General features: G+C 32.2%; 59 protein-coding genes and 12 pseudogenes (1 of these 71 running past the window's edge). 26 read left to right on the top strand and 45 right to left on the bottom strand.

Annotation, left to right across the window (positions count from 1 at the left end):
* Window positions 1-40 precede the first annotated feature (40 nt).
* The 14 genes and pseudogenes from EKQ63_RS01845 to EKQ63_RS01780 form a co-directional block, all read right to left on the bottom strand.
* Window positions 41-1,508, bottom strand: a pseudogene (locus tag EKQ63_RS01845) (IS4 family transposase).
* Between the two features lie 149 nt (window positions 1,509-1,657).
* Window positions 1,658-2,071, bottom strand: coding sequence for a YjdF family protein (locus EKQ63_RS01840; protein ID WP_048371813.1), 414 nt, complete (start codon window positions 2,069-2,071; stop codon window positions 1,658-1,660).
* A 366-nt stretch (window positions 2,072-2,437) separates the two neighbouring features.
* Window positions 2,438-2,824: pseudogene (locus EKQ63_RS01835) on the bottom strand (serine hydrolase domain-containing protein); the annotation flags it as partial.
* 30 nt (window positions 2,825-2,854) lie between these two features.
* On the bottom strand, window positions 2,855-3,943 hold the full coding sequence (locus EKQ63_RS01830; protein ID WP_143880683.1) for a non-hemolytic enterotoxin subunit C: 1,089 nt from the start codon (window positions 3,941-3,943) through the stop codon (window positions 2,855-2,857).
* Between the two features lie 273 nt (window positions 3,944-4,216).
* Window positions 4,217-5,353, bottom strand: a complete 1,137-nt coding sequence (locus EKQ63_RS01825; protein ID WP_139889546.1) for a non-hemolytic enterotoxin subunit B — start codon at window positions 5,351-5,353, stop codon at window positions 4,217-4,219.
* Window positions 5,354-5,407: 54 nt separating this feature from the next.
* Window positions 5,408-6,568, bottom strand: coding sequence for a non-hemolytic enterotoxin subunit A (locus EKQ63_RS01820; RefSeq protein ID WP_139889537.1), 1,161 nt, complete (start codon window positions 6,566-6,568; stop codon window positions 5,408-5,410).
* A 1,149-nt stretch (window positions 6,569-7,717) separates the two neighbouring features.
* Window positions 7,718-8,321 (bottom strand): annotated as a pseudogene (locus EKQ63_RS01815) (serine hydrolase); the annotation flags it as partial.
* 579 nt (window positions 8,322-8,900) lie between these two features.
* Window positions 8,901-9,104, bottom strand: a complete 204-nt coding sequence (locus tag EKQ63_RS01810) for a DUF3955 domain-containing protein (protein ID WP_139889536.1) — start codon at window positions 9,102-9,104, stop codon at window positions 8,901-8,903.
* Between the two features lie 68 nt (window positions 9,105-9,172).
* Window positions 9,173-9,967, bottom strand: a complete 795-nt coding sequence (locus EKQ63_RS01805) for a DUF817 domain-containing protein (RefSeq protein ID WP_139889535.1) — start codon at window positions 9,965-9,967, stop codon at window positions 9,173-9,175.
* A 42-nt stretch (window positions 9,968-10,009) separates the two neighbouring features.
* The gene (locus EKQ63_RS01800; RefSeq protein ID WP_143880682.1) at window positions 10,010-10,786 is read right to left on the bottom strand and encodes an ABC transporter permease; all 777 of its coding nucleotides are present in this window, start codon (window positions 10,784-10,786) and stop codon (window positions 10,010-10,012) included.
* Window positions 10,786-11,691 carry an ABC transporter ATP-binding protein gene (locus tag EKQ63_RS01795; protein ID WP_139889533.1) on the bottom strand — a complete coding sequence of 302 codons (906 nt, stop codon included), beginning with the start codon at window positions 11,689-11,691 and terminating at the stop codon, window positions 10,786-10,788. Before EKQ63_RS01795 ends, EKQ63_RS01800 begins: the two co-directional genes overlap by 1 nt.
* Before the next feature lie 48 nt (window positions 11,692-11,739).
* Window positions 11,740-11,952, bottom strand: a complete 213-nt coding sequence (locus EKQ63_RS01790; protein WP_143880691.1) for a DUF3955 domain-containing protein — start codon at window positions 11,950-11,952, stop codon at window positions 11,740-11,742.
* Window positions 11,953-11,957: 5 nt separating this feature from the next.
* Window positions 11,958-12,194 carry a helix-turn-helix domain-containing protein gene (locus tag EKQ63_RS01785; RefSeq protein WP_139889532.1) on the bottom strand — a complete coding sequence of 79 codons (237 nt, stop codon included), beginning with the start codon at window positions 12,192-12,194 and terminating at the stop codon, window positions 11,958-11,960.
* Between the two features lie 10 nt (window positions 12,195-12,204).
* A complete protein-coding gene (locus tag EKQ63_RS01780) occupies window positions 12,205-12,720 on the bottom strand; it encodes a DUF2975 domain-containing protein (protein WP_139889531.1) in 516 nt (171 codons plus the stop codon).
* 112 nt (window positions 12,721-12,832) lie between these two features.
* On the opposite strand from EKQ63_RS01780, the pseudogene EKQ63_RS30125 reads away from it, so the two are divergent.
* Both EKQ63_RS30125 and EKQ63_RS01770 read left to right on the top strand, forming a co-directional pair.
* Window positions 12,833-12,928 (top strand): annotated as a pseudogene (locus EKQ63_RS30125) (IS6 family transposase); the annotation flags it as partial.
* A gap of 981 nt (window positions 12,929-13,909) precedes the next feature.
* On the top strand, window positions 13,910-16,345 hold the full coding sequence (locus EKQ63_RS01770; RefSeq protein WP_143880681.1) for a PAS domain S-box protein: 2,436 nt from the start codon (window positions 13,910-13,912) through the stop codon (window positions 16,343-16,345).
* A gap of 187 nt (window positions 16,346-16,532) precedes the next feature.
* Here EKQ63_RS01770 and EKQ63_RS01765 read toward each other — a convergent pair.
* The 3 genes and pseudogenes from EKQ63_RS01765 to EKQ63_RS01750 all read right to left on the bottom strand — a co-directional run.
* Window positions 16,533-19,277 (bottom strand): annotated as a pseudogene (locus tag EKQ63_RS01765) (Cna B-type domain-containing protein); the annotation flags it as partial.
* Between the two features lie 262 nt (window positions 19,278-19,539).
* A complete protein-coding gene (locus EKQ63_RS01755; protein WP_000637503.1) occupies window positions 19,540-19,851 on the bottom strand; it encodes a YbjQ family protein in 312 nt (103 codons plus the stop codon).
* Between the two features lie 63 nt (window positions 19,852-19,914).
* On the bottom strand, window positions 19,915-20,565 hold the full coding sequence (locus tag EKQ63_RS01750) for a CPBP family glutamic-type intramembrane protease (RefSeq protein ID WP_000008262.1): 651 nt from the start codon (window positions 20,563-20,565) through the stop codon (window positions 19,915-19,917).
* A gap of 272 nt (window positions 20,566-20,837) precedes the next feature.
* Between EKQ63_RS01750 and EKQ63_RS01745 the strand changes: the two genes are divergently transcribed.
* The 12 genes and pseudogenes from EKQ63_RS01745 (at window position 20,838) to EKQ63_RS01685 (ending at window position 31,987) form a co-directional block, all read left to right on the top strand.
* The gene (locus EKQ63_RS01745; RefSeq protein WP_000604767.1) at window positions 20,838-21,302 is read left to right on the top strand and encodes a 2-thiouracil desulfurase family protein; all 465 of its coding nucleotides are present in this window, start codon (window positions 20,838-20,840) and stop codon (window positions 21,300-21,302) included.
* A 379-nt stretch (window positions 21,303-21,681) separates the two neighbouring features.
* Window positions 21,682-22,272: a TetR/AcrR family transcriptional regulator gene (locus EKQ63_RS01740; protein ID WP_000169641.1), complete on the top strand. Its 591-nt coding sequence runs from the start codon at window positions 21,682-21,684 to the stop codon at window positions 22,270-22,272.
* A gap of 436 nt (window positions 22,273-22,708) precedes the next feature.
* Window positions 22,709-24,139: pseudogene (locus EKQ63_RS01730) on the top strand (IS4 family transposase).
* A 238-nt stretch (window positions 24,140-24,377) separates the two neighbouring features.
* Window positions 24,378-24,725, top strand: coding sequence for a hypothetical protein (locus tag EKQ63_RS01725; RefSeq protein WP_223290752.1), 348 nt, complete (start codon window positions 24,378-24,380; stop codon window positions 24,723-24,725).
* A gap of 27 nt (window positions 24,726-24,752) precedes the next feature.
* Window positions 24,753-24,917, top strand: coding sequence for a DUF2197 domain-containing protein (locus tag EKQ63_RS01720; RefSeq protein WP_078984829.1), 165 nt, complete (start codon window positions 24,753-24,755; stop codon window positions 24,915-24,917).
* A 369-nt stretch (window positions 24,918-25,286) separates the two neighbouring features.
* Window positions 25,287-25,865 (top strand): class I SAM-dependent methyltransferase, encoded by a 579-nt coding sequence (locus EKQ63_RS01715; RefSeq protein ID WP_001159676.1) that lies wholly within the window; start codon window positions 25,287-25,289, stop codon window positions 25,863-25,865.
* A complete protein-coding gene (locus EKQ63_RS01710) occupies window positions 25,865-26,464 on the top strand; it encodes a DedA family protein (RefSeq protein WP_143880680.1) in 600 nt (199 codons plus the stop codon). Before EKQ63_RS01715 ends, EKQ63_RS01710 begins: the two co-directional genes overlap by 1 nt.
* Window positions 26,465-26,505: 41 nt before the next feature.
* Window positions 26,506-27,210 carry a response regulator transcription factor gene (locus EKQ63_RS01705; protein ID WP_143880679.1) on the top strand — a complete coding sequence of 235 codons (705 nt, stop codon included), beginning with the start codon at window positions 26,506-26,508 and terminating at the stop codon, window positions 27,208-27,210.
* Window positions 27,194-28,702: a sensor histidine kinase gene (locus tag EKQ63_RS01700; RefSeq protein WP_143880678.1), complete on the top strand. Its 1,509-nt coding sequence runs from the start codon at window positions 27,194-27,196 to the stop codon at window positions 28,700-28,702. The genes EKQ63_RS01705 and EKQ63_RS01700 overlap by 17 nt, the downstream gene beginning before the upstream one ends.
* Window positions 28,703-28,955: 253 nt before the next feature.
* Window positions 28,956-29,321 carry a YxeA family protein gene (locus tag EKQ63_RS01695; protein WP_143880677.1) on the top strand — a complete coding sequence of 122 codons (366 nt, stop codon included), beginning with the start codon at window positions 28,956-28,958 and terminating at the stop codon, window positions 29,319-29,321.
* Between the two features lie 35 nt (window positions 29,322-29,356).
* Window positions 29,357-30,118: an ABC transporter ATP-binding protein gene (locus tag EKQ63_RS01690; RefSeq protein WP_143880676.1), complete on the top strand. Its 762-nt coding sequence runs from the start codon at window positions 29,357-29,359 to the stop codon at window positions 30,116-30,118.
* A 15-nt stretch (window positions 30,119-30,133) separates the two neighbouring features.
* On the top strand, window positions 30,134-31,987 hold the full coding sequence (locus EKQ63_RS01685; protein WP_143880675.1) for an FtsX-like permease family protein: 1,854 nt from the start codon (window positions 30,134-30,136) through the stop codon (window positions 31,985-31,987).
* Window positions 31,988-32,592: 605 nt separating this feature from the next.
* On the opposite strand, the gene xerS is transcribed toward EKQ63_RS01685, so the two are convergent.
* Together xerS and EKQ63_RS01675 are read right to left on the bottom strand one after the other, a co-directional pair.
* A complete protein-coding gene (xerS, locus tag EKQ63_RS01680) occupies window positions 32,593-33,669 on the bottom strand; it encodes a tyrosine recombinase XerS (protein ID WP_143880674.1) in 1,077 nt (358 codons plus the stop codon).
* Between the two features lie 839 nt (window positions 33,670-34,508).
* A complete protein-coding gene (locus EKQ63_RS01675; RefSeq protein WP_143880673.1) occupies window positions 34,509-35,492 on the bottom strand; it encodes a DNA-binding protein in 984 nt (327 codons plus the stop codon).
* A 356-nt stretch (window positions 35,493-35,848) separates the two neighbouring features.
* On the opposite strand from EKQ63_RS01675, the gene EKQ63_RS01670 reads away from it, so the two are divergent.
* On the top strand, window positions 35,849-37,009 hold the full coding sequence (locus tag EKQ63_RS01670; protein WP_143880672.1) for a tyrosine-type recombinase/integrase: 1,161 nt from the start codon (window positions 35,849-35,851) through the stop codon (window positions 37,007-37,009).
* Window positions 37,010-37,211: 202 nt separating this feature from the next.
* Here EKQ63_RS01670 and EKQ63_RS01665 read toward each other — a convergent pair whose 3' ends face one another.
* Together EKQ63_RS01665 and EKQ63_RS01660 are read right to left on the bottom strand one after the other, a co-directional pair.
* Window positions 37,212-38,111 (bottom strand): Rpn family recombination-promoting nuclease/putative transposase, encoded by a 900-nt coding sequence (locus tag EKQ63_RS01665; protein ID WP_143880671.1) that lies wholly within the window; start codon window positions 38,109-38,111, stop codon window positions 37,212-37,214.
* Window positions 38,112-38,378: 267 nt separating this feature from the next.
* A complete protein-coding gene (locus tag EKQ63_RS01660) occupies window positions 38,379-38,816 on the bottom strand; it encodes a hypothetical protein (RefSeq protein WP_143880670.1) in 438 nt (145 codons plus the stop codon).
* A gap of 177 nt (window positions 38,817-38,993) precedes the next feature.
* Between EKQ63_RS01660 and EKQ63_RS01655 the strand changes: the two genes are divergently transcribed.
* The 3 genes and pseudogenes from EKQ63_RS01655 to EKQ63_RS01645 all read left to right on the top strand — a co-directional run bounded on the left by EKQ63_RS01655 (window position 38,994) and on the right by EKQ63_RS01645 (window position 42,661).
* On the top strand, window positions 38,994-40,424 hold the full coding sequence (locus EKQ63_RS01655) for an IS4 family transposase (RefSeq protein WP_143880669.1): 1,431 nt from the start codon (window positions 38,994-38,996) through the stop codon (window positions 40,422-40,424).
* A 185-nt stretch (window positions 40,425-40,609) separates the two neighbouring features.
* A pseudogene (locus tag EKQ63_RS01650) lies at window positions 40,610-40,915 on the top strand (IS4 family transposase); the annotation flags it as partial.
* A 336-nt stretch (window positions 40,916-41,251) separates the two neighbouring features.
* Window positions 41,252-42,661 (top strand): branched-chain amino acid transporter BcaP, encoded by a 1,410-nt coding sequence (locus tag EKQ63_RS01645; RefSeq protein ID WP_098063545.1) that lies wholly within the window; start codon window positions 41,252-41,254, stop codon window positions 42,659-42,661.
* Between the two features lie 250 nt (window positions 42,662-42,911).
* On the opposite strand, the gene EKQ63_RS01640 is transcribed toward EKQ63_RS01645, so the two are convergent.
* From EKQ63_RS01640 to EKQ63_RS01630, 3 genes are read right to left on the bottom strand one after another with little or no spacing between them, the layout of a single operon-like run.
* The gene (locus EKQ63_RS01640) at window positions 42,912-43,991 is read right to left on the bottom strand and encodes a Ger(x)C family spore germination protein (protein ID WP_143880668.1); all 1,080 of its coding nucleotides are present in this window, start codon (window positions 43,989-43,991) and stop codon (window positions 42,912-42,914) included.
* A gap of 2 nt (window positions 43,992-43,993) precedes the next feature.
* Window positions 43,994-45,076 carry a GerAB/ArcD/ProY family transporter gene (locus tag EKQ63_RS01635; RefSeq protein ID WP_000809697.1) on the bottom strand — a complete coding sequence of 361 codons (1,083 nt, stop codon included), beginning with the start codon at window positions 45,074-45,076 and terminating at the stop codon, window positions 43,994-43,996.
* Window positions 45,077-45,096: 20 nt separating this feature from the next.
* Window positions 45,097-46,596, bottom strand: a complete 1,500-nt coding sequence (locus tag EKQ63_RS01630; RefSeq protein ID WP_143880667.1) for a spore germination protein — start codon at window positions 46,594-46,596, stop codon at window positions 45,097-45,099.
* A 233-nt stretch (window positions 46,597-46,829) separates the two neighbouring features.
* On the opposite strand from EKQ63_RS01630, the gene EKQ63_RS01620 reads away from it, so the two are divergent.
* Entirely contained in the window at window positions 46,830-47,153 is a 324-nt protein-coding gene (locus EKQ63_RS01620; RefSeq protein WP_317624092.1) for a tyrosine-type recombinase/integrase, read from the top strand.
* A pseudogene (locus EKQ63_RS01615) lies at window positions 47,099-47,275 on the top strand (zinc ribbon domain-containing protein); the annotation flags it as partial. The gene EKQ63_RS01620 and the pseudogene EKQ63_RS01615, both read left to right, overlap by 55 nt.
* Window positions 47,276-47,367: 92 nt before the next feature.
* On the opposite strand, the pseudogene EKQ63_RS30630 reads toward EKQ63_RS01615, so the two are convergent.
* From EKQ63_RS30630 to EKQ63_RS29790, 6 genes and pseudogenes are all read right to left on the bottom strand, one after another.
* Window positions 47,368-47,468, bottom strand: a pseudogene (locus EKQ63_RS30630) (DDE-type integrase/transposase/recombinase); the annotation flags it as partial.
* Between the two features lie 51 nt (window positions 47,469-47,519).
* Entirely contained in the window at window positions 47,520-47,807 is a 288-nt protein-coding gene (locus EKQ63_RS01610; protein WP_098142199.1) for an ArsR/SmtB family transcription factor, read from the bottom strand.
* A 559-nt stretch (window positions 47,808-48,366) separates the two neighbouring features.
* Window positions 48,367-48,678 (bottom strand): heavy metal-binding domain-containing protein, encoded by a 312-nt coding sequence (locus tag EKQ63_RS01605; RefSeq protein ID WP_143880666.1) that lies wholly within the window; start codon window positions 48,676-48,678, stop codon window positions 48,367-48,369.
* A 262-nt stretch (window positions 48,679-48,940) separates the two neighbouring features.
* Complete coding sequence (locus EKQ63_RS01600) at window positions 48,941-49,636, bottom strand: response regulator transcription factor (RefSeq protein WP_143880665.1); 696 nt, start codon at window positions 49,634-49,636, stop codon at window positions 48,941-48,943.
* A 568-nt stretch (window positions 49,637-50,204) separates the two neighbouring features.
* Window positions 50,205-50,486, bottom strand: a complete 282-nt coding sequence (locus tag EKQ63_RS01590) for a hypothetical protein (RefSeq protein ID WP_087948798.1) — start codon at window positions 50,484-50,486, stop codon at window positions 50,205-50,207.
* 391 nt (window positions 50,487-50,877) lie between these two features.
* Complete coding sequence (locus EKQ63_RS29790) at window positions 50,878-51,033, bottom strand: hypothetical protein (protein ID WP_000056873.1); 156 nt, start codon at window positions 51,031-51,033, stop codon at window positions 50,878-50,880.
* A 1,064-nt stretch (window positions 51,034-52,097) separates the two neighbouring features.
* On the opposite strand from EKQ63_RS29790, the gene EKQ63_RS01580 reads away from it, so the two are divergent.
* A complete protein-coding gene (locus EKQ63_RS01580; RefSeq protein ID WP_143880664.1) occupies window positions 52,098-53,564 on the top strand; it encodes a catalase in 1,467 nt (488 codons plus the stop codon).
* Between the two features lie 1,170 nt (window positions 53,565-54,734).
* Here EKQ63_RS01580 and EKQ63_RS01570 read toward each other — a convergent pair.
* The 5 genes and pseudogenes from EKQ63_RS01570 to EKQ63_RS01550 form a co-directional block, all read right to left on the bottom strand.
* A pseudogene (locus tag EKQ63_RS01570) lies at window positions 54,735-55,790 on the bottom strand (M60 family metallopeptidase); the annotation flags it as partial.
* A gap of 380 nt (window positions 55,791-56,170) precedes the next feature.
* Complete coding sequence (locus EKQ63_RS01565) at window positions 56,171-56,878, bottom strand: response regulator (RefSeq protein WP_143880663.1); 708 nt, start codon at window positions 56,876-56,878, stop codon at window positions 56,171-56,173.
* Entirely contained in the window at window positions 56,875-58,479 is a 1,605-nt protein-coding gene (locus EKQ63_RS01560) for a sensor histidine kinase (RefSeq protein WP_143880662.1), read from the bottom strand. Before EKQ63_RS01560 ends, EKQ63_RS01565 begins: the two co-directional genes overlap by 4 nt.
* A gap of 849 nt (window positions 58,480-59,328) precedes the next feature.
* Window positions 59,329-59,577, bottom strand: a pseudogene (locus EKQ63_RS01555) (IS4 family transposase); the annotation flags it as partial.
* Window positions 59,555-62,884, bottom strand: a complete 3,330-nt coding sequence (locus tag EKQ63_RS01550; RefSeq protein WP_143880661.1) for a Cna B-type domain-containing protein — start codon at window positions 62,882-62,884, stop codon at window positions 59,555-59,557. The pseudogene EKQ63_RS01555 and the gene EKQ63_RS01550, both read right to left, overlap by 23 nt.
* Before the next feature lie 1,964 nt (window positions 62,885-64,848).
* Between EKQ63_RS01550 and EKQ63_RS01545 the strand changes: the two genes are divergently transcribed.
* Complete coding sequence (locus EKQ63_RS01545) at window positions 64,849-65,640, top strand: carbonic anhydrase (protein WP_139889395.1); 792 nt, start codon at window positions 64,849-64,851, stop codon at window positions 65,638-65,640.
* 1,434 nt (window positions 65,641-67,074) lie between these two features.
* Here EKQ63_RS01545 and EKQ63_RS01535 read toward each other — a convergent pair.
* From EKQ63_RS01535 to EKQ63_RS01500, 8 genes are all read right to left on the bottom strand, one after another.
* Entirely contained in the window at window positions 67,075-67,623 is a 549-nt protein-coding gene (locus EKQ63_RS01535) for a DinB family protein (RefSeq protein ID WP_223290751.1), read from the bottom strand.
* Window positions 67,601-68,305, bottom strand: coding sequence for a 4'-phosphopantetheinyl transferase family protein (locus tag EKQ63_RS01530; RefSeq protein WP_143880658.1), 705 nt, complete (start codon window positions 68,303-68,305; stop codon window positions 67,601-67,603). The genes EKQ63_RS01535 and EKQ63_RS01530 overlap by 23 nt, the downstream gene beginning before the upstream one ends.
* A 2-nt stretch (window positions 68,306-68,307) precedes the next feature.
* Window positions 68,308-69,516: a beta-ketoacyl-[acyl-carrier-protein] synthase family protein gene (locus tag EKQ63_RS01525; RefSeq protein WP_143880657.1), complete on the bottom strand. Its 1,209-nt coding sequence runs from the start codon at window positions 69,514-69,516 to the stop codon at window positions 68,308-68,310.
* A 25-nt stretch (window positions 69,517-69,541) separates the two neighbouring features.
* A complete protein-coding gene (locus tag EKQ63_RS01520) occupies window positions 69,542-71,683 on the bottom strand; it encodes an ABC transporter permease (RefSeq protein WP_143880656.1) in 2,142 nt (713 codons plus the stop codon).
* Entirely contained in the window at window positions 71,677-72,366 is a 690-nt protein-coding gene (locus tag EKQ63_RS01515; RefSeq protein ID WP_139889400.1) for an ABC transporter ATP-binding protein, read from the bottom strand. Before EKQ63_RS01515 ends, EKQ63_RS01520 begins: the two co-directional genes overlap by 7 nt.
* Window positions 72,359-73,609: a class I SAM-dependent methyltransferase gene (locus EKQ63_RS01510; protein WP_143880655.1), complete on the bottom strand. Its 1,251-nt coding sequence runs from the start codon at window positions 73,607-73,609 to the stop codon at window positions 72,359-72,361. Before EKQ63_RS01510 ends, EKQ63_RS01515 begins: the two co-directional genes overlap by 8 nt.
* 76 nt (window positions 73,610-73,685) lie before the next feature.
* Window positions 73,686-75,170 carry an aminotransferase class I/II-fold pyridoxal phosphate-dependent enzyme gene (locus EKQ63_RS01505; protein WP_143880654.1) on the bottom strand — a complete coding sequence of 495 codons (1,485 nt, stop codon included), beginning with the start codon at window positions 75,168-75,170 and terminating at the stop codon, window positions 73,686-73,688.
* A gap of 20 nt (window positions 75,171-75,190) precedes the next feature.
* Complete coding sequence (locus EKQ63_RS01500) at window positions 75,191-76,432, bottom strand: glycosyltransferase (protein ID WP_143880653.1); 1,242 nt, start codon at window positions 76,430-76,432, stop codon at window positions 75,191-75,193.
* Between the two features lie 531 nt (window positions 76,433-76,963).
* Between EKQ63_RS01500 and EKQ63_RS01495 the strand changes: the two genes are divergently transcribed.
* Window positions 76,964-77,578 carry a TetR/AcrR family transcriptional regulator gene (locus tag EKQ63_RS01495; RefSeq protein WP_042514328.1) on the top strand — a complete coding sequence of 205 codons (615 nt, stop codon included), beginning with the start codon at window positions 76,964-76,966 and terminating at the stop codon, window positions 77,576-77,578.
* A gap of 92 nt (window positions 77,579-77,670) precedes the next feature.
* On the opposite strand, the pseudogene EKQ63_RS01490 reads toward EKQ63_RS01495, so the two are convergent.
* Window positions 77,671-78,367: pseudogene (locus tag EKQ63_RS01490) on the bottom strand (IS6 family transposase).
* 434 nt (window positions 78,368-78,801) lie between these two features.
* Here EKQ63_RS01490 and EKQ63_RS01485 point away from each other — a divergent pair.
* The 3 genes from EKQ63_RS01485 (at window position 78,802) to EKQ63_RS01475 (ending at window position 83,159) form a co-directional block, all read left to right on the top strand.
* Window positions 78,802-80,040, top strand: a complete 1,239-nt coding sequence (locus EKQ63_RS01485) for a cytochrome P450 family protein (protein WP_143880652.1) — start codon at window positions 78,802-78,804, stop codon at window positions 80,038-80,040.
* A gap of 1,824 nt (window positions 80,041-81,864) precedes the next feature.
* Window positions 81,865-82,554 carry a response regulator transcription factor gene (locus EKQ63_RS01480; RefSeq protein WP_143880690.1) on the top strand — a complete coding sequence of 230 codons (690 nt, stop codon included), beginning with the start codon at window positions 81,865-81,867 and terminating at the stop codon, window positions 82,552-82,554.
* Between the two features lie 194 nt (window positions 82,555-82,748).
* The gene (locus EKQ63_RS01475) at window positions 82,749-83,159 is read left to right on the top strand and encodes a hypothetical protein (protein WP_143880651.1); all 411 of its coding nucleotides are present in this window, start codon (window positions 82,749-82,751) and stop codon (window positions 83,157-83,159) included.
* A 303-nt stretch (window positions 83,160-83,462) separates the two neighbouring features.
* On the opposite strand, the gene EKQ63_RS01470 is transcribed toward EKQ63_RS01475, so the two are convergent.
* A protein-coding gene (locus EKQ63_RS01470) for an acyltransferase family protein (RefSeq protein ID WP_143880650.1) crosses the window boundary here: on the bottom strand, window positions 83,463-83,866 show its final stretch. The gene runs 1,411 nt beyond the window's last position; the window shows 404 of its 1,815 coding nt (coding positions 1,412-1,815); the start codon falls outside the window, past its right edge — the gene reads right to left on this strand; its stop codon occupies window positions 83,463-83,465.

Raw genomic sequence — 83,866 nt, 5'->3', positions numbered from 1 at the left:
TAGGCATGCTAAAGAAGCCTATTAAAACGTGATTTTTTCGCTAGGCAGATTGTCTATGCTTCACCGTCGTTTTATACACAATCCCTAGAATATCAAAGACGGTCATCTTCTTATACCGATGACATTTACGACCGTTCTTTTTGAGCAGCAGATAAAGACGATGCAGAATTTTTAAAAGTTCTTCTGTGCCAACGGCTATCGCTTGAAACAGTAACGGAAAGTAATCTTTAATCATATAAATCGCTTTGTATTCACTCAGCTCTTGCTTTTTCTTTTCAAGCAGAAACTGACGCATTTGAAACATCGTAGAAGAACAGAGGAGAATGCCGATAAGTTGTCCATATAAATGGCACTCTAGGCGTTCTCTTTTTATATTTTGACATTCATCAATTTTAAAGAGCGACTTCCACGTTTTAAACAAAATTTCAATCTGCCAACGAAGTGAATATAATGGATGCACGTAGTTCGTCGGTACTTCTTCTAGCGACGTATTCGTGATATATACATTAATGCCCATTAAACGTTTACTTTTATCCTTCATGACAATGCCTTTCTTCTTTTCGCGTATCGCTTGGTTTTTCAGACGTGTTTGTGTTTGATCATCGGTTAAACGATGGATAATGACACGTGCTGGAAGTTTCTTATTTTGGCCAATGTATGCCTCGGGTATTTCCATCGTTTCACCGGGGATTAGACCCCTCGGGGATTTCCATCGTTTCACCAGGGATTAGACCAGACAGCATTTGTGTCATATCAAGCTGGATGTATTCTGTTTGCTTTTTTAACGTACCATTGTTGAAATATTCTGGTTCAGGGTTCTTGATATAAATGCGCGTATTCAACTTCAACCGCGAGATGTAGTAAGCCCCTTTATCATGAATAGTTTGTAAGTCTCCTAAATCGAAGTAACCAAGATCACGTAAACACAAATCGCCGGTCTCTACGGTCTCAAGGCAGATGGTACCGTATGTTTTATCATTATTCTTTCCTGGTCCAAGCTGCACGTTAAGAAATTGACCACTAAGTAAATCATATTCCAATTGGATTTTTACGCCTGCCGTATTACTACTCCCACCTGAACCTTGATAGTCAGTAGCCAATTGATCAGGCAGTTGAAACACTGTTGCATCCAAAATACGGATACGATTGAAAGTAGAGATCATATGTGCAGAAAGTGATTGATTTGAACAGAGTTTTTGTTTGAGAAGAGAAGTAAAGACTTCTCGAAGAAATGCGACAGCTGCTGGATTAAAGCGTTGATTCAGTCCTTCTGGACTCATGAGTGTAGCTGTATTTGCATAAAGCTGACTACATAATCGAGTGAGAGAATCACTTGCTACGTGTTGACTAATCCAAATACATAAAGCGGCCAAATCTCGTGCGCCATACTTACTTTTACGTTTTACGAAACCCGTCTCCTGTGCGAGCTGTTGAAGGATACTTGGAGATAGATATCGCTGTAGTTCTTCAGCGAATAAATGAAACTCATCTTGAATCAATAGAGTCATACAAAACGCCATCCTTTCTGTATTTTTCTACAAAAAGAATAGCTTTTTTTTTCGCTTTATAAATACAATTTCTTTTTCAGTAAAAAATGACAAGGTGTAAATAAATCCTCAAGATAAAAGATCACCCGCTAAAATTAGCGGATGACCTTTTATCTTCCTCGGTGTTTTGCTTTCCGTTTTTGGATTTTCATTTGTCGTTTTTTTTCTTGTAATTCCTCTTTCTTTTGACGCGTAATACATTGTTTCACTTTCTTTTTTTGTTCTAATTCTATTCTCAACACTTCATAGGATTTGTTAGAAACTCCTTGATTTTTCATTTCCTTGGCTGCTAATCTTATCAATCTTTTGGGACTAATAGTCTTATTTTTTCTTTTATCAATAGAGTTTTTAACACCTGATGTACCCTGTAATAGCGGAATCATATCATGAAAAATAAAATCTAGTATTTCACTATCTTTTGGTTCAGAACCAAAAGTATGTTTACATACCTTCAATTTGTTGTTTTCATACATTTCTACAATTCCAATCCAAAACTGTCCATCAAAATAAATTGTAAGTTTCATTGAGAATCCCCCTTGTTTAATACATGAGTGATGGACATCCCAGGGGGGAAGGTTACTGACAATAATTATTGCGTCCGGACTACCAACCGAACTGTGTTTTTTCACTCTAAAGTTATTATATTCCAAAATTTTGATTTGTAAACATTTTGATAATATTAATTAAGTTAAATTATTTTTTTATATTTATTAAAACATATCAAACTACTAATCCTCTAAGAAAATCTTATAATATGCTGAGAATGAAAAATGACTTTTATATAAATAAAAGTCATTTTTAACGTTTTAGGGTAGTGGATTCTTGTTAGCTTGATGGGTATGTGGCGGTACCCCTTCTAGCGATTCTTTTACAATTAATGTGTTCGTCTATTTAATATTTGCTGCTTCAGCCAATTCCATATAATCAACTAGTCCACCCGTGTGATGAATTAGGTGTTTCAATGTTACAGGTTCAGCATATGCACCTATAAAAGGGACAAATTTTACAATTGAATCAGCTAAACTCAATTTCCTATCTTGTTCTAAGAGTAATATAGAAAATGCTGTGAATTGTTTAGAAACTGAGGCTATATTAAAAACGGTTTTGGTAGTTATGGGTAGATTTTTCTCTATAGAAGCTAAGCCAACTGCACCTTTATAAGTTACGCCGCTATCAAAACTGGAAATATATGAAAATCCAGGAGCTTTTGATGAAAACTTTTTTAATAATTGTTGTAAAAAGAAGCATAAGCTTTTATTATTTAATTTTACACATATTCAGTTGCAATCTGGTCCTATTTGTACAATCTATTTATTTTGTACACTCTTAGCACCTTCATATAATTTATCGGTATAATTTTTAAGGTCCTGCCAATTATCCTTCGCTGTATTCAAATCTGCTATTATAATCTCATCAAACAGGTCTAGATTAATGTTGTCAACACTGTCAATCAATGATTTATATTTTTTCTCCACTGTCCCCCACTGAGTCTTTATATTTTCAAGAGCAGTAACAGCTGTACCAACTGTTGCAGCCATATGTTCCGTTTTATTTTTGGCATCAGTCAAAATAACTACTTCTGCCTCTGCTCCAGAAATTCTAGACTTTAATTGTTCTATTTCTTGTTGTGCAGATGCGATATTCTTGTCAGCAGTGACAATCAATGGTATACCAATCGGAGGCATAAATACAGATAAAGCTATATAGCCACCACGTTTATCATAGTTTTCTTTAATTGTATTATTACAATTCTCAATTCGTTGTTGTAGAAGCGGGATACCATCGTTCGTACTTTCTAGAATATTCTCCAATTGATTGAAATCTTCTTTGAAATTTCTGGTATCTTCTGCTATTTCACCTTGAAAATTTTTCAATTTTTCTAACAGTACATCTAATTTTTGACTATTGTACAAAATACTATTGTACAAATTTTCTAGTTCATATTTTAATTTCTCTTTATCTTTTTGCTCTATAGCAGTTAGTAAAAGCTTATAACTTGCTTGAAACGTATCATTATAACTTACAATATTCTGATGCGTGTACATAATACGAGTTTTAAAATACATGAACCAAAAGTCGGCATTCTCTATTGCATCCCGTTGATGCTTAATCATGTTTGCTTGTAAATCACCATTTATAGAACTTATTTGACTTAAATCTGTCAGCTGTTGATTACTGATTGTATTGGCATATGAATCCATTGTAAGGATATTTGCCACCATTTTTCCCATTACTTCTTTAAATTCACCAGGACCAAGGGAATAGTTCTTCAAACTTTCTTGCTGTTGGGACACAGTTTGTTCTGCTGCCAAAGTATGAAGTGGAATTACATTACTCGCTGCTATTCCCGTAATAATTGTTGACAAAATAATTTTCTTATATAAATCCTTATTCATCTTTTTCACCTACTCTTTCATATGCATCACATATTTTATTAAATTCATAAGCTTCTATTCTTTACTTCAAATGAATTATGATTATTGCAAATAAAACAACATATTAAAATAGAGGTTCTCATACTTTCTTATTTTATAATCTTTATTAAGTTTCATAATTATATAGGAAGTCTCCTGCTCAAACTTGAACAGGAGACTCACATAATGTGTTCTTCAAAAGGGAAAGTCAGTATATTCTATTTTTCATTACTTCACTAATTTCTTGAAGTAATACTATTTTTTCTCTTCTACAAATTTAATCTCACTATTTTGAATATTTTCAGCATACTTTCTAATCTGCTCCCAATGATCCTTCGCTGTATCCAGATCTGCTGTTATATCCATAGCAAGGAATTCTGGGTCAACAGCTTTAGCACTCTTAATCAACGAGCTATATTTTGTTCCCATTCCATCCCATGCAGTCTTTATATTTTCAAGAGAAACAATAGCTTTATCAATTGTATCTGTTAAATTTTTAATATCACTTTGCACTATCGTTAATCTAGCTGACTGTAGTTTCGCCATTGAAATATCTTGTGTTAGCTTTATAATTTGGTCTTGTGCCTTGATTATCTGCTGCTGCGATGAAACTACTCCGTATATCCCACCTCCTAATATAGGTGCACCAATAGGCGCAAAAGGTGAAAGAAACAAATATGCACCAGCAGCAGTTGCAACCGACGATGCAATATAAATTTTGTTATTTTCATCAATTAATGCTTTATTTACTTTGATTTGTTCCTCGAACTGTGGAATTCCAGCTTCTTCACCAGTTAAAATATTTACGATTTTTTCAGCATTCCCTTTTAAATTTTGTGTATCTTTTTCTAATTTGCCGCGAAAGCTTTTCAAATCATCCACTAATTTTGTCACTTGATCTTTATTCTGTGAAATTTCATCATTCAACTTTGTAAGCAAAGCTGTTAGTTTGACTGGATCATTTTTATATTGTAATAAATAACGAGAATAATTTTGGAATTTTGTATCATAACTCAAAATATTTTGATTTGTCGTAACTATTCCTGACTTCAAATTATTTAACCAGTATGTTGCATTTTCTCTAGTAAGCTGTTGATTGGCTTTAATGTCTGTTTTTAAATTATCGTCAACTGAACGTAAACCATCCAAATTAATATCTGCTTGTTTAAGTATAGTTAAAGCATACAGGTCCATTACCAACATATTGGATTTAGTATCCCTCATCGCATGATCAAGCCCTGTTGGTCCAAGGTAATAACTAGGGTATTTAAGGTCTTGATTTGCATAAATAGGTGCTGGTTCCTCTGCCGAGGCATATGATGGCATAATGCCACCCGCTACGATTGTTGCTATTAATGTAGATAAAGCCATTACTTTATAAGGTTTTTTCATCACATTTTTCTCTCCTTACATTATTAAGAATTATTGTTCTGAATTCTACAAATCTCATCCTGTTACTTTTATTTTTGTAACACTCTCTTGATATTCCGTTGTTTGTTTTTTCAATTCATCCGTAAACTGTTTAAGCTCTTTTAATCGTGCTTGTAATGAATTAGAATCTATTTTCCTATCAGTATTAAGACTTGTCCCCGTTTCAATCATTATGTTATTAAAGGTTTCCCAACTACTGACTAGATTGTCAAAACTCTGAGTTTGCTTTTTAACTGTTCTTGTAAAGTTATTTAATTGCTGATCAATAAGTGTCATTTGAGTTGCTTGCACTTCAATATTCGCTAAATTTTGTATCAATTGAATTAGTTTCTGTTGCTTCTGAGCAATAGCTTTATTCAGTTCTGTTACTTTATCATTTGTAAGTTGTCCATATTGGTTATAAATCGCTTCAAAATTAGACACGTCTACAGTTTTATCCTTAACTCCGTCTTTCAAAATATTAATAACCGACTTTGTAATATTTAAAGAACCGTCTAGATTTTCTTTTGGTAGAGCTAGAAGTTTTTCAAAATCCTCTTGAATGCCTACATTAAGTTGTCCCATTTCCGTTCTTAATTTTTCAATGTCTCCGTCTGAACCCTTATAAGATTCAAACGCTCTGCTAACTGTACTAGAAAAATTATTACTATCTGCAGCCAATTCGTTTTTAGAATTGTTTAAGTCTTCTGAAGTTATTTTCATATTATACTGAATTTTTTGCACGTCACCTTGAAGTAAGTTAAAAATACGTACAAATAATGCTTTTGCTTCCGGATCTTCATTCATTTTTCCAGCTAGTTCAACCAATTTATTATAATAATGTGTAAATCTTATTTCAAAACTCTGTATGTCTTGATTTATACCGAATAATTTGGGATTATATACATCCAGCCAGTCTCGAACATGGTTTCTTACAGTGCCTTGATCAGTTGTTATTCCATATATAGTACTTACATCAAGATCTGGTTGCTGTAATATGATTAGCCCATATCCTTTAATTAATGGCGTCTGTGATCCTAAATTCGTAATCGAATTTGATAACCTATCCATAGCGGGTCCAAGTATACTACTTGGTTGTAAATAAGTTGTATTACTTTCTGCAAAAGTATTTACAGGTGAGAAGCAACTTGTAGATACTGCTGTAACTAATAATCCTGCGACTAACGCTTTTTTCATGGTGACCCCTCCTATTTATTGGTATCTTTTGATAAAATAGTTGGACTAAATTTTAATTAACTTGAAATCTAGCATTATAACTATTAATCTATATAGATTATTTTAAAGATGATTTTTAGGAATATAAATATAGATTGTAAACATTTGTACATAATGCCCTACTATAAACTTAATCCCTAAGTCATTACATAAAAGGCATATACAAAAATATTCCTGATTTTATATGTCTTAAAATGTAACTAGCATCTTGTGCCCTTATTAAAACATCAAATTTCCAGTGCGTATATAGTAAAATTTTGTAGTTTTTTGTATAATTTTATCCTTTTTTATTTTTTTATCTTAATTATTTAATATGTATACAAATTAAAATACTATACTTCTAAAATTGCTATGTAACTTCACTATTATAATTAAAATAATTATAATTTAATACCACTGATAAAAAGGCACCTGATTTAATTTAACTAGGTGAATTTTCATCCAAAAAAATTATTTTAATATAATTTTCAATACTCTTCGCTTATTTCTTCCTCTATATGGATATGTAAAATTACATATCCATATAGAGGTAAGTTAACTATTGTATATAGTCATAAATAATAAGTTTCCATAACTTGTTGGAAACTTAAAAATAACGGAATTTTCCTATTACTCCTATAACAATTATGCTTTGGATTCATCAGTATTGGACAAAAAAATCCGACATGATTTAAACCAACTAAATACCCCCTATAAAGTCAATGAAACATATATGGGGTACCGTCACATCGCTATCAAACTAAGAAAATGCAACTCCCTCCCAGAACAAAATTTTGTGCTAACTTGTAACAAGATAGCTCTTTCGTTTTTAGATTATTAATTTCTTAAGCAGAAATGATAGCGGTACATTATTGGTTACATGAAAAAGTGCCAATCTTATCGATAATTTTATCATTTTAGCCAAGAAGACTCCTTCCTCAAGGAACGCGAAGTGAGTAGGTGGGGATGAATTGGCTTAGGACAAAGAATATCAGAATTTTGGGGAGTTCAAAGTGCTTGAGCGTGGTATTATCCAATTTTTTTCATTGAGAATGCATAAATACAAACAAAACCAGTAATACATCTTTTCTGTATCTTACTGGTTTTGTTAAAGGTCATCTTAAATTGTAGCTAGTTCAACGTAATTTTAAATTCTGAGTTCGGTGCGCCAGCAAATACAACCGTTCCGTTCTCCGGTAGTTTTACTTTGTTGTAGTCACTAACAACCGTAAAATTGACGCACACTCCATTCTCATCATACACCGCGAATGAACTTCCTGATGGCAACTCTACATTCATTGTTTTCCCTGCTGCCGTTTGCGGGATCGTAAACCATTTCGCATGCCCATTTTCTTGCAGTGTAACTTTCGATAATTGACCTGTATCAAGGGATTTTTACGTTAGATTCAATGACGTATAAAATGCTGGCCATCTCCATATATTCATTACCATCCTCTGTATAGAAATGAGCTTCCTTTGTATCCCTCCCATTCATCACGGGAATCTGAATTTGATGCGTCGCCGTATTCGGACCTGTAATTTTTTTGCCCTCCCAATAGCCATCTTTGAGCGTAATTTGTGTGTTAAGAGGTATTAGCTTTCCTAGATAGTTTATAGAATTAAATGTTTCGTTAACGAGGTAGAATTTGTCGCCCTCGCGCTTGGCCCATGCAGCAGCTGTTTTCTTCGGTAACACATTGTTTTCTAAATTCTGGGCTAAATAGTGAGTCAGCAGCAAAGAAAAAGAAGGAACCCTACCCTCACAAGGAAACCTCTTTTTTGTTCTATCTGGGGATAATTAAGAATATTAGCTTGATAGCAATGGAGTCACGCTACATACCCATCAACTTAAGAATATTCACTCCCCCAAGTGCAAAAAACGTTATTCTCCTAAACAAGGCTATTGTTTAGAAGAAATAACGTTGCCACTTAAATATATTTTCATTTTCCATACTGATCACGCCTCTTTTAAAAAGTTATAATATCAGTATGTCCAAGTTTACTAGACTTGGTGCATATATTTTGAAATTCCGCACCAGAACCCTCAACTTTTTCTTTATGCACTTTTCCTCAAATATTATAGAAAAATCAGTTCTAAAGCTTATTATCTAATAAATAATTACAAATGAAATTAATGCCCTAAAATATCTATTTCTCCTTTCGAAGCATATCGAGAATGAAAGTTCATTTTGTTTCTGTTCTTAGCTTGATGGGCATGGCTCGATTCCCCTTTTGGAGATTAATCGTAAATATATGAGCGATAATCCCCCTCATATTTCAATAAACATAAGGGGGGATTATCGGATTACAATATTTATTTTTGGTTTCTTGGTTTTATGAATCCTATAAATGCGCTACTAATTAAACCTAATGCTATAAGTAAATAACCAATGGGTATTAAATAGAATGCTTCTACAAGCGTACCATCTGGTGCGACTGTAGATCCTACGATATTAGAGCTAACTATACACCCGATCCCTATAAATATAGATAGTAAGGTTAAAATATATTTTGTCATTTTATAACCTCCATATGTAAGGTTTTTTATGTACAATAACAATATTGTTCATTAAAAAACCTTTTAATTTATTTTTGAACTCCTACTTCTTTAGATATTGTGGCATCTTTGTAATAAATTTCTTTAAGTTGAGCGACAATCATTATGCTGATAACAACAAGCAAGAACCAAGAACTAATTTTACCAATTTGCACAAGACTCCAAGAGTCTTGTTGATTCGGATATTGCCATGCTCCCAAAAAAGTGGCAATATTTTCTGCGATCCATATAAAGAAGCCAATTAGGAAAAATGAAAAAGGAAGTGGCATTTTATATGTATTGTTTCGCACGGTGAATTGCACATAAGTTTGAGCAAAGACAATAAATAAAAGAATTGTCAAAATCCAGCGGAGATCTAAAATAAAATGATGTGTGAAAAAATTCAAATAGATTATCACCCCAAGTGGGATTGTCCATATATATTTCGGCCAGTTATTCATTCTTAAATGAAATTGATTCCATGCTTGGCAAATATAACTGGCAACACTTGCATACATAAAACCGCTATATAGTGGGACTCCAAAAACTTTTGTCCACGCTTCTTCTGGATATGACCATGAACCTACATGAACCTTATATACTTCTAATAGAAATCCGATAACATGGAACACACTAATCACTTTTAATTCGTTTTTTGTCTCTAAATTGTTTTTGAACATAAGATATTGCGTAATGAGACAAATAAGTAGAATAAAATCGTAGCGATGCAATCCAGGAATTACAATTATCTTTGAAACAGCAAGTGTTACAAAAATAACCACTGGAAAAATGCAAGATAAGGCTTGATAGTAACCAAAATATAAAAGATCTCGTATATATTTCATGTTTTCACCTTCTAATTGAGTAACGTCCTGTTCTAAGTTGACCTAAAGTACATCACGTTTTTGAAATAATGTACTTGATACAATGAGTAATACTCCAAAGTGTATGATTACAAAAATTAATGATGTTGTAAAATTGAAATCTGTAAATAGTGGCTTTGCTCCACCATTAACCAGTACATTACTGTCGTACATCTCTAAATTCAAATGAGATAATACAGAAAATTGTGCGACTTCTTTAAACGTCTTAAGCAATATGTTATTTATTAAACTTTGTGAGAAGAAAATAACTAGCGTAATAATTAATGGTAATACTGATTTTCTAAAAATATTTGCTAAGAAAAAGGAAAATGTTGTATAAAATAATATTGGTAAAGTTTTATAAATCACTATTTTTAGTAGCATACTAATCGTTAAATCTTCTGTTTCTCCACCAAAGATGATAAACCCAATTAGCATGGAAACCACCAAAGAGATAAAACAAGCAAAAATCACAGTAAGTATAGTTGTTATATATTTCGAAAACAGTATAGTGATTCGTTTTCTTGGACGAATAAGCAACTGTTTAATAGTTCCTTTCTGGAACTCCTCTGAAATGATTCGAGTTGCAAGCGCTATACCAAAAATTGTAACCAGGGTAGTTACCATTTCAAATGTCATGTTTGTAAACGATAGATAACTTGCAAATCGCTCTTTAATTGGGAGCCATGAACGGATAGCAAATACCGACACAATTTCTAAAGCAACTAAGAATCCTATAAACATATAGGTACCTTTTCTTGCATGTAGCTTTAGTATCTCATTTTTAATTAATTTAAACATTATGATCTTCCTCCCTCTGTAATTGCTAAGAACTCCTCTTCTAATGTTTTGTTTTGTACTGTTACACCGTAAACTAGTACATCAGCATAAATAAGTTTTTTTATAATTTTTGGGATTTCTTCTTTCTTTACAGATACAAGGATTACATTCTGTTTCAATACTTTTCCTTTTATAATCTTATTTGCTTCATTTACCGCATCAACTTCTAAAGCAACTTCGACCTTATCTTCATTTCTTTGCTTTTCATGTAAATTATATGCTTGTACAAATTGTCCATCTTTTATAATAACAACACGATCGCACATAAGTTCAATTTCACTCAATAAGTGACTGGAGACGATTACTGCGATACCTTCTTCTTTTGCTAAACGTCGCAAATAATCCCGAATTTGACGAATACCTGCAGGATCTAATCCATTCGTTGGTTCATCTAAAATTAAAATCTTTGGATTATGCAAGAGCGCTTGTGCAATACCAAGACGTTGCTTCATCCCAAGTGAATATGTTTTTACCTTCTTATAAATTGCTTCCTTTAAATCTACAAGTTTTATAATGTCAGCAATACGTTCTTTGCTAATTGGTTCAGCTGCCATATTAGCAAAATGCTTTAAATTTTGCATACCTGTCATATACTCATATAGTTCAGGGTTCTCCACAATTGCTCCAATTTGCTCTAAAGCTTTTTCACGATTTGTACGAATATTATGACCACAAATGGTAATATCACCTTTTGTCATCGTAATAAGACCGGTCATCATTCGAATCGTTGTCGTTTTTCCACTACCGTTCGGCCCAAGAAACCCATATACTTCGCCCTCTTTCACTTCAAATGAAAGACCTCTAATAATTTCATTTCGTCCAATTTTTTTATGGACATTTTCTAATTTTACAACGACGCTATCCATTTTTTCCTCCTTCTAATAAACTTTGATTTCTCTATTAGATGACAATAATCAAAGTTTGTTATGTTTCACTTTTTTGATGATTGAGATGATAGCCATTAACAAAAATGCAGTAATACCACTAAAAATACAAACAATACTTAATGGAATTAAGAAGAAAGGTTCCGTTAAGGTTCCATCTGGTCCTATTTTTGAACCCATCATAAAATAACTAACCATGCAAATGGTTCCTAGTAATATTGATATACAAGCTCCTAGACACATTTTTTTCAAGATACACTCTCTCCTTCATTAACAGAGTTATTTTTTTCGTACTCTAAAATATCACCTGGTTGACATTCTAAAATTCCACATATTTTATCTAGCGTTGAAAATTTAATTGCTTTTGCTTTTCCATTTTTCATTATTGAAACATTTGCCATTGTAATACCCAATCTTTCAGAGAGTTTTGTAACACTCATTTTTTTTTTCGCTAACACTACATCAAGGTTTACTATGATAGCCATTTTTGACACCTCAAATCGTTAGGTCGTTATCTTGTTTTATTTCACTAGCATTTCTAACTAAATTAGAAAGAATGGAAGTAAATATCGTAATAACAACAGCGAAAAATAGAATTGGTAACAGTACCATTAAAACAGTTGTATTGTAACCTCCAGATATCAATAGATATAGTAACGCAAAGACGTATAAAACACTTTCAATCACTGATAAACTACTTATTCTTCTTAACCTATCAGCATTTTTAAGAGTAAAGACTTGGTCGCAACCAATATCGGAACATATCTGCCATCCCAAAACTAATGCAATAAAAAATGGAATTCCAGTCATCCAAATGAATAAAATAAAAAATGGAACTTTAGTAACCCAGATAAAGATAATAAAAGGATCATATAATTCCTTTAACTTTTCTGAATGCACTAAAATGTCTCTTCCTATTTTAGGACCAATATATACGCAAAATAACAAACCGAAAATCCAGCAAAAAGCAATTATTAATTTTAACCAAACTGATAATTCTTTCTGTTTCAAAGAATCCCTCCTCTTAGCTAGTTATCAATATAATAATTCGAGAAACGTATTTTAGTCAATAAAAATTTATTGTTTATCAATAAATAAATATTGTTTTAAATATTTTTCTGAATCTCACGTGATAACAGTCGCTAAGAATCTAGCTTATCCTATAGCAATTGAACAGTTGAAAAAAGAAAGAAGCATACCTGTCAGTATGCAACTTAGATAACAAAAATAAATAAGACTATCGTTTTATTAAGTAACGCGTACGCCTTATAACGGGACTCAAATCACTTAAAGTGGATTGCTTCTGCTCCCTTTGGTGATATTCCAAGTCCTTCATAACTTGAGTTTCCTTTTAATTTAAATATCTTCCAAAAAACTTTCGTAAATGTTACAAAATCTATTCAATACATTTTAATAAGAAACTTTTCACATATTAACGTAAAAGTTTTATTTAGCAGTTAATTCAATGTCGAATTTATCAGAATTTTGTATTTTTTTGTTGTTTTATCTTGTTATTGATGTTAAACTTATACTTACAAAGAAAGAGATCAAATAGGAAACTTCGCTTTATAAATTTTCTGATTTTTCAGTTTTTTTATATTTTACTCCACTCCGTTAGATTGGCATGTTTGTGTATTCCTTCCCTACTCTTTCTTTGTTGTATCCTTCATAAGAAAACAATTTGTTCCTATCCAAGTTGTTTTCTTTTTTTTATAGTTAGTTTATTATTTTTATTAATAAAAATAATATTTTGGACTAATCACCACTTAATATTCTAGTTCGCTGTTTGAAGTGGGAGATTGTTAGGTACTGAAACTTATTGGTTTCTAGTTCATTAGGCTATTCCCGTAGTTCCTACGGCCAGGAGACGACTGTCCCCCATCTTTTAATCAATTACTATTTCTTATCACCTATTTAAATAGATACAAAACTTATACACTTTATTTATTAACACTGGTTGTACATTGCTTTCTTGTATGATGCCCTCATTATATATCCCTACCAGTATTCATTTCCTATCTAAAATTAATGTTTCTTACATTTAATATTTTAGTGAAGGATCTATTGTTGGAAAAAGATAAAAAAGAACTGAATTTTTTTCAATATTCATTTCCCTTTTCCAAATAACAAGTCTAATCACCGCATAATTCATAGAATTTCCTTTCTATTTTTCGATATATTTACTAAGGGGGAATATGGCATGCTTTTTACAGGGTTCATCATTAATCTATCTATTTTTGCATTCTTAGTTAGTACATCTATTTTTATTCAAGTATTTATAAGTAAAGTAGATTCTAAATCATTTCATTTATTTTGTGGCATTTACGCAGGTATCATAGCTGCCATTTTAATGATTTTTAATTTTAAGCACATGGGATTGTTTTACGACCTCCGAGTCGTTCCACTAATTATTTCGTTTATTTATTTTGGTCGTACAGCTGGCTGGATTACATTAATGTTTATTTTATTTATGCGTATTTTCTACCTTGGTGGTGATTGGGGACCAGCTTTAATAGCATCTTTAGGAATAGCTATTATATATACTATATTCAAAACATATCTAAAAGATATCCATCCTTTTAAAAGTGTTTTTCTTTATCTAGCTGCTTATCTAGTTATAATCCATATTGTATTTGGATTCTTTTTTCCTTCTATACCACTTATACTTCTTAACATCCAAGGTACATTTTTTATATCATGCGGACTCTTAATTGGTATTTTTCTTATGGAGTCGTATCAAAAGTTATATGTTTTAACACAAAATTTAGCCAAAGCGAATGAAACATTACTAGAATCAAAGCGAGAATTAAAGGATACCGTACACCAATTGCAAGGAGGTATTTTTAAATTCAAAAAAGTAGGGGGGAATTTTGTCCATACTCTATGTGATGGACAATTATTTTATCAAAACGGGTTTCACTCTCAGCAAGTCGTAGGTAAATGTTTATCTAATATAGATGCTTCAATTATCCCATTTCATTTAATTCCTCTACTATTAAAATATTATCAACAGGCATGGGATGGTGAAGAAGTAACTTTTGAACTACCATGGCCAAATGATGAGGCTACGATACTTTTCTCTCTTAGACCTGTTAAAAGAGGGGGAACAGTAGTTGAGGTAGTTGGTTCTACTGTTGATATAACGAAAAGAATACATGCGGAAAATGAACTGAAGGTTACAAAAGAGCGACTAGAGTCATTTATTAATCATAATGTGGATGCTATCACCATATTTGATTTAGATGGAAATTTGTTACAAGCGAATAAAGCTTATGAGAGAATATTTGGTTGGTCAGAAAAAGAATCTGTAGGAAAAAAATTACCTTGTGTACCTGAATTTTTAATAGATCAAACTTTAGAATATATAAACCAAATTAAAAATACCAATATGAATGACCCAATTCTTACCCGTTTTGAAACTGTTAGACAAAGAAAAGATAAAACTCTAATTGATGTAAGCCTGACAATTTCGCCTATTTTAGATTTTAGAGGTAATGTAATTGCTTTATCAGGAATTTGTAGAGACATTTCTGAAAGGAAACAAGCAGAAAGAAAACTGCATCAATTACACCAGCAATTAAGTGACAGTGAAATGAAATACCGTGCACTCATCGAACAAGCAACTGATGCAGTATATGTAGTGGAACTGAATGATAATGAATTACCAACTCGCTTTATCGAAGTAAATCCTGTTGCGTGTAAAAGATTTGGATATAGTAGAGAAGAACTTCTTTCGATGTCATTCCCTAGTAACGTTACACCAGATTCTCCAATGGTCCAAAGAATCATAGAAAAAATTAGAGAAGGACAAACATCTTTTACATTACAAGATGAATTTGTTTTTCCTAGAGGAAAAAACCTGACAATTGAATTTTCTGTTCGTGTGTTTAACTTGAATGGAAAAAAAGTTTTCTTAAGCATCTCTCGAGACATCACTGAACGGCTAAAAACAGAAGAATTATTACGAAAATCGGAGAAACTTGCTGTAGTAGGTCAATTATCCACTGCAATTGCTCATGAAATTAAAAATCCTTTAACAGCAATGAAAGGATTCATACAGTTATTGCAATCACTGGGAAATAAGGATACCGAGCATTACATAGATATAGTGTTATCAGAGATTGAACGTATAGATAGTATTACTAACGAATTTATGACATTAGCAAAACCTGAGGCATTAGAAATTAAAACTAATGACCTGAATGTATTAATGAAACAAGTTGTAATGTTACTTGAACCTCAAGCGACAATGAATTGCATACAAATTAAAACTCAGTTTACATCTGATGCTTCATTCATACTTTGTGAATGTAATCAATTAAAGCAAGTTTTTATAAATATCTTAAAAAATTCAATTGAGGCAACTTCAATGGGAGGGGAAATATTGATTCAAATCGAATATGCACCTGATCAAAATCAAGTAAACATTCGATTTACTGATTATGGGTGTGGAATTGAACAGGAACGTATACCTTACCTAGGAGAACCATTCTATAGTCTCAAAGAAAATGGTATCGGTTTAGGATTAATGATCTGTTATAAAATTATTGAGAAGCACCAAGGAAAGATATTTATTGAAAGTGAAGTAGGAAAAGGAACAACAGTCAATATAGATCTACCTATATCTACTCTCTGAGGGTGGATTAAATGAAAGTAAACACAAAAAACACAATTGATTATACAAACTTAAGAAATCTAAAATTAAGACCCACACATTTTGATTAAACTTTTTTCAAAATGTGTGGGTCTCCTCTATTTATAAAATCAATATTTACAGCAATACTTTGATCAAGCTATAATTCAAACCAACATAACAAGTCTTTTTATCTCATTCGTTGACGAATAAATACGAATCCAGCTAAAGCCAATAACAACATTCCAGCAATATATGAAATCATATCCATTGATGTTCCACCTGTTTTAGGAAGCCATACTGATGTCTTAGAATTTTCTTGAGTAGGTGGATTTTTTGAATCTATACTTGGATCTTTTGGATCCGTACTTGGATCTTTTGGATCCGTATTTGGATCTTTTGGATCTTTTGGATCTGTATTTGGATCTTTTGGATCCGTATTTGGATCTTTTGGATCTGTATTTGGATCTTTTGGATCCGTACTTGGATCTTTTGTATTCGTGATGTCATAACCATGTACCTCTGATTTATATCCATTCACTGGTTGTTCTTTCACTTCATACTTATATGCATTTCCTTCGGCATCATATGCCGCTAAGTCTGTAAACGCATATTTCCATTCATCTGCTGCGCTCACTTCTTTTGTCGCGATCACTTTGCCATTTTGTAGTAAATCTACCTTGATCATTGTCGGACGGTCTTTCGCATTATCATCCTTCCATGTCTTCGTTCCTTCTACTTTTGTTTCGCCTACTTTTGTATTTGTAATGTCATAACCTTTTACCTCTGATTTATATCCATCCACTGGTTGTTCTTTCACTTCATACTTGTATGCATTTCCTTCGGCATCATATGCAGCTAAATCTGTAAACGCATATTTCCATTCATCTGCTGCGCTCACTTCTTTTGTTGCGATCACTTTGCCATTTTGTAATAGATCAATCTTGATCATTTCCGGACGGTTTTTTACATTTCCATCCTTCCAAGTCTTCGTTCCTTCTACCTTTGTTTGGCCTACTTTTGTATTTGTGATGTCAGTACCACTTACTTTTGATTCATATCCTGGTACTGCTTGTTCTTTCACTTCATACTTGTATGCTTTTCCTTCTGCATCGTATGCTTGGAGTTTTTCAAACGTGTACTTCCAGTTTGTTGCCGCTGTTACTTCTTTTGTATCTACTACTTTACCGTTTTGTAGTAAGTCTACTTTGATCATTTCCGGACGATCTTTCGCATTTCCGTCTTTCCATGTCTTCGTTCCTTCTACTTTTGTTTCGCCTACTTTTGTATTTGTGATGTCAGTACCACTTACTTTGGATTCATATCCTGGTACTGTTTGCTCTTTCACTTCATACTTGTATGCCTTTCCTTCTGCATCATACGCTGCTAAATCTTTGAATTCGTATTTCCAGCCTGTTGCTTTGCTTACTTCTTGCGTCGCAATCACTGTACCATTTTGTAAAAGGTCTACTTTGATCATTTCCGGACGATCTTTCGCGTTATCGTCTTTCCATGTCTTCGTTCCTTCTACTTTTGTTTCGCCTACTTTTGTATTTGTGATGTCATAGCCGTGTACGTCAGATTGGTATCCCGCTACTGGCTGTTCCTTCACTTCATACTTGTATGCTACTCCATTTGCGTCATATGCTTCTACATCCGCAAATGCATATTTCCAGTTTGTTGCCGCTGTTACTTCTTTTGTATCTACTACTTTACCGTTTTGTAGTAAGTCTACTTTAATCGAGCTTGGACGATCTGTTGCGTTGTTATCGTTCCACGTTTTTGTTCCTTCTACTGTTAATTTCGCTACTTTTGTATTCGTAATGTCATAGCCATGTACCTCTGATTTATATCCATCCACCGGTTGTTCTTTTACTTCATACTTGTATGCATTTCCTTCGGCATCATATGCCGCTAAGTCTGTAAACGCATATTTCCATTCGCCCGCTGCGCTCACTTCTTTTGTATCAATTACTTTACCATTTTGTAGTAAGTCTACCTTGATTGTTGTTGGACGATTTGTTGCGTTTCCATCCTTCCACGTCTTCGTTCCTTCTACTTTTGTTTGTGCCACTTTTGTATTTGTAATGTCATAGCCATGTACCTCTGATTTATATCCATCCACCGGTTGTTCTTTTACTTCATATTTGTACGCATTTCCTTCGGCATCATATGCCGCTAAGTCTGTAAACGCATATTTCCATTCGCCCGCTGCGCTCACTTCTTTTGTCTCAATTACTTTACCATTTTGTAGTAAGTCCACTTTGATCATTTCTGGACGATTTGTTGCGTTTCCGTCCTTCCACGTCTTCGTTCCTTCTACTTTTGTTTGCGCCACTTTTGTATTTGTAATGTCATAGCCTTTTACTTCTGATTTATATCCATCTACTGGTTGTTCTTTTACTTCATATTTGTACGCATTTCCTTCGGCATCATATGCCGCTAAGTCTGTAAACGCATATTTCCATTCGCCCGCTGCGCTCACTTCTTTTGTATCAATCACTTTTCCATTTTGTAGTAAGCCCACTTTGATCATTTCTGGACGGTTTGTTGCGTTTCCGTCTTTCCACGTTTTCGTTCCTTCTACTTTTGTTTGCGCCACTTTTGTATTCGTAATGTCATAACCATGAACCTCAGATTTATATCCATCTACTGGTTGTTCTTTTACTTCATACTTATATGCATTTCCTTCGGCATCATATGCCGCTAAATCTGTAAACGCATATTTCCATTCGCCCGCTGCGCTCACTTCTTTTGTATCAATTACTTTACCATTTTGTAGTAAGTCCACTTTGATCATTTCTGGACGATTTGTTGCGTTTCCATCCTTCCACGTCTTCGTTCCTTCTACTGTTGTTTGCGCTACTTTTGTATTCGTAATGTCATAACCATGAGCCTCGGATTTATACCCATCCACCGGTTGTTCTTTTACTTCATTTCAGAATTACCCCAAAATGAAAAAAAGAACTTTTTGTTACAAATTAACACAAAATTTCGTTCTGGAGGTACTGAAAAAATTTTGCCTGATAGTGATGGAATGGGGCCTCTATAAAAAACCCACAGTTTACATTCAAACTGTGGGTTTTCGACGTACAATGATTTATCAACTTCTGTTTTTAGTCTTTAAAATCTGCAACAGAACCAGGATCCCCCCTCAAAGTATAAATCTCAAGGAGGGGATCCGTTTTTTTATTTACTTATATACGTACAGCTGTACCACTTACAGCAACCATTAACATTCCATCACGAACTACTTCGTAATCTACGTCAACACCAACGATAGCGTTCGCACCTTTTTGTTTTGCAAGTTCTTTCATTTCATCCATTGCGATATCACGAGCTTCTTTTAGCTTACTTTCATAAGAACCAGCACGACCACCGACAACATCACGAACAGAAGCGAATAAATCGCGTACAATGTTGGCCCCCATAATAGCTTCACCATTTACAATATCAATATAGTCAATAATTTCTTTACCTTGAATTCCAGACGTTGTTGTTACAATCATGTTTGACACCCTCCTATTTTTTTATAATATTCAACTGCATGTGTCTCTCTATGACATATGCAATTAAATAAAAGGAATAAAATTGTTTAACATATGTATCGCTATAACATATGCAAGGGATCTATTAGAAATAAGATACGCCGCAGTAAGCATCACCGTGCCAGGTAAATAAATAGCAATATCCGAAAGTTGGTTCGTGTGAAGAAGTGTAAAAATTATAATCGAAACGATGGATGCAATAGCAGTACCAACATATTCCGAAAAACGATTTACTAATATATAACGAAATATAATTTCTTCAATTATTGGTCCTATAATCCCAAATACAAGTAATGTGAATATAATAGGCATCTCTGCGCCATTTGTAAGGATCTGTTCTTGGTTCTCTGGCTGACCTGTATTTAGAAAATGCATAATAGAATTTTCCACAATTATCATAAGTAAAACTACCATAGGAATGCTTACTATTTTCAAAATTGTTTTCTCTTTAAAATAAGTAAAACTTTCAATAATTTCTTTCCTAAAGAAAATGATTCCTACAATAGCAGGTACAGTCAAACCGATGGCACTAAGAGCAAATTCTGATTCAACTAAGTTGCTGTTAGTTAAAAGGGATATGCCAAATAATATGAACAAGCCAATTTGAAGTAGTGCAAACAGTATATAAATTATTAGCATAACAAGTTCTTTTGTATTCGTTTTTATAAAGCTCACTTTATTACCTCCATAATGAAATTACTTAGAATCTTTGATTTTTCTTGTTGCATTAGGTTCTCCTTCTAAAATATAATTATATAAATGCCAAACCGGACGGTTCGGTTCGAAAACTAATGATACTATAAGTTTCTAGTTTTTTAAACCCCTTTTATAAATTATTAATAAAATAAAAATAAAAGCAAAAATATTAAGATGTTCGCATAGTTAAGAAAAGGGTAGTTTTTAATGTTGTTGTAATAATTGAATATGAATTTGAAAGGATGTACATCATGATTTTAGTTAGTTCTTGCTTAGCTGGAAAACCAGTAAGATATAATGGTACTGCATGTTTAAACGATACAATTCAAAAATTAATTGATGAAAAGAAAGCGATACCTGTTTGCCCGGAGTTATTAGGTGGTTTTGTTACACCGAGAGAACCAGCTGAAATCTTGGGCGGAGATGGATATGATGTTTTAGAGGGCAAAGCAAAAGTAATGGAACGTTCCGGTAATGATGTGACGGAATTATATATAAATGGTGCCATGAAGACTTTAAATTTAGCACAAGAAATGCAAGCTAGCCATGTAGTTTTAAAAGAATATAGCCCTTCTTGTGGCAGTAAAGAAATTTATAGTGGTGAGTTTGTTGGAAAAAAGGTAACAGGAGTCGGCGTAACGACTGCTCTATTAGAAAGTAAGGGCATTAAAGTTATATCTGAATTAGAATTAGATAAATTAATTAATAAAATATAATATTAGAGGGCAAATTTTAACAATTCGCTTACCGAAATTATCAAACTTTATTATAAAAATAAATAGCTTGTAAAATTTCAACTCACGCATTTTAATCAAATTTTTTTCAAAATGCGTGAGATTTTTTTGTGATGAAATCAATGGTTTCGCTTAAATTTTAATCAAACTTAATTTCAAACCAACAAATTCACTTATTTTACATGGATAATATAATTTGATTAACTTCTTTTCAAACTGTATTGTTTGAGATTTTCATAAGATAGGGATTGATAAGATATTTCTGTTCCGAACTTATTTATACTTACAAAAAAATCAAGAAAATAGAGGGTAAACATTACCTAGAATATTAGGATCGTTTTCATTAGGAGGATTACAAAGCATGACTAAAGTTGATAAGGTAAAAGAAAAAATTATTGAAACATCTTTATATTTTTTTAATACTAATGGGATAACTCGCACATCCATTCAGGATATAATGACAGCCACTGAACTACCGAAAGGATCTATTTATCGTAGATTCAAAAATAAAGAAGAAATTGTTCTTGCTGCCTACGACAAAAGTGGTGAAATTATGTGGAACCATTTTCATAAAGCGATGGAAAATAAAAAGACAGCAATCGATAAAATCCTTGCAATTTTCCTTGTATATCAAGATGCAGCTAATAATCCTCCTATTGCTGGAGGCTGTCCATTACTTAATAGCGCCATTGAAAGTACTGGAGTATTTCCAGAATTACAAAAAGCAGCAGCACAAGGCTATGATGATACAGTAATGTTAATGGCCTCTCTCATAAAGGGAGGAATAGAGAAACAAGAACTTAAAGAAGATATAGACATTATATCACTCGCTTCTTTTCTTGCATCTTCAATGGAGGGAGCTATTATGGCAAGTCGCGTATCTAACGATAATATACACCATCAATATTTTATTGAACAAATAAAGTATCATCTTTACTCTTATTCTAAATAAGTGAGAACTTGCATCGCCTTCATTCAATTTTTATAAACTTAAATTCAATAAATACTCCTCATAAAAAGTATCTTCTGTTTATGAGGGGGAGATATTTTTTTAGCAGAGGTAGCTTACAGAAGAAATAGGGTTGTTTAATTCGAAGCACATAAACACAAAGTGGCCCATCACATACCCACTTGGACCTATGTTATCTGAAAAATGGTTAGGCAAAATATTCATTAGACGAATAGCAATTACAGGTATTTTTGAATTTGGTTTCAGTTTATCACTCACTGTATTTACATAATACGAAACTTAGGGCAAGTAATTGGAATTTCTGTACCTAGTTTATGGCTAAGTGACCAACTAAAGAAATTCAAGCTAACTTTGTATCTATATAACGAAAAAAACGCTATTCTTTTTGTAGAAAAATACAGAAAGGATGGCGTTTTGTATGACTCTATCGATTCAAGATGAGTTTCATTTATTCGCTGAAGAATTACAGCGATATCTATCCCCAAGCATCCTTCAACAGCTCGCACAGGAGACGGGTTTCGTAAAACGTAAAAGTAAATATGGCGCACGTGATTTGGCCGCTTTATGTATTTGGATTAGTCAACACGTAGCAAGCGATTCTCTTACTTGATTATGCAGTCAGCTTTATACAAATACAGCTACACTCATGAGCCCAGAAGGACTGAATCAACGCTTTAATCCAGCAGCTGTCGCATTTCTTCGAGAAGTCTTTACTTCTCTTCTCACACAAAAACTCTGTTCAAATCACTCACTTTCTGCACATATAATCTCTACTTTCAATCGTATCCGCATTCTAGATGCAACAGTGTTTCAACTGCCTGATCAATTCGCTACAGACTATCAAGGTTCCGGTGGGAGTAGTAATACGGCAGGCGTAAAAATTCAATTGGAATATGATTTGCTTAGTGGTCAATTCCTTAACGTGCAGCTTGGACCAGGAAAGAATAATGATAAAACATACGGTACCAACTGTCTTGAAACCGTAGAGGTGGGCGATTTGTGTTTACGTGATCTTGGTTACTTCGATTTAGGAGACTTACAAACTATTCATGATAAAGGAGCTTACTACATCTCGCGGTTGAAGCTGAATACACGGATTTATATCAAGAACCCTGAGCCAGAATACTTCAACAACGGTATGTTAAAAAAGCAAACAGAATACATCCAGCTCGATATGACACAAATGCTGTCTGGCCTAATCCCTGGTGAAACGATGGAAATCCACGAGGCATACATTGGCCAAAATCAGAAACTTCCAGCACGTGTCATTATCCATCGTTTAAGTGATGATCAAACGCAAACACGTCTGAAAAATCAAGCGATACGTGAAAAGAAGAAAGGCATTGTCATGAAGGATAAAAGTAAACGTTTAATGGGCATGAATGTGTATATCACGAATACGTCGCTAGAAGAAGTACCGACAAACTACGTGCATTCATTATATTCACTGCATTGGCAGATTGAAATTTTATTTAAAACGTGGAAGTCATTCTTTGAAATTGATGAATGCAAAAATATAAAAAAAGAACGCCTAGAGTGCCATTTATATGGACAACTCATCAGCATTCTCCTCTGTTCTTCTACGATGTTTCAAATGCGTCAGTTTCTGCTTGAAAAGAAAAAGCAGGAACTGAGTGAATACAAAGCGATTTATATAATTAAAGATTACTTTCCGTTACTGTTTCAAGCGATAGCTTTTGGCACAGAAGAACTTTTAAAAATTCTGCATCGCCTTTATCAACTACTCAAAAAGAACGGTCGTAAATGTCATAGGCATAAGAAGATGACCGTCTTTGATATTCTAGGGATTGTGTATAAAACGACAGTGAAGCATAGACAAGCTGCCTAGCGAAAAAATCGCGTTTTAATAGGCTTCTTTAGCATGCCTACTTTTATATCAATTGCTAGTTTTGAAACACGGATCATTTCGTAACTAGTAATTTACTTGGTTAGCTTGATGGGCATGTGGCGGTACCCCTTACTTTACAAACAAAGAGGAACTTCTAGAGCAAGTTATAATTGATTATTATATAGCTTGCCAGTCCTTTAGTTATCCGCAAATTAAAGCTCAAACCACCCCAGAAGGAATGCTCCAAACGTATATTGAATCGAATCTAAAATTTATAGATGAACATCGAAAACATGTATTCGCAGTTATAGAAATTGTTTCAAATGAGAGGACAGATGAAGGGAAACTTCGGTTTGCAGCAGACCATGATGAAACTATTTTTCTTCCCATTAAAAATATTCTACGTTTAGGGATGCAAGAAGGGGTGTTTCGAGAATTTTCCGAAACGGCCTTAAGGGTGATGGCATTAACAATCAGGCATGCCATAGACGGATTTAGCCTCGAGCTAATGAGGAATCACGATCTAAACGTTAAAGATTACACTAAGGAACTTATTCCAATCTTTGAGCGGACAACTCAAAAGTAACATATCACCCTGAAGAGGGGGAAGGTCATGATATTTTATGAGGTTATTTGTTTTTGCTGTAAAAGTGTATTTCGAGTAAATGAAGGAACTGAAAAATATAAGCAGTTCAAGGAAAATCCAAAAGGGAAATATTGTTGTGACGAATGCAGTCATAAAATAAGACTTGAAGCAATTAAACATTTTTTTAGATAGGGGCACTATCTACTTCTTATTTTTGCTAGTTTATAATGTCTAACATAATTCATCTTAAAATGATTAAATTTTTTAATAAATATTGTTTATCTATTCATAAAGGAAAACTCCATTTTAATCAATCTTTTGACAAAATGGAGTTTTTTTATTTGTTGTTAAATAAGGATCGAAGGATATTTTCTAATCAACCTTTATTTTAAAGCTACATTTTCTGACAATGTTATCTGCAAATGATACAAGTTTGTTCTTATAAAGTGGAGTTTTATATTCTTTTAAGAAAAACTTAAGAATCCTCCTCGATATTTGTTAAGAAATAAAATTTATACTGAAATCTACTTCACACCAAATCAAATGATCGAGGAGATAAAGATGCAATTTATTACATTTTTAAGTGAATTTATAAAACACCCAAAAAACACAGGTGCAATTGCACCAAGCTCTAATATATTAGCAAAAGCAATGGTAGATGCAATCGATTTTGAAGTGGCAAAATGTATTGTAGAATTAGGGCCCGGAACAGGATCTTTTACGAAAGAGATTATGAAGAGGAAAAAGAAAAGAACAACATTTATTCTAATTGAAATTAATGAAGTATTTTTCAAAAAGTTACAGAAGCAATATGAGGATGATGCAAGTGTCGTAGTCATACATGGGTCAGCTGAAAATATTCAAAGGTATGTGGAAGAGTTACAAATAAAAGGTGTGGATTATGTATTATCAGGATTACCTTTCACTTCCTTGCCAAAAGAAGAATCATCACGTATTTTAAATAACGTAATGGAGTCGTTACGTGAGAATGGTAGGTTTATTACCTTTCAATATTCACTTGTCAAAAAAGGATTTATTGAAGACTTTTTTCCAGATATCCAATTAAAAAAAGTTTGGTTTAACTTCCCACCAGCCTATGTCTTTAGCTGTAAAAAATCGGTGAGGGGAGCATATGCATAATGGAATTACATGAATTATTGTCTTATATTGAGCAGTATGGTTATACCGCTTTATTCTTCTGTTTATGGCTCGGCATTGTTGGTATGCCAATTCCAGATGAAATGATTGTTATGAGCGGTGGTTTTGTATCATCAGTGGGTATATTAAGTGTAATTCCAGCCTTTTTGTTAACTTATTTAGGAGTTGTCTCTGGACTTTCTTTAGGTTATCTATTGGGCAAAGTATTCGGTACCAAGGTACTTGATAAATTAATGAAAAAGAAAAAGGCAAAGTATTTGCTACAATCACAAAAAATGATTGATAAATACGGACATTATGCATTAGTAACCAGCTACTTTATACCTGTCGTTAGACACATTATCCCTTACTTAGTAGGCATGAACAACATGTCCTATAGAAAATATGCTCTATATTCATATACCACGGGGTTTGTGTGGACACTTGTTTATTTTTTACTTGGTTCCTTATTTGGAAATCATATAGACACAATTGTAAAAATCACAACAGAATACGGTATTTATTTTGGTGGTATTGTCCTTATCGTTGCTTGTATTTGGTATGTATATATACAAAAACGAAGTACTACGGTAAGTAAATAGAGAAAAGCATAAGTTTTGGAAATTACATCGGAGGAGATTTTATGAGTAAAGAAACAATAATGGTAGTGGATGATGAGAAGGAGATTCGAGAACTCATCGCCATCTATTTAAAAAATGAGGGCTATAGGGTCTTGCAAGCTGAAAATGGAGAAGAAGGGTTAGAACTACTAAAGAAAAACGAGGTGCACTTAATTGTCCTTGATATTATGATGCCCAAAATTGATGGTATCCACATGTGTATGAAGGTGCGAGAAATAGCAGAAATGCCTATTATTATGTTATCTGCAAAAACGCAAGATATGGATAAAATTTTAGGGCTAACAACGGGTGCAGATGACTATGTTACAAAGCCTTTTAATCCATTAGAACTCATTGCTCGAATTAAGTCACAGCTTAGAAGATACATGAAAATGAATGGTGGAATAAGCTTGCAGAATGAAAACGAAGTTGAAATTGGAGATATGAAAATCAATGTAATGACACATAAAGTAACTATCGCCGATCAAGAGGTAAAATTAACTCCGAGGGAGTTTGCTATTTTAGAATTACTTGCTCGCAATCAAGGGATGGTAATGAGTGCAGAGCAAATTTATGAAAGAGTGTGGAAAGAGGAGGCTTTTCAATCTGATAATACCGTGATGGTACATATTCGGAAAATACGCGAAAAAATTGAAGAAAACCCGAGAAAACCTCGTTACGTTAAAACTGTTTGGGGAGTAGGATATAAAATTGAAAAAGATATTTAAATTATTTCATCCTTTTAATAATAAAATTCAAAGGGTGTTTAAAAAATTGCAATATTATATTTTAAAAAGTATTAGAATACAGCTTATTACAACCTTTTTTCTCTGTGCATTACTAGGGTTTGTTGTATCAAGGGCCGTAGCTCCACTTGCTGAAGGAGCAAATTCAACAGCTTATGTTGACTACAGTACGGGTATGCAGAATATTAACCTTCAAGCAAAGCAAATTGCAGAAAAAGCAATAAGTGAGAATAAAATAACTAGCCTGCAAGAAATAATTAATACTAAGGCCGAAGAGGATACAACGGCTTTAAAAGTATTGATTACAGATGAAACTGGAAAGGTTTTATATAAAACGAAGCAAGCGCAAGAAGTAGAAATTAATTTGCATAATACAATTAGTAATGTAATGAATTTTGCAGTAAATCAAGTTGAATTTAATAAAGATGCTTCAAGTACAGAGGAAATACGTAAAGAGTTCCTCACCTTCTATCCAATTACGGTTGAAGATAAAAATTTATATATGTTTGTAAGTGGGATCCCAAAAGGATCTATTACTTATGATATAAAAGAGGGAGTTTTCCCAACACTTTTGGGAGTTATTGTATTTATTTTTTCTTTCTTTTATATTACTAAGAAAAAAATGAAAGAGATTGAAGTGATGGTACAAGGCGTAAATGAAATTGCAAAAGGAAACTTAGCATATCGAATTGAAGAGAAGGGACAAGACGAGATGGCTTTGTTAACAAAAAATATTAATCAAATGGCCGAAGGACTTATGGTGAATATAGAAAAAGAGAGGGAAATTGAACGACAAAAAAATGAATTGATTACAAATGTCTCGCATGATTTACGCACACCGCTTACTTCCATAATGGGATATTTGCGTTTATTACAAGATGCAAAGTATGAAAACAGAGAACAATATGATGAGTATATAAAAATTGCTTTTTCAAAATCTGAACAACTCAAAAATTTAATAGAAGATTTATTTGAGTATACAAAATTAACGAATGAGAATATTGTACTAGAAAAACAAGAGATATGTATTAATGAAATGTTAGATCAATTAATTGAAGAATTGGTTCCACAAGCTGAAGAACATGGTCTTTCAATTAAGAAAGAGTTTCCAGAAGAACGAATACATGCTGTAGTTGATCCGGAGAAAATTGTTCGTGTATTTGATAATTTATTAATGAATGCAATTAAATACAGTAAGGATGAAGGGGAAATTAAGGTTTCTCTACAACGACAAAAAGAAACCATTCAAATTTCTGTGAAAAATCCAAGTGAAGAATTTACAAAAAAAGAGCTGGAACATTTATTTGAACGCTTTTATAAAAAGGATCAGTCAAGAAGTAGAGTTTCGGAGGGGTCTGGCCTTGGACTAGCAATTGCTAAAAGCATTGTTGATATGCAAGGTGGAGATATTCGAGCTGAATATGAAAATGGGCTGGTACAATTTATTATTACGTTACCTATTGCTGCAGAATAATATCATTTTTCTATTATTTTTCAAGGAGACCGGAACATATTAAGTATGTAATAGTATTACAAAAAGAACCCTTATAAGAAGGGTTCTTTTTTTTGCAATGTGAAATTTTTTGTTAAGAAAAACTTAAGAAGCTACCTCACTTTTTGTTAAGAAACGCTCTTTATACTTAGAAATGTGTTAGAGAGTATATCCATTCTAAAAGAATAGATGATATCAAAATAAATTATATAAGAAAAGAAAGGTGGAAAAGAAAATGAAAAAAGCATTGCTTGCAGTTTCAGGATTAATTGTTGTAGGAGGTGGATTATTAACTTATGTAGGAGGAGATACAATAGATAGATTTAATCCACTAGTGGAAGAAAAAGATGTATACGTTCTTACAGAAGGTGAAGCGAAACCTGATCCTGAACACGATGGTAAAAGTTATTATTATGCCTTAGACGGGGTTGATGAATTAGGAGATGTAAATACCATCAAAGTAGGGATGCCTGGTAAGGATGAGTATGTAAATTCTTATTTAAAAGTACATGTAAAAGGAAAATATGTTTATAAATTTGAGAAAGTACAGGAAGAAAATGTTCCTGAAAAAGCAAAAGAAAGATTGAAAAATAAATACTAGATATTTCAAGTGAAAAGAAAAGGTAGGAGAATATGATGAGCAACTCAGTTGTAAACGTAAAAAATGTTCAAAAAGTGTACGGTAAAAAAGGTGAAAATCAGTCACACGCTTTACGAGATGTATCGTTCTCGATTCAAGAGGGTGAATTTGTTGGGATCATGGGACCATCTGGTTCAGGAAAAACAACATTATTAAATGTAATTTCAACATTAGATGCAGCAACTGGAGGCATTGTTGAGATTGCTGGTATCGATATCACAAAAATGAAACAAGGAGAACTTTCAGATTTCCGTTCTCAAAAATTAGGTTTTATCTTTCAAGATTTTAACTTGCTCGAAAATCTATCAATTTATGAAAATATTGCGTTACCACTTTCATTACAAGGCATTTCTTCTAAAAAGATTGGACCGAAAGTAGAAAAGGTAGCGGATATGTTAGGGATTTCGGAAATACTTCAAAAATATCCATCTGAGGTATCTGGTGGACAAAAACAACGTTCAGCAGCAGCACGTGCACTTGTACATGAACCAGCAATTATTTTAGGGGACGAGCCAACAGGAGCGCTTGATTCTAAAAATGCAACAAGCTTATTAGATGCAATGAAAAACTTAAATGAAAAACAAGGTGTATCTATTATGATGGTTACGCATGATCCATATAGCGCAAGTTACTGTCAGCGTATTTTATTCATTCAAGACGGTGAGCTATATAAGGAAATTCATCGTAGTGGTACGCGCGAATCGTTTTATAAAGAAATTTTAGATGTGCTTGCAGACTTAGGTACACAAAAAGGATAAGAAAGGAGGTTTAGCATGTTATTTAAGCTTTCTATGTCAGGACTAAAGAGTAAGATGAAAGATTATACCGTGTTACTTATTGGTCTTGTTATGTCAATTTCAATTTTTTACATGTTTCAAACATTGGCTTTAAATAAAGCATTTGTTGAAGCGAATACTACTATTCGGTCAATCGGCCCTGTTTTTCAAGCTGGCTCAGTTCTATTAGCAATCATTACATTCTTCTATGTTCTATATGCAAATTCTTTTTTAATGTCTCTTCGCCAAAAAGAATTTGGAATGTATATGATGTTAGGGGCAAAAAAGCATAAAGTCACAACCCTTATGTTTCTGGAAACAATTGTGATTGGAGCAGTGTCCTTAGTAATTGGACTTACAGTAGGGGTAGGATTATCTCAAGGAGTAGGTAAACTCCTTATGAAGCAATTGGACTTCACCGCAGATGGTTATCAATCGTTTTATATACCATCGATGTTAGTTACTTGTATGTTTTTCTTGGTGATATTTATACTATCTGCCATTATGAATAGTGTGAAATTATCACGAATTTCTGTTCTGCAACTTGTACATGCAGACGCTTCAGCAGAACGCACAATAAGCAATGGAAAGCGGACTTGGGTAATTTCATTCTTAGCTATTCTTTTATTAGCAATTGGCTATGCTTCCATGATGAATATGAATAAATTAAAAGAGCAGGGTCCTTTCATTGCAATGTTAACAACTACAGCAGGAACATATATGTTATTTGCTTCTGTTCTTCCGATTATTATTAAGAAGTTGAAAAGCAATAAAAATTATAGTGAAAAAGGCCTTAATGCTTTTACATTTGCCCAATTAAACTTCCGTATTAATAGTTTAACAAGGGTACTTGCTACAGTAGCAATGTTGGTAGCACTTGGTGCCGGAGCAATTTCAGGGGGGATGGCTTTCAAAAATGACGTAATGAAATCTACTGATAACCTTGAGATATATGATGTAGTCATTCATAATCCAACAGCAGAAGAAAAGAACATTTTAGATGGTATTACATTTAAAGAAAAGAATGAATATCGTTATAAAGTAGATGAGAAATATATATATAATCTAAAAGAAGATTTAGAGAAAAACCGTCCACTTGTTCAAGTTGAAACAGAAAAAAAGGGTAAATATAAAGAAAAACGTGTTTCTGAGAATCTTCCTGTAGGAGCAATTTCAGTTTACGGTATAGAAAATAAGGAGAATATAAGTGTCATTCCAGATGAGTGGAATCAAGCCTTAAATCGCATTCATCCAGGTTATTTAGGTAATAATGACAAAATAGATAAAATAGTAGATCAAAAAACGTACGATCAAATACAAGCAAAAGAGAATGTAGCGTTAATTGGGAAAACGGATGATTTTGTATCATATTTAGACAAGTGGAAAAAAATTGATGAATTACAGTTAATTAAATATAAAAATGTTACAGCTGAGGACATTTTCAGTAAATATCAAATATATAATGGGCTATTTGCTAGTGCGAGTGGAACAGTATTTATGGGATTCTTCTTAGGTATTGCTTTCCTTGCGATGATGGCAAGTTGTTTAATGTTTAAGATCCTTTCCGGTGCTTCAAAAGACATTGTACGCTATGAAATGCTACGTAAAATTGGTGTCCGTCATGAATTATTAACAAAGTCTATCTATAAAGAGCTATTCTTTGTATTCTTATTCCCAGCTATAGTAGGAATTGTACATGTTCTACTAGGTATGAATATATTTGGATTTATATTAATCGATCCATACTTCCGTATTTGGTTACCAATTCTAATTTTTGTGGTTATTTATTCAATTTACTATTTCGTAACAGTTCAATTATATAAAGGAATTGTATTACCGAAAGAAAGGTAATACAAATAGAATGTCTAGCTATGAATAAGTAATTACTTCTAGACTTTTGATAAAAAGATTAAGTCTCAAATCAAAGATTAATTTTAAAATAATAAAAGTATGTCTTATATAAACAGGAACGAAGTCTTCAAATAGACTTCGTTTTTTTCCTTATATAATGAAATTTAATAATTGCGAGTAAATTAGTAGATTTGCTATTAAAAATCATTTTATAGATGCAATTAGATATATAACTAAATCAATTCCTTTATAAAAAAGTACTCACTTTCTTGTCCTAAAACAATGATAGGAATAGAAGTATCCACTTTCTTGTCTAAAAAGTATCCATTTTCATGTCTTTCTACAAGAGGGGGGGAAATACATTACACTGCGCATTTTCATCTTCACGTTAAATCCTTATTTAACGTGAAGATGAAATTTGTAGGAATTTAAAACCCTTTTGTTAACTATCAAAAGAGAGTTTAAATTCTAATTAAAGTATAATTCAAACTATATATTTATTACATAATAAATATCAAAATGAAGTGAATTTAATATAAATTTTAAATCACTATCTATTCTCAATGAAAAAAATAAAAGTTCAGCAATTTTGTATTGCTGAACTTTTATTCCTTATTCTTTCCTATTCTGCCTAAACTATCTTTAATAGTTGTTTCCCCAAGTTGAGTGTATAACAAAGCTGTATCTTGACTGGTATGCCCAAGTTGTTGCATCACTTGCAATGAGTCTTTTTCTTCCATATATAATTTATTTGCTAATGTATGTCTTAATTTATGAGGGGACATTCTTTTTCCATATGCTTTAGTATATTTTTCTACTATATCTTGGATAGCCCTAACAGAAAGAGGCTGTGCAGTATGTTTATACCTCGATAAGAATACATTTTGTAATTCTTTCCCTGGAGCATATTTACTATCTCTGATTTCCATATACTTTTCAAGATCATTCAATGCAATTGGGGTAATCCATACAGAATCTTCTTTGTTTCCTTTTCGGATTACATCAATTAGTCTTTCTTTTAAGTTTATATCTTCCATACGAAGATCGGCCAATTCGCTTACTCGAATACCACTACCAAGAAAGAGGGAGAGAATAGCTACATCACGATCTTTATCTCTTAGGAAATAGAACAACTGATGTTTTGTTAAAGATTTTTCATGTTCATATTTAACGTAATTCAAAAATTCTTGATCGTCATCATTATGGAATATTTTAGATCTCATACGCTTTGCACGAGCATTTAATGTTTCTTTATCTTTATGTATTTCTATTTTAGCCATTACATTTCTATAAAAATAACATTCGCCATCTTCATTCTCTGATAGGGAGGTAAGGTACTTAAATAAAGACTTTAAGGCCGAAATTTTTCTATTAACAGAGGAATTCTGCATGTTTTGTTGTAATTTTAAGAATCTCATAAAGTTTTCAACATCTTTTTTCTTTAAATTCTCCAGATCAGAGAAGGATATGTCTTTAATAGGTTTTAATTCAATAATTTGTTCGGATAATAACCAATTAAAGAAGACTCTAAAATCATATACATAATTCAGTAGGGTGGAGGGAGAGGCATCATGCAATTCTTTGTACTCCACAAATTCTTCTATGTAAAAGGGCATTTCATTTAGATTCTCGTATAATTTTTTACGATGTACGGATTTTTGACGTTGCTTGCTGTAATCCATAAAAATCACCTCATATATACTATAGCAGAAAAAATACACGAACACAAGTTCGCGTAAAATTCAATTTTTATACAAACTTATTTACATAATTAAATTATGGAATGCTAAAATATGTTCAAAACTGAATGGTATGTGTAGTTAGTCAAATGAAAATTATAGCTAACTAAATGATAAATTTGTATAAGACCATAAAAATTAGTGCAAAAACTACATATAAATGTATGTAAAATAAAACAATTTTTATATATAAATTCATACAAAAAATCAATATATGAAAACAGTTAAAAATTCGTTATCTAACATGAATTGGTTAATTTAATCATGATTATAAAGAGTTAAATAGATCAGCATAAGAAAAACTTTTATAAATTTAAATGTAATTTACTATAAAATTTTGCAATGAGTAATTTAGTATTTGATAATTTCTATATAAAATATGAATTATATGGACACATACCAATATGCGAAGATCAATGCTAACGAGCTCGAAATCCCTAAATACTGTACTAGATTTTTATTTATATGTCTTATTGTTCGTAAAAACGGTATTTCGTGCGAAGTTTTAGATGTTTGTTTTTTGCCTCTTTATAAATGCATCATTCACTTCCCTTTCGTCATTATGAATATCTTTTAGTTTCAGATACATTCAACTATACACATTAATATCGATTACACGGTTGTTTCTAAGACATAGCCAGTATATTTGCTTTTCCTAGCTTGATGGATGTGTGGCGGTACCCCTCTTAGTTGTATAAATGATAGTAAAAACAAAAAAGACATAAATTAACGTAGATAGATAATTTATGTCTTTTTTAACTAAAACTAAATTATTTTATGAATTAGTTTTGTGAAGTCTGGTAGTCTTTTATTTTTTTGTTAATAGCAGCTGCAATGAATTCTTCAATGGTAGTGTTGGTTTCTTCTACTATTTTATTAATTGCTTGATATTCTTTGCTAGAAAGTGTAACTGGTTTTGTCACGCTACTACTATCTAAATATATACTATTATTTACACGCTTTATTAATTTTCCTTCTATTATATATGGTGTTAAGTATTCTATCCATTCCATTTGCATACCCATAGGTAATTCAATAAGAGATTGACGTATATCAAAATACCAAAAACCCTCTTCTTCTGAAATCTTTAGGTTTCTTGGTGATACGTACTGAAGGATTAAATCAATCAATTGGAAAGAATTGCTGCGTAATTGATCGGACTTAGGTAAACGGAATTTAACAAACCTTTGATGATGACTACGTGGTTTAGCAGGTAGATCGTATGCTGGTACAAATCCCGATTTAATAGCTTCATTTAAGGTGAACTTACTTCCAAATTCATCAATCAACATAATATCACCACGCTTAGGAATAGAAATGACCCTTGCTATCGTATTACTTTGAATATATTTATGGAAAAGGACTGTATTATACTTTTGTGAGTATGTATATAGCGTGTTTTCTTGATCAAATTGTTTTATAACTTGAAGTAACTCTTCTTCTCTAATGAATTTAGTTTCGCGGTTACGATGTTCCCGTATAGTAGCGACTAATTCCCCATCCCCTAACCATTTTTCTAATTGATATGTGCTTATACCATATTTTTTACTAGCTTGGTAAAGGGTAATACCTTCGGTTTCTCTTCCCTTTTTAATTGTTTCCACATCTTCTCTTTTGAAAAGGAAACTTCCATCTAAACGCCATGTATCCTTGTTGATTGGTACTAATTCTTCCTGTTTGATTAAATTATTAACAACGAAATTACTAACTTCTAAATATTCTCTCACTTCGTTTGTATTCATAATCATTTGCTGATTTTCATTCATATTTCCTCTCCTCTTTTATTTCATTTATATGTATTTTACAAATTATTTAAGTCTAATTTTAATTTAAAAGAATATATAACTTTAATTCATTATACCATATTTGAAGTTTAATCTTTTTACATAATTTAATAAAAACGATTTATATTTACTAATTAAATTAATTTTTATATTCATTTAAAAATAATAACAAAACAGTTATATAAGTTAGATTAATATAACCATAGAAAATGGGCGTTTTTCTATGGTTGATATAATTTTTCATTTTTATAAAATTTAATTTTACTATGTAACTAATTTTGAATGTACTTCAGTTATAATAATAAATATAAAAAGAATTAATAAGGAGTTGAAGGATAATGATATTTGAATTGAATTCAATTCATAATGAAACTTCTTTAGAAAACATAGAGAAACAAAAACAAAAATTCACAAACATAATTGCATTATGGAATCGTGATTATATAAATGAAGCTGAATTTAAAAAAGAAAATAATGAAAGAAAAGATATCTATACATATGAGGGATTTTCTGATGAAGAGATATTATATTACTACTTGAACCGGCAAACGCATTTTGATCAAGAGAAACGTATCAAAGATGCTTCTAGAACTCTATATGCACGTGATCTAAGTCAGTTTTACTTCTTTGTCAAACAAAGTACGGATTTTTTGCAGAAAGATGTAACAGATTTTGAAGTTGGACAAGTCTGGAGGAATTTAAGAAAACGGCATATCCGTAATTATCAAAAATGGTTATCCCAGGAGGCAATCGCTTATCAATCAAAAGAAAAGTACAAAGCATCTACAATTAGTAGAAAACTTGGTGTGATCCGTTCCTATTTGAAATGGCTATATGAAATTCAATATATCCAGTGGCCTCTTCATATAGAAATTTTAAGTACGACGGTGAATAAACAATATAAACCAAAGCGTGAGTTATCATATGGAGAAGTCAAGCAGCTTCTTCATTATTATAAGGATAATGAAATCAATTATGCCTTACTATCGGTGCTATCTACCACAGGGTTACGTGTTGCGGAAGTAGCGCATGCAAAATGGGAAGATCTTGAATATGATGATATACGTGGACGTTATTATTTAACAGTTGATACAAAGGGAGATAATGAACGGATTGTTTCTATTAATAATGAAATTTTTAATCGCATTGTTGCGTTCCGAATCCGTAGGAGATTACCTATAGATATAGGAAATAAAAATGGCGGGACCATTTTTCAAACGAAAAACCATACTGCTTATAGAGAAAATTACTTATCACAATATATTTCTAAGATTATAAAGGAAACCAAGTTACCCTTTACAGAGAATATCCGAATTACTCCCCATTTCTTTAGACATTTTTATGTACAGTATTTATATGATTATAAGGGACTTGCCCCCCATGTAATAGCAGCTGCAGTAGGGCATAAAAATGATAGAACTACAAAAGAAAATTACTTGAAGCAAAGACTTACTAAAGATAATGATGCAGGAAATTTAATTGGTGATGATGAATTTTAATACGTAATAAATATATAATAATTAATAGGGGAATTTGTTGTTATAAGGTTTTACCCGCACTTTTGATTTGAATTAAAATATTAGAAAATAAAGTTAGATTTCGTAGTATATGGCTATTACTACTTATGAAAACTTATTGGGCACTAACCCTAGTTGATAAATAACTTAAAAAAGAACCTGTTAATAGGTTCTTTTTTTGTTGCTATTTATTTTTTTCTAAAATACGTTCAACCTCATCAATGTCTAATTTGCTGGCTTTAGCAATCGTTTCAAGTGGTACACCAAGCTCATGCATACCTTTAATCATCTGTATTTTTCCTTGTTGAACGCCTTCTTGAATTCCTTCTTTTTTTCCCTCATTACGAGCATGAGCAAACTTTGCAGCCTCATCCATTAAGGCCTTTTCTCTTGCTTCATATGCTTGACGGAAAGAGGAATCTTGACTCATACGTTCCCACTTATTCATTGCTTTTTGTAAAATCGGATCTTGGTTCATGGCAATGTCCTCCAATGTTTGTGTGAGATACTCATCTTCATTCGCTGGTAATAATAATAGCCAACGAACAAACGAGTCTTCCCATGGATTAACTTTCTCTTCTCGCCATTGCTGTAGTAACTTTGGAATCTCTACAATATGAACTTCTATATCGTCACTTAATAACTTCTGTTGTTGTTGATTCCAAAGGATTCCTGTTGTATGAAATGCTTCATATTCTGGAAACATCACAAAATTTAACAAGTTTATGGTAATCGTTTTATGAAGGGAGCTATAAGGCATTCCTTTTTGCAATTGTGAGCTATAAAGCCTTCCCCAATAATAAAGGCTTCTTTTAATCATATCGTGATTGTTATTCAATTGAATTTCAACATTTACCTTTGTTCCTGTATTTAATGTAGCAGAAATATCTAAAATCGATAATTTATCTTCTTCATATTCGCGATGCAAATGTGGATCTTCTAATTGTAGGGAAACAATAAGTGACTCTAAAGAATCTTTTAATATGGCATTTAAAAAGGCAACTAAAATATCTTCATTCCCATTTGTGCCAAATAACTGCTTAAATGCAAAATCGATACGTAAGTTTACTAATGAATTGGACATGGTTTTCCTCTTCCTATTTTAGACTATATCTTTACCTTTATTGTACATAAAACCAAAGCTTATATGCAAACAATCCCCTTTGATTTATATAGGGATTTAAGTATTCTCTTAAAGGGATACTGCCACATCGCTATCAACCTAATAAAGGAAAATACCCCATGCCCATCAAGCTAATACAATAAATAATCCCCAAAACGAAAAAATTCGTTTGGGGATGTTCTTATTTTATAATTGATAGATATAAAACATAAATTTTCAAGAAAAGTATTAACGATTTGCAAATTGGGTTGCTATATCTGTTGCATCTTCTTTATTTAAGTGGTAAATGGAATCATCTCCTATACATTGAACATACGCTTCATCAAAGTATGGTTTCACACTAAAAAATAATACTTTGAATTTGATTTTTTTACCATCATCTAATACAAAGTCAATGTTACGTTGAGAAGATTCCTCAAAAAACTTCTTCTTCCAAAAATCTTTTTTTGGTACAACATCTTTCTGACTACTTAGTTTTTCAAACACTGATTTTGCTTCTTGGCCATAATCTCTAAATGTACCTCCAGCAACAGAATCAGTCTCTAAGTATTTTATTTTTGAAATCAGATTAGGAGTTAAAGCACTCTTATTCTCATCTCCTACTAAAGACATGTACATAAATATAAATAAAAATATAACTAATAATCCTAATATGATTTTTTTCATTTATTGTCTCCTGTTCTAAAAAAATAGTTCCTGTCTATCATACCAAAAATAGGGAATGTGCTTTAGAATTTATAAAAAATATAATTAGGATTAAATTAAAACCTTTGAAAAATCCTGTTATAAAAACGGAAAAAGCGTTAACCTTTCTTTAGAATCAAAAGAAAGGATGTTTTTATAATGTGCTTTTCAATTCAAGATGAGCTGCAATTGTATTCCCAAGAGTTACAACGATATATGTTACCTGATGCTTTAGAGCAATTAGCTAAAAATATAGGATTTGTTAAACGAAAAAGTAAATATCGAGCACAAGATTTAGTAGCTTTGTGTGTCTGGTTAAGTCAAAATGTGGCTCGTTCTTCATTGACACAATTATGTAGTCGATTAGAAGCTAACACCGGTATTTCTATGAGTCCTGAGGGACTCAATCAACGTTTTAACCCTCAGGCTGTTAAGTTTTTACAACAACTCTTAGCACATTTACTTCACCAACAATTTTGTTCTTCTAGCAAGATTCCAACTTTGTATACAAACTATTTTCGACGTATCCGTATATTAGATTATACACATTTTCAAATTCCAGATAAATTCACTTCTACATATCAAGGTTCAGGTGGTAGCGGTCAAAGTGCTGGAGTAAAAATTCAACTAGAGTATGATTTACTAAGTGGTCAATTTCTTCATGTTCATGTAGGATCAGGAAAACACAATGATAAAACTTATGTTTCTACTTGTTTAACATCCCTTCAACCGAACGATGTATGCATACGTGATTTAGGATATTTCGACTTAAAAGATTTACATACTATAAGCGAGTGTGGTGCTTATTTTATTTCACGATTAAAGCTTAATACACGTATATATCAGAAGAATAAAGAACCTGAATACTTTAAAAATGGAACCATAAAAAAGCAATCTGAGTACATCCAATTAGATATGGAACAATTTATTGACCAATTACAGTCCGGTGAAACATATGAAATTCCTGAAATCTATATTGGAATGTATCAAAAGCTTCCTGCAAGACTTATTCTGTATAAATTAACTGAAACACAAATGAAGCGAAGACAAAAGGATTTAGCATTTAAAGAACATAAGAAGCAAATCACCTATAAAGAACGCAGTAAGCGGCTTAGTGCAATTAACTTTTACGTTACAAATATTCCATTGGAATATCTGCCAAAAGAGCAAGTATACGATTTTTACTCCTTACGATGGCAAATTGAGCTTATTTTTAAAACATGGAAATCATTTTTTCGTATTCATCAATGTAGTTCTGTAAAATTAGAAAGACTAGAATGTCACTTATACGGGCAATTAATAAGTATCCTTCTTTGTTCCTCTACCATGTTTCAAATGCGCCAACTACTCCTCATCAAGAAGAAGCGAGAATTAAGCGAATATAAAGCAACTTATATCATAAAAGATTATTTTTCACTTATTTATCACTCTTTGCAAAAAGACACCCAAGAATTAACAAAGATATTGTTGCGTCTGTTCAATCTTTTACAGAAAAACGGACGAAAATCCCATAGGTATGAGAAGAAAACAGTTTTTGATATCTTAGGCGTCGTCTATGACTTTTCCCTGTCTCACAATCATGTAGCGTAATTCAAAAATTGAAACCCGATAGGGTTTATTTGGTATGAAAATCTTTAAAGAGCTTACACTGGATTTTTAGAAAAAAGAAAAAATCTCACATGAGATTAAACTTGCATAACCTTAGCTTGATGGGCATGGGAAAATACCCCCAAAACGAGAAAATTGGCATCTCCAGGTGAAAATATACATTTTTTATTTTGGGGCAACTGATTGCCATTCTACTTTGTTTTTCTACCATGTTTCAAATGCGACAATTACTTCTTATGAAAAAGAAATGAGAACTGAGTGAATATAAGGAAATATATATGATTAAAGATTACTTTCTTCTTCTTTTCCAAGCAATACAGAAAGACACCCAAGAGCTATCAAAGATTCTAATTCGCCTGTTCAACCTCCTACAGCAAAACGGGAGAAAATCTCATCGATATGAAAAGAAAACAGTCTTTGATATATTAGGTGTCGTTTACAATTGTACCATGTCTGATAATCAAGCGGCTTAATTCAAAAAATGAAACCCGTCAGGGTTTATTTCGTATGCAAATCTTTAAATTCCCTACATGTATCCTCTAGAAAAAAAGAAATAACCTCTACTATAAGTGACGTTGTATGAGCTTAGCTTGATAGAGATGTGGCGGTAGCCCTTAAAGGGATACATTTTTAAAGGAGGAATTGAATGATAAGAAATAAAGGAATAATAAAAAAATTAATATTCTGAAAATAAACATTTACAAAAATATTTATTTGAATTAAAATGCGAGATACAAGGATTCGACATTATACGACAAAACGAAATTATTTTTCGGAATATTAAAACAACTAAGAGGTGAGGTATCTATATGAATCTATTTCGAAAAAAATCTATTTCAGCATTATTAGCACAGTCGGAACAAAAAGGGGCATCTTTGAAAAAAGAACTTGGTGCTTTTGATCTTACTATGCTCGGGATTGGCGCTATTATCGGAACTGGAATTTTTGTTCTTACCGGTGTTGCTGCAGCAGAACACGCAGGACCAGCCCTTGTTTTGTCGTTTATTTTATCAGGTTTAGCCTGTGTATTTGCAGCATTATGCTATTCTGAATTTTCATCAACTGTACCAGTATCCGGTAGTGCTTACACTTATAGCTATGCAACATTTGGAGAATTAATCGCTTGGATTTTAGGATGGGATTTAATTTTAGAATATGGATTAGCTTCCTCAGCTGTTGCATCTGGTTGGTCAGGATATTTACAAGGACTATTAAGTGGATTTGGTATTACATTACCTACTGCTTTAACAAGTGCATATAGTCCAGAAGCTGGAACATATGTAGATTTACCAGCAATCTGTATTATCTTTCTAATAACGCTGTTATTAACAAGAGGTGCCAAAAAATCTGCACGCTTTAATGCTATCATGGTGGCTATCAAACTATTTGTCATCTTACTATTTATCGGTGTGGGAGCTTTCTATGTAAAACCTGAAAACTGGACACCATTTATGCCGTTTGGCTTCTCTGGTGTAACAACTGGAGCTGCAACTGTATTCTTTGCTTACATCGGATTCGATGCTGTATCAACAGCTGCCGAGGAAGTCAAAAACCCACAGCGAAGCATGCCAATCGGTATCATTGCTTCTTTAACAATTTGCACGATTTTATATATCGTTGTTTCATTGGTTTTAACTGGAATTGTACCTTATGATCAGTTAGGTGTGAAAAACCCTGTTGCATTTGCACTACAATACATTCAACAAGATTGGATTGCTGGTTTCATTTCTTTAGGAGCAATTACCGGAATTACAACCGTATTACTCGTTATGTTATATGGTCAAACACGTTTATTTTACGCGATTAGCCGAGATGGATTACTACCAAAAGCACTTTCTCGTGTAAATAAAAAAACGAAAACACCTGTTCTTAATAGCTGGATTACTGCTACTATGGTTGCTTTCTTTGCTGGTTTCGTTCCTTTAAATAAACTAGCTGAATTAACAAATATCGGTACATTATTCGCATTCAGCGTAGTTTCAATTGGAGTAGTTATTTTACGTAAAAAACAACCAGAACTACCGCGTGCTTTTAAAGTACCCTTTGTGCCATGGATTCCGGCTTTAGCGGTTCTATTCTGTGGATACTTAGCATTACAACTTCCAGCAACAACATGGATTGGTTTTGCAGTGTGGCTTGTAATTGGACTGATTGTCTACTTCAGTTACGGTTACAAAAATAGTACGCTACAAAAGGAACAAAAAGAAGACGTGGCATAATGAAAAAGCTGTTGTCCCATTAGGGAAACAGCTTTTTTCGTTATGATGCAAAAAATAAGGTAATTGTTAGATTTGGTGTAGATTATGAAGTGATCCAATGCTTACGTAAGCGATACGGCTATACAGGTAAAAAACTAGTAACAAAGCATCTTGATGTTTATGAGATGCTTTGTTACTAGTTTCTCTTCTCCCTAATCTCCTACGAGGCCATATTTTTTTATTGAAATTTTCCATATTTTATTTTGTTTATTTATTCTGTAACACCAGATTGGGTTACTTTTACATCAGCTGTTACACGAAAAAGTAAATGTTTATAGGATTCTTCCCATTCTTGACTGTTCCATTTTCTCACATGAGTTCTACCAAGCTTTCTAAGTCCTATAGGATCTGTGCCTTTTTTTATAAATCTCTTTATCAATGTAGTTGCTTTTTTTTCTATTTCTGTTTCCATGATTTTTTCTAATTTTTTTATTTCTTTAGGATTATCTAGATTTTTTGTTTTTGTAAATTCTTGAATTTCAGCTTTAACTTGAATATGAGCATTTACGAATGGATGCTTACTATTCCCCTCCATCTTATATTTTGTTCTAGCCTTTATATTCTCTATCGTGGCATAGGTATTTGAAGAACCAGGTAGTTTGAATTGGTATGTACCTTGTTTAAAATTATCAGTCAACAATTTAAATACAAATAAATCTTTAGGTTTCACTGTATCAACCATTTTACATCTTTTAAAAAGGGCTATTCCATTTAACTCCAACACGTTACCTTTTCTAGATATCATCGGTAAATATGAATCTCTCGCATCATCATAAAGTTGGTTTAAAAACATAAAAAAATTTGTTTTTGGTTGCGTTCCATTGTCCATATTTTGCTCCAGTAAAGAGGATAAATAGGAAGCAATTTCTTTTTCTTTAGAATAGTTCCCCTTTAATAGTGATTCCCCTTTTACATTTGTAATTGCTAAATAAATTGCATTTCCTACACTAGGATTTCGGTTCAAAGTCTCTAAAATTTCCTGCATTCCCTTTTCAATTATTTTTTCATTAAATATAATAACACGCAATTGCCCCAACTCTAGAGGTCCAGAAGATTTTTCAGATGCTCTTGCAAGAACTTCTCTACCAGTCTGGCCTGATGCTGAATAGATTTTCGTTTCACCTTCCCCGCCTCCTTTATAAGCTGAAATCGCAAAGGTTCCTTTTAGCTTACCTTTTGCTTCGGTATCATATGCCGCAACTTGAACTAAGTCAATGTCATCCACAATTTTCGTTTTAGCACAACCTATTAAGAAGACACTTACTATAAGGAAAAGTATCCATCGCTTCATGTTTATCTCCTTAACTTTATTTTGGCGGTTTGAATTAGCCATAATATAGGTAGGTATACATATATATATACAAAGCCAATTTGACCTGTCCAAGTATTTAATAAGTTAATTTTATTACGGTTATTCAAGAAAAATGATAAAACAAAGATGAACAGGATGATAACTGGCAAAACATATTTTTGCTTTATTCCCAGTGCCTCTTTTATACCACGACTTACTCCCCATAATGTAAAGGAAACATTGGGTAATATAAAAAAAGCCCAAACAGAAACAATAATGTATTCAAACCGCTCTATAAAGGGAAATTGTATAATTTTAATCATGCTTAAATATGCCCATATCGCGCTCGCTAGTTGTTTTTCACTAAAAAACGCAAGAGTTAAAATCATAAGGTATGTGTAGACAATAGTCGTTACTAAATTTGCATAGTGCGCATATTTTTGAGACGTTCTTGCCTTTTTAATAAATGGGTAGTATAACAATAACATTTCAAATCCAAAAAAACTAAACATATTTCCTTTCATTCCTTTCATAATTTCTAGGAATGAATGCTGTGCAATTGGAAATAAATTTTGGAAATCTGCATACTGCAAAGGATAAAAAAATGTGAAGATTAGAATGCTTGGGATAACGATTCCAAAGAAGCCGATTCCAGCAACTACACGAAATCCTCCAGTCACAATGTAATAACATAGACCCAAAAAAGCCCCTGCTATAATCCAAGATGAAATGGAAGGAAACATCCAAACATGTACTACTTCGATATAGGTATGTAGTGTTGTTGCACCTAACAATACAATATAAGATAAAAAAATGAAGTTGAACAATCCACCAATCCATTTTCCAAGTACGTCTTGATTGATTGCAATGATATCTCCATTACCCTGATTTAAAATCTGATATATAATCCAAATCATAAGATTAACAGATATTCCAAAAAGCAGCGTGCTAATCCACGCATCATTTCCAACTAATTTTGCACTAATCCTTTCAAAACCAAGCATACCAACCCCCATCTGTATAGTAATAATTAAAAAAAACACCATATATGGAGAGACTTGATACTCAATTGGGATCTGTTTCATAATGCTCCTCCCTGTTAATTTCAATCATCAAAATCATTTCGTGATTTGATTTTATTTTTCTCTACCTCTTCTGGATTAAAACGAAAACGCTGTTTAGATCTTGAAAAAATAGGACGTCGAAACATCGCTGAGATCGGCAAACGGATAATGCTGTCTTTCCAATCTGTAGGGCGTGCAGGATAAAAAGGGAACAAATAAGGACGTTTTAATGATTCTGTACGTAATAAGCGTGCTAAAAGGAAAGAACTTGTTAAAACAATTCCTAATAAGCCCAGCAGGTGTGCAGATATTATAAAAGGAAAACGAATTACTCGAATTGTATTACCAATTCGATATATTGGTGCTGTAAATGAGCTAAGCGCTGAAAGTGCAACAATGATAATAAGTACATTACTTGTAAGACTTGCCTCTACAGATGCCTGTCCAATTACAATACCACCTACTATACCGACAGTTAGACCCACTTTAGTTGGTAAACGTGCCCCCGCTTCTCTCAGTAATTCAATCGTTATTTCTAAAAAAAGCGCTTCAATTAATGGAGGAAAAGGTACTTTACTTCTCGATATGATTAACGTTTCAAGAAGTTCTTTTGGAATAAGCTCGTAATGATATGTTAAGATTGCAACATATAATGGAGTCGTTAAGACAGAAAACATAAAAGCAAAAAGCCTTAATAGACGAAAAAAAGAGGCAATAATCCAAGGCATGGTGTAATCTTCTGTCGTAGAAAAAAAGTCAATTAATGTTGTTGGAAGAGTGATTGCATAAGGTGAGCCATCTACAAAAAGTGCAATTTTCCCTTCTGCCAATACAGCTGCTACACGGTCTGGACGTTCTGTATTCAAAAATTGAGGAAATATAGTATTAGGATTGTCTGCAATTAACTCAATCAAATAAGTACTATCCAAAACATGGTCTGTTTTTATTTGACTCACCCGTTTTATAATTTCTTGTAGATTTTGATCATTTACAATTCCCTCAATAAATACAATTGCAACGGTTGTGTTAGATAGGGAGCCTACTTTCAATTCCTTCATTTGTAAATAAGGTGTTGGAAGCTTTCTACGTACTAAATTTAAATTTACATCTAAATCTTCAACAAACGCGATTTGTGGACCCACGATATTGTATTCAATTTCAGCTTTTGCAATATCTCTTTTTTCTTTCTTTGACACATTTATTAACAAGCCATTTAATTTATCTGTATCGAACTGAATAAGTATATAGCCGTTTAAAATACTATCCTGAATATCTTTCATTTGATTTGTTACTTTTGAATTTTCAAAGGGTAAGACAGACTGAATATCTTGTAACGAATCGAAGCTCTTCTCTTTTATATAAGTTAAAACCTCTTCATGAAATATATTTATATCGATTAATGTTCTAAAATATGAAATGACTATAGAGGAATTGTTTGAAGCGATTTCCAATGTTATAAAATCTTTAGATTTTTTTAGTAATTGCATTAAATCCTGCAAAGATTTTATAGATTCATCAGGTATTTTTTCATACGGTTTCAATTGATAATACCCTTCCTTTCAGAAAGAAGTTACATATAGTTTTTAAGAAATTTCTATTTTAAAAAGCGGGTATAGTGATATGTAAATATATCCATTGAATTAGCAATAACCTCTTTGAAAATAACTTAACCAAAATTAGTTAAAAAATGTATCGTACAAAAAAATGAGCTCATTTCTCAAAATAACTAACTTTAGAAAAATAAAATTTTCATTTAGGGGGTAGTTCAAAAGATGTGTTAGAGGATGAAAACAACCGTAATTATACAATTGTGATTCTATTATCCTATACAGGACTTCGAATCTTTGAAGCGTTGTCAATCAAAATGGTGGATTTTAACTTACAAACTGGGGAATGTATTATTCGAAACGGTGAAGGAGAAAAACAACAAGTTGTGTTGTTAAATAGTAAAGTCGTTCATGCTCCTAGAAATTATTTCGTAGAAAGAAAAAAATGCAGTGTGGTACCACATTCCCCTTATCTATTTATTAGTAAAAAACGAGAGAAACTTGTTCATACGTTTGTTATGGATATCAAAACAAAGACGTTAAAAATCTAAACCTACGTAAATGGGACTGCCTTTCTTGTCGTACACACCATGATAGGGATATTAACGCAAGTATCAATCTAAAGAATGAAGCGATAAGGCTTCTAACCGCAAGGACTGTGGAGATAGCCTAATAAATTAGAGTTCAATAGAACTCTTTACTTAGGAATCCCCCTCTTCTAAAAGAAGTGAAAGTGGGGGTAGTTCAATCATAAGGAGTCATTGACGTATTTGAAACATGCAAATTAATTGTATTAACTTTAAATAAACAGCACGGTATTAGTACATCCATTGACCTTTAATTTTTACATACGTCTCATCAATCCGCTAAGAATCCTTGATTGACTTAGGGGGTTCTGGAACAAAGATTATTATTTTTTACTTACAATTAGTAGATTTGTAATCTAGTAGTATTTCAACAATGGAATTAATAGTTTTGTTTTGGGCACTATAGTAAACCTCTAATCCTTTTCTATCATTTCTAATTAATTTTTGAGATTTCATCTTTGCTAAATGCTGTGAAACAGTAGATTGTGGGATACCCAGTATATCTACAATTTGTGTTACATTACATGCCCCTCTTATAATCAATTCTTTCAAAATTTCAATTCTTACTGGATGAGCTAATGCCTTAAAAACTTCTGCGTCTTTTTCATAATTTAACAAACTAAACATCTCCTTTTGAATCGATATATGTTTATAATATTAATAATTTATTCTGCATCATCTTTTTGATTTAATTAGTTTATTATTTCTTCAACATAACCCGGTATGCTCCAGACACTCTTATTCTCTTTTTTACTTGTATATTTACTTGCTTTAATTCATCTAAAAATGTTGCATTTGGCTTTTTCATATAATACATAATTCTAAAATCACCTTTGATGGTTTCTAACCATATGCTTGTACTTAGGTATCTTGTCTTAACCAAATCAGCGATTTCTATTAGCAGAAATTGACCTTTACCAAGGAATTGATTCCCTTCATGTACTTTCGCAAGAATCCTTTTTCGGCTAGGCCAGAAATTCCAATAGTTAATAGCAATTGTGTAAATTCTACACCTAATGTATCGACGTATTTGATACATATTAACTATTCACCAGAACCACATGTAACTAATTTTTTTCAAAGAATATTTTTCTATAAAAAACTGCAACTCTACTTGTTAGTTATGTCTAACATTTGGAGTTGCAGTTCACCAATTAGGTTATAGTTTACTTGCTATTTAGACACGTACAGCTGTACCGCTTACTGCAACCATTAGCATTCCATCACGAACGACTTCGTAGTCTACATCGATACCAACAATTGCATTTGCTCCTTTTTGCGTTGCAAGTTGTTTCATTTCTTCCATGGCAATGTCACGAGCTTCTTTTAATTTACTTTCATAAGCACCAGAACGGCCACCTACAACGTCACGAACAGAAGCGAAGATGTCGCGTACGATATTTGCACCCATAATTGCTTCACCGTTTACGATGTCTATATACTCAATAATTTCTTTACCCTGAATAGTATTAGTTGTTGTTGCGATCATTATTAACACACTCCTATAATTTTAAAAAGTTATTGTTGATGGCTATAATCCTATTATTAATTTTAAAAGCTAAATTAACTATCTAATAACCTTACATAAAGATGACAGTTCTGTAAGGGTGAAAGAAAACAACCTATCCACAAAAAACTTGTTTTCTTAACACTAATATTAAAATGCTTTCAATAGTAAAAATAGTTTTTGTAAGTTTTGTAAATACTTTTGTAATTAAAAAAAAGTACAAGCGAATCGATTTTCTGCCAAATTAGTTGCAATGTTTGTTTTCGTTCCATCTATATCCTTTTCCTCGTACCGTAAGGAGAAACTCAGGATTAGAAGGACTAGTTTCGATCTTCTGACGAAGACGATTGATATTCACATCAATGACTTTTGTATTACCTACACAATTTATACCCCATATTTTATTTAAGAGTTCATTCCGTGAAATTGGTTTCATGGAATTTTCCATTAAATATCGTAAAATAATATGCTCTGTTGGAGTTAAATCAATTACTATCTCATTCCTATATAATTCTCCTAGCAGCAGATTTAATTGAAATGGTCCCGAATGAATCAATTCCAAATCCTTTTTATTTTTTTGAATTCTTCTTAGCAATGATTGTACACGTGCTACTAATTCAATCATACTAAATGGCTTTTTAATATAATCATCTGCCCCAATTGTTAAACCGTGTACCTGATCTTTCTCTTGAACAAGTGCAGTTAATATAATAATACCTATATCTTCATTGTTTTTTCGTATGCTTTTGCATACCCGAAATCCATCTATTCCTGGTAACATAACATCAAGTATTACAATATCAACATTATGCTGTTCTAAAAGCTCAAGAGCTTTTTCACCTGTATCAGTTTCTAAAACATTGAAACCAGCACGCTTCATATTCAATGTAATAAAACTACGGATGGTTATATCATCTTCTAATACTAAAATTGTTGTCATACTCACCGCTCCTTTACTCTTGTTGATAAACGGCTATTGGTTTGATATAAGTTCTAAGATTCTGGTAGTTTATTTTCAAAAAATTGTATATACATGTGCACTTTTTTTATATGTATCAACTCCTAGGAGTCACTATATATGTCCATTAACTTAAAAATCTAGTAAAAAAACTGTCATCCTTTCTATTTAGTCTTTTAGAAAGAATAACGTGGAGCTAGTAAAGATTCTTAAGTTGGTGGACATGGAGTGGTATCTCTAGTTTATTCGCCTTATATTAATAAAGTGATAGGACTTTTTCATCCTTAATTTCATTCCCCTGTCAACTCTACGACCACATAATTTATTACGTGAAAACGAAATATTTTTCATCGTTTACTCTTAAATTCCCACGTTTTTATATACACCTCAAAACGCTTTGAATAGATAATCCAAGTTCTCTTCGGATTCACCTAAATAAAGTTGAGCCTCTTGAAACTCCCCAATTGATTAGCTGATTAATGATGCACCGTTTTTTTCTTTCTACATGATAGATGTGCTGTTCTAGTTTTTTTGGACTTTTTGCATGCTTTCAAGAAATCAATTCTTGTGTTGCCATTTCTACAAACTGAATATCAGACTCTACAAGGTATTGAATATATGCCGTTTTCGCCTTCATATATTCATCTTCATTTTTCCATCTGTGATGGCTGCCGTCGTAAAGTATAAAAAAGGAGTCGCTTTTCAACGGACTTATCAATTTGCTCATTTCATTATTCAGATTAAATATTTCTTTTGCTTTTTTATGTGCCTGTAACACTTTGTCTTTCGAACATCCCCCTACAAGCAAATAATGTGGAGTGATTAAACTCATTTTGTTATTTCCCCCTCTATTGCCCTCATATACGATCCAGAAAGGATAGGAACAAAGGGCACGCATTGAATCTTTACGAGCTAACATGATTTAAAAAGCATGAAAGGAAGGATAATCTCAAATGGCTAGTGATATATTCTAAAAAGCTGTCCTTCTTCTCACTTTGTATAACAAACACCTTAAGTTCGGATAAATGAGCATGTTCTTTATACTTAGCATTAATAAAAAAGATGGTTCCACTTAAAAATGATTATGTAGTTCTCCCCCACATGAATCCAACGGTTTCATGAAGCATTTGTTTTGTCATTTCTATTGTGAATTCTTGGGCCTGCTTTTTCGAATGGATATCCAAAGCAATCATTTCTTTCACCTTTTCATAGTTATCGCGTTTTCATATAACTAAATACAATACAACTAACCAAAATGGCATTACCATTAAAAATCCATTTCTAATCCCTATTGCAAAAGCCAAAGGATCAACATTACAGTATGACGTTGCCTCTTTTTTAACTCGCTGCAACATCTTTTTTTGGGTGGGAAGGCTCATAGTGAATCTCCTTATCTTTCAATCTGTTTTCGTTTTCCATAACAAACTACCACCAAAACAGCCTATACAATAAATCACAATGAATTTCATAAAAATTTCTATAATTGCATCCGTCATTCCTCATTCTCCTCTCCCAGGGCCTGTAATACACAAGCTATAATTAGCAAAGTAAGAATTAATAATAAGCTCCCTATATTTCGGCATTTTCTAAGCATCGGCATTCTCTCTTCATAATTAACGTTTATTTCAGAAAAAAACCAAGCTAAGAAAATTCAGAGAAGAAAAAAGCCTAATTTACCTCGTTATGAGAAAATCGGCTCTTTAATATTCAAAAGGCATAAGCAATGTAAACTTATTGGGTGTAATCTCCCAAACTTATATTCTCCTAAGAAATTAATATCTTCCTAGCCTAAAGGCGAATATTGTACGCTAGAGATCTTTTCATTTAAGAAGCTTGGTTGTTCCAAAATGCTAGCGGTAGCCCCAAATAGTAGATAATATCCTCGAATGATATTAATATAATCTCCATGCAATATCAATTCTTTTTTTATAAAAATTATAAAAAAAGAATTGATATTGGTTTTTTTATGACATTTATCGACAAATTATTTACTTTTATCAATTATCAATTTATAATAATTACAACTTAATATACATACTACATAACATGAAATAATTACTTAGTTGAGCATATAGTTATCACTGGAGGGGCTTTAAAAAATCCAAAATGCTGGACAAGTACTCATACGGATTAATTTATATAAATATAAGGGGAATGAAACTGCAGAAAAGATGTTTGATTAGTATGCTCTAGTTTAAAAGATTACTAATCAGTTGGATAATTTTAGACGATAAAACAGAGTCATGGATTTCTTGCAGAGTATGTTAGGTTGGCTATGGTGAATATACAAGATATATTTATAGATTGATTCGCGGATCCTATTTCAAAAAACGAAATAAAAACGATTTTTAATTATTGACAAGAAATAAAACTAAATATATATTAAATTATAATAATTATCATAAAAAAAATATTATCGTTTATACATAGGAGGTTCCACTTCATGAATCCAAATAATCGCTTAACAACAAACCAAGGTGCTCCAGTTGGAGATAACCAAAATTCTCGTACAGCTGGTCGCCGTGGATCGGTATTATTAGAAGACTATCATTTAGTAGAAAAGCTTGCTCATTTTGATCGTGAACGTATTCCAGAGCGTGTTGTACATGCACGTGGTGCAGGTGCTCACGGTGTATTTGTAACTAAAAACAGTATGAAGCAATATACGAAGGCAGCATTTTTACAAAATGAAGGAACTGAAACGCCTGTATTCGTTCGTTTCTCAACAGTTATTCATGGCCAAGGCTCTCCAGAGACAGCACGTGATCCGCGTGGATTCGCTGTTAAATTTTATACAGAAGAAGGAAACTACGATATCGTAGGTAATCATTTACCAGTTTTCTTCATTCGTGATGCAATTAAATTCCCTGACATGGTGCATTCTTTAAAGCCAGCACCTGATACAAATATTCAAACGCCAGATCGTTATTGGGATTTTATGACGTTAACACCAGAATCTACTCATATGATGACATGGGTATTTTCTGATTACGGTACACCAGCAAACTATCGTGAAATGGAAGGTTTCGGTGTCCATTCATTTAAATGGATTAATGTAAAAGGTAAAATTGTTTACATTAAATATCATTGGAAACCACAGCAGGGTGTACGAAATTTAAGTACAAAAGAAGTGGAACAAGTACAAGGTAAAGATTTCAATCATGCAACTCGCGATTTATTCGATGCGATTGAAAAAGGAAATCATCCAAAATGGGATCTATACGTACAAGTGATGCAATTAGATCAAATGGATTCTTTAGATTTCGACCCATTAGATCCAACAAAAGTATGGCCGGAAGATTGTTTCCCACTCATTGAAGTAGGGACAATGACACTAAATCGCAACCCACAAAACTTTTTTGCGGAAGTAGAGCAAGTGGCCTTTACACCAAGTGCAACTATACCTGGTATTGAACCATCTGAAGATAAACTATTACAAGGTCGTTTATTCTCTTACCCAGATACACAGCGTTACCGACTTGGTGCAAATTATTTACAAATCCCTGTAAACTGTCCATACGCAACTGTTCGTAATCAACAACGTGATGGTGCGATGCAAGTAAATCAAAACCCATCTACAATAAACTATGAACCGAGCCGCCATACTGAAAATCCAGTTGAAGACCCAACTTACCGCGATTCAACTATGAGAGTAGGAGGCTATGTATCTCGTGAAAAAAATGAGAAACCGAACGACTTCAAACAAGCCGGTGAGCGTTATCGTTCATTCTCTAAAGAAGAGCAAGACAATTTAATTGCAAACTTAACTAATGACTTGAAAGACGTAAATGAGCGTACGAAACTACTAGCTATTTGTAACTTCTTCCGTGCAGATCGCGAATATGGTATTCGCTTAGCAGAAGCATTAAATGTTGATATTTCATCGTATGTAGGAATTTCTACAAAATAATAGCATGCTTAATTTTATTTTACTCTCAAATTTAACTTACAATATGTGAGAAAAGAAGTTGTCTCAAAAATTCGTTAAAAAACGACTTTTTAGGGACAACTTCTTTTTTTAGTTCTCTTCAACAATAGATAGGATTATTAATATTTGTTCATACAATTTATACAGCATTTCCAAATCATTATTTTGTTTTTGCTAATCCTACAATTGCAATGCAGGCATATAGCTAACATATATTAGCTGTATTTTCTTATTATCGTGATAGCAAGGTTCTACACGCTTCCCTATGGATATATTTTCATTTAGGGAATCTTGGCGAAAAACTAATTTATACTTGATCTTTATAAGAATAAATATTGAAAAACAGATAGTTAATCAATTTTAATTATGTAAAAAATACATACCTATAAACAGTATTAATAATGGCTTAATACTTCTCGTCATGGTAAATACCTAATATCTTGAAGAGAGATTTCAAGGCATCTGATATTGAGGAGGATAATTTGTGGGTATGCTTCAATTTGCTTGATAGAGTAGAGAAATGAGATAGAATAATAGACTTTATGAAAGAGCCCTTAGGAGATAGGGACTCTTTAGGGCTCACCTAATCACATGAATTGATTAGGAGGAATATAAATATTTTAACATATAGCTGATTCATTTGAAGGTAACAAAAAAATTACAGAATTTACGATACGAGAAAGCCCACACAGGACTTTAGTCCTTCTTTAGACGTGGGAGTGTCAATCTCTCCATTGTTTCAATTTGAGCTCCTGATTCAGTCTTACTTTTATCGTTTTCCGACAGAAGACTCCTTCCTCAAAAATGTGAAGGTGTGAAACACCAATTTTAGGTGGGAGATGAATTTCGGTTGGCATAAGCCAACATATTTGCTATCATTTACTTGTACAGATTGCTCTTTGAAAACTGAAGATATGAGGTTGGTTGCAGAAAAACGTTTCAACCGTAAAATCTTCAACATTCTATCGCCCACACTTGCCGAAGTTGCGAAAACCAAGCAAAAGTATGGAGTGTGGTGAGTCAACGTACAAGATACTTATGTTCTCACCGTAGGGACTACGGGTAGAGCCTGCTAAGATAACCGGTGGATAATTGGTGTTCGCAGGAATCTCCCACTTCAAACAGTCCGTTAGGACGTTAAGTGGTGAGTAGTTCAAAGTCTTTATTTGTTTGCTTTAAGTATACAAAGACTTTATCGTAATCACCGGATTTTTCTAAACGCGTCGGTTGATTCGGGAATAATCGCTTTTGTGCAGCTAAAGAATATAGATTAACAGTTACTTCACCCATCCCTCTTAAATCATTCCACGTCCATGGGTATTGTTGTCTTGCATGTCCCGCTTCGTACATTTGTCCCCATCCAAATTTATTTACATTTAAAGCACTTTCAATTGCGTTACCAGCAGTAGTAAATGCACCTCCATCTAGACTTGCATACATGCCCCATGTTGGTCTGTTAGGGTTTTCTATAAAGGCTCAAATACGTTCAGTCGAATGATGGAAAGGATTAGGATCTGTTTCAGATAATCCAGATATTTTATCTTGTGCTCGAATCATTTCATCATATGTTTCTAATAATGGGATAGAATCTTGATTTACTATATGCCTCTTTGCACTATCTTGAGTAACCGTAAGTACTGCTTTCTTTGATTTTAATTGAACAGCATGTACATTTGGATACTTGTCCATCATCGCAATCCAGTCTGCTTTCCTATGCTTTCCTAATTCAAAGAACGGGACATGGCTCCCGCCTTGTGTGACTTTCACCTTAACTGTTCCTGTTGTTTGATTATTATCAAGTCCTAATAACCCACCATTTGGAGATGAAATCTTATTCGTACCAGATGAAAGTTTAATTTCTTTTCCCCATTCTTTATCATAGCCATGTGTTCCAATAATTGCTCTAATCTTATTCGTTCCTGATACTTCAACTGTAACTTCTTCATTCGGTTGTATATAAACTCCAGTTGGTATATAGGTTTTTTGTTCACTTCTTCTCTCTCTTGTTGCTTCATCCTGATAGCTTCCTGTAGCTGGTAGGTCAAACTCCCTTAGTTCATATTGATTTGTAGTTGGTTGATTAACTGTTTCAGCGTGTACATTTAAATTGTTTGTTATGATAGGTGTAAATAATGTAGTTGTCAAAATAACAGATGTCGCAAGTACTTTCATCGGTTTTTGAAATATATAATGATTCCTTTTCTGCATATAAATAATCCCTTCTTTTTCAATTTTTTCTGTTAAAATCCTTTTGTTGAACGAATTTAATTAATTTCAATCTCCTGGCGAATTTATATTTCTGAAATTTCAGAAATATAAATTCAGAAATCTTTCTATTGTTTAATAAATATAAAACACAATAGAAAAAAGAAATTTTCAACCTTGTTTATACTAAATAATTAAAAAAGATAGGGTATGAGAATGAAACGAACCTATTTCCTATTTTCTTATTAATAAGAATTTAACATCGAACAAGTCTTACTGCAACATAATTTGACAATTATATCTTTTTTTCGACAATTTTCTCACCTTGCTAAATGAGTCTCACATCTCTCAACAAAAAATATAAGCGACTTATCATAAGTCGCTTATACGTAAAAACTTATTTTATTTTGGTCAATACATCTCAATTTACTTACAGGTCTTCCCACATGCTGATATACCATTTTATTCTCTAATATTCCGATTTCAGTCAAAAACATGACATACTTTCGGATAGAGACTCTTGAAATCCCTACTAATTGCGCCATTTCATCTGTTGTAAACGTCCGTCCATTCAGTGACTCGATTTTCTCCCAAATTAATTGTAACGTTTGTTTTGTTAATCCCTTTGGAAGCTCTTTAGTGACAATAGGCTCTCTTTTTTCCTTTTGTAAAATTAACGAATCTAATTCCGATTGACTAATTTTTTGTTGTTCTGTCATGAAAGTAAGCTTTTCTCGATATATAGCTAATGCCTCTTTAAATCTTTCAAATGTAAATGGTTTAATTAAATAATCTACTACGCCATATTGTAATGCTTTTTTAATACTCCCCATATCATGTACAGCTGAAATCATTATAATATCGATTTCTTTTTCTTGATTTCGAATATACATTAAGAGCTCAAATCCAGTCTCTTCAGGCATAAAGATATCAAGTAATACTAAATCTACTCGTGATTCCTCTAATACTTCTAGCGCCGATTTTACGGAGTTAACTGCTTGAACAAGTTCAAATCCTCCTACTTGCTCTAAATAATGCGTATTTAACATTGCTACCATCGGGTCATCTTCTACAATTAAAACTTTAATCATATTTGCCTCTCATCCCTACCTTTAGGTATCTCAATTGTTATCTTTGTTCCCTCTCCTAACGATGAATAAATATAAATCTCCCCATTTATTCGCTGCGTACTTTCCTTTACAAGATATAAGCCATAACCGCGATTATCTCCCTTTGTGGAATAACCTTTTGTAAACAATTTATCCAGCATATCTTCTGGTATTCCACTTCCTGTATCTTGTACTGTTATCATTAAGGTATCTCCATGTTGTATTCCAACTTCAACTTGTTTTTTCTCACAATTCATTACTGCGTCGAATGCATTATTGATTAAATTTCCAACAATCGTAATAAGTTCATGGATGATACACTCATCATATATATCTGGTAAGTCCGAATCTTCACTTATAATTAACTTTATATTTTTCTCCCTAGCATAGCTAAGTTTACCCAGTAAAAAACCAGCAAATACTGGACTTTTAATTCTTTTCATAACACCACCAATCTCATATTGATGTTCTGATACCATACGACTTACATATTTCTGCAATTCTTCATACTGTTTCATATGTGTAAGGCCTAAAACGACATGCATTTTATTCATAAACTCATGAGATTGTGCCCGTAATGCTTCCGCATATAGCTTAATACCAGTTAGTTCTTCTGCTAATTGTCTAATCTCTGTTTTATCACGAAATGTTGCAATTGCACCAACTATTTCTCCTTTTACATATAAAGGAACTCGATTCGTAACAATCGTAATCCCATAAACAGTCTGTTCCTCGTTTAATTGAACATCTCCTGTTTGCAACACTTCTTTTATACGTGAATTTGGTGTATATGATTCAAGGTTTTTACCGATAATATCTCCTGTAAGTCCACCTTTCTTTAATATTCGTTTTGCTTCATTATTTATTAAAGTTACATTGGCATCTTTATCTACAGCAATAATACCCTCTTTCACCGAAAGTAACATCGCGTTTCTTTCTTCAAGAATTTTTGCTATCCTATGTGGCTCAAGACCAAATAAACTTTTCTTTATATGTCTAGCTAGCAATATCGCCCCTATAATACCAACTAATATTCCTACTCCAACACCGATATAAATAATATGTCTACTTTTTTTCACACTCTCTTTCACATTATCAGCTGAAATGCCAACAGCGACCGCACCAAGTTGCTGACCTGTTTCAGCAAAAATAGGTACGAATACTCGCATAGAAATCCCTAAAGTTCCTTCTGCAAGTGAAACATGTTCCTGTCCCTTCAATGCAGGTCCCTCATCTCCTCCAATAAAATGATGACCTATTTTCTTTGGATCTGGGTGAGACTTTCTTATTCCGCCCATGTCCATAACGACAATAAATTGAACATCTATATTTTTTAATATCCTATTTGTATACGTTTGGATTGCGGAAGTATCTGCTTTGCCTGTTAAACCATCGATTACAACTGAATCATTCGCCACAATACGTGCAATCGTTTTTGCTTTCTCTGCTTGGCTATCCTCTGTTGCCCGTTCTACATTATGACTAATTAATATATCTGTCACAAGTAAAGAAAACATTACAACTGTACACACTAATAATGTGATTATTTTCCATAAATCCAATAGTTTTTTCCTTTTTTTCATCGCTTCATTGACTCCTCTAATTCTTCTACGCGATCTTTGGTAAATATAAAATAAGTAAGCTGTTATTATACTTTAAATTTACTCGTTATTTTTGAAGTTTTTCTATCGTTTCTTCTGAGTTTTGATTAGCTGTAAAATTTATTCCATAATAAAAAATAAGAGAAATTCAATATTTTCATTACTTTTGTAGCAAGAAGTATAAAATAGTTATTTTAGTCAACTTATACTTCTCACAAAATACTTATAAATTACTTCTAAAAGTTAATCTATCGCATTGCCATCAAGCTAAGAAATACACTCCTCCCTAAAATGTACAAGATGAGCTGAATCCTCATAAATCACTGTATAGCTATAAAGTATTCTTTTTTTGATTTTGAAAATATCTCAAAATATTAAGGTGATGAACATATGGTGGAACACTTAATAAAAGAAAGTAAAACCTTATATAGATACGTACAGAAAATGGATTATTGCAAAAAAAAGGCTCCATTGCTGGAGCACTCAAAAAATAATATAAACAAACGAATTAAAAGAAATAACAGACAATTAAACTATACAAATAAATCATAAATAAATCTATATATTTTTTTTAAAATTACATGTAAAAATTTAAATTTGGGGTACTCCTTAAATATTACTTTGTTCAATCAGTTACAAAAGAGGAAGAAAACAGATTGCTATCTATTAGGGACAGAAATAAATCTAGTTATGTGGGTCACTCCGCATGTCCATCAAGCTAAACAAGTAACTTACTAGATATGAAACGATTCTTGGTTCAAAACTAGTAATTGATAGAAAAGTAGGCATGCTAAAGAAGCCTATTAAAACGTGATTTTTTCGCTAGGCAGCTTATCTATGCTTCACTGTCGTTTTATACACAATCCCTAGAATATCAAAGACGGTCATCTTCTTATACCTATGACATTTACGACCGTTCTTTTTGAGCAGCTGATAAAGGCGATGCAAAATTTTCAAAAGTTTTTCTGTGCCAACGGCTATCGCTTGAAACAGTAATGGAAAGTAATCTTTAATCATATAAATCGCTTTGTATTCACTCAGCTCTTGTTTTTTCTTTTCAAGCAGAAACTGACGCATTTGAATGTTCTTTTACTTCATACTTGTATGCATTTCCTTCGGCATCATATGCCGCTAAGTTTGTAAACGCATATTTCCATTCGCTCGCTGCGCTCACTTCTTTTGTATCAATTACTTTTCCATTTTGTAGTAAGTCTACCTTGATTGTTGTTGGACGATTTGTTGCGTTTCCGTCCTTCCACGTCTTTGTTCCTTCTACTGTTGTTTGCGCTACTTTTGTATTCGTAATGTCATAACCATGAACCTCTGATTTATATCCATCTACTGATTGTTCTTTTACTTCATACTTGTACGCATTTCCTTCGGCATCATATGCCGCTAAGTCTGTAAACGCATATTTCCATTCGCTCGCTGCGCTCACTTCTTTTGTATCAATTACTTTTCCATTTTGTAGTAAGTCCACTTTGATCATTTCTGGACGATTTGTTGCATTTCCGTCCTTCCACGTCTTCGTTCCTTCTACTGTTGTTTGGCCTACTTTTGTATTCGTAATATCATAACCGCTTATCTCTGATTTGTATCCCGCTACTAGATGTTCTTTCACTTCATATTGATAAGCTACTCCATTCGCATCGTATGCTTCTAAATCGGCAAATATATATTTCCAACCTATTACTGCCAGTACGTCTTGTGTTTTGATCACATTTCCATTTTGTAGTAAGTCTACTTTGATCATTGTCGGACGATCTGTTGCATTTCCGTCTTTCCACGTTTTTGTTCCTTCTACTGTCATTTTCGCTACTTTTGTATTTGTAATGTTGTAACCATTTACTTCTGTTTTGTATCCTGCTACCGGTTTTTCTTTTACTGTATACGTATAAGCAACACCATTTGCATCATATTGCGCTAGGTCTACAAATGTATAATTCCAACCATTCGCTGCTGTTACTTCTTTTGTTTGGATTACATTTCCGTTTTGCAGTAAATCTACTTGAATTGAGCTCGGACGATCTGTTGCATTGTTGTCATTCCATGTTTTCGTTCCTGAAACAGATGTTTTTGCATCTTTTGTATTGGTAATGTCATAACCGTTTACTTCTGTTTTATATCCATCCACCGGTTGTTCTTTTACTTCATACTTATATGCATTTCCTTCGGCATCATATGCTGCTAAGTCTTTGAATCCATATTTCCAGCCTGTTGCTTCACTTACTTCTTGCGTCGCAACTACTTGACCATTTTGTTGTAAGTCTACCTTGATTGTTGTCGGACGATTTGTTGCGTTTCCGTCCTTCCACGTTTTTGTTCCTTCTACCGTTGTTTGACCTACTCTTGTATTTGTAATGTCATAACCGTTTATTTCTGATTTGTATCCCGTTACTGGTCGTTCTTTTACTGTATACGTATAGGCACTACCATTCACATCATATGATTCTACATTTGTAAATGAATATTTCCAATCATTTGCCGCTGTTACTTCTTTTGTTTGGATTACATTTCCGTTTTGTAGTAAATCTACTTGGATTGAGCTTGGACGATCTGTTGCATTTCCGTCTTTCCACTTCTTCGTTCCTTCTACTGTCATTTTCGCTACTTTTGTATTTGTGATGTTGTAGCCATTTACTTCTGATTTGTATCCCACTACCGGTTGCTCTTTTACTGTATATGTATAAGCAACACCGTTCATATCGTATTGTGCCAAGTCTGCAAATGTATAATTCCAACTATTTGCTGCTGTTACTTCTTTTGTTTGGATTACGTTCCCATTTTGCAATAAGTCTACTTGGATTGAGCTTGGACGATCTGTTGCATTGTTGTCATTCCATGTTTTCGTTCCTGAAACAGATGTCTTTGCATTTTTTGTATTTGTAATGTTGTAGCCATTTACTTCTGATTTGTATCCCGCTACTGGTTGCTCTTTTATTGTATACGTATAAACATTACCATCATTATCATATGCAGGTAGATCTGCAAACGTATAGTTCCAGCTATTCACTGCTGTTACTTCTTGTGTTTTGATTGAATTTCCATTTTGCAGTAACTCTACTTGAATTGAGCTTGGACGATCTGTTGCATTGTTGTCATTCCATGTTTTCGTCCCTGAAACAGTTGTCGTTTTTACTTTATTCGGAATAGTAAGCTTTACACCTTTATCAGCATTGGCATCAATGGTAAAAGGTACTTTTACTTGAGGATCAAAATCCAAATAGTTTGGACCTGCAATCTCCTGTACATAGTAATTACCTGGGTCTAAATTTGGAACCTCGACCATACCTTGTCCATCCGTTATATACGTACTACCAATTTGCTGACCTGAATCCGTATACAAATTAAATGAAACATTTGGTATAAATTTTGTCTCATCACCGGCAATGTGCTTCACAATTCTTAACGTTCCCTTAGGAGGTAAATCGCCTTGCGCACCGCCGCCCTGATCTATATTTTTAACACTGACACTATCTGATTTAGATACTTGCTCTTCACCCGCAACCTTGTAGTCTATGTTATAATTATTGTAAAATTCCGCCAATTTATTTCCGCTATCCGTAATATTTGCTTTATATTCAAAAACAAAAGTAAGACCATTGGCTTTATCTTTATTGATAACAGCTTTAAATCCATTATCACCAATAAATGTAACCGTTCCATAACCTTGCGCTTGGAATTCTTGTGGTGTCATTGGAGTGGCAAACCCTCCAATACGGAGACTATCTTGATTAAGCGTTTGCCCCTCTTGTAAAATATCATTTAAAACAATATCATTATCTACATTTTGTTTTGACGTATTTACATTTAAAACCCATTGTATTTCATCAGTATTTTCTGGTTTAATATCACCTGTTTTGTACGAAAACGGTGAAGATCCACCACCACCACCAGTAGGGCCGATAATCGTTACCGTTTTCTTTTCTAATTGTGTACCTAAATTCGTTTCAGTTGTTACTGTTTGTCCTTGTGCAACACTAATTGCTTTAACCTGGAAATAAAAATTCCCTCTAATATTTTGAAGTTTCTCAACTGTATCACTAAATGTACATACAACATTATTTGTCTTTATTTGACAAGTACCAAAATTAACACCTGCATCATTATTTAATGGAATAGTTCCGCTATATCCTTTCAATTCTGAAGGTAAAGTTAATGTTAGTGTATCTCCAGCTTTCATTTGATTCCCAGATTTATCACTAAACTGTACTGCCATTCTTGTTGTTTCTCCGGAGTTAAGCGTCGTTTTATCAATTGTAAAACTATCAACAAATCCTGTTGTATTTAACTCCTGTGCATTTGCTATTATGGATGTAAAACTCTGACCTATAGTAAATATAAAAAGCATTAGAATCGAAAAAATCGAAGTTACTCTCTTGATCATGTCATTCTCCTATCAGTTATAATTAGATGGCTCTAATATGAATATGCAATGACAATGACTTTATAGGCTGATGGTATTCCATTTCTTTTAATCGTGATACACATAAAGCTTGAAAACAAATTTCTATAAATAATTCTCTTGTACTCTACTAAACTTCATTTTTTAAAAGTAACATTACTTTCACTAAGTTTAATATTTACAAGTTAAACAATTTTCGATATAATTGTAACTGGTGAAGTTACGTTTTTCATCATCCCTATAAAATCCTGAGATTTTATATCATATCTACCGTCTTATTTTGAGCATACATTTCTGATTAATAATGCTTTTATTTCAACGCTATTAATTTATTAATATTACTTTTTATTGTTTTTATATTCATAATATCAATATATTCAGTTTTTCAATCGCGCTTTTAAATGATTTATAACATTATTCACCAGAATTTTTTCCCCCTCCTATAGGCATTCTTTCATGCTCCCATCCGTAATATAGGACTTTTTAAATGCCAAAGATAGTTTTTGTAGTTTTTGTAATTGATTTTGTAATTAAAGAAACCAAACGTAAATTTATCCCCCTCTTGAGATAAGATTCTTATTTTATCCCCCCTATATACACCAAAATATTGTCCTTAAGTAATTGTTCTAAACCACTACCTAATTCTTGATTCATTTAGTAAAAATATAAATTACGAATAATTTTGTTTATTCAAATGTCACTTGGAAATCATTTCTCAGATTTTTAATTAGATAGTCTTATAATTTTCAAAAAGATCACAAAAAACGTTTATCACTTTTAGTCTACTTATGCATTTAGAATCTTAATTAAAATCTGCATGAATAATAAACTCCATGGCTGAATCTCGTTATACCGAATCTTCAATGAAATTCTCAGTTTGTTGACTAGATTCATAATTATTTGTATGAACTCAAATTTTTCATTGCTAAATTGAAAAAAAACGTCTCAATTCTCTCAACAAATATTTGTAATAAGTATGTTATTCATTAAGATGTCATACAAACAACAGAATACTTATTCTCTACTTTTACCGAATAATTACATTCCATTCACCCCGCTATCTATTCATAATGTTCAATATTATATATAAAATAAAACAAAGAAAGAGTAATAAACATGAATATTATCCATTTAATAATTAGACTGAATCTTCAGTCTTTTTTGTTCAGATGGAGATATTTTCAGCCACTCTTTCTTTGTATTATGAGTTTAGCACTAAATATAAAGTATCACAAGACAAAAAATCACAAAATTCTCACAAATTCGACATTTTTCCGCAAACTAATATTACCACTAACTAATAGAGGTCACCCTATCTCTCCATCAACTTAAAAATTTTATGACGCACTTAAAACAAAATTGTACATTTTCCTCTTGAGAATTCAATCTTTTTATATTTTGGTTATTTTTTTAGCTTGATGTTGAGGGAAGGTGGATCCAATTAAACTGATTTCTCTATTTCGTAAATTTAGGAAAATAACTTCTTGTTGAAAACTCTTCAACATAACCAGAAATACATAGTATCACATTAAAGAATATAAATCTATATTGATTTTTTTTTAATAATTTATATATAATTATAATTAATATAAAATGAAAATCGATATCAATTATAAATGAGGATAATGAATATAAGAATGACAAAACATCCATGCTTCGGAATGAATACAGTAGTGCCAGCAAAATATGACCAGGTTAAGTAATTTGAATCATAATTAGATTACATAATCGATTTTGGGTATAGGTAAGAAGCATAGTTATTCCTTTTCTCCTAAGTTAACTGTATAGTTTCCGTATTCCATTTTTCTAATTAATAGCTTAAATTGCATAACAATCGAGGGATGCTTCTCTAAATTCTTAATATTTTTGGCGAATTTGCAACAGAACCTTTAGTTACAAGCAATATTCTTTAAATACAATATTTTATTATCTAAGGAGGAAACAGTATGAAAGGCTTAAAGTTTATTTATAAAACTCCCTTTATATTAACAATGAGTGTAGTGTTGATGGGATGTAACACAGCAAAACAAGAAGCTCCGCAAAGACAATCTACTAAGAAAAATACGCAGTGGTCATATGAGGGGAATACTGGTCCAGAGCACTGGGGAGAATTGAAACCAGAATACAAAATGTGTTTAAATGGGCAAGAACAATCTCCAATAGATATCAAAACAGAGCAAATAAAATCAACAGTTGATAATAATCCTTTGCAAATAAATTATCAACCAATATCATTTTCTATTAAAAATAATGGGCATAGTATTGAGGGAAAAGCAAATAGTCCTGATGATTATCTCATGCTAGGAGGAAATCGTTACACATTAAAACAATTCCATTTTCATACACCAAGTGAGCACCAATTTGAAGGGAAATATGCAGATATGGAATTACATCTAGTCCATCAAAATGATCAAGGTCAGTTAGCAGTAGTAGGTATTATGATAAAAGAAGGACAAAAAAACGAAGGTTTTGCAGCAATGTGGGAAAATCTCCCGTACAGAAAAAATATAAAAGACGATGTGCAACATACCATTGATATAAAACAGATTCTTCCTTCAGATCATTCATCATTCCGTTACATGGGGTCTTTGACAACACCTCCTTGTACTGAAAATGTCCAATGGATTGTGTTGAAACAAACAATAGAGATGTCCAAAAAACAAATTGAAGCGTTCCATAAATTATTCCCAACGAATAGCCGACCAGTTCAACCAATTAATGGACGCGAAGTATCATAAAAAACAGTCATACGAACCAATGTCCTAATCTATATTACTGATTTTTGTATGTTTGTTATAAGAGAATCATAGCAAAGTTTATGGAAACCAGACAATTTAAATAACCATTGTTTTGCACAATGAAATTATAATTTTTTTGTACCAGTATAAAAATAAGCTGTTGTCCCTTTAGGACAGCAGCTTTTTCATTATGCTACGTCTTCTTTTTGTTTCTTAAAGAAGAAAAAGATAACATACTAGATATATTATATATAATTTTAAAAATAAAAAATCCTATAATTATTATATAATAATTATAGGATTAATATTTGATGAACATTATAATTCTTAGTACATGTCTTGCTAAAATACCTTAAAAAAATTTTATTTTTACAAAAGAAAACAACCTATATAAAAACAGGTTGTTTTCTTTTAAGGGTAAAACAAAGAAAGAATGGCAAAAAAGACACAAACTTATAAAGCACAAAAGGTAGATCGATTAGATAGAACTAAAAATTCTGACATCATACTTGTTAGGGTTTCTGTTTACTCTTTCTTTGTTGTTATGAATATAGCATCAAAAAGACATATATCAACAAAAGGTAACATAATTGTTACTTTTTTCGGTATTTAATCATAATTCTTTTCAAACCATATCATAGTAATGAAAAAAAGCGACGTGCTTTTTTCATTGCTTTCAGTATAAACAGTGATATTATTTTTGTCATTATACTACATCTTCTTTTTGTCCCTTTTGTAACGTACTATTTTTGTAACCGTAACTGAAGTAGACTACAAGTTTAATTACAAAACAAGTTTCAACGACAATCCATTTTTTTGCTGTACGTTGTAACGCAAAGAAAACAACCTGTATAAAAACAGATTGTTTTCTTATGTAGGGTAAAACAAAGAAAGAGTGGAAAAAAATGCACAAACTTCTTCGACACATGAAGTACATTGGTAGAGAAAACTAAAAATTCTGATTTCTTACTAGATAAGGGTTTTTGTTTGCTCTTTCTTTGTTGTTATGAATATAACATTAAAATCGACACATATCAACAAAAGGTAACAAAATCGTTACCTTTTCGGCATTTAATCATAGTTCCCCCATTTGGAACATAATTTGTATTTAATATAAAATGCATAATTGCTTATTTTCAGCAATTGCAAAACAAACTGTTTCATTTATCATTTTCTACCAGAAGACTCCCCCTCAAAAATGTGAAGGTGTGAAACACCAATTTTAGATGGGAGATGAATGTCGGTTGGCATAGGCCGACATGTTTGCTAGCATTTACTCGTACAGATTGATCTTCAAGCATGATAAGTAGTTAACAAACAGTTGTTTGAATTAACTGCTTATCATGCGATTCCGTTAGGAATTTATATTGCTATTTTTAGTTTGTGTATTATTTGCACCAGGACCTACATTAATATATCTCTAATAGAGGCAAATTAATTTAAATGATAATATTTTTTGCATAAAAAGAAATGTTGTTTTTCATGTATACCTATTAAATGAATACTTTGTATTAAGTTTGGGTTATGAGCGATTGGATCAGGGAAACGTATGTGGCCAGCAATGTCATCTTCGATTTTAGAAAGTATTTTTTCTAAATTCTTCGTTTCTTTATCTAACTCTTTAATTAATTTTTCAAATGAAATTTTAACTTCTATTCCTTTAGGTGGCAGCAAAATAAAAGGTGCTTTCATTGGCTTGTTGTGTTTCTCTTTATATTCAGTATATATGTCGGTACTATGCGTTTTGTAAGGTAATTTTTTTCTTGCAGCAGCAATTGGTCTAAACAATGGTAAATATAACTTATTTAATTGTCGAAAACGCCTGACCATTAAGTATAAATGATAATATGTTTCTCCAAAAGACCACTTATCTTTGCAAGGCCTTTCCCATTCTTTGTTTTTGAAATGCTGTATTTCATTAGCAAATTCTTCTCTTTGTTGATAAATTTTGTTAAAGTGATTAGTCATGTAAATGCTCTGCATAATTCCCCCTGTATATGTTAGTTAAAGTTTCTATAATTTGCGAATAGCACACTAACTTAATATTATATTTAGTAAATCTTTCTTCGCTTAACAAACACCAACTATAATTTTCAATAACTCCACGTACATAATAAAATAATTCACCTTCAATTTCTGTGTAACCCTTAATAAAATAATTACTCACTAAAGGTGAATGGATATTGTTTTTAATATCGAATAAACTAATCCCTTTACATTTCACATAACTTTCTTTAAAAGTCCATGAATCCGTAAAAAAATTGATTTGTTCTCTTTGCGCTAAGGTTAATAAGTGTTTTAGTTCTTCTTGAGTAAAGAAGAATTCAGCTAACTCATGATTGCACCGCTTATATTCCTCAATATCAGCCCCTACGGCAGCATTATTACTGTAAGTACACATAACCCATTCATTACAATTTGAAATATTAAAGAAGCCTTTTGATAATAGAGGTTTCCCCCGCATATTATAGGTTATACTCAACGGATATTTCATTCTTTGTTTTTTGAACAGCACATACTGTATAAGTAAATCGCTGTACATAATATGAAGCCTTTTTTTAGGGTGTGTAGTTTTTTTTAATCTCTGTATAGCTCGTTTGGTGAGAATTCTTGTTGATATAAGATTACTTTGGTTTTTATTTATCTTACAGAAGAAAATATCCATAATTAATCCTGAAATTTCGATAATAAAATTGAGGCATTATGCCCACCAAATGCAAATGAATTATTTAAGATTTTACCACCATTATAATTAGATATCTTTTCTAAAAGAAGGTTAACTTCTATATCCTCTCCCACACTATCTCTTGATACATTAATAGTGGGAATTAATTTTCCTTTCTTAATCATCATACAACATAATGCTGTTTCAATTGCTCCAGCTGCTCCTAAAGCATGTCCATGAATAGATTTAGTCGAGGATACTAAAGGATTTTGATTAAATAGCTTCTTTATAGCCTTTGATTCAGTTAAGTCATTTAGTTTGGTAGATGTACCATGAGCATTTATGTACTCTATCTCATTGGAACTGCATTTAGCATCAATTACTGCATTTTCCATACATCTTGTAACACCATTAAGGTCAGGCGCCAATAATGAAGTAGCATCTGATGAACTTCCATAACCTTCTATTTCACAATAGATATGAACCCCACGCTCCTTTGCATGATTAAGTTCTTCAAGAATAAGAAAGGCCGCCCCTTCACTCATTACAAATCCTGATCTATCTTTTGAAAAAGGGACACTAGCTTTATCTAAGAATTTAGAGTTTGTTAAGGTTCTTAACTTTCTAAAAGGTTCTATAACTTGTGGAATAACACATGCTTCTGCTCCACCTGCTAATATTATTTTTTTGCTACCATTTTGAATTTTTTTAAATGCTTCTCCTATCGCTACTGTTCCTGAAGCACAGGCAATTGAGTAAGCAAGAGATTCACCTTTTATACCTAAATCAATACTAATATTTGCTGCTATCATATTAATTAGATTTCTAGGTATTACAAGCATTGTCATTTGATCTACACCTTTCAAAGCTGCAGTTCCAAACTCATCTGCGAGGGCACGAATGCCCCCAACAGAACTTCCAACAAACACAGAAACGTTTTCATTATTTTCATCATTAATTAATAAATCTGCATCTTTAACGGCTTCTCTTGATGCAATTACCGCCATTTGAGTACAACGATCCATATACCGCTTATCCTTTGTAGTAAGTGATTCATTAAAAATGTCATCTACTTCTCCAACAAAGTTTGTATTTTTATATTTGGAAAGATTAATACCGCTTTCAAGATTAACAATACTTTCCCAGGAACTCTCTCTAGTAATACCATTTGGTGAAACAATACCTATTCCTGTTACTACGACTCTATTCATAAACTCGTCTGCCTCCATTGTCATTTTAAATGCATTTCATTTTTGATCTTATTCTTATTAAGAAGAAGGTAAATACGGCAATTATCATTCCGTTACTTACAAATATAATATTTAGGTTATCAGTAACTTTAACAAAGTTAACAAAGTCAAACATAATTTGATCCAAAAACACTCTTACACCTATTCTTGATAGAAGGTATGATCCAATAATTGTTAGGACCGCAATAGGAAAACTAAAGGCAAAATGCATTCTCATTAGTTCTTTTAATGAATAACCTTCTAATTTTAATGTCTTAATTGACTTGATACTATTTTGATAACTGAACTCAAGAAGTGAGTAAAGTAATGCAACTTGTAGAACTATAGCAAGCCCTAAAATAAGTGTGATCTGTTTGTTTATAACTTCTAAGATATTTTTTCCGGAAGTTATTATCTCGTTCCTAGTCAACGTAGCTTCTATCCCACTATCGTTAGCATTATCATATGGTTTTGATAGAGCTACTGCAGGTACTGAATATGTTTTATGGTTGAACATTTCTCCATTATTGGAAACTAAATATATATTACTCACTGTAGTAACATTGTTGACTTTATTAATTTTAAATGAGTAATCTTTTTGATTAGTTACATCTTTTAGTAGTAACTTATCTCCTACTTTTTTCCCATATTTATCAGAGAATGCTTGAGTAATTATTACATCTCCATCTTCCAGTTTAAGATTATAATTATAATACTTAGAATCAGAACCGATTACATAAACATTTTGTGTAATACCTCCTTCATCATATAAGTTATATAGTTTAAACTCTTCACCTTTGATATCATATTGATTAGGTGGATTTAAAAACAAAATTTCTTTAAAAGTATTCTCTGATGCTAAATCATCGACATACTTAGTTACAGAGCCTTTCAATAAAAACGAAAAATTAATCAGTAAACCTACAAAGAAAATCAGTACTATAAACAAAGTCATTTCCTTTTTATTTCTATTTATCCGCTTTAACCGATACCGGTAAGTAAAAGGAATGAAATTCATAATTTTGCTACTTCTTTTTCTTATAGATTTAACTTTATTTTTCTTCTTTTTAAATTTTATATAAAACTGATAAACTAAAACAAAGTTAATCACTAAAACAATAGTTAGTGAGAAGACTAAAGATTCTGTCAATAACGCGTAATCAATTTTTAGAATTGGATAATTATATATTTGGCTATTCATTTGCATAATCGTTTCAATCAAAAATATACCGATTGTACCACCGATTAACCATGCAATTAAAATTGTTAAGCTCGTTTCAGTTATATAATGTTTAAAAAGAACCCATTTGTTAAAGCCTAACTTATTAAATGTTGCTAGGTTATTTGATTCTTTCTTGGATACTTCAAAATGATAAACACTTAAAAGAACCCCGACTATTAGATATAGTAAGCATGTTAAAAGCAACGCTAGATCCCTTGGCGCTTTTGCATCACCTATTACTTGTTGTATCCTCGTGTTGTTTTGAGAGTTATTAATATAAATTGGTTTCACGATTTTCGAAACCTCTTGTACATCTAGATTGCTAGTATAAGCATAATATGAAGAGAACTTATTACCGAATAGCCTTTTAAAAGTTTCTTCATTTACAAATGCTATACCAAAAACTTCAGAATTAGCTTGCAACACTAGATTACTATTTTTGGTTGTAATATAATCAGGTGATATTGCAGTTCCAACTATTTTTAATTTTTCTCCATTAAAGGTCAATTCATCATTGAGTGCTAATTTATTTGCTTTTAAATAGTTATTGTCAATTAGAATCTCTTTATCGTTTTGAATATCACGACCGCTGGTCACTTGATATTTATTAATTTTTTTTCTTGACTGGAATATTCGGACTGTACTGCCACCTTCCCTCACTTCCCCATTTTTAATTTGTTCGAAGGAAATATCCTCAAATTTCTCATCAATATCTTCATTGGTTATTAATATACCGTCCTCTACGTTATATTCGCTGTTAAATTTTTCAACCGATTGTAGAACGCTACTAGTACCAACAAAAAAGCTTATAAAGATACCAGTTGTAGCAAAAATAACAAGAAATATAACTAAAAGCTTTAATTTATAAGTGTTTAATCTCCTTATTGTACGTTTTCTAAATTTTTTCTTAATATATTGATTTACCATTCTAAATTCTCCGCTAATTCAATATCTTCATTTACTACATCATTAACCTTTTTCCCATCATGGATAGTGATAGTGCGATTAGAAATTTTTATAATTTGTTCATTATGGGTGATAAGAACAATTGTAGTTTGATGACTTTTTTGTAGCTTTTGCAACACTGTTAGGACCTCCTTAGATGAATTACCATCAAGCGCCCCTGTAGGTTCATCACAAAACAGTATTTTTGCTCTTTTCACTAAAGCCCTTAATATAGCAGCTTTTTGTTGTTGACCTCCTGAACATTGATTAGGGAATAAATTAATTGCTTTACGAATATCCCAATCATCAATAAGATTTTCAATTTCCTCAGTGACATCATGTTCTAAATAGATATTCTCATGTAAAGTTAGATCATCAATTAAGTTATATTCTTGAAAAACAAAAGCAATATCATTTTTTCTAAAAACATTTACTTCTTTTTTAGTGAGATTGCCTATACTTCTTTTGTTTACCTGAATATCGCCTGAAGTAACACTCTCTAGCCCAGATAAGCATTTGAGAAGCGTAGTTTTACCCGATCCTGATTTCCCAATAATTGTACATAGTTCACCCTTATTTATACCTAAATCAATTCCTCTTAACACTTTTAATTCATTTTGCTTATTTGCATTAAAGACTTTTATAACATTAGTAGCTTTAATCATTTGTACCTCCACTTTTATGTTTAATTGTAATAAAATACGAATAATATGTATCATCTGCTGGTGCAATTTCACTCACTTCAAATCCACATGTATCTAATAGAGGAAGGAACAGATTCCACTGCTCCGCTTGAGCAAAATCAATAAGCATATTATTTAATACAACTTCAGCTTGGAGAATACTATTACAAATATCATATTTAAAGCGAGATATAAGATTCCAATCCTTATTATGCTTAGCAATAAGCTCTTGATAAACTTCAAAATTAGGATAATACTGACAAATTATTATAGAACCATCCCTATGCAAAATTTCTTTTAGTTTCTTGAAGAGGTCTTCTTTTTCGTCTTGAGTAAGATAAAATAGCATATAACTCATATTGATCATGTCAAACTTGCTATCAAAAGAAAGATTTATAATGTCTTCGTTGTGTATAACAACATTTGACTTATCTTTATATTTAGTTTGTAGTTTCTCAAACACTTTTTTTTGTCTTTCTACACCAACAATTTGTTTATCATCAGACCTCAAATGAACATCAATAAAATTACCATTTCCGCACCCAATGTCTAGAATTGACTTAAATTGTTTTTGAGAAATAAAAGCTGCATAGTTCTCTTTTGTGTATATATTAAACGCTAATTCTCCAAGATCCGTGTAGAAATCTTCTGAGAAGCTAGGGGCTATTTGTTTAAAAAAGTCCAATTCATTAATCTCTTGTAAATAGGTAAGGACCTCTTTAATATATATATAATCTAGTTTCTCCATTATTTTCCCTAATGTTGTATTATGTTCTTCATTAATTACACGCTCAATGAACTTGTAATCACTTTGTATTTTATTTACAATCTCACTATAATTTTCGTCTTCAAATTCAACTAAGCTGTTTCTGCTCTTTACTGCCACAAGGTATTCTTGATTTAATGTGTATACATTCCCTTTTTGTGAAATCATACCCAACTGGATACCTAGATCCATAAATGAATGAAATATATTATGATGCATATTCCCTCTTGTCATTGCTTGAACATTATCAAAGTTTTCATATACCTTCCTTAATACAATAAACCTTATATAGTTTTTAACTTTTGAAAATAAAAGTAATTGGAACAAAGGAGTATCTCTTATCCCTATAATCTTAGATAATCGAACTAAAATATTTATACGAATGGATTTTTCCGGTAACTTATAACGTTTGTTTGGAGAATATGATTGATACTTGCTCATTAACAAACTATATTGCATTTAATAACCTCCTCTTCTTTTAAAATTAAATGATAGGAAGCAAAAAGCTTCCTATCTATATAAATTTCCACGTAATTTATAAAGGTATTAACACAGACTCATTATAAGTAGATAAACTTTGAATGTTTTCTTTAATTACTTTTAAAGTCATATCCAGGTCTTCTCTTGAATGGGCAGCTGAGATAAAAAATCTTATTCTAGCTTCACTCTCTTTTACTGCAGGGTAAATTATCGGCATCGCATTTATTCCATTTTTAAATAATATTTCCGAGAATTTAAGAGCTTCATCAGAGTTTCCAATGATTAAAGGTACAACTGGCGTGTCATAACTTTTACCTGTATCAACTCCTAGTTTCTTTAATTCATTTAAGAAATAAGTATGGTTTTCTATTAATCTTATAAATAAACTTTCTTCACTTTCACAGAGTGTTAACGACGATAATGCCGCAGCTGCATTAGCTGGTGTCATTCCTACACTGAAAATAAATCCAGGTGAATTGAATCTTAAATATTTTATAAAGGATTTGCTACCAGCAATATATCCCCCACAACTATTAAGGGATTTACTTAATGTTCCCATTAAAATATCTACTGATTTAGGATTAACATCATAATAACTTGTTACACCTCTACCATTCTTACCAATAGTACCGATCGAATGCGCTTCATCCACCATGAGAATAGCATTATACTTTTCTTTTATTCTGATTAATTCTGGTAATTTACAGATATCTCCATCCATACTGTAAACACCTTCTACCACGATTAAGACCCTGCGGAATTTCGACCTTAGCTTTTTTAGCTCATCTTCTAGATGATCCATATCATTATGTTTAAACGGTTTTCGCTTGGCATTAGAAAGAATTGCACCTTGTATAATACTATTATGAGCCAATGCATCATGTAGAATTAAATCTTCTTGATTGACAATATTCCCTATGGTATTAACGTTAGTACTGTGTCCTCCCACCTGAATTAGAGCATCTTCTGCACCTAAGAATTCAGCAATTTTTCTTTCAAGCTTTTGATGGATTTCAATTTCTCCGCTAAGTAATCTACTACCAGAAACACTCGTTCCATAACGATTTATCGCTTCAATTACGGCCTGATTAATTATATTTGAACCATTAATACCTAGATAATTATAAGTGGAATAATTTATCTTCTCTTCTCCATCTATAATAATTCTATTTGATGCTATTCCATGGTTTTTTCTGAAATAAGGAATGTATTCTCTGCTTTTAAGATATTTATGAAACTCTTTAACTTCAGTGAAATCATCCAGCAATGAAGCTGTATTTTGATTCATTTCTATCCCTATTTCTTTATATACTAAAGATAAAATATCATCTACAGTTGTATCCTCTTGTTGAAAAACTTCTTCCAAATCGACTTCTTTCATCTCAGGAAAGTCATGTACTACTAATCTATGAAAATCCATAATCATCATTGAATCAAGGCCAAGATTATTAACTAATGAATCAGTTACAGCAATGTCACTTTGATCATAACCTGTTATTTCAGCCAAATGGCTAATGATTTTATCGTATACTTTATTCATGGTAAACCCCCATTATTCTTTTATGTTGTAGCGAAATGATTTATTAAGAAGTTAGCAGCATTTTCTGGACCATCAATATTTTCTAAAAGCTCCTGCATTTTTTCTGCCCTATTGTGCATCTCTTTATTTGTTAAAGAAAATTCTATTAGTTCACCAAGCTTTTTAGTTGTTATATCTTTTCGTTTAAGAGCTAATGCATTACCAAAGAGAACACATTCATTTATGTTGACTTTTTGTTCTGCTTGCAATCCAAGCCCAAGGAATGGTTTTCCGGACAAACAAGCTGTTTGAACTGTACCTTCCCCGCCATGAATAATAGATAAATCTATTATGTTTCCCAATTTATGAGCAGGAAGCAAATCACAAAGGATTATATTCTTATCACTAGAAAAAACATTACCACTAGGTCCAAGTATTTTCTTCATAGGGCATATAACTATTACAGGTAGCTTCTTTAAAACATGTAAGATTTTCATGACAATTTCTTTACTTCCAGAGCTCCCCATTGCAAAGTAAATAACTGGTTGATTAGTGGGAAGACTATCTACAAATGAAGGTATGGGCGTATCCAGTTTTGCATAAACCGGGCCAATATATTTATAGTTAGCAGGAAGATCTTCCACACCACTAATTTCAGGAATGGTTGTAATTAAATTATAATCGGCATCTAGTGCATCTATGGTGTATTTTGGAAGTTCTACTCCTTCTTCTTTTGCCAATTTAGAGAAAGATTTTGGTTTATAAGTAATACCTAAAGCAACCTTTTTATAAAGATTCATAGTAAATTTTTTAGGTAAGAAAAGCTTATTAATTATAGAAGGTAATTCTAGGTGCCCTTTTAATAAAAAAGTTCTTGTATATGCTAGTGGTTTAATATATACAAGTGGTGTTTGACAAGCTCTCGCCGAAATAAACATACTTAATGTGGTTCCGATAACGACAACCGCCGGACAGTAAGTATTTATAATTTTTTTCTCATTCTCAATTCGTTTTTTGAGATGTTCGTATGTAAAGGGATGTTTTATGCCCTTCATCTGATCTACTTTCATGAGTTGAGTGATATCATCTTCACTTAAAACTGGTTCAAGGTGGATAAATTCAAAGTTAGCTTTTTCAATCAGATAAGCGTATTTTCTAGAGTATCCTATAAATATGCAATGGAAGTATTCGGAACATTTCTTTGCTACTTCTATTGATCTGGTAGTTTCGGCCAAGTTAAAAGTTTCTGGTGCAAAAATAATATTTTTTTTAATTATTCTCATCCCCCTTAATCACATTAACAATATATATTTATATATGTATTAAAAATACAGTCGATATGAAAGTTTTTACTTTTATTCTATTTTCATCTAGAAAATCGTTAGTATGTTTTTTTCAGGCATATAGGTACCATAGCCTTAACTCATATTTTTGGTTTTATTTGTTTGTATCTTTCTTTCGAACTATATTTACTACACTTCTACAAGCTAAATTATTGGATTATCTAATATTTCATAAAAGCAAAACTAGCGTTGATAACAACAGCCACAATGCCTAAAAGGATAACTAGAACCATCTTTTGTTTAAAAAATTGCTTTACTATATATCTTTTAAATTATTGATCCTAGCATTTGTTTAACAAACAGATAGATAACAAACAATGTGTAGTTGATAATAAATTCATGTTGTTTATAATGGAATTATATCGCTTTTTCCATAAAATTCAATTTACATTTAAGGCATAAATGTAAGATAAAAAACAAAAAGATAAAATCTGTTGTCTATAATGACAATAACGAACGGAGAGGTATAAGATGTTGAAAAAAGCGGATTTGCGGATTATACGAACCAAAAAATTTATATATGATGCTTTTATCAAACTGATAGCGGAAAAGGGATACGATGCTATTACCATACAAGACATCGCGGATGAGGCACTCATCAATCGGGCAACATTTTACTCGCATTACAGGGATAAACAAGATTTGTTAACAAAGCTTAGCGAGGGTGTACTAGAAGAGTTGACAAGTAAAATGGTCCTATATGCCCATGTGCAGGGACATCAAATAGATTTTTCGAAACTCGAGGAAGTTTTACAATCAATATTTGAGTGTATGGTAAAACATGCAGACTTTTATAAAACCATGTTTGGGCCTCATGGCATTCATGATTTTAATCTACAAATGCAGCAGACTATTATGGATAACCTTGAACGAAATTACATTGAGCTTAAAATTGGGGAACATGAATCAGATATTCCAAAGGATATGGTATTACGTTTCTTCACTTCCTGTGTTGTTGGGATGGCAATTTGGTGGCTTCAAAATGATATGAAATATTCACCGAAATATACTGCACAACAATTAGTGAAGCTTATGACTAAAGGACCCTTTGGCGCGGTAGGTTTTACTTTTTTTAATGAGCACTAGAAAGAGCAACTGTACTGGGCATTGCAAAGAGCTCTGGTGTAAAAATAGAATAAAAGATACTAAAGCGCATAGATTTCTAACGAAATCGTATCTTATGCTGTAAGTCCAAACAATTGATGGATGAATTCTTTCTCGTTTTGGACAGACTGGTCCCGTAAATCAACCTATTCTTTTTTTATCATGGGTATGGCTTCTACTCCAAAAAGAATAGATGTAACTGTGTCAAAACATTGGAATCCTAGCATAGATCGAATTCGCTTCTTTATATAGAAATTATCTTGTTCTACTATGCTATTCAGGTACTTTTGTTGTCTAAGTCGCATACCACCAGGTATGCTTTTTCAATTGTTCAATTGCTATAAGATAAGCCGGATTTTTATCAACTGTTTTAACACGAGGTTTTGAAACATGAAAAGACTGCAAGACCTTCTTGAAAAAGCGTTTTGCAACCTTCAGGTCTCTTGTTTTACTCAGGTAAAATCGATTGTATTTCCTTTCGAATCAACAGCACGATACAGGTACATCCATTGACCTTTTATGTTCATAAATGTTTCATCTTCCCTTCAGGGGGCACTTGTTTGTTTAAGGTGACGTCAGATTCATTTGTCAAATTCAAGACCGTACTGATGAACCCAACGCATAAACGTTGTATCAGAAATGGATAAGCCCCGTTCCTCCATCATTTCCACTACATCACGAAAACTGAGGTTGTACCGTAGATACCATCTTACCGTTAACAAAACAATTAGGCTGATAATACTTCCATTTGAATACATTTTCCTTTTCCATACCAATCACGCATCCTATTTAGATTAGTAGTATCAGTATGTCCATGGTTTGTAGATTTATTGTAATTGTCCTAAAGCTTTTGCACCAGTACCCTTTTTCTCCATGCAAGTAAGTAAGGAAAGAATTCATAGTTTTTTGCCATGTCGCAAGTCAAACCAACTAGATCCAATATTCTTCTCGATACTTTTATGATAATAAGAGAGAGATTTGCATTAAAGAATATTTTATGCTATTTATAAATAATTGTAATTTTAAAACTTTGGTACATATAAATTATATTAAAGTAGGTATATATCAAAGGATTACATTGTTTATTTCACCAAGTAAAGTAATATTTTATCGGAATATTCTTACCTTTCTCAAAGTTGGATGGTTTATAATGCAAATTAGGTGCTGCAGCGACCTAAATCTTTATAAAGATGGAGGTTATATAAATGTCTTCGAAAAATGAACTGAATTTTAAGCTATTATTCGAATCACAGTTATCTTCCCCTGTATTTAAACAGGACGCATATGATATCTATAAAGAATTGCGCGAATGTCACCCTGTTTATCCTTTATCTTCAGGAGAAAATAGTCAAAGTTGGTTGATTACAAGATATGAGGACGCAATTTCTTTATTGAAAGATGCTAAACTAATGAAAAATATTGAAAACGTATTCTCTAACGAAGAAGACTTGGACGTCCCTATTTCCTTAGAGAATAGGGACCTTTTAAGAAATCATATGCTCAACTCAGATCCCCCTGATCACAATCGTCTACGATCACTTGCTCAAAAGGCATTTACCCCTAAGATGATCATACAACTTGAAGACCAAATTCAATATATTGCTGATACTTTATTAAATAAAATAGAACATAATAATTCTATAAACCTTGTAAGTGATTATGCTTTCCCTTTACCTATTATGGTAATTAGTGAAATGTTGGGTGTTCCGCTTGAAGATCAGCATAAATTTAGAGTTTGGTCACAGGCAATTATTAGTACCCCACATACGTTAGAGGACAAGCAGAAAAACAAGCAAAAATTAGGAGAATTTGCTGAATATATACAGCATTTAGTTAATAAAAAGAGAGAACAACCTGCTGACGATTTAATTAGTGCACTAATAAAGGCTGAAAGTGAAGGAACGAAATTAAATACATCTGAATTATATTCGACAATTACGTTACTTATTGTTGCTGGACATGAAACAACAGTAAATTTAATTACAAATATGACCTTGGCCTTGCTGGAGCACCCAGCTCAGTTACAAAAACTTCGTCAAAATCCCGATTTAATTGATTCAGCAATTGAAGAGGCATTACGGTTTTATAGCCCTGTTGAACTAACAACTTTACGTTGGACAGCAGAACCATTTACAATGCATGGACAAGATATTCAATCAAAAGATAGAATTATTATATCCGTAGCATCCTCTAATCGTGATGAAAAGATTTTTCCAGACGCTGATGTATTTGATATTACAAGAAAAAACAATCGTCATATTGCATTTGGTCATGGGAGTCATTTTTGTCTTGGTGCACCACTCGCTCGTTTAGAAGCAAAAATTGCAATTTCTACACTGTTACACCGTTTGCCAGATATACAGATACAAGGTGAAAGAGAGCGAATAAAATGGCAAGAAAACTACCTAATGAGATCATTAGAAGAATTGCCTCTAAAGTTTTAAATCCTTTAGTTATTAATAAAGATTTTAGAGAATAGTATCCTGTCCTTTAGGCAGACAGTAGTGCTGAATTCTCTCATATGATGAATTTAGCACTACTGTTTTATTTAAAAGTAACAAATGATTACAAATAAGGTTTCATCATTTACTTATCGAAAAATAGATGTTTTAATTTTGGATGTAAGGTCCTTACATTCTATAAGATACAAAAGAAGTAAATTTCATTTTTTTGTATCTATAATTTAAGCTTAGTAAATATTTAATAAGTATGTATGTGTTGTAGATTATTCGATAAGTGAAAAAGCAAAAAGTATCATCTGTGGTATTACCTCAAACTAAACAAGTAACACCTCTTCAATATACAATTAGATTTTATTGTGTTTTGAAATTTTGGGGTACAGTGAAGCAAAAATATTTAGAAACACTATGGAAGAACCTTTATTTAAGTTCCTGTTATGGAATTATTGGAGTTCTTTCTTAAAACTTGTCCTGCTTAACGTTTAAATAATCCTGAAGCGCAAAATTTCACCAAAAAAAGGCAATAAATAGAGTGACACCTTGTGAATCAGCATGAATTTCTGCAAAAGTCTAAGGTATGAGATGCAATTTAAAGTTAAAACAGATATGACAATTTATACTCACTATATTTGGCTCATATAGTGGGTATAAATTGGTTGGTTTTAGTGTTAAAGGTGTAATGAAAATCGAAGTAAGTTAGGGATTTTAAAATAAGTTTGGGACAAATATCTCTTAAAGGAAGAATAAGCAGTATCTCAAAAATGGAATCTCGCTAATGACTCTGATCCCAAATATTCGTAGCAGTGTTATATCAAGTAAACATACCCTAGAACCTACTCTGATGGCTACAAAATCTGTAAACAAGCAGCGAATTTAAATTTATATAAATCAGGAAAGTTGAAGCAAAGAATACAGTTACTACAATATCCTTTGCTTTTACAGGCTCACTTAAACGGGTAATATAAATTTAATTCATTCAGATATGTAAAAAAATACAAAATGTACGGCCCCTAATTCTTTAAAGTGTTTATATAAAAATGACGTAGAATATGTTCTACGTCATTTTTATATATATATGAGAGGTATCCATCTCTGCAGAATAATGGTGTCGCTTTTAAATAAAGTCACGATGCTTTGAAAAAAGATACGATGTTTATAATAAGGTCACGAAGGTTTGAAGACATGTCTTATGAGTTGTAAAACATGATCCTTTCAGATTATAAAACCTAAGTCTTTTGTGAGTTCTTCCAAAAGAGAATGAGTTAAATGTCTTCGCAGATCTTCAGCAAATACTTGTAATCCCTCTTAAATCAAAAAATTCATAAAAAACGTTATTCTTTCTAATAATCTTGTTTAGAAAGAATAACGTTTTTTTATTAGATTCTTAGGTTGATGGACATCTATGGTGCCCGCTAGGAGGTAATACATATAGAAAACAACAGTAGCAAAAATAATAATAGAGTATTGGTTCAGGGTGTTAAGGATGCAATTGATTAAATAAAGTTTTTGTGTAATTCCACAAAAGTGAGATGTATTTTTCTCCCTTCTTAACAATGAAAAAACGTTTTGAACACTCTATACTCTAATTACATTGAACTACTCAACGTTTTCTTTATACTGATGCAGATAAAACGTGGCTTGTAGTTTATACCTTTAATCATAAGGAATGGCCAAAGATCAAAAATTATGAAGCGGCAGTTAAAACAAGAGAGCATGTATATGAAATCCCAAAAAACTCCAACTACCAGACTCTTAAATCTTTTATCAAATCCATGGCTGATTATCAACAAAAATAAAGGAGCAGAGAGTATGACAACAATTTTAGTATTAGATGATGAGATAACAATTCGTAGTTTTATTACTTTAAAGATGAAGCATGCTGGTTTCAATGTTCTAGAAACCGATACAGGTGAAAAAGCTCTTGATCTTCTAGAAAATCATAATGTTGATATTATAATACTTGATGTTATGTTACCAGGAATAGATGGTTTTCAGGTATGCAAACAAATACGAAAAAACAACGAAAAGATTGGTATTATCATGTTAACGTCACGTGTGCAAGGTAAAGATCAGGTTCACGGTTTGACAATTGGGGCAGATGATTATATTAAAAAGCCATTTAGTATAAGTGAATTAGTAGCACGTGTACAATCATTGCTAAGAAGAGTAAAAGAAACTAAAAAGGACATGGCATTGATTCACTCAGAACCATTTAAATTAAATATTCTGCAAGAAAAATTATATAAGGATGGAATAAAAATTGACTTAACTCCAACAGAGTATATTATTTTACGATACTTAATGGAAAATTCCATAAAACCAATCCCACGTGATGAACTCTTAAATAAAATATGGGGTATAAATTGTGTAGGTAACAAAAAGGCCATAGATGTAAATATCAATCGTCTTCGTCAGAAGATTGAACCTAGTCCTTCTAATCCCCAATTTCTCATTACTGTATGGGGAAAGGGATATAGGTGGAATGGAAGAAAACAATGAGTGGAAAATGTATCCTCTGGTTACTACTAAAAGTGATTAACAAAAACTGTTGGAAGCATTATCAGGAATCGTTTTATTAGTAAGTAGAAGATTAGCTAACCTTTTTATTTTAGATAAAACTTCCACTGTAATAATATAAAAACATATTAATTATTTATAATTTTATGTACAGATTCATTAGGAGGTGTAAAAAGATGAAACAAACCAACTTAATTATAACCCTAACATTCATTCAACTATTCACTTTAGTAACTACCCTATTTATTTGCTCCACAAATGTGCCATTTTTTCCTTGGTTTATTAAAAAAGGATTTGGGTGGATTGGAATCTTTATTACTACACCTGTACTATTAATTATAGGCACAATTATGACATATTATGATAAGAAAAAACCGCATTCTATCAAACGATTGAGACAAAATATTCCTTTCATTACTGTAATTTTCTTCATGTATGTCTCCTTTTTCTCTTTGACAGATAGAATAGTAATAACGACTTTTATAGTTAATCTTGTATTAGTTATCATTACAATTATGTTTTTATCACAAGATATTTCTAAATTACATAGAAACAGAAAATATAAACTTAAAAGGATACGAATGTAACAAAATTATTCTGATGTATATACTGATTAGCACAAAAAGACTCCATTTTGATTAATCTTTTTCAAAATGGAGTCTTTTTGTTTGACATAAAATCAAGGAATATTAATTTTTCTGATTAAACTCTATTCTAAACTAATAACATGCTTATGTTTTTTATTATAACAACCCTTGAGTTTAGTTAATTATGGAGTTAAATAACTTGTCTTACAGCTAAATTTTACTGATAGATATAACAAAAAGACATTTTGACTACCTCTACTTTAAAAATAAAATAAATGGTAAATTATCTCGACGAGAATCAAATTACTTATCAATATGTTGAACAACAAGTGAAGCGTATTCTTTTGCTCCTGTTGGATTTAAATGAATTCCATCTGGTTCGAAATATGATTGATTTCCAGCACTTGCTGCATACCAATCAACCAGCACAGTATTTGGAAATTTAGAAGAGACTTCTTTTAATTTCTCATTAACTACGGACTCCCACGGACGAGGTATTCTAGTATTAACTAATACAATTTCACGCTCATCACCTATTAACTGAATTAACGATTCTAGTTGCTCAGTAGTAAATGCCCCATTTGTACCTAATCCAATAATAACATGACTTCCTAAAGTGCCTTCCTTTTTCATTCCCTCTACTATACCTAATGCTTGAGACATCTGTCTTCCAATTTTCGCATCAATTGTAATATTAGGAAAAGCAT

Origin of the sequence: Bacillus sp. BD59S (assembly GCF_007363175.1) — a bacterium.
GTDB classification, from domain to species: Bacteria; Bacillota; Bacilli; order Bacillales; family Bacillaceae_G; genus Bacillus_A; species Bacillus_A pacificus.
Note: the sequence above shows the minus strand (reverse complement) of the source record. Positions and strands in the feature narration are given on the sequence as shown.

Coding starts and splice junctions, on each gene's coding strand:
- EKQ63_RS01840 (WP_048371813.1), bottom strand. CDS start 2,071: ATGAAACTTACAATTTATTTTGATGGACAGTTTTGGATTGGAATTGTA.
- EKQ63_RS01830 (WP_143880683.1), bottom strand. CDS start 3,943: ATGAATAAGGATTTATATAAGAAAATTATTTTGTCAACAATTATTACG.
- EKQ63_RS01825 (WP_139889546.1), bottom strand. CDS start 5,353: ATGAAAAAACCTTATAAAGTAATGGCTTTATCTACATTAATAGCAACA.
- EKQ63_RS01820 (WP_139889537.1), bottom strand. CDS start 6,568: ATGAAAAAAGCGTTAGTCGCAGGATTATTAGTTACAGCAGTATCTACA.
- EKQ63_RS01810 (WP_139889536.1), bottom strand. CDS start 9,104: ATGACAAAATATATTTTAACCTTACTATCTATATTTATAGGGATCGGG.
- EKQ63_RS01805 (WP_139889535.1), bottom strand. CDS start 9,967: ATGAAATATATACGAGATCTTTTATATTTTGGTTACTATCAAGCCTTA.
- EKQ63_RS01800 (WP_143880682.1), bottom strand. CDS start 10,786: ATGTTTAAATTAATTAAAAATGAGATACTAAAGCTACATGCAAGAAAA.
- EKQ63_RS01795 (WP_139889533.1), bottom strand. CDS start 11,691: ATGGATAGCGTCGTTGTAAAATTAGAAAATGTCCATAAAAAAATTGGA.
- EKQ63_RS01790 (WP_143880691.1), bottom strand. CDS start 11,952: ATGTGTCTAGGAGCTTGTATATCAATATTACTAGGAACCATTTGCATG.
- EKQ63_RS01785 (WP_139889532.1), bottom strand. CDS start 12,194: ATGGCTATCATAGTAAACCTTGATGTAGTGTTAGCGAAAAAAAAAATG.
- EKQ63_RS01770 (WP_143880681.1), top strand. CDS start 13,910: ATGCTTTTTACAGGGTTCATCATTAATCTATCTATTTTTGCATTCTTA.
- EKQ63_RS01755 (WP_000637503.1), bottom strand. CDS start 19,851: ATGATTGTAACAACAACGTCTGGAATTCAAGGTAAAGAAATTATTGAC.
- EKQ63_RS01745 (WP_000604767.1), top strand. CDS start 20,838: ATGATTTTAGTTAGTTCTTGCTTAGCTGGAAAACCAGTAAGATATAAT.
- EKQ63_RS01740 (WP_000169641.1), top strand. CDS start 21,682: ATGACTAAAGTTGATAAGGTAAAAGAAAAAATTATTGAAACATCTTTA.
- EKQ63_RS01725 (WP_223290752.1), top strand. CDS start 24,378: ATGCTCCAAACGTATATTGAATCGAATCTAAAATTTATAGATGAACAT.
- EKQ63_RS01720 (WP_078984829.1), top strand. CDS start 24,753: ATGATATTTTATGAGGTTATTTGTTTTTGCTGTAAAAGTGTATTTCGA.
- EKQ63_RS01715 (WP_001159676.1), top strand. CDS start 25,287: ATGCAATTTATTACATTTTTAAGTGAATTTATAAAACACCCAAAAAAC.
- EKQ63_RS01710 (WP_143880680.1), top strand. CDS start 25,865: ATGGAATTACATGAATTATTGTCTTATATTGAGCAGTATGGTTATACC.
- EKQ63_RS01705 (WP_143880679.1), top strand. CDS start 26,506: ATGAGTAAAGAAACAATAATGGTAGTGGATGATGAGAAGGAGATTCGA.
- EKQ63_RS01695 (WP_143880677.1), top strand. CDS start 28,956: ATGAAAAAAGCATTGCTTGCAGTTTCAGGATTAATTGTTGTAGGAGGT.
- EKQ63_RS01690 (WP_143880676.1), top strand. CDS start 29,357: ATGAGCAACTCAGTTGTAAACGTAAAAAATGTTCAAAAAGTGTACGGT.
- EKQ63_RS01685 (WP_143880675.1), top strand. CDS start 30,134: ATGTTATTTAAGCTTTCTATGTCAGGACTAAAGAGTAAGATGAAAGAT.
- xerS (WP_143880674.1), bottom strand. CDS start 33,669: ATGGATTACAGCAAGCAACGTCAAAAATCCGTACATCGTAAAAAATTA.
- EKQ63_RS01675 (WP_143880673.1), bottom strand. CDS start 35,492: ATGAATGAAAATCAGCAAATGATTATGAATACAAACGAAGTGAGAGAA.
- EKQ63_RS01670 (WP_143880672.1), top strand. CDS start 35,849: ATGATATTTGAATTGAATTCAATTCATAATGAAACTTCTTTAGAAAAC.
- EKQ63_RS01665 (WP_143880671.1), bottom strand. CDS start 38,111: ATGTCCAATTCATTAGTAAACTTACGTATCGATTTTGCATTTAAGCAG.
- EKQ63_RS01660 (WP_143880670.1), bottom strand. CDS start 38,816: ATGAAAAAAATCATATTAGGATTATTAGTTATATTTTTATTTATATTT.
- EKQ63_RS01655 (WP_143880669.1), top strand. CDS start 38,994: ATGTGCTTTTCAATTCAAGATGAGCTGCAATTGTATTCCCAAGAGTTA.
- EKQ63_RS01645 (WP_098063545.1), top strand. CDS start 41,252: ATGAATCTATTTCGAAAAAAATCTATTTCAGCATTATTAGCACAGTCG.
- EKQ63_RS01640 (WP_143880668.1), bottom strand. CDS start 43,991: ATGAAGCGATGGATACTTTTCCTTATAGTAAGTGTCTTCTTAATAGGT.
- EKQ63_RS01635 (WP_000809697.1), bottom strand. CDS start 45,076: ATGAAACAGATCCCAATTGAGTATCAAGTCTCTCCATATATGGTGTTT.
- EKQ63_RS01605 (WP_143880666.1), bottom strand. CDS start 48,678: ATGATCGCAACAACAACTAATACTATTCAGGGTAAAGAAATTATTGAG.
- EKQ63_RS01600 (WP_143880665.1), bottom strand. CDS start 49,636: ATGACAACAATTTTAGTATTAGAAGATGATATAACCATCCGTAGTTTT.
- EKQ63_RS01590 (WP_087948798.1), bottom strand. CDS start 50,486: ATGAGTTTAATCACTCCACATTATTTGCTTGTAGGGGGATGTTCGAAA.
- EKQ63_RS29790 (WP_000056873.1), bottom strand. CDS start 51,033: ATGAGCCTTCCCACCCAAAAAAAGATGTTGCAGCGAGTTAAAAAAGAG.
- EKQ63_RS01580 (WP_143880664.1), top strand. CDS start 52,098: ATGAATCCAAATAATCGCTTAACAACAAACCAAGGTGCTCCAGTTGGA.
- EKQ63_RS01565 (WP_143880663.1), bottom strand. CDS start 56,878: ATGATTAAAGTTTTAATTGTAGAAGATGACCCGATGGTAGCAATGTTA.
- EKQ63_RS01560 (WP_143880662.1), bottom strand. CDS start 58,479: ATGAAAAAAAGGAAAAAACTATTGGATTTATGGAAAATAATCACATTA.
- EKQ63_RS01550 (WP_143880661.1), bottom strand. CDS start 62,884: ATGATCAAGAGAGTAACTTCGATTTTTTCGATTCTAATGCTTTTTATA.
- EKQ63_RS01545 (WP_139889395.1), top strand. CDS start 64,849: ATGAAAGGCTTAAAGTTTATTTATAAAACTCCCTTTATATTAACAATG.
- EKQ63_RS01535 (WP_223290751.1), bottom strand. CDS start 67,623: ATGCAGAGCATTTACATGACTAATCACTTTAACAAAATTTATCAACAA.
- EKQ63_RS01530 (WP_143880658.1), bottom strand. CDS start 68,305: ATGGATATTTTCTTCTGTAAGATAAATAAAAACCAAAGTAATCTTATA.
- EKQ63_RS01525 (WP_143880657.1), bottom strand. CDS start 69,516: ATGAATAGAGTCGTAGTAACAGGAATAGGTATTGTTTCACCAAATGGT.
- EKQ63_RS01520 (WP_143880656.1), bottom strand. CDS start 71,683: ATGGTAAATCAATATATTAAGAAAAAATTTAGAAAACGTACAATAAGG.
- EKQ63_RS01515 (WP_139889400.1), bottom strand. CDS start 72,366: ATGATTAAAGCTACTAATGTTATAAAAGTCTTTAATGCAAATAAGCAA.
- EKQ63_RS01510 (WP_143880655.1), bottom strand. CDS start 73,609: ATGCAATATAGTTTGTTAATGAGCAAGTATCAATCATATTCTCCAAAC.
- EKQ63_RS01505 (WP_143880654.1), bottom strand. CDS start 75,170: ATGAATAAAGTATACGATAAAATCATTAGCCATTTGGCTGAAATAACA.
- EKQ63_RS01500 (WP_143880653.1), bottom strand. CDS start 76,432: ATGAGAATAATTAAAAAAAATATTATTTTTGCACCAGAAACTTTTAAC.
- EKQ63_RS01495 (WP_042514328.1), top strand. CDS start 76,964: ATGTTGAAAAAAGCGGATTTGCGGATTATACGAACCAAAAAATTTATA.
- EKQ63_RS01485 (WP_143880652.1), top strand. CDS start 78,802: ATGTCTTCGAAAAATGAACTGAATTTTAAGCTATTATTCGAATCACAG.
- EKQ63_RS01480 (WP_143880690.1), top strand. CDS start 81,865: ATGACAACAATTTTAGTATTAGATGATGAGATAACAATTCGTAGTTTT.
- EKQ63_RS01475 (WP_143880651.1), top strand. CDS start 82,749: ATGAAACAAACCAACTTAATTATAACCCTAACATTCATTCAACTATTC.